At 71.7% G+C, this 108,501-nt stretch carries 119 protein-coding genes, 1 pseudogene and 1 riboswitch (2 of these 121 running past the window's edge); of the genes and pseudogenes, 66 read left to right on the forward strand and 54 right to left on the reverse strand.

Annotation, left to right across the window (positions count from 1 at the left end):
- Positions 1–396: the 5' portion of an NADPH-dependent FMN reductase gene (locus ACTFAP_RS18070; protein ID WP_400010214.1), read on the reverse strand. It extends 186 nt beyond the left edge of the window; 396 of the gene's 582 nt are visible here — the first part of the coding sequence; the start codon lies at positions 394–396; its stop codon lies off the left edge, out of view.
- A 149-nt stretch (positions 397–545) separates the two neighbouring features.
- Positions 546–1,913, reverse strand: a complete 1,368-nt coding sequence (locus tag ACTFAP_RS18075) for an FAD-linked oxidase C-terminal domain-containing protein (protein WP_495681515.1) — start codon at positions 1,911–1,913, stop codon at positions 546–548.
- A gap of 98 nt (positions 1,914–2,011) precedes the next feature.
- Here ACTFAP_RS18075 and ACTFAP_RS18080 point away from each other — a divergent pair, with 98 nt between their 5' ends.
- A complete protein-coding gene (locus ACTFAP_RS18080) occupies positions 2,012–2,767 on the forward strand; it encodes an SAM-dependent methyltransferase (protein WP_400010210.1) in 756 nt (251 codons plus the stop codon).
- A 124-nt stretch (positions 2,768–2,891) separates the two neighbouring features.
- Here ACTFAP_RS18080 and ACTFAP_RS18085 read toward each other — a convergent pair whose 3' ends face one another.
- Positions 2,892–4,397 carry a helix-turn-helix domain-containing protein gene (locus tag ACTFAP_RS18085; RefSeq protein WP_500466850.1) on the reverse strand — a complete coding sequence of 502 codons (1,506 nt, stop codon included), beginning with the start codon at positions 4,395–4,397 and terminating at the stop codon, positions 2,892–2,894.
- A gap of 151 nt (positions 4,398–4,548) precedes the next feature.
- Here ACTFAP_RS18085 and ACTFAP_RS18090 point away from each other — a divergent pair, with 151 nt between their 5' ends.
- Positions 4,549–4,905, forward strand: a complete 357-nt coding sequence (locus ACTFAP_RS18090) for a YciI family protein (RefSeq protein WP_400010208.1) — start codon at positions 4,549–4,551, stop codon at positions 4,903–4,905.
- A 17-nt stretch (positions 4,906–4,922) separates the two neighbouring features.
- Complete coding sequence (locus ACTFAP_RS18095) at positions 4,923–6,152, forward strand: RNA polymerase sigma factor (protein WP_400010206.1); 1,230 nt, start codon at positions 4,923–4,925, stop codon at positions 6,150–6,152.
- A gap of 41 nt (positions 6,153–6,193) precedes the next feature.
- Here the strand turns inward: ACTFAP_RS18095 and ACTFAP_RS18100 are convergent, their stop codons facing one another.
- The gene (locus ACTFAP_RS18100; RefSeq protein ID WP_500466851.1) at positions 6,194–6,445 is read right to left on the reverse strand and encodes a GNAT family N-acetyltransferase; all 252 of its coding nucleotides are present in this window, start codon (positions 6,443–6,445) and stop codon (positions 6,194–6,196) included.
- Positions 6,446–7,160: 715 nt separating this feature from the next.
- Between ACTFAP_RS18100 and ACTFAP_RS18105 the strand changes: the two genes are divergently transcribed.
- Positions 7,161–7,808 carry a dihydrofolate reductase family protein gene (locus tag ACTFAP_RS18105; RefSeq protein ID WP_500466852.1) on the forward strand — a complete coding sequence of 216 codons (648 nt, stop codon included), beginning with the start codon at positions 7,161–7,163 and terminating at the stop codon, positions 7,806–7,808.
- Between the two features lie 67 nt (positions 7,809–7,875).
- Here the strand turns inward: ACTFAP_RS18105 and ACTFAP_RS18110 are convergent, their stop codons facing one another.
- Positions 7,876–9,597, reverse strand: a complete 1,722-nt coding sequence (locus ACTFAP_RS18110) for a protein-arginine deiminase family protein (RefSeq protein WP_500466853.1) — start codon at positions 9,595–9,597, stop codon at positions 7,876–7,878.
- Between the two features lie 120 nt (positions 9,598–9,717).
- Here ACTFAP_RS18110 and ACTFAP_RS18115 point away from each other — a divergent pair, with 120 nt between their 5' ends.
- The 3 genes and pseudogenes from ACTFAP_RS18115 to ACTFAP_RS18125 all read left to right on the forward strand — a co-directional run bounded on the left by ACTFAP_RS18115 (position 9,718) and on the right by ACTFAP_RS18125 (position 12,483).
- Positions 9,718–10,815: a sensor histidine kinase gene (locus tag ACTFAP_RS18115; RefSeq protein ID WP_500466854.1), complete on the forward strand. Its 1,098-nt coding sequence runs from the start codon at positions 9,718–9,720 to the stop codon at positions 10,813–10,815.
- On the forward strand, positions 10,812–11,453 hold the full coding sequence (locus ACTFAP_RS18120) for a response regulator (RefSeq protein WP_500466855.1): 642 nt from the start codon (positions 10,812–10,814) through the stop codon (positions 11,451–11,453). The genes ACTFAP_RS18115 and ACTFAP_RS18120 overlap by 4 nt, the downstream gene beginning before the upstream one ends.
- A gap of 185 nt (positions 11,454–11,638) precedes the next feature.
- Positions 11,639–12,483, forward strand: a pseudogene (locus tag ACTFAP_RS18125) (IS5 family transposase).
- Positions 12,484–12,498: 15 nt separating this feature from the next.
- On the opposite strand, the gene ACTFAP_RS18130 reads toward ACTFAP_RS18125, so the two are convergent.
- Genes ACTFAP_RS18130 through ACTFAP_RS18140 form a run of 3 tightly spaced genes read right to left on the reverse strand, consistent with a single transcriptional unit; the run spans position 12,499 to position 14,491 of the window.
- Entirely contained in the window at positions 12,499–12,837 is a 339-nt protein-coding gene (locus ACTFAP_RS18130; protein ID WP_500466856.1) for a hypothetical protein, read from the reverse strand.
- Positions 12,838–12,846: 9 nt separating this feature from the next.
- Positions 12,847–13,677: a M55 family metallopeptidase gene (locus ACTFAP_RS18135; protein WP_500466857.1), complete on the reverse strand. Its 831-nt coding sequence runs from the start codon at positions 13,675–13,677 to the stop codon at positions 12,847–12,849.
- 10 nt (positions 13,678–13,687) lie between these two features.
- The gene (locus ACTFAP_RS18140) at positions 13,688–14,491 is read right to left on the reverse strand and encodes an SDR family NAD(P)-dependent oxidoreductase (RefSeq protein ID WP_500466858.1); all 804 of its coding nucleotides are present in this window, start codon (positions 14,489–14,491) and stop codon (positions 13,688–13,690) included.
- A 72-nt stretch (positions 14,492–14,563) separates the two neighbouring features.
- Here ACTFAP_RS18140 and ACTFAP_RS18145 point away from each other — a divergent pair, with 72 nt between their 5' ends.
- Entirely contained in the window at positions 14,564–15,151 is a 588-nt protein-coding gene (locus ACTFAP_RS18145; RefSeq protein WP_500466859.1) for a TetR/AcrR family transcriptional regulator, read from the forward strand.
- Positions 15,152–15,217: 66 nt separating this feature from the next.
- Here the strand turns inward: ACTFAP_RS18145 and ACTFAP_RS18150 are convergent, their stop codons facing one another.
- The 7 genes from ACTFAP_RS18150 to ACTFAP_RS18180 form a co-directional block, all read right to left on the reverse strand.
- Complete coding sequence (locus ACTFAP_RS18150) at positions 15,218–16,432, reverse strand: methyltransferase domain-containing protein (RefSeq protein WP_500466860.1); 1,215 nt, start codon at positions 16,430–16,432, stop codon at positions 15,218–15,220.
- A 239-nt stretch (positions 16,433–16,671) separates the two neighbouring features.
- Positions 16,672–17,520, reverse strand: a complete 849-nt coding sequence (locus ACTFAP_RS18155; RefSeq protein WP_500466861.1) for a helix-turn-helix domain-containing protein — start codon at positions 17,518–17,520, stop codon at positions 16,672–16,674.
- A 12-nt stretch (positions 17,521–17,532) separates the two neighbouring features.
- The gene (locus tag ACTFAP_RS18160) at positions 17,533–18,060 is read right to left on the reverse strand and encodes a DUF6879 family protein (protein ID WP_500466862.1); all 528 of its coding nucleotides are present in this window, start codon (positions 18,058–18,060) and stop codon (positions 17,533–17,535) included.
- Positions 18,061–18,208: 148 nt separating this feature from the next.
- Positions 18,209–18,733 carry a DUF6879 family protein gene (locus tag ACTFAP_RS18165; protein ID WP_500466863.1) on the reverse strand — a complete coding sequence of 175 codons (525 nt, stop codon included), beginning with the start codon at positions 18,731–18,733 and terminating at the stop codon, positions 18,209–18,211.
- Between the two features lie 46 nt (positions 18,734–18,779).
- The gene (locus tag ACTFAP_RS18170) at positions 18,780–19,304 is read right to left on the reverse strand and encodes a DUF6879 family protein (protein WP_500466864.1); all 525 of its coding nucleotides are present in this window, start codon (positions 19,302–19,304) and stop codon (positions 18,780–18,782) included.
- Positions 19,305–19,433: 129 nt separating this feature from the next.
- Complete coding sequence (locus ACTFAP_RS18175) at positions 19,434–19,640, reverse strand: DUF397 domain-containing protein (RefSeq protein WP_500466865.1); 207 nt, start codon at positions 19,638–19,640, stop codon at positions 19,434–19,436.
- Position 19,641: 1 nt separating this feature from the next.
- Positions 19,642–20,580, reverse strand: coding sequence for a helix-turn-helix domain-containing protein (locus ACTFAP_RS18180; RefSeq protein WP_500469487.1), 939 nt, complete (start codon positions 20,578–20,580; stop codon positions 19,642–19,644).
- A gap of 148 nt (positions 20,581–20,728) precedes the next feature.
- Here ACTFAP_RS18180 and ACTFAP_RS18185 point away from each other — a divergent pair, with 148 nt between their 5' ends.
- Together ACTFAP_RS18185 and ACTFAP_RS18190 are read left to right on the forward strand one after the other, a co-directional pair.
- Positions 20,729–21,145 (forward strand): ATP-binding protein, encoded by a 417-nt coding sequence (locus ACTFAP_RS18185; RefSeq protein ID WP_500466866.1) that lies wholly within the window; start codon positions 20,729–20,731, stop codon positions 21,143–21,145.
- A complete protein-coding gene (locus ACTFAP_RS18190) occupies positions 21,142–21,492 on the forward strand; it encodes a hypothetical protein (RefSeq protein ID WP_500466867.1) in 351 nt (116 codons plus the stop codon). Before ACTFAP_RS18185 ends, ACTFAP_RS18190 begins: the two co-directional genes overlap by 4 nt.
- 106 nt (positions 21,493–21,598) lie before the next feature.
- Here ACTFAP_RS18190 and ACTFAP_RS18195 read toward each other — a convergent pair whose 3' ends face one another.
- Genes ACTFAP_RS18195 through sdhC form a run of 4 tightly spaced genes read right to left on the reverse strand, consistent with a single transcriptional unit; the run spans position 21,599 to position 25,003 of the window.
- Positions 21,599–22,378 carry a succinate dehydrogenase iron-sulfur subunit gene (locus tag ACTFAP_RS18195; protein WP_390117727.1) on the reverse strand — a complete coding sequence of 260 codons (780 nt, stop codon included), beginning with the start codon at positions 22,376–22,378 and terminating at the stop codon, positions 21,599–21,601.
- Positions 22,378–24,132 carry a succinate dehydrogenase flavoprotein subunit gene (sdhA, locus tag ACTFAP_RS18200; protein WP_500466868.1) on the reverse strand — a complete coding sequence of 585 codons (1,755 nt, stop codon included), beginning with the start codon at positions 24,130–24,132 and terminating at the stop codon, positions 22,378–22,380. The genes ACTFAP_RS18195 and sdhA overlap by 1 nt, the downstream gene beginning before the upstream one ends.
- Positions 24,133–24,154: 22 nt before the next feature.
- On the reverse strand, positions 24,155–24,616 hold the full coding sequence (locus ACTFAP_RS18205; RefSeq protein ID WP_390117723.1) for a succinate dehydrogenase hydrophobic membrane anchor subunit: 462 nt from the start codon (positions 24,614–24,616) through the stop codon (positions 24,155–24,157).
- Positions 24,617–24,622: 6 nt separating this feature from the next.
- Complete coding sequence (sdhC, locus tag ACTFAP_RS18210; protein WP_078635258.1) at positions 24,623–25,003, reverse strand: succinate dehydrogenase, cytochrome b556 subunit; 381 nt, start codon at positions 25,001–25,003, stop codon at positions 24,623–24,625.
- 213 nt (positions 25,004–25,216) lie between these two features.
- Between sdhC and ACTFAP_RS18215 the strand changes: the two genes are divergently transcribed.
- From ACTFAP_RS18215 to ACTFAP_RS18245, 7 genes are all read left to right on the forward strand, one after another.
- Positions 25,217–26,818, forward strand: a complete 1,602-nt coding sequence (locus ACTFAP_RS18215) for a family 20 glycosylhydrolase (protein ID WP_495681540.1) — start codon at positions 25,217–25,219, stop codon at positions 26,816–26,818.
- A gap of 401 nt (positions 26,819–27,219) precedes the next feature.
- Positions 27,220–27,900, forward strand: a complete 681-nt coding sequence (locus ACTFAP_RS18220; RefSeq protein WP_500469488.1) for an RNA polymerase sigma factor — start codon at positions 27,220–27,222, stop codon at positions 27,898–27,900.
- A gap of 186 nt (positions 27,901–28,086) precedes the next feature.
- On the forward strand, positions 28,087–29,670 hold the full coding sequence (locus ACTFAP_RS18225) for an acyl-CoA mutase large subunit family protein (RefSeq protein WP_500466869.1): 1,584 nt from the start codon (positions 28,087–28,089) through the stop codon (positions 29,668–29,670).
- 241 nt (positions 29,671–29,911) lie between these two features.
- A complete protein-coding gene (locus ACTFAP_RS18230) occupies positions 29,912–31,585 on the forward strand; it encodes an ATP-binding protein (protein ID WP_500469490.1) in 1,674 nt (557 codons plus the stop codon).
- A gap of 6 nt (positions 31,586–31,591) precedes the next feature.
- On the forward strand, positions 31,592–32,002 hold the full coding sequence (locus ACTFAP_RS18235) for a roadblock/LC7 domain-containing protein (RefSeq protein ID WP_390117715.1): 411 nt from the start codon (positions 31,592–31,594) through the stop codon (positions 32,000–32,002).
- 6 nt (positions 32,003–32,008) lie between these two features.
- Positions 32,009–32,371, forward strand: coding sequence for a DUF742 domain-containing protein (locus ACTFAP_RS18240; protein ID WP_030728787.1), 363 nt, complete (start codon positions 32,009–32,011; stop codon positions 32,369–32,371).
- Entirely contained in the window at positions 32,349–32,981 is a 633-nt protein-coding gene (locus tag ACTFAP_RS18245; protein WP_500466870.1) for a GTP-binding protein, read from the forward strand. Before ACTFAP_RS18240 ends, ACTFAP_RS18245 begins: the two co-directional genes overlap by 23 nt.
- Before the next feature lie 66 nt (positions 32,982–33,047).
- On the opposite strand, the gene ACTFAP_RS18250 is transcribed toward ACTFAP_RS18245, so the two are convergent.
- On the reverse strand, positions 33,048–33,176 hold the full coding sequence (locus ACTFAP_RS18250) for a hypothetical protein (protein ID WP_500466871.1): 129 nt from the start codon (positions 33,174–33,176) through the stop codon (positions 33,048–33,050).
- 506 nt (positions 33,177–33,682) lie between these two features.
- Between ACTFAP_RS18250 and ACTFAP_RS18255 the strand changes: the two genes are divergently transcribed.
- From ACTFAP_RS18255 to ACTFAP_RS18270, 4 genes are all read left to right on the forward strand, one after another.
- A complete protein-coding gene (locus ACTFAP_RS18255) occupies positions 33,683–34,954 on the forward strand; it encodes a DUF6716 putative glycosyltransferase (protein ID WP_500466872.1) in 1,272 nt (423 codons plus the stop codon).
- A 61-nt stretch (positions 34,955–35,015) separates the two neighbouring features.
- On the forward strand, positions 35,016–36,194 hold the full coding sequence (locus tag ACTFAP_RS18260) for a cytidylyltransferase domain-containing protein (RefSeq protein ID WP_500466873.1): 1,179 nt from the start codon (positions 35,016–35,018) through the stop codon (positions 36,192–36,194).
- Positions 36,191–37,126: an N-acetylneuraminate synthase family protein gene (locus tag ACTFAP_RS18265; protein ID WP_500466874.1), complete on the forward strand. Its 936-nt coding sequence runs from the start codon at positions 36,191–36,193 to the stop codon at positions 37,124–37,126. The genes ACTFAP_RS18260 and ACTFAP_RS18265 overlap by 4 nt, the downstream gene beginning before the upstream one ends.
- Positions 37,127–37,165: 39 nt before the next feature.
- Positions 37,166–38,203 (forward strand): hypothetical protein, encoded by a 1,038-nt coding sequence (locus ACTFAP_RS18270; RefSeq protein WP_495681546.1) that lies wholly within the window; start codon positions 37,166–37,168, stop codon positions 38,201–38,203.
- Positions 38,204–38,277: 74 nt separating this feature from the next.
- Here ACTFAP_RS18270 and ACTFAP_RS18275 read toward each other — a convergent pair whose 3' ends face one another.
- Complete coding sequence (locus tag ACTFAP_RS18275) at positions 38,278–38,652, reverse strand: MerR family transcriptional regulator (protein ID WP_500466875.1); 375 nt, start codon at positions 38,650–38,652, stop codon at positions 38,278–38,280.
- Between the two features lie 61 nt (positions 38,653–38,713).
- Between ACTFAP_RS18275 and ACTFAP_RS18280 the strand changes: the two genes are divergently transcribed.
- Positions 38,714–39,847 carry an alkene reductase gene (locus ACTFAP_RS18280; RefSeq protein WP_500466876.1) on the forward strand — a complete coding sequence of 378 codons (1,134 nt, stop codon included), beginning with the start codon at positions 38,714–38,716 and terminating at the stop codon, positions 39,845–39,847.
- Between the two features lie 149 nt (positions 39,848–39,996).
- Here ACTFAP_RS18280 and ACTFAP_RS18285 read toward each other — a convergent pair whose 3' ends face one another.
- The 3 genes from ACTFAP_RS18285 to ACTFAP_RS18295 are packed head-to-tail and all read right to left on the reverse strand — an operon-like array spanning position 39,997 to position 41,898.
- The gene (locus ACTFAP_RS18285; protein ID WP_500466878.1) at positions 39,997–40,404 is read right to left on the reverse strand and encodes an arsenate reductase ArsC; all 408 of its coding nucleotides are present in this window, start codon (positions 40,402–40,404) and stop codon (positions 39,997–39,999) included.
- A complete protein-coding gene (gene arsB, locus ACTFAP_RS18290) occupies positions 40,397–41,500 on the reverse strand; it encodes an ACR3 family arsenite efflux transporter (RefSeq protein ID WP_500466879.1) in 1,104 nt (367 codons plus the stop codon). The genes ACTFAP_RS18285 and arsB overlap by 8 nt, the downstream gene beginning before the upstream one ends.
- A complete protein-coding gene (locus ACTFAP_RS18295) occupies positions 41,497–41,898 on the reverse strand; it encodes an ArsR/SmtB family transcription factor (protein ID WP_500466880.1) in 402 nt (133 codons plus the stop codon). Before ACTFAP_RS18295 ends, arsB begins: the two co-directional genes overlap by 4 nt.
- A 77-nt stretch (positions 41,899–41,975) precedes the next feature.
- On the opposite strand from ACTFAP_RS18295, the gene ACTFAP_RS18300 reads away from it, so the two are divergent.
- From ACTFAP_RS18300 to ACTFAP_RS18345, 10 genes are all read left to right on the forward strand, one after another.
- Positions 41,976–42,416 (forward strand): ArsI/CadI family heavy metal resistance metalloenzyme, encoded by a 441-nt coding sequence (locus ACTFAP_RS18300; RefSeq protein WP_495681552.1) that lies wholly within the window; start codon positions 41,976–41,978, stop codon positions 42,414–42,416.
- Positions 42,417–42,708: 292 nt separating this feature from the next.
- A complete protein-coding gene (locus ACTFAP_RS18305) occupies positions 42,709–43,947 on the forward strand; it encodes an amidohydrolase (protein ID WP_495681553.1) in 1,239 nt (412 codons plus the stop codon).
- A gap of 212 nt (positions 43,948–44,159) precedes the next feature.
- Positions 44,160–45,209, forward strand: coding sequence for a BMP family lipoprotein (locus tag ACTFAP_RS18310; RefSeq protein WP_390117704.1), 1,050 nt, complete (start codon positions 44,160–44,162; stop codon positions 45,207–45,209).
- Between the two features lie 104 nt (positions 45,210–45,313).
- Positions 45,314–46,900 carry an ABC transporter ATP-binding protein gene (locus ACTFAP_RS18315; protein ID WP_500469492.1) on the forward strand — a complete coding sequence of 529 codons (1,587 nt, stop codon included), beginning with the start codon at positions 45,314–45,316 and terminating at the stop codon, positions 46,898–46,900.
- Positions 46,897–48,042 (forward strand): ABC transporter permease, encoded by a 1,146-nt coding sequence (locus ACTFAP_RS18320; protein WP_390117700.1) that lies wholly within the window; start codon positions 46,897–46,899, stop codon positions 48,040–48,042. The genes ACTFAP_RS18315 and ACTFAP_RS18320 overlap by 4 nt, the downstream gene beginning before the upstream one ends.
- Positions 48,039–49,349: an ABC transporter permease gene (locus ACTFAP_RS18325; protein ID WP_262833270.1), complete on the forward strand. Its 1,311-nt coding sequence runs from the start codon at positions 48,039–48,041 to the stop codon at positions 49,347–49,349. Before ACTFAP_RS18320 ends, ACTFAP_RS18325 begins: the two co-directional genes overlap by 4 nt.
- Positions 49,350–49,739, forward strand: a complete 390-nt coding sequence (locus ACTFAP_RS18330) for a cytidine deaminase (protein WP_390117697.1) — start codon at positions 49,350–49,352, stop codon at positions 49,737–49,739. It abuts the gene before it with no gap.
- 4 nt (positions 49,740–49,743) lie between these two features.
- On the forward strand, positions 49,744–51,027 hold the full coding sequence (locus ACTFAP_RS18335) for a thymidine phosphorylase (protein WP_500466881.1): 1,284 nt from the start codon (positions 49,744–49,746) through the stop codon (positions 51,025–51,027).
- Between the two features lie 271 nt (positions 51,028–51,298).
- Positions 51,299–52,624: a magnesium transporter gene (gene mgtE / locus ACTFAP_RS18340; protein ID WP_495681556.1), complete on the forward strand. Its 1,326-nt coding sequence runs from the start codon at positions 51,299–51,301 to the stop codon at positions 52,622–52,624.
- A 70-nt stretch (positions 52,625–52,694) separates the two neighbouring features.
- Positions 52,695–53,558, forward strand: a complete 864-nt coding sequence (locus tag ACTFAP_RS18345; protein ID WP_495681557.1) for an LppU/SCO3897 family protein — start codon at positions 52,695–52,697, stop codon at positions 53,556–53,558.
- Positions 53,559–53,600: 42 nt separating this feature from the next.
- Here ACTFAP_RS18345 and ACTFAP_RS18350 read toward each other — a convergent pair whose 3' ends face one another.
- Complete coding sequence (locus ACTFAP_RS18350; protein ID WP_500466882.1) at positions 53,601–54,338, reverse strand: FadR/GntR family transcriptional regulator; 738 nt, start codon at positions 54,336–54,338, stop codon at positions 53,601–53,603.
- A gap of 164 nt (positions 54,339–54,502) precedes the next feature.
- On the opposite strand from ACTFAP_RS18350, the gene ACTFAP_RS18355 reads away from it, so the two are divergent.
- Together ACTFAP_RS18355 and ACTFAP_RS18360 are read left to right on the forward strand one after the other, a co-directional pair.
- On the forward strand, positions 54,503–55,012 hold the full coding sequence (locus ACTFAP_RS18355; RefSeq protein WP_495681559.1) for a gluconokinase, GntK/IdnK-type: 510 nt from the start codon (positions 54,503–54,505) through the stop codon (positions 55,010–55,012).
- Positions 55,013–55,069: 57 nt separating this feature from the next.
- A complete protein-coding gene (locus tag ACTFAP_RS18360) occupies positions 55,070–56,449 on the forward strand; it encodes a GntT/GntP/DsdX family permease (RefSeq protein WP_495681560.1) in 1,380 nt (459 codons plus the stop codon).
- A 62-nt stretch (positions 56,450–56,511) separates the two neighbouring features.
- On the opposite strand, the gene ACTFAP_RS18365 is transcribed toward ACTFAP_RS18360, so the two are convergent.
- A complete protein-coding gene (locus ACTFAP_RS18365; protein ID WP_390117682.1) occupies positions 56,512–56,928 on the reverse strand; it encodes a GNAT family N-acetyltransferase in 417 nt (138 codons plus the stop codon).
- 51 nt (positions 56,929–56,979) lie between these two features.
- On the opposite strand from ACTFAP_RS18365, the gene ACTFAP_RS18370 reads away from it, so the two are divergent.
- The 3 genes from ACTFAP_RS18370 to ACTFAP_RS18380 are packed head-to-tail and all read left to right on the forward strand — an operon-like array spanning position 56,980 to position 58,624.
- Positions 56,980–57,489 (forward strand): tetratricopeptide repeat protein, encoded by a 510-nt coding sequence (locus ACTFAP_RS18370; protein ID WP_500466883.1) that lies wholly within the window; start codon positions 56,980–56,982, stop codon positions 57,487–57,489.
- Positions 57,490–57,545: 56 nt separating this feature from the next.
- A complete protein-coding gene (locus ACTFAP_RS18375) occupies positions 57,546–57,881 on the forward strand; it encodes a metalloregulator ArsR/SmtB family transcription factor (RefSeq protein WP_495681563.1) in 336 nt (111 codons plus the stop codon).
- Positions 57,881–58,624 carry a cation efflux transmembrane domain-containing protein gene (locus ACTFAP_RS18380; protein ID WP_495681564.1) on the forward strand — a complete coding sequence of 248 codons (744 nt, stop codon included), beginning with the start codon at positions 57,881–57,883 and terminating at the stop codon, positions 58,622–58,624. The genes ACTFAP_RS18375 and ACTFAP_RS18380 overlap by 1 nt, the downstream gene beginning before the upstream one ends.
- On the opposite strand, the gene ACTFAP_RS18385 is transcribed toward ACTFAP_RS18380, so the two are convergent.
- Entirely contained in the window at positions 58,605–59,999 is a 1,395-nt protein-coding gene (locus ACTFAP_RS18385) for an MFS transporter (RefSeq protein ID WP_500466884.1), read from the reverse strand. The genes ACTFAP_RS18380 and ACTFAP_RS18385 overlap by 20 nt on opposite strands.
- Before the next feature lie 158 nt (positions 60,000–60,157).
- Here ACTFAP_RS18385 and ACTFAP_RS18390 point away from each other — a divergent pair, with 158 nt between their 5' ends.
- Positions 60,158–60,634 carry a winged helix-turn-helix transcriptional regulator gene (locus ACTFAP_RS18390; protein WP_500466885.1) on the forward strand — a complete coding sequence of 159 codons (477 nt, stop codon included), beginning with the start codon at positions 60,158–60,160 and terminating at the stop codon, positions 60,632–60,634.
- On the opposite strand, the gene ACTFAP_RS18395 is transcribed toward ACTFAP_RS18390, so the two are convergent.
- Positions 60,588–60,833 (reverse strand): DUF7848 domain-containing protein, encoded by a 246-nt coding sequence (locus ACTFAP_RS18395; protein ID WP_500466886.1) that lies wholly within the window; start codon positions 60,831–60,833, stop codon positions 60,588–60,590. The two genes, ACTFAP_RS18390 and ACTFAP_RS18395, sit on opposite strands and share 47 nt — an antisense overlap.
- A 638-nt stretch (positions 60,834–61,471) precedes the next feature.
- Here ACTFAP_RS18395 and ACTFAP_RS18400 point away from each other — a divergent pair.
- The 3 genes from ACTFAP_RS18400 to ACTFAP_RS18410 all read left to right on the forward strand — a co-directional run bounded on the left by ACTFAP_RS18400 (position 61,472) and on the right by ACTFAP_RS18410 (position 62,613).
- A complete protein-coding gene (locus ACTFAP_RS18400; RefSeq protein WP_495681568.1) occupies positions 61,472–61,828 on the forward strand; it encodes a hypothetical protein in 357 nt (118 codons plus the stop codon).
- Complete coding sequence (locus ACTFAP_RS18405; RefSeq protein WP_495681569.1) at positions 61,825–62,076, forward strand: hypothetical protein; 252 nt, start codon at positions 61,825–61,827, stop codon at positions 62,074–62,076. The genes ACTFAP_RS18400 and ACTFAP_RS18405 overlap by 4 nt, the downstream gene beginning before the upstream one ends.
- Positions 62,077–62,212: 136 nt before the next feature.
- Positions 62,213–62,286: riboswitch (guanidine-III (ykkC-III) riboswitch) on the forward strand.
- Between the two features lie 12 nt (positions 62,287–62,298).
- Entirely contained in the window at positions 62,299–62,613 is a 315-nt protein-coding gene (locus tag ACTFAP_RS18410; protein WP_046724626.1) for a DMT family transporter, read from the forward strand.
- Positions 62,614–62,782: 169 nt separating this feature from the next.
- Here ACTFAP_RS18410 and ACTFAP_RS18415 read toward each other — a convergent pair whose 3' ends face one another.
- Positions 62,783–63,622: an SDR family oxidoreductase gene (locus ACTFAP_RS18415; protein WP_500469493.1), complete on the reverse strand. Its 840-nt coding sequence runs from the start codon at positions 63,620–63,622 to the stop codon at positions 62,783–62,785.
- Between the two features lie 97 nt (positions 63,623–63,719).
- Here ACTFAP_RS18415 and ACTFAP_RS18420 point away from each other — a divergent pair, with 97 nt between their 5' ends.
- Positions 63,720–64,124, forward strand: coding sequence for a winged helix-turn-helix transcriptional regulator (locus tag ACTFAP_RS18420; protein ID WP_500466887.1), 405 nt, complete (start codon positions 63,720–63,722; stop codon positions 64,122–64,124).
- 67 nt (positions 64,125–64,191) lie between these two features.
- Here the strand turns inward: ACTFAP_RS18420 and ACTFAP_RS18425 are convergent, their stop codons facing one another.
- On the reverse strand, positions 64,192–64,809 hold the full coding sequence (locus tag ACTFAP_RS18425) for an AAA family ATPase (protein ID WP_495681571.1): 618 nt from the start codon (positions 64,807–64,809) through the stop codon (positions 64,192–64,194).
- Positions 64,810–65,079: 270 nt separating this feature from the next.
- Here ACTFAP_RS18425 and ACTFAP_RS18430 point away from each other — a divergent pair, with 270 nt between their 5' ends.
- Genes ACTFAP_RS18430 through ACTFAP_RS18445 form a run of 4 tightly spaced genes read left to right on the forward strand, consistent with a single transcriptional unit; the run spans position 65,080 to position 68,825 of the window.
- Positions 65,080–66,009: an ABC transporter ATP-binding protein gene (locus tag ACTFAP_RS18430; protein WP_390117669.1), complete on the forward strand. Its 930-nt coding sequence runs from the start codon at positions 65,080–65,082 to the stop codon at positions 66,007–66,009.
- Between the two features lie 35 nt (positions 66,010–66,044).
- A complete protein-coding gene (locus ACTFAP_RS18435; RefSeq protein ID WP_500466888.1) occupies positions 66,045–66,821 on the forward strand; it encodes an ABC transporter permease in 777 nt (258 codons plus the stop codon).
- Between the two features lie 25 nt (positions 66,822–66,846).
- The gene (locus ACTFAP_RS18440) at positions 66,847–68,148 is read left to right on the forward strand and encodes a sensor histidine kinase (protein ID WP_500466889.1); all 1,302 of its coding nucleotides are present in this window, start codon (positions 66,847–66,849) and stop codon (positions 68,146–68,148) included.
- A gap of 41 nt (positions 68,149–68,189) precedes the next feature.
- Positions 68,190–68,825 carry a response regulator gene (locus tag ACTFAP_RS18445; protein WP_500466890.1) on the forward strand — a complete coding sequence of 212 codons (636 nt, stop codon included), beginning with the start codon at positions 68,190–68,192 and terminating at the stop codon, positions 68,823–68,825.
- Positions 68,826–68,962: 137 nt separating this feature from the next.
- Here the strand turns inward: ACTFAP_RS18445 and thrS are convergent, their stop codons facing one another.
- The 4 genes from thrS to ACTFAP_RS18465 all read right to left on the reverse strand — a co-directional run bounded on the left by thrS (position 68,963) and on the right by ACTFAP_RS18465 (position 73,650).
- Complete coding sequence (gene thrS / locus ACTFAP_RS18450) at positions 68,963–70,177, reverse strand: threonine--tRNA ligase (RefSeq protein ID WP_500466891.1); 1,215 nt, start codon at positions 70,175–70,177, stop codon at positions 68,963–68,965.
- A gap of 147 nt (positions 70,178–70,324) precedes the next feature.
- Positions 70,325–70,813, reverse strand: a complete 489-nt coding sequence (locus tag ACTFAP_RS18455; protein WP_500466892.1) for a hypothetical protein — start codon at positions 70,811–70,813, stop codon at positions 70,325–70,327.
- A complete protein-coding gene (locus tag ACTFAP_RS18460) occupies positions 70,813–72,237 on the reverse strand; it encodes a hypothetical protein (RefSeq protein ID WP_500466893.1) in 1,425 nt (474 codons plus the stop codon). The genes ACTFAP_RS18455 and ACTFAP_RS18460 overlap by 1 nt, the downstream gene beginning before the upstream one ends.
- 78 nt (positions 72,238–72,315) lie before the next feature.
- A complete protein-coding gene (locus tag ACTFAP_RS18465) occupies positions 72,316–73,650 on the reverse strand; it encodes an MFS transporter (protein ID WP_500466894.1) in 1,335 nt (444 codons plus the stop codon).
- A 93-nt stretch (positions 73,651–73,743) separates the two neighbouring features.
- Between ACTFAP_RS18465 and ACTFAP_RS18470 the strand changes: the two genes are divergently transcribed.
- The 3 genes from ACTFAP_RS18470 (at position 73,744) to ACTFAP_RS18480 (ending at position 76,670) form a co-directional block, all read left to right on the forward strand.
- On the forward strand, positions 73,744–74,760 hold the full coding sequence (locus tag ACTFAP_RS18470; RefSeq protein WP_495681576.1) for a LysR substrate-binding domain-containing protein: 1,017 nt from the start codon (positions 73,744–73,746) through the stop codon (positions 74,758–74,760).
- Between the two features lie 85 nt (positions 74,761–74,845).
- Positions 74,846–75,994, forward strand: coding sequence for an adenosine deaminase (locus ACTFAP_RS18475; RefSeq protein WP_400010143.1), 1,149 nt, complete (start codon positions 74,846–74,848; stop codon positions 75,992–75,994).
- 340 nt (positions 75,995–76,334) lie between these two features.
- The gene (locus ACTFAP_RS18480) at positions 76,335–76,670 is read left to right on the forward strand and encodes a hypothetical protein (protein WP_390117653.1); all 336 of its coding nucleotides are present in this window, start codon (positions 76,335–76,337) and stop codon (positions 76,668–76,670) included.
- 149 nt (positions 76,671–76,819) lie between these two features.
- Here ACTFAP_RS18480 and ACTFAP_RS18485 read toward each other — a convergent pair whose 3' ends face one another.
- The 4 genes from ACTFAP_RS18485 to ACTFAP_RS18500 form a co-directional block, all read right to left on the reverse strand.
- Positions 76,820–77,467, reverse strand: coding sequence for a VanZ family protein (locus ACTFAP_RS18485; protein WP_400010142.1), 648 nt, complete (start codon positions 77,465–77,467; stop codon positions 76,820–76,822).
- Between the two features lie 89 nt (positions 77,468–77,556).
- Positions 77,557–78,213 carry a hypothetical protein gene (locus ACTFAP_RS18490; protein ID WP_500466895.1) on the reverse strand — a complete coding sequence of 219 codons (657 nt, stop codon included), beginning with the start codon at positions 78,211–78,213 and terminating at the stop codon, positions 77,557–77,559.
- The gene (locus ACTFAP_RS18495; RefSeq protein ID WP_500469494.1) at positions 78,210–79,895 is read right to left on the reverse strand and encodes an ATP-binding protein; all 1,686 of its coding nucleotides are present in this window, start codon (positions 79,893–79,895) and stop codon (positions 78,210–78,212) included. The genes ACTFAP_RS18490 and ACTFAP_RS18495 overlap by 4 nt, the downstream gene beginning before the upstream one ends.
- On the reverse strand, positions 79,793–80,470 hold the full coding sequence (locus ACTFAP_RS18500) for a response regulator (RefSeq protein ID WP_385603886.1): 678 nt from the start codon (positions 80,468–80,470) through the stop codon (positions 79,793–79,795). Before ACTFAP_RS18500 ends, ACTFAP_RS18495 begins: the two co-directional genes overlap by 103 nt.
- Before the next feature lie 172 nt (positions 80,471–80,642).
- Here ACTFAP_RS18500 and ACTFAP_RS18505 point away from each other — a divergent pair, with 172 nt between their 5' ends.
- Positions 80,643–81,413, forward strand: coding sequence for a SigE family RNA polymerase sigma factor (locus ACTFAP_RS18505; protein ID WP_390117648.1), 771 nt, complete (start codon positions 80,643–80,645; stop codon positions 81,411–81,413).
- A 369-nt stretch (positions 81,414–81,782) separates the two neighbouring features.
- Here ACTFAP_RS18505 and ACTFAP_RS18510 read toward each other — a convergent pair whose 3' ends face one another.
- Genes ACTFAP_RS18510 through deoC form a run of 5 tightly spaced genes read right to left on the reverse strand, consistent with a single transcriptional unit; the run spans position 81,783 to position 86,103 of the window.
- Positions 81,783–82,046, reverse strand: a complete 264-nt coding sequence (locus tag ACTFAP_RS18510; RefSeq protein ID WP_495681578.1) for a type II toxin-antitoxin system prevent-host-death family antitoxin — start codon at positions 82,044–82,046, stop codon at positions 81,783–81,785.
- A 44-nt stretch (positions 82,047–82,090) separates the two neighbouring features.
- Positions 82,091–82,756: a uridine kinase family protein gene (locus tag ACTFAP_RS18515; RefSeq protein ID WP_495681579.1), complete on the reverse strand. Its 666-nt coding sequence runs from the start codon at positions 82,754–82,756 to the stop codon at positions 82,091–82,093.
- A 29-nt stretch (positions 82,757–82,785) separates the two neighbouring features.
- Complete coding sequence (locus ACTFAP_RS18520; RefSeq protein WP_495681580.1) at positions 82,786–83,697, reverse strand: aldehyde dehydrogenase family protein; 912 nt, start codon at positions 83,695–83,697, stop codon at positions 82,786–82,788.
- Complete coding sequence (locus tag ACTFAP_RS18525; RefSeq protein WP_400010133.1) at positions 83,690–85,126, reverse strand: aldehyde dehydrogenase family protein; 1,437 nt, start codon at positions 85,124–85,126, stop codon at positions 83,690–83,692. Before ACTFAP_RS18525 ends, ACTFAP_RS18520 begins: the two co-directional genes overlap by 8 nt.
- 26 nt (positions 85,127–85,152) lie before the next feature.
- Positions 85,153–86,103, reverse strand: a complete 951-nt coding sequence (gene deoC / locus ACTFAP_RS18530; RefSeq protein WP_400010491.1) for a deoxyribose-phosphate aldolase — start codon at positions 86,101–86,103, stop codon at positions 85,153–85,155.
- A gap of 127 nt (positions 86,104–86,230) precedes the next feature.
- On the opposite strand from deoC, the gene ACTFAP_RS18535 reads away from it, so the two are divergent.
- The 3 genes from ACTFAP_RS18535 (at position 86,231) to ACTFAP_RS18545 (ending at position 88,557) form a co-directional block, all read left to right on the forward strand.
- The gene (locus ACTFAP_RS18535) at positions 86,231–86,740 is read left to right on the forward strand and encodes a SigE family RNA polymerase sigma factor (protein WP_495681581.1); all 510 of its coding nucleotides are present in this window, start codon (positions 86,231–86,233) and stop codon (positions 86,738–86,740) included.
- Positions 86,741–86,911: 171 nt separating this feature from the next.
- A complete protein-coding gene (locus ACTFAP_RS18540) occupies positions 86,912–87,865 on the forward strand; it encodes a hypothetical protein (protein ID WP_495681582.1) in 954 nt (317 codons plus the stop codon).
- 53 nt (positions 87,866–87,918) lie between these two features.
- Positions 87,919–88,557, forward strand: a complete 639-nt coding sequence (locus ACTFAP_RS18545) for a PH domain-containing protein (protein WP_495681583.1) — start codon at positions 87,919–87,921, stop codon at positions 88,555–88,557.
- Positions 88,558–89,218: 661 nt separating this feature from the next.
- Here the strand turns inward: ACTFAP_RS18545 and ACTFAP_RS18550 are convergent.
- Entirely contained in the window at positions 89,219–89,836 is a 618-nt protein-coding gene (locus ACTFAP_RS18550; RefSeq protein WP_500466896.1) for a TetR/AcrR family transcriptional regulator, read from the reverse strand.
- A gap of 112 nt (positions 89,837–89,948) precedes the next feature.
- Between ACTFAP_RS18550 and ACTFAP_RS18555 the strand changes: the two genes are divergently transcribed.
- Complete coding sequence (locus tag ACTFAP_RS18555; protein ID WP_495681587.1) at positions 89,949–90,581, forward strand: NAD(P)H-dependent oxidoreductase; 633 nt, start codon at positions 89,949–89,951, stop codon at positions 90,579–90,581.
- Positions 90,582–90,648: 67 nt separating this feature from the next.
- Here the strand turns inward: ACTFAP_RS18555 and ACTFAP_RS18560 are convergent, their stop codons facing one another.
- Positions 90,649–91,014, reverse strand: a complete 366-nt coding sequence (locus ACTFAP_RS18560; RefSeq protein WP_500466897.1) for a DoxX family protein — start codon at positions 91,012–91,014, stop codon at positions 90,649–90,651.
- A 108-nt stretch (positions 91,015–91,122) separates the two neighbouring features.
- Here ACTFAP_RS18560 and ACTFAP_RS18565 point away from each other — a divergent pair, with 108 nt between their 5' ends.
- Entirely contained in the window at positions 91,123–91,518 is a 396-nt protein-coding gene (locus ACTFAP_RS18565) for a winged helix-turn-helix transcriptional regulator (RefSeq protein WP_500466899.1), read from the forward strand.
- 40 nt (positions 91,519–91,558) lie between these two features.
- Complete coding sequence (locus ACTFAP_RS18570; protein WP_500466900.1) at positions 91,559–92,443, forward strand: SDR family oxidoreductase; 885 nt, start codon at positions 91,559–91,561, stop codon at positions 92,441–92,443.
- Here ACTFAP_RS18570 and ACTFAP_RS18575 read toward each other — a convergent pair.
- From ACTFAP_RS18575 to ACTFAP_RS18585, 3 genes are read right to left on the reverse strand one after another with little or no spacing between them, the layout of a single operon-like run.
- Complete coding sequence (locus ACTFAP_RS18575; RefSeq protein WP_495681591.1) at positions 92,435–92,791, reverse strand: hypothetical protein; 357 nt, start codon at positions 92,789–92,791, stop codon at positions 92,435–92,437. The genes ACTFAP_RS18570 and ACTFAP_RS18575 overlap by 9 nt on opposite strands.
- Positions 92,788–93,042, reverse strand: coding sequence for a hypothetical protein (locus tag ACTFAP_RS18580; protein ID WP_495681592.1), 255 nt, complete (start codon positions 93,040–93,042; stop codon positions 92,788–92,790). Before ACTFAP_RS18580 ends, ACTFAP_RS18575 begins: the two co-directional genes overlap by 4 nt.
- On the reverse strand, positions 93,039–93,215 hold the full coding sequence (locus tag ACTFAP_RS18585; RefSeq protein ID WP_500466901.1) for a hypothetical protein: 177 nt from the start codon (positions 93,213–93,215) through the stop codon (positions 93,039–93,041). The genes ACTFAP_RS18580 and ACTFAP_RS18585 overlap by 4 nt, the downstream gene beginning before the upstream one ends.
- A 135-nt stretch (positions 93,216–93,350) precedes the next feature.
- Between ACTFAP_RS18585 and ACTFAP_RS18590 the strand changes: the two genes are divergently transcribed.
- From ACTFAP_RS18590 to hemC, 5 genes are all read left to right on the forward strand, one after another.
- Positions 93,351–94,184, forward strand: coding sequence for a helix-turn-helix domain-containing protein (locus ACTFAP_RS18590; RefSeq protein WP_500466902.1), 834 nt, complete (start codon positions 93,351–93,353; stop codon positions 94,182–94,184).
- Positions 94,177–94,392 (forward strand): DUF397 domain-containing protein, encoded by a 216-nt coding sequence (locus ACTFAP_RS18595; protein ID WP_500466903.1) that lies wholly within the window; start codon positions 94,177–94,179, stop codon positions 94,390–94,392. The genes ACTFAP_RS18590 and ACTFAP_RS18595 overlap by 8 nt, the downstream gene beginning before the upstream one ends.
- Before the next feature lie 321 nt (positions 94,393–94,713).
- Complete coding sequence (locus ACTFAP_RS18600; RefSeq protein ID WP_500466904.1) at positions 94,714–95,733, forward strand: porphobilinogen synthase; 1,020 nt, start codon at positions 94,714–94,716, stop codon at positions 95,731–95,733.
- Between the two features lie 147 nt (positions 95,734–95,880).
- On the forward strand, positions 95,881–96,261 hold the full coding sequence (locus tag ACTFAP_RS18605) for an O-methyltransferase (RefSeq protein WP_500466905.1): 381 nt from the start codon (positions 95,881–95,883) through the stop codon (positions 96,259–96,261).
- A gap of 17 nt (positions 96,262–96,278) precedes the next feature.
- On the forward strand, positions 96,279–97,214 hold the full coding sequence (hemC, locus tag ACTFAP_RS18610) for a hydroxymethylbilane synthase (RefSeq protein WP_495681599.1): 936 nt from the start codon (positions 96,279–96,281) through the stop codon (positions 97,212–97,214).
- A gap of 169 nt (positions 97,215–97,383) precedes the next feature.
- Here hemC and ACTFAP_RS18615 read toward each other — a convergent pair whose 3' ends face one another.
- The 3 genes from ACTFAP_RS18615 to ACTFAP_RS18625 form a co-directional block, all read right to left on the reverse strand.
- Positions 97,384–99,051 carry a phospho-sugar mutase gene (locus tag ACTFAP_RS18615; RefSeq protein ID WP_500466906.1) on the reverse strand — a complete coding sequence of 556 codons (1,668 nt, stop codon included), beginning with the start codon at positions 99,049–99,051 and terminating at the stop codon, positions 97,384–97,386.
- A gap of 29 nt (positions 99,052–99,080) precedes the next feature.
- The gene (locus ACTFAP_RS18620) at positions 99,081–99,887 is read right to left on the reverse strand and encodes a purine-nucleoside phosphorylase (RefSeq protein ID WP_500466907.1); all 807 of its coding nucleotides are present in this window, start codon (positions 99,885–99,887) and stop codon (positions 99,081–99,083) included.
- Positions 99,888–99,987: 100 nt separating this feature from the next.
- Positions 99,988–100,440: a gamma-glutamylcyclotransferase family protein gene (locus ACTFAP_RS18625; protein WP_390117620.1), complete on the reverse strand. Its 453-nt coding sequence runs from the start codon at positions 100,438–100,440 to the stop codon at positions 99,988–99,990.
- Between the two features lie 131 nt (positions 100,441–100,571).
- On the opposite strand from ACTFAP_RS18625, the gene ACTFAP_RS18630 reads away from it, so the two are divergent.
- Positions 100,572–102,002 carry an NAD(P)H-quinone dehydrogenase gene (locus ACTFAP_RS18630; protein WP_500469496.1) on the forward strand — a complete coding sequence of 477 codons (1,431 nt, stop codon included), beginning with the start codon at positions 100,572–100,574 and terminating at the stop codon, positions 102,000–102,002.
- A 169-nt stretch (positions 102,003–102,171) separates the two neighbouring features.
- Complete coding sequence (locus ACTFAP_RS18635) at positions 102,172–103,092, forward strand: DeoR/GlpR family DNA-binding transcription regulator (RefSeq protein WP_500466908.1); 921 nt, start codon at positions 102,172–102,174, stop codon at positions 103,090–103,092.
- Between the two features lie 135 nt (positions 103,093–103,227).
- On the opposite strand, the gene ACTFAP_RS18640 is transcribed toward ACTFAP_RS18635, so the two are convergent.
- The gene (locus ACTFAP_RS18640) at positions 103,228–104,160 is read right to left on the reverse strand and encodes a zinc-binding dehydrogenase (protein ID WP_500466909.1); all 933 of its coding nucleotides are present in this window, start codon (positions 104,158–104,160) and stop codon (positions 103,228–103,230) included.
- 99 nt (positions 104,161–104,259) lie between these two features.
- Between ACTFAP_RS18640 and ACTFAP_RS18645 the strand changes: the two genes are divergently transcribed.
- Positions 104,260–104,904 (forward strand): TetR family transcriptional regulator, encoded by a 645-nt coding sequence (locus ACTFAP_RS18645; RefSeq protein ID WP_495681602.1) that lies wholly within the window; start codon positions 104,260–104,262, stop codon positions 104,902–104,904.
- A gap of 73 nt (positions 104,905–104,977) precedes the next feature.
- On the opposite strand, the gene ACTFAP_RS18650 is transcribed toward ACTFAP_RS18645, so the two are convergent.
- Positions 104,978–106,756 carry an ATP-binding protein gene (locus tag ACTFAP_RS18650; RefSeq protein WP_495681603.1) on the reverse strand — a complete coding sequence of 593 codons (1,779 nt, stop codon included), beginning with the start codon at positions 106,754–106,756 and terminating at the stop codon, positions 104,978–104,980.
- A 341-nt stretch (positions 106,757–107,097) separates the two neighbouring features.
- On the opposite strand from ACTFAP_RS18650, the gene ACTFAP_RS18655 reads away from it, so the two are divergent.
- The gene (locus ACTFAP_RS18655) at positions 107,098–107,577 is read left to right on the forward strand and encodes a hypothetical protein (RefSeq protein ID WP_495681604.1); all 480 of its coding nucleotides are present in this window, start codon (positions 107,098–107,100) and stop codon (positions 107,575–107,577) included.
- Here ACTFAP_RS18655 and ACTFAP_RS18660 read toward each other — a convergent pair.
- Entirely contained in the window at positions 107,506–108,144 is a 639-nt protein-coding gene (locus ACTFAP_RS18660) for a Maf family nucleotide pyrophosphatase (protein WP_495681605.1), read from the reverse strand. The two genes, ACTFAP_RS18655 and ACTFAP_RS18660, sit on opposite strands and share 72 nt — an antisense overlap.
- Positions 108,145–108,383: 239 nt before the next feature.
- Between ACTFAP_RS18660 and ACTFAP_RS18665 the strand changes: the two genes are divergently transcribed.
- A protein-coding gene (locus ACTFAP_RS18665) for a VTC domain-containing protein (protein ID WP_495681606.1) crosses the window boundary here: on the forward strand, positions 108,384–108,501 show its 5' end (the start). Its footprint extends 746 nt past the window's final position; 118 of the gene's 864 nt are visible here — the first part of the coding sequence; the start codon lies at positions 108,384–108,386; its stop codon lies off the right edge, out of view.

The raw sequence follows: 108,501 nt of genomic DNA on the forward strand, positions 1-108,501 counted from the left end.
TTCGGCGAAGACCTGCCGCAGCTGCTCGACGGCGCGCAGGCCGCCGGAGACGCCGCCATAAGAGACGAAGCCGACCGGCTTGGCGTGCCACTCCTTGTTGTGCAGGTCGATGGCGTTCTTGAGGCCGGCCGGGAAGCTGTGGTTGTACTCGGGGGTGACGACGGTGAAGACGTCCGCCGCGGCCAGGCGGGCGGCGAGGGCGTCGGTGCCGGGGGTGTCGCCGGCCATGTCCAGCGGCAGGGGGTGTTCGGCGAGGTCGATGACGTCGACGGTCATGTCGGTGCGGCTCGCGGCGTGTTCGGCGAACCAGCGGGCGATGGTCGGTCCCATGCGGCCCTCGCGCACGCTGCCGACGATGACGGCGAGGCGGAGCGGGGGGTGGGGGATCGGTGACATGGCGATGTCCTGTCCTGTTCCGGTGGGTCCGGCCGGAGCGGCCGGGCATCGCCCATGCTGATACTTCAAGGAAACTTGAGGTCAAGCCCCGGCCGCGCGACCCGCCCGCCCCTCGCGCGACCCGCCCGCCGCCTCGCCCGCGCGGGCCGTCAGAACACCTTGCCCGGGTTGAGAATCCCCAGCGGGTCGAACACCGCCTTGATCCCGCGCTGCAACTCCAGGACGTCGGGCCCCAGTTCGCGGGCCAGCCAGTCCCGCTTGAGCACCCCGACCCCGTGCTCGCCGGTGATGGTGCCGCCCAGTTCCAGGCCCAGCGCCATGATCTCGTCGAACGACTGCCGCGCCCGCCGCGTCTCGTCCTCGTCCGAGGCGTCGAAGCACACGGTGGGGTGCGTGTTGCCGTCCCCGGCGTGCGCGATGACGCCGATGGTCAGCCGGTGCCGGCCGGCGATCTCCGCGACCCCGTCCAGCAGTTCGGCCAGCCGGGCCCGGGGCACGCACACATCGTCGATCATCGTGGTGCCCTTGACCGCCTCCAGCGCCGAGAGCCCGGCGCGCCGCGCCGCCAGCAGCATCTCGGATTCGGCGGCGTCCTCGGCCGGTACGACCTCGGTGGCGCCCGCCGCCCGGCACAGCTCGCCGACCGCCGCCAGCTCGGCGCCCGGCTCCGGGGTGTCGAACCCGGCCAGCAGCAGCGCCTCGGTGGACTCCGGCAGCCCCATCCGCATCATCCGGTTCACGGCCTGGACGGAGGTGCGGTCCATGAGTTCCAGCAGCGAGGGGGCGTGACCGGCCGCCATGATCCGGCACACCGCGTCCCCGGCGGCGGCCGTCGAGGCGAACTCCGCCGCCAGTACCAGCTGCTGGGGCGGCGCCGGCTTCAGCGCCAGCACCGCCCGCACCACTACGCCCAGGGTGCCCTCGGACCCCACGAACAGCCGCGTCAGGTCGTACCCGGCGACCCCCTTGGCGGTGCTGCGGCCCGTCGACAGCAACCGGCCGTCGGCCAGCACCACATCGAGCCCGAGCACATACTCGGCCGTCACCCCGTACTTCACACAGCACAGCCCACCGGCTCCGGTGCCGATGTTCCCGCCGATGGTGCACTGCTCCCAGCTGGACGGATCCGGCGGGTACGCCAGCCCGTGCCCCGCCACCGCCTTGGACAGCTCGGCGTTGACGACCCCCGGCTCGACCACCGCGATCCGGTTCACCGGGTCGATGTCGAGGACGCGGTTCATGCGCACCAGCGACAGCAGAACGCACCCGTCCACGGCGTTGGCCGCCCCCGACAGCCCGGATCTGGCCCCCTGCGGCACGACGGGAACCCGCAGCTCGCTCGCCACCCGCAGGACATGCCGTACCTGCTCCACCTCGCGCGGCAGCACCACCGCCGCCGGGGTGCCGGCCGGGCAGAAGCTGGCCATGTCGTGGGCGTACGAAGCGAGGACATCGGCGTCGGTCAGCACGGCCTCGGCCGGCAGACCCTCCCGCAGCCGGGACACAAGATCGCTCATATTCCGCATCCTGGCACCGTCCCGGGAAGGGCGGAAGCCCACGCGCGCCACCGGGAAATTCGCTGGCCGGGCCCCCTGACCGGTGAGATCTTGGCCGGATGCAGCCTTACAACAGACACCTCATCACCCATGCCCGCCACCCGATCGCGGCCCCGCTCCATCCGCACTCCGTCCTGGAACTGCTGGAGCGGGCCCTGGGGGAGGACGACGCGGCGGGGTTGCGGGTGCTGGACGTGGGCTGCGGAGAAGCGGCGTGGCTGCTGGAGGCGCTGGATCATTTTCCCGGGCTGCACGCGGTGGGCGTCGACATCAACGCCGCCGCACTGGCCCGCGCGGCGGAGGAGGCCGAGGCGCGCGGCGTCGCGGACCGGCTGGAACTGCACGAGCTGAGCGCGGCCGACTACCACGCCCCCGAACCGTTCGACGTCGTCCTGTGCGTGGGCTCCACCCACGCCTTCGGCGGGCTGCTGCCCACCCTGGACGCCCTCCGCGCACACCTCGCGCCGGGCGGCCGGGTCCTGATCGGTGACGGCTTCTGGGAAAGCGAACCCTCCCCGGCCGTGCTGGAGGCGCTGGGGGAGGAGCCGGACGCCTACGCCGACCTGGCCACCACGGTCGACCGTGTCGTCGCCGCCGGCTGGGCCCCGGTCTACGGGCACACCAGCACCCTGGACGAGTGGGACGACTACGAGTGGTCCTGGACCGGATCGCTGACCGCCTGGGCGCTCGATCACCCCGACCACCCCAGGGCGCGGGAGGCCGCCGAGACGGCGGCGGCGCACCGTGACGCGTGGCTGCACGGCTACCGGGGCACCTTCGGCTTCGTCAGTCTGGTGCTGCGCGGCACGCGCTGAGCCGGCGCGGCCGGGTCACTACGAGGGATCCGCGACCGTGCGCTCCACCCGATCGCGGATCCCTCGCCCCCCGATGGTGACTATGCGAGTAGACCGCCAGGACGGCACCGGGCACAAGGGCGGGTCACTGTGCACGGTGCCCAGAATCGTCCTCGTCGCTGGACACGCTGATCCGCAGCGCGTGCACCAGATCGTGGATGCCGGACCCGGAGGCGCTCAGGTCGCGGTGCAGCAGCCGTTCGGCGGTCCGCAGGTGGGCGGTGACGGTGGTGCGGCTGAGGCCCAGCTCCCGGGCGGCCCGCCGGGCGTCGGCGTTGGCGTCGATCCAGCCGCGCAGGGTGTCGCGCACGCGATGGTGTTCCTCCCCGGCCAGCGGGGTCCAGAACGCCCGCGCCCAGCGCCGCGCCGCGTCCGTCTCCAGCAGGTCGGTGAGCCGTGGGGCACCGCCCGCGCCGGGCTCCGGGTCGGGCTCCGGCTCGCCGGCCCAGGGCGATTCCGCCCGCCGCGCCGCCAGAGCCACGGCCAGGTGCAGCGCGGCCCGGTCCCGTACGGCGTGCAGATCCATGCCCAGCGCGTGCTCCACCTCCCGCACGTGCGCGCCGACGGTAGTCCTGCTGAGGTTCAGGAACCGGGCCACCCCGGCGCGGGGCATGCCCAGCGCGAGACCGGTGATGTCCACGGCGAGCCGTGGCACCCCGTCCAGGGGGCGCAGCAGCCCGGCGGCCCAGCGGCCGGCGGGGGCGGGCGGCAGCAGCCGCGCCAGGGGTTCGCGTCCCTCGTAGCCGGCGATCCGGTCCGGGGTGGTGCGGGCGACGGCCAGCGCGTGCCGGGCCTGTTCGTACGCCTCGGCGGTCGCGGCCAGCGGCTGCACGGCGCTGATGCCCAGCGTGTACGTACGGTTCGCGCCGACCAGATCGCGCAGCGCGCCGGCCAGCGGCTCGCCCGCCGGATCGTCCTCCGGGATCAGACAGATCAGATGCTCGTCGTACACCGGGCAGCGCACCATCAGGGCCCGGCCGTGGAAGCCGGACGGATCCTGGTACGTCTGCGCCAGCCGGTCCCGGTCCCCCGGCGCACAGCGCAGCAGATGGACGCGCGCCCGCTCCGTCTCCAGCACCCCGGCCGGATCGCCCGCCGACATCCGCCGCGCCAGCACCGGGTCCCCCGCCATCAGCGCCTGGAACAGTGCGAGCCGCAGCTGCCGGGCCTTGCGCTGGTAGCCCCGCCGCGCCGCGTCCGTCTCCCGGGCCCGGAACAGCAGGTCGAGCACCCCGCACACCTGCGAGGCGACGGCCGACTCCGCACGGTCCGGGGCCCGTTCAGCGGCCACCACGAGCACCCGGTGCGGCGGCCGGGGACCGATCCGCTCCAGCCGCAGCCACCACGACCCGGCCCCGCCCTCGGTGGTGGTGGCGGCCGACGCCAGCCGGCCGCCGACCACCCGGGCGGCCAGCTCCTGGAGGCCGGCCCGCGCCACGGACGGAAACCCCGCGGTGGCCTCCTCGACCTCCACCGGGCCATCGCCGCGCCCGCTCACCACCGCCACCTGGGCGTCCAGACGCGCCCCCAGCCACTCCAGCACGCCGCCCACACCCGCCGGGCCCCCGGCGGCCCGAAGCAACCCCTCCACGGCAACCATCCCCTCGCACCAGCGCGGCCCACGACACGGAAAAGCCGCCACAGAAAAAAATACGGGCGCGGTGTCGATCCGGCCCGTCCCCGTTCGACGTAAGGGTGAGGGCAGGGAAAGACCCCGCCCACCGATCGATCCAGGAGCCACTATGCCCCGCTTCATCACGCTGATCCGCAACGACGAACAGAACATCCCCGCCGACGGCTTCCCCGCCGACTTCGGGGCACGCATGGGGGCGCTCCTGGAGGAGATCACCAAGGCCGGGGTCATGCTCGACACCGCCGGGCTCACCCCCACCTCCGAGGGCACCCGCGTGACCCTGTCCGGCGGCAAACTCACCTACACCGACGGGCCGTTCACCGAGACCAAGGAAGTCATCGGCGGCTACTCGATCATCCAGGCCAAGGACAAGGAGGAGGCGCTGTACTGGACCAAGCGCTTCCTGGAGATCCACCCCGACGTGTGGAACATCACCGCCGAGGTGCGGCAGATCACCGAGAACTGATGGTCTGATGGGTGGCCGTGACGGAACCACGCGTGACGGCCACCATCGAGGCCGCCTACCGGATCGAATCCCCGCGGGTCATCGCCGCCGCGGCCCGCATCGTGCGCGATGTGGGCATCGCCGAGGAGATCGCGCAGGACGCGCTGGTCGCCGCCCTCGAACAGTGGCCGGAGTCGGGCGTCCCGGACAAGCCGGGCGCCTGGCTCACGGCCACCGCCCGGCGCCGGGCCATCGACCTGGTACGCCGCAAGGAGACGTACGCGCGCAAGCTCGCCGAGGTGGGCCGGTCGCTGGAGGACACCACCCCGCCCCCGGACCCGCCCGATCCGGAGAACATCGACGACGATCTGCTGCGGCTGATCTTCACTGCCTGCCACCCCGTGCTGCCCACGGCCTCGCGCACCGCCCTCACCCTGCGGCTGCTCGGCGGCCTGACCACCGCCGAGATCGCCCGCGCCCTGCTGGCCGCCGAGCCTGCCGTCGCCCAGCGCATCGTGCGCGCCAAACGCGCCCTCGCGACGGCCGGGGTCGGCTTCGAGGTGCCGTACGGCGAGGACCGCGCCGCCCGGCTCTCCTCCGTCCTGGAGGTCATCTACCTGATCTTCAACGAGGGGTACACGGCCACCGCCGGGGACGACGTGGTCCGCCCCGCCCTGTGCGAGGACGCGCTGCGGCTGGCGCGGGTGCTGGCCGCCCTGATGCCCGGGGAACCCGAAGTGCACGGCCTGGCATCGCTGCTGGAGTTCCAGGCCTCCCGCATCCCCGCCCGGACCGGACCGGACGGGGCGCCGGTGCTGCTCGCCGACCAGAACCGCACCCGCTGGAACCGGCCCCTCATGCGGCGCGGCGCCGACGCCCTGGCACGCGCGGGCGGCGGCGGCCCGTACGCGCTGCAGGCCGCGATCGCCGCCTGCCACGCCCGGGCCGCCCGCTACGAGGACACCGACTGGGCGATGATCGCCACGCTGTACGGGCGGCTGCTGACCCTCACCGGCTCCCCGGTGGTGGCGCTCAACCGGGCGGTGGCCGTCTCCATGGCCGAGGGCCCGGCGGCCGGTCTGGCCCTGGTGGACGCGCTGCGCGAGGAACCGGCCCTGAAGGACTACCACTTGCTGCCGAGCGTGCGCGGCGACCTGCTCGCGCGGCTGGGCCGGGACGCGGAGGCCCGCGAGGAGTTCCGCCGCGCCGCGTCCCTGACCCACAACGAACGGGAACGGGCGCTGCTGCGGGAACGGTCCGCCCGCTAGACCTGCGGCGACGCCTGCTGTCGGATCCGCCGGCCGCCCCGCTACCTGCTCGGTCGCCGCAGGCGGACGCTGAGCTGGGCGCCGAGTTCGGCGAAGCCCAGGGCCGCAGCCACCCGCCGGGACGCCGGGATCCGGGCCCGCCACTGCGGCAGCAGCCCGGCCGCCAGCGCGTGCGCGGCAGCCGCCGAACCCGTCGCCCTGGCCAGGCCCCGCCCCCGGTGGCCGGGCCGGGTCAGCACACCGATGTGCGCGGCGCCCCCGGCCCACCGCCGGTAGCCCGCCGCGGCCACCACCGTCTCGCCGTCTGAGGACGACGAACGCGGGCGAGGTGATCCGCCCCAGGTCCGCCTCGTCCGCGTCCTGCGCACCCGACTCCCGCTCCAGCTCCTCCACCGCGGCGTGCCGGGCCGGGAGATGGACGACGGCAGGCCCGCCGTCGCCCACCGGCCGGAAACGCGCGGCGTCCAGATACGCCAGCGCGGCCGGGCCGAGCAGCTCGGCCACCGGCAGGACACGGCGTACGGCCGCCGGGTCGACGGCCGCCCCGGCGGACAGCGGAGCGAGGGCGGCCCGTACCGGCGCGGCCCACGTCTCCTCCGGAACGGTCGCGATCACCGCCCCGCCGACCGCCACCACCCCGGCCCAGCCGGGCGGGCACAGGCCCGACGCGGGCGAGAGCACCACCTGCGGCCCCTGGGCGGCGGGGCGGAACGCCACCGGCACACCGGCCAGCGACTCCCAGACGGCACGGGCGGCGGTGAGCAGCGGCGGATCGATCGGCATGCCCCGATCCTGGCACGCGTGGCTGCGCCCCCTCCGAGCGGCGGCGTTCGTCCGTCGCACCGGCCGCCCGGTCGGTCACCGGAGATGACGCCGCATGCCCGGGGCCGTCCGCCGTCCGCCGTCCGTGCGGGCGAATGGCCCATTTCGAACGGGGACGGGCGCTGCGATGAGTCCGCACCGTCCCGGAAGTCCCACCATCAGGGTCCGACACCACAGGAGGAACACATGGCTCAGCTGCTGAGAGTCCAGAACTTCGGCGTCTCACGTGACGGGATCGCCGCCGGCGAGGACCAGAGCTTCGAGCGTCCGTTCGGCGGCGCCGTGGACCCGGGGGAGCTGTTCGCCTGGGCCACCGCCACGGCGAGCTGGCCCAACCGCACCGATCCCGGAGGGAGCAGGGGCCTGGATGACTACTTCACGCGGGACTTCTCGCACAACATCGGTGCCGAGATCATGGGCCGCAACAAGTTCGGGCCCCAGCGCGGCCCCTGGACCGACCACGAGTGGCGCGGCTGGTGGGGAGAGGAACCCCCGTTCCACACCCCGGTGTTCGTGCTGACCCACCACACGCGTCCTTCGTTCACGCTCTCCGACACCACCTTCCACTTTGTCGACGCCGACCCGGCCACCGTCCTGGAGCAGGCACGGCAGGCGGCGCAGGGCAAGGACGTCCGGCTCGGCGGCGGGGTCACCACCGTCCGGGAGTTCCTGGACGCCGACCTCGTCGACACGCTGCATGTGGCGGTCTCACCCATGGAGGCCGGGTCCGGACTGCGCCTGTGGGAGTCGCCCGATGAGCTGCTCGACCGCTTTCACCTGGAGGTCGTGCCCAGCCCGAGCGGCGTGACGCACCACCTCTTCTGGCGGAAGTGACCGGACCCCGGCGCCGGCCGAGGGGCGGCGGGGGCGGCGCAGGACCACCCCGCCGCCCCTGCACGCCTCACCCCTCCTCGCTCCACCACGGCCCGGCGCCCGTCGTGTCCCGCAACGCGTTGGTGACGCAGTGGATTTCACCGCCGACCGTGCCCACCGCGTGCGCGTAGTCCCACTCCTCGACCCACGCCACGTCCCCGGCCCCGGCCGCCGCGAAGGCCGCCTCGGTCTCGGCCTTGACCGCCGCGTCGTGTGGTTCGGGGGCCAGGAAGGTACCGGCCCCGGTCTGCACGCCGTTCGCCACGGCGGGCAGGGCGTTGGCGACGACGTCCTGGCGCGGATAGCCGGGGATCACCAGCCGCTCGAAGAGGGCGGGCACCCGCACGATGTCCTCGTCCGTCAGGCCGAGTTCGTCCTCGAACAGGTCGAGCGCCGCCTCGATGCCCCGCGCCGCGATCCGGGTCCCCGCCAGGACCTCCGGGTCGTCCGAGCCCGTCAGTTCCAGGCCGCGTTCCGGGTCGGCGACCAGCGCCGCCCAGCCGCGCGCGGTGTCCGCCGGGACGAAGGACAGGAACTCGTCGATGTGGCCCACGCCCAGCCAGCTGGTGTCCACGGCCAGCGGACGCTGCTCGCGCTGCGCTTCCAGCAGCCGCAGGAAGTCCGCGTCCGGCGCCGCGTCCCCGCCGTCCGATCCGTACAGCACCCGGCCCGCCGGCGTCCCCGCGTCCGGCGGTGTGACCAGGAAGTTGCCGGTGGAGCTGAATGAGCCCCACAGCTGGCTGCGTTCGTCGTCCCCGACCCGCCCGGCGTCGTACTCCTGGATCACCGCCGTACCGGGGCCGCCCAGCACCGTGTACGCCGAGCGCCCCGCGTCGCGCAGCGGGAAGTCGGCGGTGCTCCCCTCCGGCATCACATCGGCCGAGCGCAGCAGCACGTTCATCCGCCGCACCTCCCCGTCCGGGCCCGGTACGGCGAAGTAGCCGGTGATGAACTGGTCCCGCATCCACCGGTCGCCGCCCGTCGGATACTCCAGCAGGTGCCCGTTCAGCCCGGCCGCCTCCAGCGCGGCGCTCAACTCCTCCCGGAAGACCTCCTCGCCGTCCTCGACCGGCTCGGCGGGCGATTCCGGGTCGTAGCCGTGCCGTTCGGCGTCCTCGGGCGTGGTCCCGTTGTCGCTCATCACCATCCGGTCGATCGGCAGCAGATCGTGGGTGAGGATCAGCGGCGCGGCCCGCAGCGCGGCGTGCGCCCGCTCCGTGCGCCCGCCGTCCACGACGGTGAGCGCGACCTCGATCCCGCCGTCCCACACCGCCGGGTCGCGCACCAGATCGGTGGCCTCCAGGGCGAGTTCGACGCCATCGCGCAACTGCGCCGCGCTCAGCCGCTGCTCGGCGGGCAGCACGGTGTACGAGGTTCCCTCCCGTACGAACAGCCGGGTGTACGGGGCCGACGCGGGATCGACCCGGACCGTGCCGTACGCCCCCTCGCCGAGCCCCGACAGCGCCCCGATCCGCAACGGGGCCAGATCCAGGGCGTCCAGCGCCCCGTTCACCTCCTCGTCGGCGGCGTCGTGGCAGGCCGCCAGCGCGTCGTCGGTGAGCCGGGCCCCGTCCTCGCCGAGGGGCGGGCAACGGTCGGCGCTGTCATCGAGGTTGGGCATGACGTACGGGACGGCCGCCGTCAGCGTCACCGTGGAACCGGGACCGCCCGCCGACTGGCAGCCGGTGAGCGGGATCAGGAGGGCGGCGGCCGTGCTCGCGGCGACGGCCAGCCTCGCGGTGCGTCTCATGATCCCCACCCTGGGCGAGCGACACCGCCCGGCGGATCGGCCACCGGACAGAGACCGCCGCGCCCGCGCCTCTGCCGTTCGGCAGAGGCGGCGCCTCGCGCACGCCCGTACGCTGGCCCGATGCGCGGGTGGACGGTTGTCGAAGGCGTACGAGGGCTGGTCGCGGCCGGGTTGACGGTCGTGGCCCTCCTCGCGCTGCCCTCGGCCGGACCGCTGATCGTGCTCCCGGCGGCCCTGGCGGCCGGCACCGCCCTCCTGGCCCGGCCTCTCCACGTGGCGGCCCCGGCGGTGGTGGCGGTGGTGTCGCTGGCCGCGACCGCCGCCTACCGTGGCCCGGCGGGCAACGCGGTCGGCCCCTGGTGGCTCCTGGAGACGGCGGCCCTGCTCGCGCTGACCGTGCCGGCGGCCCGCCGCGGCCTCCGGCACGCCGTACCGCCGGCGCTGGCCCTGACCGCGCTGCCGCTGCGCGTCGGCCTCCACCTCGACCCTCCCTCGCCCGCGGCTGAACTGGTCGTCATCTGCCTGCTGGCCGCCGCCGCCTCCGGTGCCGCCGTCGCCGCCGGCCACCACTTGCGGGCCCAGAACGCCCGCCGCGCGCAGGCGGTCCGCGAGGCCCGCCGGGCGCAGCGCATCGCGCTCGCCCGCGATCTGCACGACTTCGTGGCCCATGAGGTGAGCGGCATGCTGGTGCAGGCCCAGGCCGGCCAACTCGTCGCCGCGGGCGACCCGGACGCGGCGATGGCCGTGCTGCGCCGCATCGAGGCGGCGGGGCTGCGCGCGATGGACACCCTGGAGGACACGGTCCGCATGCTCGACGCCGACGCCGGCGAGAACTCCGGCCCGACCGCGCCCGGCGCGGTGCTCGCCGAACTGACCGCCGCCGTCCAGCGGTACGGCTCCGCCACCCTGGACCTGGACCCGGCCGTCCGTGACGTGCCGCCCTCCGCCCACCGGCTGGTGACGGAGGCGCTGACGAACGTACGGCGCCACGCGCCCGGTTGCGGCGATGTCCGGGTGACGGTGGCACACGGGGGCGAGGGCCTGACGGTGCGGGTCCTCAACCCCGCCCCGCCCGCCGCCACCGTCCCGCCCGCCACCGGAGCCGGTACCGGACTGGCCGCCCTGCGCCGCCGCCTGGCCACCGAGGACGCCACCCTCACCGCCGGCCCCACCCCGTCCGGCGGCTGGCACACCACGGCCGTGTGGGGTGGCGCGTGACGATCCGCGTGCTGATCGCCGATGACCAGGACCTCGTACGGCACGGGTTCCGGATGGTCGTCGGGGCACAGCCCGACATGTGCGTGGCGGCGGAGGCGGCGGACGGGCTCGCCGCCGTGGCGGCGGCCCGCGAACTGCGCCCCGACGTGGTGCTGGCCGACATCCGGATGCCCGGCGTGGACGGACTGGAGGTGGTGCGGCGGCTCGCTCCCGAAGGCCACCGGGTGATCGTGGTGACCACGTTCGACGACGACGCCTACCTGGGCCCGGCGCTGCGCGAGGGCGCCGCCGGCTATCTGCTGAAGCGTTCGGGGCCGGCCCTGCTGGTGGAGTCGATCCGTGCGGCGATGGCCGGGGACACGCTCATCAGCCCCTCCCTGACGGCGCGCCTGCTGCGCGGACTCCCGGCGCCCCGCCCCGCCACCGGCCCCGACCCCTCGGTGCTGACCGCCCGCGAGACCGAGGTCGTACGCCTTGTCGCCCGGGGACTGAGCAACGGGGAGATCGCCACGGCGCTGAGCATCGGCCTCGGCACGGTCAAGACCCACGCGGCGGCGGCCCAGCGCAAAGTGGGCGCCCGCAACCGCGTCGGCGTCGCCGCTTGGGCCTGGGGCGCCGGGGTGGTGGAGGGCACCTGAACAGGGCTGTCGCGGCAGGGGACGCCGCTCCTGGGATCGCGGCCATGTCAGCTCGCAGGATGCTGCGGGCCACCTTGCCCGACACCTAGCAGGACCGAGGGGGCAGGCCGTGTGGACGTTCGCGCCCCGCCGGGCGGCCAGCGGCTAGGCCGTTTCCTGCGGATCATCGGATCGTTGGTTGATGTGTGTCGTTGACTGATGCCCAGTGGGCGAGGATCGAGCCGTTGCTGCCGGACCGGACACCTCGGCGGGGAGGGCGGTGGCGGGATCACCGCCCGGTGATCGACGCGATCGCCTTCAAATACCGCACCGGGACGCCGTGGATGGATCTGCCCGAGCGCTTCGGGTCGTGGAAGGGCGTCCACAACCGGCTGCGGTGCTGGGCCGCCGACGGCACCTGGGAGAAGGTCTTCACCGCCCTGCTCGCCCAGGCCGACGCCGAGGGCGACATGGACTGGGTCATCGCGGTCGACTCCACGATCGTCCGTGCTCACCAGCACGCCGCCGGGGCCCGCAAAAAGGGGCCCCGGCCGGCGAGCCGGACGACCATGCCCTCGGACGGTCCCGCGGCGGACTGACCACCAAGATCCATCTCGCCGCCGACAGCCGCTGTCGGCCCCTGGCCTTCGTCCTCACCCCGGGCCAGGCAGGGGACGCACCCGCGTTCGCCCAGGTCATGAACCAGTTACGGGTGCCCCGGCCGACCGGCCGGCCCCGGACAACACCGGAGATGGTCCTGGCCGACAAGGCTTACTCCTCACGCGCTATCCGGGCCCACCTCCGTCGGCGCGGAATCCGGGCAGTCATTCCCGTTCCCGCTGACCAGGCAACCAACCGCAAACGACGCGGCAGCCGGGGCGGCCGCCCGCCCGCGTTCGACCGAGAGGCATACAAGCAGCGCAACACCGTCGAACGCTGCATCAACAAACTCAAGCAATGGCGCGGCCTGGCCACCCGATACGACAAGACCGCCACCATCTACCAGGCCGCACTCCACATCGCCGCCATCCACACCTGGTCAGCACGATGATCCAAAAGAAACGGCCTAGTCCTTGGGGTCGAGCAGTTCGAGGGCGCCTTCGAGTGCGCCGTCGGCCGCGCCGGCCTTGAGCGCGAAACGTACGGGGGCGAGCGGCCGGCCCGCCGGGTCACTGTGGTGGGCGCGGGCCGCTTTCTCCGCTGCCCTGAGCGACTTCACGGCGTACGTCAGCAGACGCCGCAGCTCCTTCGGATCCGCGACGGCGACATCGCCCAGCTCGGCGGAGCAGGCGAGGACCTTCTCGGCCAGCGCCTCCAGTTCATGGGGGCGGGGGATGGTGTCGGGCCCGATGGACTTCAGCCGGGCGTGCACCTGGCGCAGTCCGGCTATGGTGTCAACGGTCATTCCGTCACCTTACGCGGGAGTGATGTTGCCGAGCTGGGCGATCAGCAGCGCCAGCCGGTAGGCCTCGGCGAAGTCGGCGGCGGAGTACGCGATGGTCCGCCCGCCCCCGACGCGGGTGACGCCCGGCACCAGCATGGCCAGATCGACCGTATGGGCCCGGCTCAGGTCGATCTCGACATCGACCGGACCCTGCACCCGGAACGGCGTCACCTCACCCCGCCGCGCCACGGCCTTCGCGGCGGCGGCCCGCAGCCGGTCCCGTGCCTCCTGCGGGTGCAGTGCGACGGCGGCGCCCTGGGCGAGCGCCCGCTTCACCTCGACGGTGACCGTCTCGGGCACCAGCTCACGCACCTCGGTACAGGCCACGTCGTCACCGCTGAGCAGCACCACCGGCACCCCGAGGTGCCCGGCCATGGCGGCGTTCAGCCCGATCTCCCCGAGGGAGAGCCCCGCCACCCGCACATCCAGGATGATGCCGTTCATGGTGTGCGCGATCACGGCGGGACCGGACCCGGCCCGCCCGTGGTACCCGACGAACAGCACCGCGTCGGTCTGCGCGTCCAGCCCGCCGAGCATCCCGAACGGCCGGGGCTTCCCCCGCACCAGCAGGGCCCGCCGGTCGAGCTCCTCCGGCAGCAGGTTCCGGAACGACCCGTGCGCGTCGGCCACCCACACCTCGGCCCCGGGCTCGCCCTCCAGCACCCCGTCGATCACGGCGTTGACCTCGGCCGTCATCGTCGTACGGGCCCGCGTGTAGTCGTAGCCGTCCGTGTGCGTCTCGGAGGCGTGCACGACCCCCGAGATGCCTTCCATGTCCACAGAGATCAGTACCTTGGTCACCCGCCCGACCTTACGCCGCGGCCCCGGAGGACCGGGCCGAGATGGCCCCGCTGAGCAGGACCGCACGCCGTCGGGTGGTGAAACGGGGGAGCCTCACCACGAGCGCGTTCAGACGGCCCGACTGCACGCTCGGTCGCCGGCCGCGGTCGAGTGCGCGCATCGCGGTCGCGACCACCTGTTCGGGGGTCTCGTACGAACCCTGGTGGGCCCCGCTGCCCAGGCCGTCGAAGAACTCGGTGCGGGTGAGGCCCGGGGCGAGCGACAGCACCCGCAGGCCGGTACCGCGCGACTCGTGCCACAGCGCCTCGGTGAAGCTGAGGACGAACGCCTTGCAGGCGGCGTAGACCGCCATCGCGGGAACGGGGGTGTACGCCGCCATGCTCGCGACATTCACGAGAACGCCCCGGCCGGAGTCGCGGAGCGGTTCGATGAACGCGCGGGTGAGATCGACGAGGTTGGCGACATTGACGTTCATCTCGTCGGTGAGGCGGTCCGGGTCCTCCTCGTGGAAGGGGCCGTCGGTGCCGAAACCGGCGTTGTTCACCAGACCGTCGACCGTGATGCCCTGCCGGGCCAGCTCGGCGGCCAGCCGCCGGCCCGCGCCCGGCTCACTCAGGTCGAGGGGTATCGCGGTGGCACGCACGCCGTGCCGCGTCCGCAGCTCGGAGGCGAGTGCCTCCAGGCGGTCCTGCCGCCGGGCGACGAGGACGACGTCGGAGCCGCGGCGGGCGAGTTCGCGGGCGAAGGCGGCACCGATGCCGGAGCTGGCACCCGTGACGATCGTGGTCTGCCCGGAGAAGCTGATCGGAGTCATGGCTGCACCGTACGCAATACCTTGCACTCAGTGCAAGACAATGCATTCGATGCAGAGACCTAGACTGCGTGCATGGCCGACACCCCCACGCTCCGCGAGCGCGCGCGCCGCGCGGCGCGCATGGAAATCACCGCCAGCGCGGTACGGCTCTTCGCGGAGAACGGCTTCGAGGCGACGACGATCGACCAGATCACCGCCGCGGTCGGCATCTCCCGCCGTTCGTTCTTCCACTACTTCGGCAGCAAGGAAGACGTCGTCCTGGGCGACACCGAGGCGCTCGGGGAGTCGGTACGCGCCGCGCTGGAAGCCCGTCCGGCCGACGAGTCGGCATGGACCGCCATCAAGGAAGCGTTCCTGGTGCTCCAGCAGAAGGCGGGCACCCTGGAGGAACAGCTGATCCTCGCCCGCATCCACCACGAGGCGCCCTCCCTGCGCGCCCGGCACCTGGAGAAACACCTGCGCTGGCAGGAACTGCTCGCCCCCGACGTACAGCGCCGCCTCGGCCTGCCCGCCACGCCGACCCCGGACCCCCGCGCCCTGGCCTTCGTCGCCGCCGCGCTGGCCTGCCTCGACGCCGCCCTCGACGCGTGGTACCGCTCCGGCGGAGCCGACGACCCCGAGCGCCTCTTCGACGAGGCGGTCGCCACCCTCCGCGCCTAGAACACGGAGCGCGCCCGCGCCGGGCATGGGGAAACCGGCCCCCCGGAGTCGGCCCCGCCCGCCGGATCAATCCCGAACCCCGGCCCCGAATGTCGGCAGCGGACGCGTGGGATCGCCGATCCAGGGCCGGCTTGTTCCGTCACGGCTGATGGTGAGCCCGAAGGAGTTCAACTGCGGGGCTCCTTGCCCCCGCCACCACTCCAGCGCCGCTGCCACCTCGTCCCACAGTCGGCGCGGCCCGGACTGGTAGACGGTGGCCTTGTCCTTCCCGTCCTGGAAAAGGACCGACGCCCACGACCGTGACCCCTCGGCCATGTCGAAGAACCACAGCGTCGACTCGCCATCCTCCCCGGCGTTCAGCACATGGGCGCAGTCGGGCACGCACAGCCCCAGCACGAACCGCGCCCCGCGGAACCGCTGCCCTTCGCCCAGATCGGAGAGGGTCACGCTGGTGGCGGACTCGTCCGCGTCTCCCGGATACTCCCGGACATGCCGGCCGAACCGCCCCCAGTCCAGGCGCTGCGCCCGCAGCTTCATGAACTCCAGCGGGCGCAGGAACGGCCCGCTCGCGGTCCCGTCCTCGGCGACGGTCAGCCGTACCAACGCGTCCTCGTCGCAGTAGTGCGTCCCCCACGGGGCCACGATCAGGCCGCCCGGCCGGGTCTGTCGCACCCACGCCGGCGGGAACTCCCGTACCCCGGCCGTGACGATCACCCGGTCGTACGGCGCCCGCGCAGCCCAGCCGTCCCGGCCGTCCGCGCACACCACCTCGGGATACAGGCCGAGACTGCCCAACTTCGCCCGCGCCCGCGACGCCACCCGCTTGTCCACCTCGACGGAGACCACGTTCCGATCGCCCAGCCGCGCGGACAGCAGCCCGGCGTTCCAGCCCGTTCCCGTCCCGATCTCCAGCACCCGGGCACCGGGAACCACATCGAGGTCGCCGAGCATGCGCGTCACGACGGACGGCATGCTCGCCGAACTGGTCGGCACCCGGCCCGGCCCGGGCCCCGGGTGCTGCCCGTCGTCCCACTGCGTGGTGACGGGAACATTGGCGTAGGCCGCACGTTCCCACGCCACCGGATCCGTCCGCCGGTCCACCGTCCTGCTCCGGCCGGTCTCCATCTCGTACGGCCACATCAGATCCGGCAGAAACACCTCACGCGGCACGGCCTCGAACGCCCCGGCCCACTCCCGCTTCATCGCACCGGTGCGCAGCAGGAACCGCGTCAGTCCTTCAAGGGGACTGACGCGCTCCCTTCGATCAGGATGTCCGGTCACTTCCGGTGATCTCCATCGCCCTCGGGCGAACCACCATCGGGTGACGGGGGACCGGATGGAGGGGTCCACGGCTGACCGGGCAGCCCGTCCCCGTTGTTGTCGTCACCGGGCTTGTCGTGCTTTCCCATGGTGTTGCCTCCCACGTGTCGCCGCGATCCCTGCGGATCGCGTACCCATGCCTTGACGGTAGGGAGGTACGTGACCCAGTTCCCAGGCGATTGCGGGCGATTGCGCGGTCATCACCCGAAGGAGGAAATCGCCGATCTGATCAGTGCACGAGCCTTGGCTCCGTACACGGCGGTGTCGGCCAGCATCAGAAACGTATCGGCGTACGCCTTGATTTCCCCGGGCTGGGTCAAGGTCAGATAGCCGGACACCAACTCGACGTTGACCCGCGCGGTATCGAAGATCCAGAAGCCCTCCACCGGCATCCTTCGCCGACCCAGGGCCGAGGGAATGACCCCGAGACTGACGTTCGGCAGGGTGCAGATCAGCAGCAGGTGCTCCAACTGATCCCGCTGTGTGTCCGCACTGCCGAGCCCGCTGCGCAACACGGATTCCTCCACGAGGGCCGCGAACCTCCGATGTCCCTCGTAGAGGACGTACTGCCGTTCCATCCGCACCGCGACCGCTTCCGCGACATCGTCGATCGGCACCCGCCGGCGCTGGACCCCGCGCAGCACATCCTCGGTGTACCGGTACGTCTGGAACAGCCCGGGAATGAGGCCGGGGGAGTATGACCGGAACCACCGAGTGCGCTCGAAGAGCGGGAGGACCGTCTCTTGTGCCCGGCGCAGCCCGGTCCGTTCCATCCGGTGCCAGTGAATCCACATGCCCTCCACAGCACGGAGGGCGGCGATGAGGTCCTCCGTCTGCTCGTCGGCACCGCATGCCCGGCACCAGGAGCGGATGTCATCGGCAGAGGGAGAGGTCTTCGCCGTCGCGATCCTGGACACCTTGGAGGGGTGCCAACCACACGCAGCGGCTAGTGACTTGCCGTCCAGTCCGGCGTCCTGGCAGATCTCCCGCAAACGGCCGGCAAGGACTTTCCGGGCCGCCTGGGCGTTTGAAGATTCGGAGGCGGTCATGGCGGGGCCCGATCAGCTCGGTTCGTACTCGTGATGCGGCACGGCGCGCTCCCACACCGCTTCGAATGCGGTGGTACACAGCCGGGCGACGGCGGGGTCCTCGGACAGGTCCGTGTGGACCCACCGGCCGGAACCGTCGAAGACATTGAACTGCACCAGCCGATCGTCGAACAGCCAGAAATCATTCCCGGGCAGGGCGAGATCCGACGCCTGTCGCCGGGGAAGCCAGCGGATCTGCTCCCCTGCGGCGATATTGGTGAACGTTCCGGAGTGCTCGTAACGGATGTAGTCGCTCACCGGCTCCGAGATGATCCGGGCGCGGCGCAGAACCACACCCTTACGGGCCACTTCCTGGACCAGGCCGAGCCACGGCCGCCACCACGAGTCGCGTTCCGCCGGATTGAGCCGGTGGCCCTTTCTCCAGGCCGCGAAGCCTTCGATCTCACTCTCCACACCGTAGGCATCGCGCATCTCCAGATGCACCGCCGATTTCCGCGTTGACCGCAGCAGGTCCGCGAAGCTCGTCAAACTCTGCGACATCAGGCTCCTTGCGCAGGACGGTTGTGTCGGTTGTGAAGTGCGCCCCGCCCTTTACCCTCCGTACCGCTGGGTGTCGCGCCACGGGGGCTCGGAGCAGGGCTCGGCGAGGCGTGGGGCAGCTCCGTGGTTGCTTCCGCCTCGCAGGTGTTCAGAGGTGGGACTGGTGGTGCGGCGTGGCACGTCGCCACACGGCGTCGAACGCGGTCGCGCACAACCGTGCTATATGGGGACGCTGATCCAGCTCGGGGCCGGCGGAACCGCCGTCCCCGGTGAAGTGGTTCCAGATGATGACGCGCTCGTCGAAGAGCCAGAAGTCGTTCCCAGGCAGGGGGATATCCGAGGCCATGCGGCGCGGGAGCCAGCGGATCTCTTCGCCTGCGGCGATGTTCTGGTAGGAGCAGCCATGCTCATAGCGGATGTAGTCGCTCACGGGTTCCGAGACGATGCGGGCCCGACGGATCGAGACGCCTCGGGCAGTGGCGTCACGAACCCACGTGTGGAAGTCGTTCCACCATGCAGCGGGGTCGGGGCTCGGCCGCCAACCCGATCGCCATTTCGTGAACTCTGCCGCCTCCTCGTCAACGCCATAGCCGTCGCGCATTTCGAGGTGGACGGCCGAATACCTCGTCCGGGCCAGCAGTTCAACGAACTCCGCGCCGGTCCGGGACACCATGTACCTCCTTTGAGCGCGCACACCAATACCGGACGCTCGGGCGGGGTCACACGCCGAGGGTCTTCACGTATTCCGCGAAGGGCACGGCGTGCTCCAGAGCGATCCGCTTCCACTCCTGGTAGGGCTCCGGGCTGCCTTCGTACGTCTCGCGGTTGATCTGGGTGCCGTCGGGGCGGAAGTTGAGGTGGGCGATGCGGGTGCCGTCGAACATCCACCAGTCCTGGCCGGAGAGCGGTAGGCCGTAGCTTTCGGCGGTCACGTCCAGCACGCGGATGTCCTCGCCGGCCGCGATGTTGCCGGGGATGCCCCAGGCGAACTGGTATCGCTGGTAGCCGGTGAGCGGCCGGCGCACGATGCGGACTCGGCCGATGCGTCTGCCAGAGGCAACGAACCCCTGTACGCGCTGGTGCCAGCGGGCGTTGTGGTCGGCGGGTTTGGTCTCGCCCCGCTGGAACCGGGCGATGTTCACCTGCTCAGCGGGCATGGTGTAGGTGGGCTGCGCCTCGAAACGCCACGCTTCCTGCTCGAAGGAGTCGAAGAAGCGCTGCCACTTTTCGCCATCCAGGATCACTGGCGGGCTCCCTTGAATGTGCAACTTGTGGATCTGGGGCAGGTCCCTGCTTAAACAGGGCGGTGCAAGCACTCCGGGAGAGTCCATTGCCACCCGGCGTCGCTGAGAGGGTCGGACTCTTCTTCTCCGCTACTCACGGCCGCTCTTGAGATCGGCTAGGAAAGCGGCCCAGGCTGGGGTGGGGATCAGTGCCGCGGGTACCGTCCGGTCCTTGGTGTCCCGGACCGCGACTCCCTGCCTGTCGGTTACCACCGCGACCTCGACACAGTTGCTATTGCCTGCGGTGTAACTGCTCGTGCGCCAGTTGGCGGCGTGGAGATCGTCCCGCATTTTCATCTCAGTCCAGTTCCTTCTCGATACGTCGCACCAGGTCGCGGCTATCCTCCTGCGACAGTGCGGCGGTGGACAAGCTGCGGAACTGTCGGTTGAGCAACCGAAGAACCATCGGGCTGTCCTTCAGCGTGGTGGCGCTCTCCGCAGACTCGGTGAAGGCCACATCCGCGTCAGAGTCGGCGTCGGTCCCGAACAAGCTGAAGCCGCCGGTTACGGCAGCCTTCGCACCAGCCGTGAACGGGATGATCCGAATGCTGACGTGCGGCAGTTCGGCTGTCTGTGCCAGCTTTTGGAGCTGGGCCCGCATCACCTTGGCGCCACCGACCTGGAGGCGGAGCGCGGCCTCGGTCATCACCCCCTCGAAAATGAGGGGTTCGTCCTCGGTCAGCCGCTGTTGGCGGCGCATTCGCACGTCGACGAGGCTGTCCACCTGGTTGGGACCGAGTGATGCGTATCCACCCTCGGTGACCGCGTGGGCATAGTCCTGGGTCTGGAGCAGTCCAGGGATGAGTAGCGATTGATACTCGGCACCACGTGCCGCTTCTGCTTCGTACGCGATGTACTCGCTGTAGTTCACGGTGAGAACGTCGCTGTACGCGTGCCACCACGGTGGCACCCGCTGTTTGCCCCGGATCATGTACTCGGTGAGCCTGGCACGCTCGTCCTCATCGACCTCGTACAACTCCATCAGGGCCTCGAAGTCGCGCCGTGTCACTGATCGTTTGCCCAGTTCGAAGCGGCTGACCTTGGTGGCGTGACACCTGAGATGGGCCGCGACATCCTCGGTCGTCAGACCGAAGCCGTCTCGTAGCAGGCGAAGCTCCCCGCCGAGTTTGCGTCGTGCGGTCAGCGGACTTCCGCTGGCAACGACCGCCATTTCCACCTCCGTTGAGTCAAGGCGCAGTTGAGCGTAGCGCGCGGTCCTGCCCATTTGATCGGCCATCACTCCATCAAGTGAATGCGATGCCAAGTTTTGGCAGGCTGCCATTCTATGGCTTGACGTCCGGCTGGGACTCTGAACATCATGAACCCGCTGACGCAGCGCACTTGCGATGTCACACGAGGTCAGCCGACTCGGGCAGGGAGGCCCCATGACGAGTTCCGTGCGAGCCGCGTACGGCCAGAGCGTGTATGGACAGTCCGTGATGGCCCGCCCCATAGAGATCAAGCACTGGCGGTCCGTGGTCGGAGATGTGCTGACGATGTGGGGCGGGTCTCGGGACGCCGTGGATCTGGTGCGGTTGGGGGTCAGTGAGTTGCTCGGCAATGTGGCGAAGCATGTCGAGAACCCGCGCTGCTATCTGCGGATGACGCGGATCGGGGTGGAGGTCACGGTGCAGGTCTTCGACCGGTCGGTGCGGTTGCCGGTGCTGGGGCACCGGGCGCCCGCCTGGGACGCCGAAAGTGGGCGCGGGTTGTGGATGCTGCGGGAGATGGCGTGCGCGTTCGGGTGTGAGCGGACCGTTCGGTGCGCCGGGAAGATCGTCTGGTTCCGGTGCGCGCTGTGAACGTCTCGACGCAGGTGTGGGTGCAGACCGACGTGATCTCCGGGTGGGCGGAGGAGGGGGAGTGCCTGATGTGCGGTCGGGGTGAGGTACTGGTGATGTGGCTGGGACCGGTCGTCGGGTTCGGGCGGAGCCGGCCGTTCCATGCCTGCGAACCGTGTGCGGTGCGGCTGGCGCGGTGGGTGCGGGGGGCTGAGCCCGAGCCCTGTGAGCCGACCGCCGCCACGCACGGGGCGTCGGGGTTCGCGCGGGGGTACGAGACCGCCGTCAACGCGGTCGCGGCCGTGACCATCGCCGGGGTGCTGTCCCTCAGCGGTGTGGCGGCCGGGTTGTGGCTGGGGGCGCGGTGACGCGGCCGGTGGTCCGGAGCATGGAACGGGCCGGGCCCGGCGTCCACAGGGTGTGGATGCCGGGCCCGGCCCGTCACGGTCGAACGGCTCTGCCGTCCCGCTCAGCTCAGAAGCGGCGGGTGATCAGGGCCTTCTTCACTTCCTGGATGGCCTTGGTGACCTCGATACCGCGCGGGCAGGCGTCCGTGCAGTTGAAGGTGGTGCGGCAACGCCACACACCGTCGCGGTCGTTGAGGATCTCCAGGCGCTGCTCGCCGCCCTCGTCCCGGGAGTCGAAGATGAAGCGGTGCGCGTTGACGATCGCCGCCGGGCCGAAGTACTGGCCGTCGTTCCAGAACACCGGGCACGAGGAGGTGCACGCGGCGCACAGGATGCACTTGGTGGTGTCGTCGAACCGCTCGCGGTCCTCGGCGGACTGGAGCCGCTCGCGGGTGGGCTCGTTCCCCTTGGTGATGAGGAACGGCATCACGTCGCGGTACGCCTGGAAGAACGGGTCCATGTCGACCACGAGGTCCTTCAGGACCGTCAGACCCTTTATCGCCTCGACCAGGACCGGCTTGGTGGCCACGCCGTCCTTGATCTCGGTGATGTCCTTGATCAGGGTCTTGCAGGCCAGCCGGTTGCGGCCGTTGATGCGCATCGCGTCCGAGCCGCAGATGCCGTGGGCGCACGAGCGGCGGAACGTCAGGGTGCCGTCGTTCTCCCACTTGATCTGGTGGAGGGCGTCCAGGACGCGCTCCTTCGGATCGATGCGGATCTCGAAGTCCTGCCAGCTCGCCTCGGCCGAGACCTCCGGGTTGAACCGGCGGATCCGGAAGGTGACGGTGACGAGGTGACTCGCGTCCTGCCCGGGGGAGGACACCTTGTCCAGTGTCGGGGTGGCCATCAGTACTTACGCTCCATCGGCTGGTAGCGGGTGACGACGACCGGCTTGTAGTCCAGCCGGATCGACTCGTTGCCCTCGGCGTCGACCTCGCGGTAAGCCATGGTGTGCCGCATGAAGTTGACGTCGTCGCGGTCGGGATAGTCCTCCCGGTAGTGGCCGCCGCGGGACTCCTTGCGGGCCAGCGCGGAGACGGCCAGGACCTCGGCCAGTTCCAGGAGGTTGCCCAGCTCCAGGGCTTCGAGCAGGTCGGTGTTGAACCGCCGGCCCTTGTCCTGGACCGAGACGTGCTTGTAGCGCTCGCGCAGGGCCGCGATCTCCTCCACGGCCTCCTTGAGCGTTTCCTCGGTGCGGAAGACCATGGCGTTCTTGTCCATGGTCTCCTGGAGTTCGCGGCGGATGTCGTGCACCCGCTCGGTGCCGGTGGACTCCCGCATCCGCTCCACCTCGGTGGACACGAACTGCTCGGGGTTCTCCGGCAGGTCGACGAAGTCGGCGGTGGCCGCGTACTCCGCCGCGGCGATGCCGGCCCGGCGGCCGAAGACGTTGATGTCCAGCAGCGAGTTGGTGCCCAGACGGTTCGCGCCGTGGACCGACACGCAGGCGACCTCGCCCGCCGCGTACAGACCGGGCACGACGTCCGTGTTGTTCGCCAGGACCTCGCCCTCGATGTTGGTGGGGATGCCACCCATCGCGTAGTGCGCGGTCGGCTGGATCGGGATCGGGTCGGTGTACGGCTCGATGCCCAGGTAGGTGCGTGCGAACTCGGTGATGTCCGGCAGCTTCGCGTCCAGCTGCTCCGGCGGCAGGTGGGTGAGGTCCAGGTAGACGTGGTCGCCCTCGGGGCCGCAGCCGCGGCCTTCCCGGATCTCGGTGTAGATCGAGCGGGAGACGACGTCACGCGACGCCAGGTCCTTCATGACGGGCGCGTACTTCTCCATGAAGCGCTCACCGTCCTTGTTCCGCAGGATGCCGCCCTCGCCGCGCGCGCCCTCGGTGAGCAGGATGCCCATCTTCCAGATGCCGGTCGGGTGGAACTGGAAGAACTCCATGTCCTCCAGCGGCAGTCCGCGCCGCCACGCCGCCGCCTGGCCGTCGCCGGTCAGGGTGTGGGCGTTGGAGGACACCTTGTAGAACTTGCCGTTGCCGCCGGAGGCGAAGACGACGGCCTTCGCCTGGAAGACGTGCAGCTCGCCGGTGGCCAGCTCGTAGGCGACGACGCCGGCGGTCTTCTTGACCCCGTCGACCTCGGTGAGCAGCAGGTCCAGGACGTAGAACTCGTTGTAGAACTCCACGCCCTCCTTGACGCAGTTCTGGTACAGCGTCTGGAGGATCATGTGCCCGGTGCGGTCGGCCGCGTAGCAGGAGCGGCGCACCGGCGCCTCACCGTGGTTACGGCTGTGCCCGCCGAAGCGCCGCTGGTCGATGCGGCCCTCGGGGGTGCGGTTGAACGGCAGGCCCATCTTCTCCAGGTCGAGGACGGAGTCGATGGCCTCCTTCGCCAGGATCTCGGCGGCGTCCTGGTCGACCAGGTAGTCGCCGCCCTTGATGGTGTCGAAGGTGTGCCACTCCCAGTTGTCCTCCTCGACGTTGGCGAGGGCGGCGGCCATGCCGCCCTGCGCCGCGCCGGTGTGGGAGCGGGTGGGGTAGAGCTTGGTCAGTACGGCGGTACGGCTGCGCTTGGTGGCCTCGATGGCCGCGCGCATCCCGGCGCCGCCCGCACCGACGATGACGGTGTCGTACTTGTGGATCTGCATGTGTTCGTCAGCCCCGGTGCGGTCAGGTGATGTTCGGGTCGAAGGTGAAGATCACCAGCGTGCCCAGCAGGACGGTGAAGACGGTCGCCGTGTAGAGCAGCATCTTCAGCCAGAAACGGGTGTTGTCCCGCTGCGCGTAGTCGTTGATGATCGTCCGCAGCCCGTTGGCGCCGTGGAGCATGGCGAGCCACAGCATGATCAGGTCCCACGCCTGCCAGAACGGGGAGGCCCAGCGGCCGGCCACGAAGGCGAAGCTGACCTTGGAGACGCCGCCGTCCAGCACCAGCTGGATCAGCAGGTGGCCCAGCACCAGGACGACGAGCAGGATGCCGGACAGGCGCATGAACAGCCAGCCGTACAGCTCGAAGTTGGTGCGGGTGGCCTTGGGCGTCTTGCCGGTGCGGGCCCGGGGCGGCTCGATGACCGGGGCGGGGTGGTCGGCGTCGTACCCCTCGTCCACGGTGATGGAATCAGTGGAAGACATCGTGCATCAGCTCCCGAACAGCTCACGGAAGGCGTGCGAGAGGACGGGGTACGCGGCCCCCGCCATCAGCACGACCCAGACGCCCACCACGGAATACAGCATGTGCTTCTGGTAGCGGGCGCCCTTGTTCCAGAAGTCGACGGCGATGACGCGCAGGCCGTTGAGCGCATGGAAGAGGACGGCGGCGACCAGTCCGTATTCCATGAACGCGACGAGCGGCGTCTTGTACACGGCGATGGTGTCGTCGTAGGCGTCGGGGGAGACGCGCACGAGTGCGGTGTCGAGGACATGAACGAACAGGAAGAAGAACACCAGGACACCGGTGACTCGATGAGCCACCCATGACCACATGCCTTCCCGGCCGCGGTACAGCGTTCCTGCCGGCACGGAAGAACCCTCCGAAGCGATTCGGGGCCTGCGGCGGCACTCCTGTCTGTCGAAGGGTCTCCGTCGGGCCCGGCCGGGTACGGTCCACCGGCCGCCCGCCATGCTATCGACGGGGGGACCCCATGTCGGACGCGGGGTCTAGGGTGTGATCAATCGCGCATTGATCTCATCCTTTCGCGTGACGCATCTGCTGATCCGGTTACCGTCGTGTGTATGAAAAGCACGGTATGGCGGATATGGGCGATTGTCGCCGTCGTGGGGCTGATAGCCACCGCGACGGCACTTGTCGTCACTCAGCGGTCCGATGGCGGCGACACCGCCTCGGACCATCCGGACCCCACCCAGACCTCCCCCGCGGCCAATCTTCCCGACCCCGTACTGGCCGACGGCCCCACGGGCGACCTGCAGACCGTCCCCCAGGTCACCACCTGGGAGCCGGCCGACGGCCCCGGCTGGGCCCCCTCCGACACCACCCGGGTGGTCACCGAGTCCGGCTCGGACGCCACCGGCGCCGCCGACCGGCTGGCCGACGAGCTCTCCGTGGACCGCGCCGACGACGGCGCCCGCGCCTCGGACGTCCTGCTCACGATTGACCCGAACGCAGGAACGGGCCCCGAGGGATATTCCCTCACCACCCGTGACCACCAGGTCACGATCACCGCCGAGACCGGGGCCGGCGCCTTCTACGGCACCCGCACCCTCGTGCAGTCCGTGCGCGCGGACGGCGGCCTCCCCGAGGGCTCCGTCCAGGACGCCCCCGACCGCGAGCAGCGCGGCCTGATGCTGGACACGGCCCGGAAGTTCTACTCGGCCGAGTGGATCGAGGAACGGCTGCACGAGCTGGCCGACCTCAAGCTCAACGAGTTCCACCTGCACTTCAGCGACGACCAGGGCTTCCGCATCGAGAGCGAGAGCCACCCCGAGATCGTCTCGCAGGAGCACCTCACCAAGGACGAGGTCACCTCGATCGTCGAGCTGGCCGAGTCCCTGCACATCACCGTCATCCCCGAGATCGACTCGCCGGGACACCTGGGCGCGGTGCTGGACGCCAACCCCGACCTCCAGCTCAAGCGGGCGGACGGCTCGGTCTCCGAGGGCGCCATCGACATCTCCAACCCCGACTCCGCCGCCCTCATCGACGATCTGCTGCGCGAGTACGCCCCGCTCTTCCCCGGGGAGTACTTCCACGTCGGCGGCGACGAGTACCCGGCGCTGTACTCCTCCGACCCCGAAGCCACCTACCCGAACCTGGCCCGGGCCGCCGAGGAGCAGTACGGGGCGGGGGCGACCGTACGGGACCTGGCCACCGGCTGGATCAACGACCGCGCCGCGACCGCCCGCGATCTTGGCAAGACCCCGCAGGTGTGGAACGACGGCATGCACGCCGGCGGCAAGGTGCAGCCCAGTGAGGACCGGCAGGTCACGTACTGGACCGGCCGCGAGATCGGCGCCCGCGAGCCGCAGGAGTACCTCGACCAGGGTTTCCCGCTGATCAACCTCAACTCGGCCTATCTCTACTACGTGCTCGGCGAGCCCAACGAGTTCACCTACCCCACGGGTGAGGCCATCTACAACGAGTGGACGCCCGACGTGGTGCGCGGATCGACCGCGCTGCCCGAGGGCGAGGGCGGCCCGGAGCACGTGCTCGGCGCCCGCTTCGCGATCTGGTGCGACCTCGCCGACGCCCAGACCCCCGAGCAGGTCGCCGAGGGCATCCGGCTCCCGCTGGCCGCCATGGCGCAGAAGACCTGGCACGCCGGGGAACCCAGCGGCACCTGGACGGAGTTCACCCAGCGGGTGGATAACGTCGGATGAGTGTGGGCTAGTCTCGGGCCCGCAAGAAAATGATCATGGTCGGCGTGCCGGGCGGACCGCCCGGGGCACCGATGGCAGCCAGGGCCGCCACCCCCCACAGGAGAGGCCCCGGCTGCCGCGGCGGACCCACGCCTGGCGGGGCTCGGGTCCGCACCTCGTACAGCGTGCAACGGCCGGTTTCTGTTACCGAGCGGATACGTACAGATGCGCCATGGACTGAGCAGCACGGGACGCGTAGCGTTCGGTATCCACAGCGCACAGTTACCAGCTCTGGAAACAGAACGGCGAAGAGTGCGGCGTGGAGGCCGCTAAGGGGGGCCGGAGTGCAGGCGCAGGTTCACTCGCAGGAGCAGGTTCACGAGCAGGTGGGGGAACCACGGCGGCGACCCGACCGCGCGGCGGTGGCGGACCGCCGGCTCACCGCCGCGGTGCAGGCCGCGCAGGAAGGTGACGAGAGCGCCTTCCGCCAGGTGTTCCACGCGGTCCATCCACGGTTACTGGGCTACGTGCGCACCATGGTCACCGGGCCCGACGCCGAGGACGTGACCGCCGAGGCGTGGCTGCACATATCCCGGGACCTGTCGCGCTTCAGCGGCGACGCCGACCGGTTCCGCGGCTGGACCCACCGGATCGCGCGCAACCGCGCCCTGGACCACCTGCGGGCCCGCGGGCGGCGCCCCCAGGAGTGCGGGGTGGAGGACGCCGGACTGATCGAGCTGCCGGCCGGGGTGGACACCGCCGAGGCCGCCATGGAGGCCGTCGCCACCTCCCGGGTCTTCGACCTGGTCGCCACCCTCCCCAGGGAGCAGGCGGGCGCCGTCGTGCTACGCGCCATGCTGGGCCTGGACGCCAAGCGGGCCGCCGTCGTGCTGGGCTGCCGCCCCGGCGCGGTGCGCACCGCCACCCACCGGGGGCTGCGCCGGCTCGCCCAACTGGTCGCCGAGCGGCCCGAGCACGAGCCGGCGGGCGCCGCGCTGCCCGCCTCCCCGGCTGCTCAGAAGGCCAGGGGAGCGTCCTCGGCGGCCTCCGGGACACCCGCCGTTCCGGCCCCGGTAACGAAATCCGAGCGCGCGGCGCAGTAAGAGGCAGGCCGACTGGTCATCGGCCCCGGGCCGACCCGAGGTCCCCCCCGTACCTCTGGGTAGGCCCCTCGCGCGGGCGGGGTAGCTTTCCCCCTAGCCCCGTCCGCGCACTCTCTCCTCCTCCACGCCGCTCCGCCCCCTCCGGCTCCTTCCCCGGGCGGCGCACCGCTCGTTAAAGTCCCTGGCATGACGCGTGAGTCTGAGTCGGGCAAGCCGATCGAACCGGTATACGGCCCCGAAGCTCTCAAGGGCTGGGATCCAGCCGAAAAACTCGGCACCCCGGGCAGCTATCCGTACACCCGCGGTGTCTATCCCTCCATGTACACCGGCCGGCCGTGGACCATGCGCCAGTACGCCGGTTTCGGCACCGCCACCGAGTCCAACGCCCGCTACCGGCAGCTGATCGCCAACGGCACCATGGGCCTGTCCGTCGCCTTCGACCTGCCCACCCAGATGGGGCACGACTCGGACGCCCCGATCGCGCACGGCGAGGTCGGCAAGGTGGGAGTCGCCATCGACTCCATCGACGACATGCGGGTCCTGTTCGACAGCATCCCGCTGGGCGAGGTCTCCACCTCGATGACCATCAACGCCCCCGCCGCGCTGCTCCTGCTGCTCTACCAGCTGGTGGCGGAGGAGCAGGGAGTGCCGCCCGAGCGGCTCACCGGCACCATCCAGAACGACGTGCTCAAGGAGTACATCGCCCGCGGCACCTACATCTTCCCGCCCAAGCCCTCGCTGCGGCTGGTGTCGGACATCTTCCGCTACTGCAAGGCGGAACTGCCCAAGTGGAACACCATCTCCATCTCCGGCTACCACATGGCCGAGGCCGGGGCGACGCCCGCGCAGGAGATCGCCTTCACGCTGGCGGACGGCATCGAGTACGTCCGCACCGCCGTCGCCGCCGGGATGGCCGTGGACGACTTCGCGCCCCGGCTGTCGTTCTTCTTCGTGGCGCGCACCACCATACTGGAGGAAATCGCCAAGTTCCGGGCCGCGCGCCGGATCTGGGCCCGCGTGATGCGCGAGGAGTTCGGCGCGCAGAACCCCAAGTCGCTCATGCTCCGCTTCCACACCCAGACCGCGGGCGTCCAGCTCACCGCGCAGCAGCCGGAGGTGAACCTGGTGCGGGTCGCCGTCCAGGCGCTGGGCGCGGTGCTCGGCGGCACCCAGTCGCTGCACACCAACTCCTACGACGAGGCCATCGCGCTGCCCACCGACAAGTCGGCCCGCCTGGCGCTGCGCACCCAGCAGGTGCTCGCGTACGAGACCGATGTGACCGCCACCGTCGACCCGTTCGCCGGCTCCTACGTCATGGAGTCGATGACCGACGACGTGGAGAACGCCGCCGTGGAGCTGCTGGAGCGGATCGAGGAGCGCGGCGGCGCCGTCGCCGCCATCGAACAGGGTTTCCAGAAGACGGAGATCGAGCGCAGCGCCTACCGGGTCGCCCTGGAGACGGACGCGGGGGAGCGGGTCGTCGTCGGCGTCAACCGCTTCCAGCTCGCCGAGGAGGAACCGTACGAACCGCTGCGCGTGGACCCGGCCATCGAGGCGCAGCAGGCCGCCCGGCTCGCCGCGCTGCGCGCCGAACGCGACCAGCCGGCGGTGGACGGCGCGCTGGCGGCGCTGCGCGCGGCGGCCCAGGACCCGGAGGCGAACGTCCTCTACCCGATGAAGGAGGCGCTGCGCGCCCGCGCCACGGTGGGCGAGGTCTGCAACACCCTGCGGGAGGTGTGGGGGGCGTACATCCCCTCGGAGACCTTCTGAGGGCGCCGCGGTGTGGCGGAAGCTGTGCGGGAGGTACGGAAGTTGCGCGGACGTGGCCCGGCCGCGCCGTGCGGGAGCACGGCGTGCCGGTCGATAGGATCCGATGCCTGACACCCGCTCACGAAAGGTGACTTCGCGGCTCCGCGCGGTGACCGCGCGGCGGTCGCGGCACGCTCCCGCACGACCGTGAAGGCTCTCCATGGCACGTCCTCCGTCCACTTCGGCACTGTGGCCCGTGGCCATGGTCGTCGCGCCGTGTGCGCCGGCCGCGCCGCCGGTCCTCGCACTGCTGGCCGACCCGTCCCCGTGGGCGATGGCGGCGGCGGGCGGCGCCGGCGCCGCGGCGCTGCTCGGGCTGCTGCTCGCCCTGTGGCGCGCACACCGCGCCACCGCCGCCGAACTGGCCCACCAGCGGGCGGAGACCGCCCGGCGGCTGGCCGAACTGGCCCGGCGCGACAAGCAGTGGCGCTCCTTCACCGACCAGCAGGCCGCGCTGCTGCGGCAGGAGTGCGAGCACCTGCTGACGGAACGGCTGCCCGCGGTCTTCCGCGGCCGGGAGGTGCCGCCCGTCAAGTACCGCGCCCAGCTGCCCGAGACCGTGGTGCGGGACTTCGAACGGGTGGTCGCGGAGATCGCCGAACGGCTCGCGGACCGCTCGGAGTCGCAGCGCCTGGCCATGGTGGCGCTGGCCGGCCGCGTACAGACCTCGGCGCACCGCATCCAGGCCGCCGTCACCACCTTGTCCGAACGGCACGGCCACGACCCGGACATCCTGGAGACGGCGATGTGGGTGGACCACGCCGCCACCCAGCAGGCGCGGCACGCCCAGAGCCTCCAGGTGCTCGGCGGTGAGTGGCCGGGCCAGCGCTGGGAGGAACCGATGGCCCTGGTGGACGTGGTGCGCGCCGCCTCGGGCCGGATCGTCGCCTACCGGCGGGTGGAGGTGGCGGGCGAGCAGGACGTGGGCGCCGCCGCCCGCGTCGTCGAGCCGCTGATCCATCTGATCGCCGAACTCCTCGCCAACGCCACCGAGCACTCCCCGCCCAGGACGGTTGTCCCGGTGATGGTGCGCACCGTGCAGCGCGGCGCCGTCATCGAGATCGACGACGGCGGTCTGGGCATGGACGAGTACCGCATGGACCGGGCCCGGCAGATCGTCTCGGGGCGGCGGCCGGTGGCGCTGGCCGACGTGGGGGAGGTGCCGCGCACCGGCTTCGCGGTGGTGGGGCGGTTCGCCGCCCGGCACGGCTTCCAGGTGGACCTGTCGCCCTCGCCGTACGGCGGGGTGCGGGTGGTGATCCTCATCGGCCGGTCCGATCTCGCCACGGTGGAGCCGCTGGGCGCGGGCGGCGGCCGGGGCCGGCGGGAGCTCGGCCCGGTGCCGGGCCGGCTCCCCGCCCCCGGCCACGCGCCGCGTCCGGGGCCTGGCGGCGGTCCGCGGACCGGCCGGGGGCCCGGCGCCGCGCCGCGGACCGGCCGGGAGGTCGTCCAGGGCTCCGGCTCGGCACCCGGTCTCGGCCCCGGCACGGGCCCCGGCTCCGCACCCGGTCTCGGCTCTGGCTCCGCCCCCGAGCCACGTCCCGGCCCCGGCCCCGGCTCCGCACCCCGCCCCGGTGCGCAGCCCGTACCGCAGCCCCGGCCGGAACGTTCCGGCCCCGCCCCCCGGCACGCCAGGGCCCCGGAGCCCGCCCCGCGGCACGGCCACGACCCGGCGCCCCCGCCCGTACGCCCCTCAGGACTGCCCCAACGCGCCTCCCGCCGCGGCGAGTCGCTGCCCCGGCAGCCGTGGAGCGCACCGCCCGAACCGCAACAGACCCCCGAGGAGGCGGGGGACTGGATGGAGAGCTTCCTCGCCGGCGGCGCCGCCGGAACCCCGGCCGGCCCCGCCGACCCCACCACCCACCCGAAAGGCTGAACGCGCATGCAGTACGTCGAAAGCCCCGAGCGGCAGAGCTGGATGATCTCCGAGGTGGCCACCGTGCCCGGCGTCAGACATGTCATCGTGTTCAGCTCGGACGGGCTGCTGCTCGCCTGCTCGGAGGGCATCGACCGGGACAGCGCCGACCGGCTGTCCGCGAACTGCTCCGGGCTGCAGTCCCTGGGCCGCAGCCTGGGCCGGGACTTCGGCGAGGAGGACGGCGCCGTCCACCAGCAGATGGTCGACTTCAGGGGCGGCTACCTGTTCATGCGCAGTGCGGCCGGCACCCATCTCGCCGCCGTCACCGGGCCGGTGGTGGACCCGGGTCTGGTGGCCCAGCGGATGCAGGCCCAGATTCTGCGGATCGGCGCCGTGCGTCCCGGCGGCGGCCCGCCCCCGCGACGGGACGCCTGATCGCCGATGAGCGAGAACGGCGGATACCGTGAGAGGGCGCTGCGGCCCTATGTGATCACCGGGGGGAAGTCGCGTCCGAGCCGTACCACCATGGGGGTGGAGACACTTCTGGTGCGGGCGGACACCGCCGGACCGCTGCCGGTGACGGCCACCCGGGAGATCAGAGCCCTGGTGCGGATGTGCGAGCGGCTGCTCTCCCTCGCGGAGGCGGCCGCCCGTCTCCAACTGCCGCTCAGCCTGGTGAAGGTGCTCGCATCGGAACTGGTGGACGGCGGTTATCTGATCGCCCGCTCGGGAATCCCGCAGGCGGTACGCCCCGACAGGGAATTGCTACAGGAGGTTCTGGATGGTCTTCGCAGACTCCGCTGAGTCCGCGCCCGCCGCTGACCGCTATCTGCCGGACTCGGTGCGCCGGGCGGTGAAGGTCCTGGTGGTGGGCGCCTTCGGGGTCGGGAAGACGACGCTGGTGGGCTCGGTCAGCGAGATCGAGCCGCTGCGCACCGAGGAGGCGCTGACCGAGGCCGGGGTCGGTATCGACGACCTCACCGGCATCGACGGCAAGCGGATGACCACCGTCGCCATGGACTTCGGCCGGCTCACGCTCAACTCGCGGCTGGTGATGTACGTGTTCGGCACCCCGGGACAGCAGCGGTTCTGGGAGCTGTGGGAGGGGCTGGCCGAGGGCGCGCTCGGCGCGCTGGCCGTGGTGGACACCCGGCGGCTGGCCGACAGCTTCGAGGTGCTGGCCCAACTGGAGCTGCGCGGACTGCCGTTCGCCGTGGCCGTCAACCAGTTCCCGGACAGCGCGGTGTACGCCACCGAGGAACTGCGCGGCGCCCTGGACCTGACCGAGGACACCCCGGTCGTCACCTTCGACGCCCGGGACCGGGCCTCCTCGATGGACGCGCTGGTCACCCTCGTCGAGTACATATCGGGCCCCGCCCACCCCCGGGGCGCTCCCGCCACCGCCCCCGGGTGACCTGTTCACCGCCGGCGCCGCACCGCTTCACCTCGGCGGTGACCGGGAGCCGGGGCCGGCCATAGGTCAGCCGGGGACATAGACGCTCGCTCCCCGGTCGAAGACATCGTCGGCGCGGGGATGGACGGTGCCCAGGACCCGGTCCCGGCAGTCCTCCGTGGCGAAGACGAGGACCGTGATGTCCGTGCCGTTCACCACCGGCAGCGGCCGGACCGTGCCCGGGTAGCAGCCCTCACCGGGATCGGTGTACCGGGTGCCGCCGACCGTCAGGGTGCCCTGCGCGCCACCGCCGGGGCCGCTAGCGCCAGCATCAGTGCCCCCGCCACCACCACCGCCGCCGTCATGGCCGACATGCGACGTACCATCGCGACCTCCACAAGGAGCAAGGAACCGGGTGGGTCGACCGCCCCCACCTGTTCCTCCCCTCCCGCTGGGCGCGGCGATCGCGAGGTCACCCGGATGTGCGGCTCCCCGGCGCGTACGGCGTCGCGGGCCCGGCCGTGCGGGCCGCCGCCCCGCGCCGCACGCCCCTCGCCCCGCTCCGCCCCCGTCACCTTCCGGCGCCGTGGCTGAACGGCTCCCCACCGCAAGGTGAACGGGGGCTGTCCCGTAACCCAGTTGGCCGCACGGTGCCGATCCGTTCACCCTCTGTTGGTCATCAGTTGGCCCCTTCCTGGGGCGCGCTGCCTAGGTTCCCTGATGTGCCAAGTCCTTCCCCCCACGACCCGCCCCGCGTCGCCGTCCTCGCGGACTCCGACACCCGGTGGAAATGGGGTGCTCACACCGCCCGCCGGCTGGTCCCCGGCGCGATCCCGCAGGGCTTCCTGCTGCGCGGCCGGGCCACCCCCACCGCCCGGCAGCTGGCCGAGAGCGGCGCGGACGCGGGCGAGGCCCGTGAGATCACGGCCGCCGACTTCCTGACCGAACTGGGCCGCGGCACCCACCAGGTGCTGATCCTGGCCTGCGTGGGCGGCACCGTCCAGGCGCTGCTGCACGCCCTCGCCGACGTGTGGAAGGGCGACCGGCAGCGGCCCGTGGTCGTCACCGGCTACGTGGGCGTCGTCTACGAGAAGCTCACCGACGGCCTGCTGCTGCGGCACGGCGCCGACGTGGTGCTGGCCAACAGCCCCTACGACGTACGCCGCTTCCGCGCGGTGTACGAGGGAGTACGGGCCGACGCCTCCGCCGTCACCGAGTGCGCGCTGCCCTTCCTCGGCGGCGAGCCGTACGACGCGCGCCCGCGGGGAACGGACCGCCCCTACCGGCTGGTGTTCGCCGTGCAGCCCTCGGTCCCCGGCAGCCGCGCCGACCGCGCGTACCTGCTGGAGCGGGCCATGGCGCACGCCCGCCGGCACCCCGGACGCGAGGTGGTCGTCAAGCTGCGCAGCAGGCCGGGCGAACAGACCACGCACGTGGAGGAACTGCCCTACCAGCGGCTGGCGGAGCGCGCCCGCGACCGGCGGCCCGACAACTTCTCCCTCGCCTACGGCAACATGGGCGAGGTCCTGGACACCACCGACCTGCTGGTGACGGTCTCCTCCACCGCCGCGCTGGAGTCCCTGCACCGGGGCATCCCCACCGCGATCCTCACCGACCTGGGCATCCGCGAGCCGCTGGGCAACCACTACTTCACCGGCTCGGGCTGCCTGGCCTCCTGGGACGAACTCGACGCCGGGTACCGGCCCGAGCCCGACCAGGAGTGGCTGGCCGACCAGGGGCTGGCCGCCGACCCGGAGCACGCGTACGGCCCGGCCCGCGAGCGGCTGGGCGCCCTGCTGAGCGCGCCGCGCCCGCCGCTGACCCCGTACTACACGCGGCGTACCGCCCCCGGCTATCTGCCCGGCATCCTCGCCCGCCACGACACGGCGGCGCCCGCCTCCACCCACCGCCTGCTGCGGCAGGCCGCCCGTGCCACGTACCGCACGGCGGCCCAGCGCATCGCGCCGATCATCCGCCGCTGGGGGCAGCTGTGACCGCCTCCGCACCCGGCGCCCCCGGCCCCGCACCCACGACAACGACCATGAAAGCGACGCCATGCCCAACGTCCTGGCCGTCATACCCGCGCGCGGAGGCTCCAAGGGGGTGCCCGGGAAGAACCTCGCGCCCATCGCCGACGCCCCGCTCGTGGTCCGCGCCGTACGGGCCGCCCGGGCCGCGCGGCTGATCGGACAGGTCGTGGTCTCCACCGACGACCCCGGCATCGCCGCCCTGGCCCGCTCGGCGGGTGCCCGCGTCGTCGAACGCCCCGCGCGGATCTCCGGCGACACCGCCACCAGCGAGGCCGCCGTCCTGCACGCCATGGACACCGTCGAACAGCGCGACGGCACCCCCCTGGACGTGGTCCTGCTCGTGCAGTGCACCAGCCCCTTCATCACCCCCGGCGAACTGGACGGCGTCACCCGCGCCGTACTGGAAGGCGGCGCCGACTCCGCCTTCACCGCCGCCCCCTTCCACGGCTTCGTGTGGCGCGAGAGCGACCAGGGCGGACACGGCGTCAACCACGACAAGGCGTACCGGCCGCGCCGCCAGGACCGCCCGCAGGACTGGCTGGAGACCGGCGCCGCGTACGCCATGCGCGCCCCCGGCTTCCGCACCGAACGCCACCGCTTCTTCGGCCGCACCTCCCTGGTGCCCGCCGACCCCGCCCGCGTCCTGGAGATCGACGATCCGCACGATCTCGACCGGGCCCGCGCGCTCGCCCCGCTGCTGGACGGCACCGGCGGACGCCTGCCAGGACGCGAGGACATCGACGCGGTCGTCATCGACTTCGACGGCACCCAGACCGATGACCGGGTGCTGATCGACTCCGAGGGACGGGAACTGGTCGCCGTGCACCGCGGCGACGGCCTCGGCATCGCCGCGCTGCGCCGCGCGGGGCTGCCGCTGCTGATCCTGTCCACGGAACAGAACCCGGTCGTCGCCGCCCGGGCGCGCAAGCTGCGCATCCCGGTTCTGCACGGCATCGACCGCAAGGACCTCGCACTCAAACAGTGGTGCGAGGAGCACGGGATCAACCCCGAACGCGTGCTCTACGCCGGCAACGACGTCAATGACCTGCCCTGCTTCGGCCTCGTCGGCTGGCCGGTGGCCGTCGCCGGCGCCCATGACGTCGTCACCGCCGCCGCCCGCGCCGTCACCACCGCCCCCGGCGGATACGGCGCGATCCGCGAGATCGCCTCGTGGATCCTCGGAAAGGAACTCAGCACCTCATGACCACCAGCAACCGCCTCCGTCAGCTCGGCGACCGCGTCGTGGGCCCCGGCCGCCCCGTGTACGTCACCGGTGAGATCGGCATCAACCACAACGGTGACCTGGACAACGCCTTCGCCCTGATCGACGCCGCCGTCGAGGCCGGCTGCGACGCCGTGAAGTTCCAGAAGCGCACCCCGGAGATCTGCACCCCGCGCGACCAGTGGGACATCGAGCGCGACACCCCCTGGGGCCGGATGACGTACATCGACTACCGGCACCGGGTCGAGTTCGACGCGGACGACTACGCCGCCATCGACGCGTACTGCAAGAAGCACGGCATCCACTGGTTCGCCTCCCCGTGGGACACCGAGGCCGTCGACTTCCTGGAGAAGTTCGACGTGCCCGCCCACAAGGTGGCCTCCGCCTCGCTGACCGACGACGACCTGCTGCGGGCCCTGCGCGCCACCGGCAAGACCGTCATCCTGTCCACCGGCATGTCCACTCCGCAGCAGATCCGGCACGCGGTCGAGGTCCTGGGATCGCAGAACATCCTGCTCTGCCACGCCACCAGCACCTACCCGGCCAAGGCCGACGAGCTGAACCTGCGCGTCATCAACACCCTCCAGGCCGAGTACCCCAACGTCCCGATCGGCTACTCCGGCCACGAGACCGGCCTGCAGACCACCCTCGCCGCGGTCGCCCTCGGCGCCGTCTTCGTCGAGCGCCACATCACCCTGGACCGCGCCATGTGGGGCTCGGACCAGGCCGCCTCCGTCGAGCCGCAGGGCCTGACCCGCATGGTGCGCGACATCCGCACCATCGAGGAGTCCCTGGGCGACGGCGTCAAGAAGGTGTACGACAGCGAGCTGGCCCCCATGAAGAAGCTGCGCCGCGTCAAGGGCGTCGTCGCCGAGGGCGCCGAGACCGGCGAGCGCGAGCCCGCCAACGCCTGACCCGCAGCACCACCGCAACCCACGGAAGGGCGGAGAAAGATGACGACCGACGAGACGCTGGCATTCGCCGAGAGCCCGGTCCAGCTGCTGAACATACTGGAGTGGGCCCACGTCCACCCCGGCGCCCGCACGGTCGTCATCCTGCCCCCGCACGACCCCATCTCCCGGGGCCAGCTGCGCCGGATGGCCCAGCTGGCCCGGGACGAGGGGCACCGCGTGCTGTGGCAGGAGGCGCGCGGCGGGGCGGTCAAGCCCTCCCGCGCCCTGGCCGCCCTCGCCGGGCCGCTGCGCCGGGCGAAGCTGCTGCTGATCGGGGACCCGTTCTCCCGGTACCTCCAGCTGCTGCTGTCCATGGCCCGGCGCTGCGACGTGGTCGTGGTGGACGACGGCACCGCCACCATGGAGTTCACCGCGCAGCTGGCGCGCGGCGAGCGGCTGGTGCGCTGGCACCGCACCGCACCCTCCGGGGCGCGCGCCGCGCTGTTCGCGCCGGTGGCCAAGCGCGCGGTGCGGCGGCTCACCCCGGCCACCGGGGTGGGGGTGGAGGTCTTCACCGCGATGCCGGTGGATCCCCCCGAGGGCGTCGCCGTCACCGCCAACACCCTGGCCTGGACCCGGGACCGCTTCGGCCCGCCCCGGGTCGCCGAGGGCGCCGACCTGGTCGGCACCTCGCTGGTGGAGACCGGCGTGCTGCACGAGGACCGCTATCTGAGCGCGGTCGCCGAACTGGCCGACCGGCACGGCGTGGCCCGCTACTACGCGCACCGCAAGGAGAGCGCCGAGAAGCTGCGCCGGGTGGAGCGCGAGGCCGGCCTGGAGATCGTCCGGCCCGACCTGCCGCTGGAACTGGTCGCGCGGCGCGGTCCCGTCGGCTCCACGATCCTCTCCTTCCCCTCCACCGTCGTGCACACCCTGCCGCTGGTGCTGTCGGACACCAGCACCGAGATCGTGGTGTGCGACGTGTCGCCCGGCTGGTTCACGGACCGGGTCACCGAGCGGGCCAGCGGCTTCCTGTCCGCCGTCACCAACACGGCGCGCGGCGCCCACGGACTGAGCTTTCTCCCCGCCCCTCAATGAGGGGCGCCCGGAGGAGGACGAGCGCCCCGCGGCGCCGGAGCCGCGCTGAGCCCGGCCGGGTACGGGAGCGGCGGCTACGGCTGCCCGTCCGCCGGACGTGCGGCGTTCGCGATCACCTCGTCCAGCAGGGCGCGGGAGCGCCGCAGGTCCTCGATCATGCCGTCGATGCGGGACCGTTCCCAGGTCAGCTCGGTCATCAGGTACGGGTCCGCCGGCTGGGCCGGCCGCCCGTCGCTGTCGCGCATGCAGGGCAGCAGCTTGGCGATCTTCTCGCTGCACAGCCCGGCCGCGTACAGCGTCTGGATCCGGGCGACCCGGTCCGCCGCGCCCTCGGCGTACTCCCGGTGTCCGCCGGGGGTCCGCCCGGCCGAGAGCAGGCCCTCCTGCTCGTAGTAGCGCAGCGAGCGTTCGCTCACTCCCGTGCGGCGGGCCAGTTCACCGATACGCATGACGCAGGTCACACCTTCCGGGCTTGAATCTGACATCGATGAGAAGTTCTACGGTACCGGCATGACCACCGACACCGGTACCGCCACCGACGCCCGAACCGCCGCCGTGTCCGACCTGCTCGCCCCCGCCCGGCTCGGCGCGCACCCGCTGGCCAACCGCCTCGTCATGGCCCCCATGACCCGCAACCGCGCCGAGCCCGACGGCACCCCCACCGCCCTGATGGCCGAGTACTACGCCCAGCGCGCCTCCGCCGGGCTGATCATCGCCGAGGCGTCCGCCCCCAGCCGCGTCGGCCACACGTACCCGAACATCACCGCCCTGTACACCGACCGGCACACTGCCGGCTGGCGCCGCGTCACCGACGCCGTCCGGGCGGCCGGCGGCGGTCCGCTCTTCCTCCAGATCCAGCACGCCGGCCGGGTCGGCCACCCCGCCACCAGCGGCCACACCCCGATCGCCCCCTCGCCGCTCCCGCTGCCCGAGACCCTCCACACCCCGACCGGACGCCGCGCCGCCGTCACCCCGCGCGAGATGACCGCCGCCGACATCCGGCAGACGGTCCGCGACTTCGCCGCCACCGCCCGCCGCGCCGTCGACGCCGGCTTCGACGGGGTCGAGGTGCACAGCGCCAACGGCTACCTGCTGCACCAGTTCCTCGCCACCGGCACCAACCGGCGCACCGACGCCTACGGCGGCACCGTCGCGGCCCGGATCCGCTTCACCACCGAGGTGGTGGCCGCCGTCGCCGACGCCATCGGCGCCGAACGCACCGGACTGCGCGTCTCCCCCCTGCACGCCGTCAACGGCATCGCGGAGTCCGAGGCCGAGGCCGAGGCGCTCTACCCCGCCCTGCTGGAGGCCACCGCCGGCGCCGGCCCGGCCTACCTGCACCTCGCCTTCGCCGACCCCGCGCACCCGCTCTTCGCCCGGCTGCGCGCGCTGTGGCCCGGCGCCCTCATCGCCAACCCGGTGCTGCCCGCCGACCGGATCCCGGCGGACGGCGGCCTGGCCGCCGCCACAGCGCTGCGTGCCGCCGGCGCCGACCTCGTCGCGCTCGGCCGCCCCTTCCTCGCCAACCCCGACCTCGTCGAGCGGCTGCGCACCGGGGCCCCGGTCAATCCCGTACGCGATCGCTACGCCATGTACACCGGCGGCGCCCTCGGCTACACCGACTACCCCGTGCTTCCCGCGTAGGTGGAGGCGGCGGTGTCGGCCGCGGGTGACCAGCGAGGTGTGGTGGTGAACCGACCGCGCGCTCGGTGCCCGGGGGTGCTGGCCCTCCCTGCGTTTCGGCGTCTGCCCCGGCGCCGCTGCTACATCATCGGGGCTCTGCCACAACTGCCTCAGTGAGGATGCAAGGTGGTGAGAAGGCCGCGAATGCGCTGCTCGATCTCATCCCGGATGGGCCGGATCGCGTCGATGCCTTGCCCTGCCGGGTCATCGAGTTTCCAGTCGAGGTATGTCTTGCCGGGGAAGACGGGACAGGTGTCGCCGCATCCCATGGTGATCACCACGTCGGACGCCTGTACCGCGTCGGTGGTGAGCATTTTCGGTGTCTCGGTCGACACGTCGATGCCGACCTCGGCCATCGCCTGGACGACGGCCGGGTTCACCACGTCGGCCGGTGCGGACCCGGCGGAGCGGACCTCTACCCGGTCGCCCGCGAGGTGGGTGAGGTAGGCGGCGGCCATCTGGGAACGCCCCGCGTTGTGGACGCACACGAACAGCACGGACGGCTTGGTCTCAGACACGGGCGGGGCCTTTCGGCGTGGCTTCCGGAGCGGGTTGAGGGAAGAAGCGGCGGGCGGCGAGGGCGACGTGGACCAGGCCGATGAGGACGGGGACCTCGATGAGGGGGCCGACGACTCCGGCGAGGGCCTGTCCGGAGGTGGCGCCGAAGGTGGCGATGGCCACCGCGATGGCGAGCTCGAAGTTGTTGCCGGCGGCGGTGAACGCCAGCGCCGTGGCCTTCGGGTAGTCGAGTCCGACCGCGCGGCCGACAGCCATGGATCCGGTCCACATCAGCGCGAAGTAGACCAGCAGCGGCAGCGCGATGCGCACGACATCGAGGGGCTGGGAGGTGATGGCGTCGCCCTGGAGGGCGAAGAGCACGATGACGGTGAACAGCAGCCCGTACAGGGCGAACGGGCCGATGCGGGGGATGAGCTTCGTCTCGTACCAGGTGCGGCCTCTGGCTCTCTCGCCGATGCGGCGGGTGACATACCCGGCCAGCAGCGGAACCCCCAGGAAGATCAGTACGGAGCGGGCGATCTCCCACACGGACACGTCCAGCGTGGTCTGCTGGAGGCCGAGCCAGCCGGGCAGCACGGACAGGTAGAACCAGCCGAGCGCGGCGAAGGCGATCACCTGGAAGAGCGAGTTGAGGGCGACGAGGACGGCGGCGGCTTCGCGGTGGCCGCGGGCGAGATCGTTCCAGATGATGACCATGGCGATGCAGCGGGCGAGCCCGACGATGATCAGGCCGGTGCGGTACTCGGGGAGGTCCGGCAGGAAGACCCAGGCGAGGGCGAACATCAGGGCCGGGCCCACGACCCAGTTCAGGACGAGTGAGGGGATGAGCAGGCGCCGGTCGCGGGTGACGGTGTCAAGACGGTCGTAGCGGACCTTCGCGAGGACGGGATACATCATCAGCAGCAGTCCGAGCGCGATCGGCAGCGATACGCCCGTGATGGTGACTTCGGCGAGCGCGTCGCCCAGGCCGGGGACAAGCCGGCCCAGGCCCAGGCCGACGGCCATCGCGGCCAGAATCCACACGGCGAGAAACCGGTCCAGGAACGACAGCCGCCCGGCCACCGGCCCCACCGGCGCCGAAGTGTCCGTGCTCACGCCGCGGGCCCCGCGGGGGCGGGTCCGGGCAGCGGCTGCCCGGCGGGGCGGGTGAGGATCCGCGCCAGCTGATCGGTCATCCGGGGCAGCAGCCGGTAGTACACCCACGTCCCGCGCCGTTCGGAGGCGATCAGGCCGGCCTGCTTCAGCAGTTTCAGGTGGTGGGAGATCGTCGGCTGGGACAGGTCGAAGGCGGGGGTGAGGTCGCAGACGCAGACCTCCCCGCCCGCGCGGGAGGCGATCAGCGAGAGGAGCCGCAGCCGCACCGGGTCCCCCAGGGCCTTGAACACCTTCGCCAGCGTCTCGGCCTGGTCTTCGTCCAGCGGGGCGGTCAGCAGACCCGGGCAGCACCCGTCGGCGCCGTCCTGACCCAGCACCACAAGCTCTTGTTTCGACATGCTTCTATGTTGACGTTTTTCGATCCACGATGCAAGGTTGCATCGACAGACATCGATGCAACCTGTGGGGAGACAGCATGTCCCGTGTCCAGATCGCGCTCAACGTCGCCGACCTCGAAGCGTCGGTGCTCTTCTACTCCAAGCTGTTCGGGGTGGCACCGGCCAAGCGCCGCCCCGGCTACGCCAACTTCGCGATCACCACCCCGCCGCTCAAGCTCGTCCTCATCGAAGGCGAGCCCGGACAGGCAACCCGCCTGGACCACCTCGGCGTCGAGGTCACCACCACCGGGGAGGTCACCGCAGCCACCACCCGGCTCAAGGACGCCGGCCTCGCAACGTTCGAGGAGAACGACACCTCCTGCTGCTACGCCCTCCAGGACAAGGTGTGGGTCCACGGCCCCGGAAAGGAGCCCTGGGAGGTCTACGTCGTCAAGGCCGACGCCGACCAGCCCGGCAAGAGCCCCGTCCCGGACGGCGACGCCTGCTGTGCCGGGCGGGACGTGACCGCGGAAGCCTGAGGGCTCTCACGCCGCGCTCGCGGCGGCTGAATCGCCGGGCCCGGCTCACCGCTGCCCAGGTGCGCCGGCCCCGGCGGCGCCTCCGGCAACCCGCAAGAGCCCCCGCAGGGCGAGGCTTCACATCCGCGGCTCCCGAAGGCAAAGGACACCGGGCTCCCGTCGGCGCCCACCGCGAACCGGAAGAAATAAAAAACAGTCATACCCAGTCAGTTGCGACCGTACGCGTTCCCGGCGTGTGAACTTTGCGTGATCGGCGCCGGTTGAGCGGCGAAACAGAGATAGTGTCGGAGGCGTGAGTCAACAGCTGTCACCGGAGTCCGCCGGTGTGCTGAGCGATGCCCTGCGGCGCGAACTGATCGCCGTCCGCCGGGATCTCCACATGCACCCCGAGCTGGGCCACCAGGAGGTCCGTACCACCGCCGTCATCAAGGAGCGCCTGGAGCGCGCGGGTCTCGCACCACGCGTACTCGACGGCGGTACCGGCCTGGTATGTGACATCCACCCCACCGGTGACGCACGGGCGGGCAGATCCGGCCGCCCGGTGCTGGCGCTGCGCGCCGACCTCGACGCGCTGCCGATCCCCGACACCAAGACCGTGCCGTACCGCTCCACCATCCCCGGGCGGGCGCACGCCTGCGGCCACGACGTGCACACCACCGTGGTGCTCGGCACCGGCCTGGTCCTCGCCGGGCTGGCCGCCCGGGGCGAGCTGTCGCAGCCGGTCCGGCTGATCTTCCAGCCGGCCGAGGAGGTGCTGCCGGGCGGCGCCACCGACGCCATCGACTCCGGCGTGCTGGACGGCGTCGGCCGCATCCTCGCCCTGCACTGCGACCCCAAGGTCGACGCCGGGAAGATCGGGCTCAAGTCCGGGCCCATCACCTCCGCCTGCGACCGGCTGGAGATCCGGCTGTCCGGCGACGGCGGCCACACCGCCCGCCCGCACCTCACCACCGACCTGGTCACCGCCGCCGCGCGGGTCATCACCGACGTCCCCGCGCTGCTCTCCCGCCGGGTCGACACCCGCGCCGGGCTCGCCGTCACCTGGGGCAAACTGGCCACCGGCCACGCCTCCAACGTCATCCCGCAGCGCGCCGAGATCTCCGGCACCATGCGCTGCCTGGAGCTGTCCGCCTGGCGGGACGCCAAGGACCTGGTCGAGGAGGCGGTCGGCGAGGTCGCGCGGCTGCACCAGGCCAAGTACGAGATCGACTACATCCGCGGTGTGCCGCCGGTGGTCAACGAGCCGCAGGTCACCTCGCTGCTGGCGGCGGCCATGACCAGCCGGTACGGGGCCGACGCGGTCGAGCCCACCGAGCAGTCCCTGGGCGGCGAGGACTTCTCCTGGTACCTGGAGCAGGTCCCCGGCGCCATGGCCCGCCTCGGGGTCAGGCCGCCCGGCGACGGCGACCGGCCCGGAGCCGCGCCGCGCGACATCCACCAGGGCGACTTCGACGTGGACGAGTCCGCGATCGGGGTCGGTGTGGAACTGCTCACCTCGGCCGCCCTGCTGGACGCCGCCCAGCGCCCCTGAACGCCTCCGCGCGCCCGTGAACACCACCGGTACCCGGGGTTCTGCCGCAGCCCCGGGTGCCGGTGCTGACACACCGAGCAATGTTGCGTACTGGTTGCGTTCACGACGATCTGATAACGGGTCCTTGGCCCGTCTTTACCGCATGTCTACGCGCGTTACGATCCTGGCAACAGCGCCGTAAGAGGCGCTTTCAGACCGAAGGGATCGTCCTCTTGCGCCGCGTATCCAAGCTCGCAGCATCGGTCGCCGTCACGGCGACCCTCGCCCTGACCGCCACGGCGTGCGGTGAGAGCTCCACCTCCTCCTCCGGATCCGGCAAGAGCGACGCGGGCGTGGGCCTGGCCTTCGACGTCGGCGGCCGGGACGACCACTCCTTCAACGAGTCCGCCGCGCGCGGCCTGGACCGCGCCGCCGAGGAGCTCGGCGTCGAGTTCAAGGAGATGACCGCCAAGAACGACGAGACCGACGCCGACCGCGAGCAGCGGCTGACGTCCCTCGCCGAGAACGGCTTCAACCCGATCATCGGCGTCGGCTACCTCTACGGAAACTCCATAGAGAAGGTCGCCGCGAACTACCCCGACATCACCTTCGGTGTGGTGGACTCCGTCGCCGAGGGCGACAACGTCTACAGCATGGTCTTCTCCGAGCACGAGGGCTCCTACCTCGCCGGTGTCGCCGCCGCGCTGAAGACCGAGTCCGGCACCGTCGGCTTCATCGGCGGTGTGAACAACCCGCTGATCAACAAGTTCGAGGCCGGCTTCGTCCAGGGCGTGCTCGACACCAACGACGCCGAGGGCACCGACGTCACCGTCGATGTCCAGTACCTCTACGAGGACAACGACGCCGGCTTCAACGACGTCGCCAAGGCCCGTGAGACCGCCGACGGCATGCTCGGCCGCGGCGCCGACATCATCTACACCGCCGCCGGCCAGTCCGGCCAGGGCTCCATCGAGATGGTCGCCGGTGTCGAGGGCGCCTGGGCGATCGGTGTCGACTCCGACGCCTACGTCCAGCCCGGCCTCGCCGAGTACAAGGACTCCATCCTCACCTCCGTGGTCAAGGGCGTGGACGTGGCCGTCTTCGACCTGATCAAGTCGGTCCAGGACGGCGAGCCGCTGAGCGGCCCGCACTCCTACAACCTCGCCGAGGAGGGTGTCCAGCTGGCCACCTCGGGTGGTTTCATCGATGACATCTCCGAGCAGATCGAGGCGGCCAAGGCCCGCATCGTCTCCGGCGAGGTCACCGTCCAGGAGACCCCGTAACACAGTGACGGCCGCCCCCCGGGGCGGCCGTACGGGGCCGGTGGGGGACTCTCTCCCCGCCGGCCCTCCGCTCGCTTCACCGTCCCGCGCGAGGAGAGTGCGCCATCCCAGCCTCCAGCAGCTCCCCCGAGCCCAGCGGCACCACCCCGGCCGTTGAGCTGCGCGGGATCACCAAACGCTTCCCCGGCGTCGTGGCCAACCACGACATCGACATCACCGTGCGCAAGGGCACCGTGCACGCCCTCGTGGGCGAGAACGGCGCCGGCAAGTCCACGCTGATGAAGATCCTCTACGGCATGCAGAAGCCGGACGAGGGCACCATCACCATCGACGGCGACCAGGTCTCCTTCGCCACCCCGGCCGACGCCATCGCCCGCGGCATCGGCATGGTGCACCAGCACTTCATGCTCGCGGACAACCTCACCGTCCTGGAGAACGTGGTCCTGGGCGCCGAGAAGCTCCACGGCATCGGAGGCGCCGCCCGCGCCCGCATCAAGGAACTGTCCGACGCGTACGGCCTGGGCGTACGTCCCGACCTGCTGGTCGAGGACATCGGCGTCGCCGACCGGCAGCGGGTGGAGATCCTCAAGGTCCTCTACCGGGGCGCAAAGACCCTCATCCTGGACGAGCCCACCGCCGTCCTGGTGCCGCAGGAGGTGGACGCCCTCTTCGGCAACCTCCGCGAGCTGACCGCCGAGGGCCTCACCGTCATCTTCATCTCCCACAAGCTGGGCGAGGTGCTCTCGGTCGCCGACGACATCACCGTCATCCGGCGCGGTACGACGGTCGCCGCCGTCGAACCCTCCGCGACCACCCCCAAGCAGCTGGCCGAGCTGATGGTCGGCTCCGAGCTGCCCACCCCCGAGACCCGCGAGTCCACCGTCACCGACCGGCCGGTGCTCACCGTCGCCGGGCTGCGGCAGTCGGGCACCGACTCGGACGGGGTACGCCGCGACGTGCTCTCCGAGGTGGACTTCACCATCCACGCCGGTGAGGTGCTGGGCATCGCCGGCGTCGAGGGCAACGGCCAGGCCGAACTGGTCGAGGCCATCATGGGCGTACGCGGCCTGGACGCCGGCACCATCTCGCTGGACGGCGAGGACATCACCCGCCGCTCCACCCGCCGCCGCCGCGAGGACGGCATCGGCTACATCCCCGAGGACCGGCACCGGCACGGCCTGCTGCTGAACGCCCCGCTGTGGGAGAACCGGATGCTGGGCCATGTCACCCAGCGCCCCAACAGCAAGGGCCCGTGGCTGACCGCCGGGGACGCCCGCGCCGACACCGAGCGGATCGTGCGCGAGTACGACGTGCGCACCCCCGGCATCGAGGTCACCGCCGCGTCGCTCTCCGGCGGCAACCAGCAGAAGCTGATCTTCGGCCGCGAGATGAGCCACCACCCCAAGGTGCTGATCGCCGCCCACCCCACCCGGGGCGTGGACGTCGGCGCCCAGTCCCAGATCTGGGACCAGATCAGGGCCGCGCGCCGTGAAGGGCTCGCCGTGCTGCTGATCTCCGCCGACCTGGACGAGCTGATCGGCCTGTCCGACAGCCTCCGCGTCATGTACCGGGGCCGGCTGGTCGCCGACGCCGACCCCGCCACCATCACCCCCGAGGAGTTGGGCACCGCCATGACCGGCGCCGCCACCGGCCACCTGACGGGCGACGCGCAGACGGAGACCCCGTCATGAGCGCCGTGACCGCCGTGACCACCCGGATCAAGAACATCGACCGGGAGAAGATCGTCCTGGGGCTCGCCGCCCCGCTGCTGGCGATCGTCACCGCCGTGATCATCACCTCGCTGGTGATGACCGCCACCGGGCAGAACCCCTTCCAGGCGTTCTCCGTGATGCTGGACTTCGGCTCCAAGAGCGACAGCCAGGTCTGGATCGTCAACAAGGCGATCCCGTACTACCTGTCGGCCGTCGCGGTGGCCATCGGCTTCCGGATGAACCTGTTCAACATCGGGGTCGACGGCCAGTACCGGGTCGCCGCCTTCTTCGCCGCCGCCGTCGGCGGCGCGCTGGCGCTGCCCGGCATCATCCAGATCCCCATCATCCTGATCACCGCCATGCTGGTCGGTGCGCTGTGGGCGGGCATCGCCGGCTACCTGAAGGCCACCCGGGGCGTCAGCGAAGTGATCACCACGATCATGCTGAACTTCATCGGCGGCTCGCTCATCGGCTACTTCCTCAAGGAAGGCCGGCTGGCGGAGCGCGAGGGCAACCTCGTGCACACCACCGACATCCCCGACTCCAGCTTCTTCTTCGAGATCCCCACCAACGTCCAGCCGATCTACGGCACCATCGTGATCGCGGTGATCGTCGGCATCGGCTACTGGTTCGTGCTCAGCCGCACCCGCTTCGGCTACGACCTGCGGGCCGTCGGCGCCTCCGAGCCGGCCGCCGAGGCGTCCGGCGTCTCCGTCAAGCGCACCGTGATCACCGCGATGCTGCTCTCCGGCGCGGTGGCCGGCCTGGTGGGCATGCCCACCCTGCTGAACATCTCCGGCAACTACGGCAACGACTTCCCCACCGGGATCGGCTTCACCGGCATCGCCATCGCCCTGCTCGGCCGCAACAGCGCGGTCGGCATGGCCTTCGCGGCGCTGCTGTGGGGCTTCCTTGAGCGTACCGGTGGCCAGCTGGAGTTCGAGGGCTACGCCCAGGAGATCGTCGGCGTGATGCAGGGCGTCATCGTGCTGTCCGTCGTGGTCGCCTACGAACTCGTCCGCCGCTGGGGCATCAAACGCCAACAGCGCATCGTCGGCGAACAGCTCGCCGCCCAGGCCCGTAAGAACAGCGCGGAGAAGGACGCGGAGGTGACGGCGTGACCACCACCGTGGAGACCCCCGCCGGAAAACCCGGGAGCGACAAGGGCAAGGGCACGGGAGCCACGAGCAGTGGCACGCCGCGCCGCAGGCTCACCTACCCCATGGTGCTGCTGCTGATCGCGGGCGGCCTCGTGCTGCTGTCCGTGGTCCGCGTGGTGACCGGCGCCGACTCGCTGACCGCCACCAGCCAGTGGGCGAGCGCGCTCAGCTTCGCCGTGCCGATCGGCCTCGCCGGCCTCGGCGGCCTGTGGGCCGAGCGCTCCGGCGTCGTCAACATCGGCCTCGAGGGCATGATGATGCTCGGCCTGTTCGCGGCCGGCTGGATCGGCTGGCAGTACGGGCCCTGGGCCGCGGTGCTCGCGGGCATCATCGGCGGCATGCTGGGCGGCCTGGTGCACGCGGTGGCCACCGTCACCTTCGGCGTGGACCACATCGTCTCCGGTGTCGCCATCAACATCCTGGCCCTGGGCGTGGTGCAGTTCCTCGCCAAGCTGTGGTTCGGCGCCGACGGCAGCCCGGCCAAGGACGCCGGCGGCAACGACAAGCAGTCGCCGCAGATGGACATCCTCCAGCCGTTCTCGGTGCCGGGCGTGGCCGACTGGCTGGGTGACATCGCGGGCAAGCGCTGGTTCCTGATCTCCGATCTGGCGGGCATCCTGCGCGCCGGCGTCAACAACGTCTCCTGGCTCACCCTGCTCGCGGTGCTGCTGTTCGTGGGCACATACGTGGTGCTGTGGAAGACGTCCTTCGGGCTGCGGCTGCGCTCCTGCGGTGAGAACCCGCAGGCCACCGAGTCGCTGGGGGTGAACGTCTACGCGTACAAGTACGTCGCCCTGCTGGTCTCCGGCGGCCTCGCCGGGCTCGGCGGCGCGTACCTGGCGGTGCTGATCCGCATGTACCAGGACGGCCAGACCGGCGGGCGCGGCTACCTGGGCCTGGCGACCATGATCTTCGGCAACTGGCGTCCCGGCGGTGTCGCCACCGGCGCCGGCCTGTTCGGCTTCATGGACGCCCTCCAGACCCGCGACGGCGGCGCCACCGTGCACGCCACGCTGCTGCTGTTCGCCCTGGCCCTGGCGGGTGTCGCGATCTGGCAGCTGTGGCGCGGCAAGCGCCTCACCGCGCTGATCGTGGCCGTCGTCGGAGCGGCGCTGTGGATCTGGTACGCCACCACTGACACGATGCCGCTCGAGCTGGTGAGTGCCAGCCCGTACCTGACGACGCTGCTGGTACTGACGCTGTTCGCCCAGCGGCTGCGGACACCCAAGGCGGTGGGCAAGCCCTACCGGAGAGGCGAGGGCGGCTAGATGGCGGAGACCACCGAGGTGGACTGGGAGGCGCTGCGCGGCGCGGCCCGCGAGGTGATGGGCCGGGCGTACGCCCCGTACTCCCGTTACCGGGTGGGCGCCGCGGCGCTGGTGGACGACGGCCGTACGGTGGTCGGCTGCAATGTGGAGAACGCCTCCTACGGGGTGGGGCTGTGCGCCGAGTGCGGCTTGGTCTCCGCCCTGCACGCCACCGGCGGCGGCCGGCTCACCCACTTCACGTGCGTCAACGGCAAGGGGGAGATCATCACCCCGTGTGGCCGCTGCCGCCAGCTGCTGATGGAAAACGGCGGCCCGGAGCTGCTGGTGGACACCCCCGCCGGCGGCATCCGTCCGCTGTCCGATCTGCTCCCCGAATCCTGGAACTTCTGATCTCATGAGCCACGACGCCATCACCGTCATCCGCGCCAAGCGGGACGGCGGCACGCTGACCCCCGCCCAGATCGACTGGATCATCGACGCCTACACCCGGGGCGAGGTGGCCGACGAGCAGATGTCGGCGCTGGCGATGGCGATCCTGCTCAACGGCATGGACCGGGCCGAGATCGCCCGCTGGACGGCGGCGATGATCGCCTCCGGGGAGCGGATGGACTTCTCCTCCCTGCCGCTGCCCACCACCGACAAGCACTCGACGGGCGGCGTCGGCGACAAGATCACGCTGCCGCTGGCCCCGCTGGTGGCGGCGTGCGGCGCCGCCGTGCCGCAGCTGTCCGGGCGCGGGCTCGGGCACACCGGCGGCACCCTGGACAAGCTGGAGTCCGTTCCCGGCTGGCGGGCGCGGCTCTCCAACGAGGAGATGCTGTCGGTGCTGCGCGAGGCGGGCGCGGTGATCTGCGCGGCCGGCGACGGGCTCGCCCCGGCGGACCGCAAGCTGTACGCGCTGCGCGATGTGACCGGCACGGTGGAGGCGATCCCGCTGATCGCCTCCTCGATCATGTCGAAGAAGATCGCCGAGGGCACCGGCGCGCTGGTGCTGGACGTGAAGGTGGGCTCCGGCGCGTTCATGAAGACGCGGGCCGACGCCCGTGAGCTGGCCGAGACGATGGTGTCGCTGGGCACCGACCACGGGGTGCGGACGGTGGCGCTGCTCACCGACATGTCCACGCCGCTGGGGTTGACGGCCGGGAACGCGCTGGAGGTGCGCGAGTCGGTGGAGGTGCTGGCGGGCGGCGGCCCGGCCGATGTGGTCGAGCTGACGCTGGCGCTGGCCCGGGAGATGCTGGACGCGGCCGGGCTGACCGACGCCGACCCGGCGCGGGCGCTGGCGGACGGCAGCGCGATGGACCACTGGCGCCGCATGATCAAGGCCCAGGGCGGGGACCCGGACGCCCCGCTGCCGGTGGCCCGCGAGACGCACGTGCTGACCGCCCCGGCCTCCGGGACGCTCACCCGGCTGGACGCGTACGCGGTCGGGGTGGCGGCCTGGCGGCTGGGCGCGGGCCGGGCCCGCAAGGAGGACCCGGTGCAGGCGGGCGCGGGCATCGAACTGCACGCCAGGCCGGGGCAGCCGGTGCGCGCGGGGGAGCCGCTGCTGACCCTGCACACCGACACCCCCGAACGGTTCGGCGCGGCCCTGGAGGCGCTGTCCGGGGACGCGATCGAGGTCAGCGACGAGGCGCGGGTGGCGGTACCCCCGACGATTCTGGACCGGATCGCGTAGGGCCCTATCCGTCAGACACCCCCTAACACCTTCACCGGGATGTGGTCAACCCTTTGTCATCATCGTCATCGATGGTGTGTACCCTGAGGGATGGTCTTGACGGAACGGCACGGCGGGAGGTGTGGCTGCGATGCGCAGTGAACCCCCCAGTCACCATCCGCCGCGCCGCGCCCGTCCGCCCAGGTAGCCACGTACCTCCTGGGACGACTGGCGTGTGCGCGCCCCGAGCCTGCCAGCCGTTCGCGCACCATTTCCAGGGGGACATCCCGTCATGACCCATCTGCCTGCCCTGCTTGAGGAGCACAACCTCGCGGGCGCCCTCGAATGGCTGGAGACCCAGCCGCCGTACGCCATCGCCGACGAACTCGCGCGGATGGACGCCGTCAACTCCGTCATCAGCTTCCGGCTGCTCGACAAGGACCGGGCGCTGGAGGTCTTCGAGGAGCTGGACCCGGTCGACCAGCAGCAGATTCTCCAGGGGCTGCGGGACCAGGCGTTCCGCGATCTGGTGGAGAACATGGACCCGGACGACCGGGCCCGGATGCTCAAGGAGGCGCCGGCCAAGGTCGCCCAGCGGGTGCTGGCCGGACTCAGCGCCCACGAACGGCAGATGACGGCGGCGCTGCTGGGGTACCCGGAGGGCTCGGTCGGCCGCTACATGACGCCGGAGACGGTCGCGCTCCAGCAGGATCTGACGGTTGCTCAGGCGCTGGAGACGGTACGCCGGCGCGGTGCGCGGGCGGAGACCATCTACACGCTGCCGGTGGTGGACGCGGGGCGCCGGCTGACCGGCATCGTCGAACTGCGCGAACTGGTGCTGAGCGAGCCGGAGACGATGGTCGCCGCGCTGGTGGAGACAGAGCCGCCGATGGCGAAGGCCACCGACCGCGCCGAGGACGCGGCCCGGCTGATGCGCGAGACGAACGTGCTCGACCTGCCGGTGGTGGACAGTGAGGACCGGCTGGTGGGCCTGCTCACCAGCGATGACGCGTTCGAGGTCATCGAGGCGGCGGACACCGAGGACGTGGCGCGGCAGGCCGGTGCCGAACCGCTGGAGCGGCACTACATGTCGGCGAGCGTCTTCCAGCTCTCCCGCACCCGGGTGCTGTGGCTGATGCTGCTGCTGGTGGCGGCCATTCTGACGGTGATGGTGACCCGGGCGTTCGAGGGCGAGCTGGAGTCGGTGACCCAGCTGGCGCTGTTCATCCCGCTGCTGATCGGGGCGGGCGGCAACGCGGGTGCCCAGGCGGCGACGGCGGCGGTGCGTGCCCTGGCGGTCGGCGAGGTACGGGTGGGCGATCTGCTGAAGGTGATCTGGCGCGAGTGCCGTACCGGGTTGCTGCTGGGGTCGATGCTGGCGGTGGTCGGTCTGCTGGTGGGCTCGCTGTTCGTGGGCTGGAGAGTAGGGGCGGTGATCGGCCTGACCCTGGTTGTGATCTGTGGCTGGGCCTCGACGGTGGGCGGCACGATGCCGCTGCTGGCCAAGCGCCTGAAGATCGACCCGGCGGTGGTCTCGGCCCCGATGGTGACGACGCTGGTGGACGCGACGGGTCTGGTCATCTACTTCTCGATCGCCAAGGTCATCCTCGGTATCTGAATGATGGTCGGACAAAGGAACCGGAACGGGGCCGGCTGCGTCCTGACATGGGCAGGATAGGAGCCAGCCCATGAACAACGGCCACGGGGGCTACAACGGCGGCTACGGCGGGGGCTACGGTCCTCCGCACGCCCCGTATCCCCAGCCTCAGCCCCACCCCCACCAGCAGGACAACACCCTGAAGGGAACGCTCGCCACGGCGGCGGCCTTCGTGGTGCTGGCGGCGATCGTCATCCCCCTCGGGATGAACAGCGGTGACGACGGGGGCGGCCTGGCCGGCCCCGCCCCGGAGATGCCGGAGATCGAACTGCCGGACGGTCTGGACACCGGTACGGACCCGGCGGACAGCGACGACGCGGACGGCGCCGGCGGGAGCGGCGGTGGAGGCGCCCCCGCGGACCCGGTCTCGGAGGCGTTCGCCGCCGTGCGCTCCGGGGACTGTCTGGCCAACTACCAGACCGACAACGGCGGCACCTGGAACGCGGAGACCCCCGAGCCGGTGGACTGCGCGGCCGACGACGCGTACCTGAAGGTCGTCGAGGTCATGGACGACTACGGCTTCTGCGACGGCTTCGAGCTGAACACCACCACTTGGACCCACTCGTTCACGGACGAGGAGACCTGGGCGACGACCTACACCAGCCTGTGCGTGGAGCGGCAGTACCGGGTCGGCGAGTGCCTGATGTCGGAGCAGGAGGGCGACGGCGACGACGCGACCATGCGCACCGGGCTGATGACGGCGATCAACTGTTCGGCCTCCCAGGTCCCGGTCCCGTACAACCAGATCATGCAGGTCACCGGCGTGCCCGCCGCCAACGGCGATTATGGCGGCGATGTCTGCCGCCAGGGCGGCAGCGACTACAACACGTACTGGTACCAGAACCTCGACGGCGGCGAGGGCAATGTGCTGTGCATGACGGTGTACGGCAGCTGAGCCCCGCACTTCGGCCCGGCTGACACGACGCGATGGTCCCGTTCAGCGCCCGCTCTGCTGGGCGCCGAGCGGGACCATCGCGTCGCGGACCTCGGACAGCAGCAGCCGCATGGCCTCCTCCGCGTCCTGATGCCGCGCCTCGGCGACGGCCAGGGCGACCGCCTCGTGCAGGTCCAGCGCCTCGGGGACCGGCCGGTCGGGCATCAGCCCGAGCTGGGTGCGCCCGCGCAGCACGGCGGCGACCACGTCGGTGAGCGCGGCGAACATCTCGTTGCCGCTGGCGCTGAGCACCAGTGAGTGCAGTTCCACATCGAGGTGGTTGAACGGTTCGAGCCGTCCCGCCTCGCCCAGCGGGCGCATGGCGGTGGCCAGTTCCACCAGCCGGGCGCGCTCGGCCGGCCCCGCGTGCTTGGCCGCCGCGGCGGCGGCCAGCGGTTCGACGGCGATCCGCAGTTCGGTGAGCGAGCGCAGCTGGGAGTCGCGCCCCGGACCCTCCAGCCGCCACCAGATGACCCGCGGGTCGTACACCTGCCAGGAGCCCGCGGGCTGCACGGTGATGCCCACCCGGCGGCGGGAGACGACCAGACCCTTGGACTCCAGCAGCCGCATGGTCTCGCGGGCGACGGTGCGGGAGACCCCGAAGCGTTCCTGGATGGCGTCCAGGGTCAGCACGCACCCGTCGGGGAGCACGCCGGAGGTGATCTCCAGGCCGAGGGTGTCCAGCACCTCGTGGTGTTTGGACTCGCCCTGACCATTGCCGTTGACCCTGTCGCTCCCCACCCCGGAAGCCTATCCCGGCGCCCCGCGCGGCCGGTGACCCACCGCAGGCGCGGGAGTACGCACCGAGGTGCCGTTGTGAGGTACGTCGCGGAGGGTTTTCTCGCCGTCAACATTGGTGTTACCTTTCCCGTCAATTGGTAACACCTTTCAGTGAGGAGAGGCCGATGTCGCCGACCGCGCTCGTGGTCATGGGAGTCTCCGGCGCCGGTAAGACCACCGTCGCCGCACTGCTCGCCGACCGCCTCGGCTGGCCGATGGCAGAGGCCGACCTGCTGCACCCGCAGGCCAACATCGACAAGATGGCGGCCGGCACCCCCCTCACGGACGCCGACCGGCTGCCGTGGCTGGGCATCATCCGCGACTGGATGACCGTGCGGGCCGACCAGGGCGAATCCGCGGTCGTCGCCTGCTCGGCTCTCAAGCGCGGCTATCGCGACCTGCTGCGCGAGGCGAACGGCCGGGTCCGCTTCGTCCACGTCGCCGGCTCCCGCGAGCTGATCTCCGGACGGCTGCACCTGCGCACCGGCCACTTCATGCCGCCCTCGCTGCTGGACTCCCAGTTCGCCGACCTGGAGCCGCTCCAGGACGACGAGGACGGCGTCACCGTCGACCTGAACCGCACCCCGGAACAGATCACCGACGACGCCCTGGCCGCGCTGGGCCTGCGCCCGTAACCCCCCTCATCCCACACCTCCCCCTCCCCACCGTCCCGAAGGCAACGGAGCTTCCGCATGGACACCTGGACTCAAACGATGGGCGCCGGCCCCCTGCTCGGCATAGCCGCCGGCGCCATCGGCGTGCTGCTCTTCCTGATCATGAAGCTGCGGGTGCACGCCCTGCTGGCCCTGATCGTGGTCAGCCTGGCGACCGCGTTCGCCACCGGCATCCCCTCCGCTCATGTGGTCGACACCCTCGTCCAGGGGTTCGGCTCCACTCTCGGCGGCGTCGCCCTGCTCGTCGGGCTCGGCGCCATCCTCGGCCGGCTGATCGAGGTCAGCGGCGGCGCCCAGGCACTCGCCGACGCGCTCATCCGCCGCTTCGGCGAGGACCGCGCCCCGCTGGCGCTCAGCCTCGCCTCCCTCATGTTCGGCTTCCCGATCTTCTTCGACGCCGGCCTCGTCGTCATGCTGCCGATCGTCTTCACGGTCGCCCGCCGACTCGGTGGCGGCATCCTGCGGTACGCCCTGCCGGTCGCCGGCGCGTTCTCCGCGATGCACATCTTCGTGCCCCCGCACCCCGGCCCCGTCTCCGCCTCCGAACTCATGGGCGCCGACATCGGCCTGGTGATCCTGCTCGGCCTGGTCGTCGCCATCCCCACCTGGTACGTCGGCAGCTACCTCTTCGGCCTGTGGATCGGCAAGCGCTTCGTGCTCCCCGTGCCGGACATCCTGACCGGCGGCGAGCAGGCCGAGCACGACAAGAACCCGCCGTCCCCGGGCACCGTCATCGGCCTGCTGCTCCTCCCGCTGGTCATGATCTTCGCCAACACCGGTCTGGACATGGCCCGCGCCGCGGGCTGGGTGGACGGCGACGCCGGCTGGTACCAGTTCGCCCGCGCCATCGGCGCCACCCCGATCGCCCTGCTCGTCACCGTGTTCGTGGCCAGCTACGTGCTCGGCACCCGCCGCGGGCGCGGCGGCGAGGTCATCGAGAAGCTGACGGACTCCGCGCTGGGCCCGATCGCCTCGATCATCCTGATCACCGGCGCCGGTGGCATGTTCGGCGGGGTGCTGCGCGCCAGCGGCATCGGTGACGCGCTCTCCGACTCCCTCTCCGACCTGGGCCTGCCCGTCATCGTGGTCGGCTTCCTGGTCGCCGCAGCGCTGCGCATCGCGCAGGGCTCGGCCACGGTCGCGCTCATCACGGCGGCCAGCCTCATCCAGGGGGTCGTCCTGGCGGGCGACTTCAACTCCGTCGAGGTGGCGGCCATCGTGCTGTCCCTGGCGGCCGGCTCCGTCGTCGCCAGCCACGTCAACGACTCCGGCTTCTGGCTGGTGGGCCGGTTCATGGGCATGGACGTCAAGACGACGCTGCGCACCTGGACCGTGCTCCAGACCATCTTCGGTGTGATGGGCTTCTCGATGGCGGTGGCCATCTACGCCATCGCCTGAGTCAGTGGTCACCGGGCGGCGAGATCGGCGACGATCCCGCCGCCCCGGCGCGTTCCGCGCCGCTACTGCAGGCCCAGGCTCATCCAGCGCTCGGGCGCGGCCAGCGGCGCGAAGCCGACCCGCTCGTAGACGCCGTGGGCGTCCTGCGTGCACAGCATGACGCGGCGCAGACCGTACGGGGCCAGGTGATCCCGTACGGCCCGCGCCAGCGCCGTCCCCAGGCCCCGCCCGCGTGCCGCGGGAGCCACGTACACATCGCACAGCCAGGCGAAGGTCGCGCGGTCCGTCACCACCCGCGCGTACCCGACCTGCGCGCCCGAAGCGCGCTCGTACACCCCGAAGTTCAGCGACCCGGCGATGGCCGCGTCCTGCTTCTCGCGGGTGCGCCCCAGCGCCCAGTAGGCGTCGGTGGACAGCCAGCGGTGCACCAGGGCTGGGTCCAGGCGATCGGGGTCGGTGGAGAACTCGTAGTCGTCCATGGCGGGGATTATTGGGTACCCGTCTCCTGTCCGACCAGCGAATATGACCGCATGACGACCGAGGACGAACCCCTTCCCCCCGGCTGGGAACGCCGCAGCGCCGCACTGTGGGCCGCCATCGACACGTACGGGGACGAGGCGGAGTTCCGCGCCGCCGTCGGCGAGCTGGCCGCCGAACTGCCGCCGGGCAGCGCGGTCGCCGACTTCGAGCGCGGCTGCGCGTACGACTCCACCGGCCACCCGGACCGCGCAGTGGAACACTACCGGCGGGCCCTGGCCACCGGCCGCCTGCCCGGCGAACGGCGCCGCCGCGCGGTGATCCAGCTCGCCAGCTCGCTGCGCAACCTCGGCCACCCGCAGGAGGCCGTTGACCTGCTGACCGCCGAACTGGCGGCCGGCTCCGACCACCTGGACGACGCGGTACGCGCCACCCTGGCGCTCGCGCTGACCAGTGTGGGGCGCGAACGGGAGGCGGTCTCGGTCGCGCTGACCGCCCTGGCTCCGCATCTGCCCCGCTACCAGCGGTCGATGGCGGCCTACGCGCGGTTGCTGGTGGAGTGAGCCGCCCGAATCAGTTCAGGCTTTCTTGAATTCAGGAATGACTGTACTGTCATTCCATGCTGACCACCGCCCCCGACATCGAGGTGCTGGCCCGGTTCGGCCGCGCCCTCGCCGACCCGATCCGCTGCCGGCTGCTCCTCGCCCTGCGCGAGGCACCGGCCTACCCCTCCGACCTCGCCGACACCCTCGGCATCTCCCGCACCCGGCTCTCCAACCACCTGGCCTGCCTGCGCGACTGCGGCCTGGTGGTCACCGTCCCGGACGGCCGCCGCACCCGCTACGAACTCGCCGACCACCGGCTCGCCCACGCGCTGGACGATCTGCGGGCCGCCGTCGTCGCCGTCGAGACGGACCGCACCTGCCCGGACGCCCAGCGGGACGGCTGCTGCTGATGACCACCGGCATATCCGGCCCCCCGCCCCCGGCCCCGCCCGTCGCACCGGGCCGCCGCGACCTCCTCACCCGCCGGGTGCGGTGGCTGGTGGCGGCGACCATCGCCTACAACGTGATCGAGGCCGCAGTGGCCATCACCGCCGGTACCGTGGCCTCCTCCGCCGCCCTGGTCGGCTTCGGCCTGGACTCACTCGTCGAGGTCTCCTCGGCCGCCGCCGTCGCCTGGCAGTTCTCCGCCGCCGACAGCACGGTGCGCCAGGCCAGGGAGGCGCGGGCGCTGCGGATCATCGCGGTGTCCTTCTTCGCGCTCGCCGCCTACGTGAGCGTCGACGCCGTCCGCGCCCTGGCCGGCGGCCACGAGGCGGACCACTCGATGACCGGGATCGTGCTGGCCGCCCTGTCGCTGGCGATCATGCCGTTCCTGTCCGCCGCCCAGCGGCGGGCCGGGCGCGAACTCGGATCGGCCTCGGCGGTCGCCGACTCCCAGCAGACCCTGCTGTGCACCTACCTGTCCGCCGTCCTCCTGGCGGGCCTCCTCGCCAACGCCACCCTCGGCTGGTCCTGGGCGGACCCCGTCGTCGCCCTCGTCATCGCCGCCATCGCCGTCAAGGAGGGGCGCAACGCGTGGCGCGGTGACGCCTGCTGTGCGACACCGCCGCCGCCGCGCCCGGGGCGGGCGGCGGAGCCGGCGGCGCCCGACGCGTGCTGCGCGGGGGAGCGGCTCAGCTCACCGGCGCGCTGACCGGAGCGGGCGCGGGCTCCGGTGACCGGCCCGCGCCCCTGCCCCGGTCCCGGGTGAGCCCGAAGGCCGAGATCGCGGCGGCGAGCAGGGCGGCGGCCAGCGGCACCAGCAGCGCGGCGTGATAGCCGTCCAGCGGGTCCTCGCCGCCGACGGAGGCGCTGACGGCGGTCACGGCGGACAGTCCGAGCGCTGCCCCGAACTGGAACGAGGTGTACAACAGCCCGCCCGCAAGACCCTGTTCCCGCGCCGCGATCCCCTCGGTGCCGACGATGGTGAGCGGCCCGTACACCAGGGCGAACGAGAGCCCGAGCAGCAGGAAGGCCGGGAACATCGCCGCGTACGTCCAGGCGCCGCCGACCCGCGCGAACAGCGCGTACGCGAGTGCGGCCGTCAGCATCCCGGCGAAGATCACCCGGGCGTTGCCGAACCGGCGGATGAGGCGCGGGGTCAGAGTCGGGGACAGGATCGCGTCCAGGCCGATCACCAGCAGCGCGAAGCTGGTCTGCAGCTCGGACCAGCCCCGGTACTCGCGCAGGTAGAGCACGGTGACGAACTGGAACCCGAAGAACGCCCCGAACAGCAGTACCGCGATCAGATTGGCCCGCACCAGCGGCACGTTGCGGAAGATCCCCAGCCGGACCAGCGGCACGGCCGTGCGCCGCTCCACGAGGACGAAGACGGCCAGCAGCGCCAGGGCCGCGCCGAGCGTGCCGGCGGTCTGCGCACCGCCTGTGTGCGCGGCCCGCTCAACGCCCAGCACCAGCAGCACGATCGCGGCGGTGACGGTGATCGCGCCCAGTACGTCCAGGCGTTCGGTACGGGGTCCGCCCGCCGTGTCCGCGGTGGTCGGCAGGAACCGCAGGGCCGCCACCAGGATCACCGCCGACAGCAGTACCGGGGCGAAGAACACCCAGCGCCACCCGGCGGTGGTCAGGAACCCGCCGACCACGAGCCCGGTGGAGAACCCTCCGGCGGCCGTGCCCGAGTAGATGAGCAGGGCCCGGTCGCGGCGCGGCCCGGCGGCGAAGGTGGTGGTGATGAGCGACAGCCCGGCGGGCGTCATGAACGCCGCCGCCACCCCCGTGACGAAGCGGGCCGCGATCAGCGTCCAGCCGTCGTCCGCCAGCCCGCCCAGCCCGGAGAACAGCAGGAAGACCGTGAGCCAGAACAGGAACATCCGGCGCCGCCCGAACAGGTCGGCCGCCCTGCCGCCGAGCAGCATGAATCCGCCGTACCCCAGCACGTAGGCGCTCATCACCCACTGGAGCGTGCCGGTGGACAGACCGAGATCGGCGCGGATGGAGGGCAGCGCCACATTGAGCATGGCGATGTCGATGCCTTCGAGGAATATCGCTCCGCAGAGTACGAAGAGCACGCCCCACTCACGGCCGCCGAGACGGCCGGCGGCGGATGCGGGAGAGGGTGAGGGGGACAACGGGACTCCTGGGCGGATGCGGGGCGTGCGGGTGGTTACCGATCAGCACGCCAGTTCCTTCTTGATACCGACCCGATCCTGCGGCACTCTGGATCGCTGTGGAAGAAGGCACTTTCGAATCACCCGGTACCTGCCGGGTAACCATCCCTGACCAGGCACTTCAGTGGGACCGCCGCGAGGACTGCGAGGTACGGCAGATCCTCGACCGCGTCGCCGACAAGTGGTCCCTGATGGTGGTCGCGCTCCTGGAACACCGCACCATGCGCTTCATGGAGCTGCGCCGCGACATCGACGGCATCAGCCAGCGCATGCTCACCGTCACCCTGCGCCAGCTGGAGCGCGACGGACTGGTCAAGCGGACGGTGTACCCGGTGGTCCCGCCCCGCGTCGAGTACGAGCTGACGCCGCTCGGCTGCACCCTGCACGAGGCCATCCAGTCCCTCGTGATCTGGACCGAGACCCACCAGGACGCCATCGCGGCGGCCCGCACCGCGTACGACCGGACCGCCGCTGCCGCTGCCGCTGAGGTCAGCGCGCCGACGGCCCCATCCACACCCGCCACGGACGGACGCTGATCTCCTGATAGGAATGGTGGGAGGGATTCCGCCCGACGTGCTGGAACACCCAGCGGCTGAGCGCCTCGAATTCCACCGACACCGGTGATTTCTTACGGCACACCGCACAGCGCATCGCGAACTTCGTCGGCTCGGAGTCCGGTTCCACATCGGGCTCCAGCGTCCAGTTCCGGTACCGCAGCAATCGCCGCACACTCACCGCATGCCTCCGCTCTTGAACGTCCGGTGCAGCACGCTGCGCACATTCGCCTCCCTGAGTTTGTGCAAGAGTTCTTTCCGGCGCCGTTGCTGTTCACTCTCCGCCACGGAACACCTCGATCAGCCGCCACGCGGCGTACGGACGGCAGATCACCGGCCGGATAGCGGGGACCGGGCCGGCGGCCCCGGGGTCGGTGTTCGGCTCAGCGATGGGCATCACAGCGGGCAGATGTACCCCTGCCCGCGTCAGCTCATTCCCTGGACGTGGAGTGGAGTTGACGAATCCCGGACGTCGCCTTCCCGGGAAGTCATCACTCTCCAGGGGTATTTCGCCGCGCCTTTCCGCGAAACACCCGTGCGGGGAAGCCGGCCCCGCTACCGTCGAGAGCGAAAGGGCGTTTCGCCGTCAACGAGAGAAGCACCGCCATGCCCACAGCAATTTCCCCCACCCCATGAAGAAACCCACCCAGTCCCGCCCCAGGAACCGCCACCGGCGGGGGCACATGGACCGCCGGCCCATTCGAGACAGCGCCTGAGCGCCGCCCGCTCCGTGGGCGTGTCCCGAGGGCTCCGGCCGAGCACCAAGCTTCTCCGGTACCGCTACGCTTCGATCGGCACGTCGTTACGCAAGGAGATGCCATGAGCGCACAGTCGGAATCCCACTCCGACGGCGAACTGATCTCGCGCCCCCCTCGGACGCCGGATGCCCTGCGACTGGCACTGGCTCGCATCGCGCCGCACCGGCTGGCGGAGATGGAACGGCAGAAGAACGAGGCGTTCAGCCTGGCGGCGGAGCACGGAGCCATCGGTCCCATCCGGAGTTGGCTGACGATCTGGGCAGGCGAGGTAGAGATCGAGCGCCGGCCCGAGCTGGCTGCTCGTCGCCAGGCGGCTGAGCGCATTGTCCAGACCCGGGACCGGGAGGATCCGGAATGGCGGGCCGCGATGACCGAGCTGCGCTCGGTCATCAGCGAGGCGCGCGAGTCCGCCGCGTGAGCTGGGCCTGGGAGTATGACCCCACGGAGGACTACGTCGTGGAGGGCGCCCCACTCGCGCTGGTGATGGAGGTGGAGAAGAAGGCGGCGGAACTGGTCGACGCGGCCGCCGCCTTTTATCTGGACGGCACCAGCTATCAAGGCGGAACGGTCAAGGGGGGCGACGCCATCGTCCTCGGTGGAATGTTCGTGTACCAGGTGGTTCCGCGGCACGAACGCGTGTACATCCTCCAGATCACCGCGGTGTGAGTCGGCGTCGGCCGCGGGGTGGCCTGTCCGCCGACGTGTTGTGCGGGGCGCGGGGCCACGGCGGGCCGGGTGGGGCGGGGTTGATCATGCCGCTGGGGTGACGCTTGCCCGGTGGCAGCGGGTGTGAGACGTTGACACAGAGCCCCCGGTCAGTCAGGTGGGCTTCCGGACGAGGGGTGCCGTACCCGGTGTGCGACAAGACGGCCCGCAGGAGGGCTCGTCATGGCATGGCTGATTCTGGTGATCTCGGGTGCGCTGGAAGCGGTGTGGGCCACCGCGCTGGGCAGGTCGGAAGGCTTCACCAAGCCCGGTCCGTCCGTGGTCTTCGCCGTCGGACTCGTCGGCAGCATGGCCGGCCTCGCGTACGCGATGCGCGATCTTCCCATCGGAACGGCGTACGCGGTGTGGGTGGGCATCGGCGCCACCCTCACCGTCGCGTACGCCATGGTCACCGGCGGTGAGTCGGTGAGCGTGGCGAAGATCGTGTTCCTGACGATGATCGTCGGCGGAGTGGTCGGGCTCAAGGCCGCCCACTGAGTGCTGCCGGCCCCTGGGGCCCGGACGATCGTCCGGGCCCCAGGGGAGCCGGGTGGGAACGTTCCCCCGGCCCGTGGGCTCAACGGGGTGCACCGCGCGGCCCCTCACCACGGCTGCGTCGCCGTCGCGCCGGGCCCTCCGGCCGTCAGCGGTGCGTCACCGGACAGGCTCAGCGGAACGCCGCGACGTTCCGGGCGGCCCAGTCCGCGAAGGGGCGCGGGGCGCGGCCCAGGACCTGCTGGACGTCCGGGCTGACGCGCACCTCGGCCGGGCTCGGCGAGCCGAGGATGTCCAGTGTGTCGTCGGCCAGTTCGGCCGGCATGCTCCGGGTCATGGCGGCCTTGGCCTCGTCGCGGGTGAGTTCGTGGAACCTGATGGGCGAGCCCAGCGCGGCGGCGATGGCCTCCGCCTGCCCGCGCGGGGTGATCACCTCCGGGCCGGTCAGTTCGTACGCGTTGCCGGTGTGCCGGTCGTCCAGCAGGCAGGCCGCCGCGACCGCGGCGATGTCCGCCGGGTCGATGACCGGCACCCCGATGTCGCCGAACGGCGCGGCGACGACCCGCTGGGCGCGGACGGACTCGGCCCACCACAGCGCGTTGGACGCGAAGCCGCCCGGTCGCAGGACGGCCCACTCCAGGCCGGACTCCCGCAGGGCGTCCTCCAGTGTGCGCATCGCGACCCGCGTGGTGCCGAAGGGCCTGGTCACGACCCCGAGCGTGGAGAGCAGGACGACGCGGCGGACGCCGGCGGCCGCGGCTTCGCCGATGATGCCGGCCGGGTCGGCTCCCGTCGCGTGCAGGTCGCCGGACAGCAGCAGGAACAGTGAAGTGGCGTCCTGCAGCGCGGGCTTGAGGCCGGCCGGTTCGGCGAGGTCGGCCACCACGTGCCGGACGACGTCCGGCACCGCCGCCGTGTGCCGTGACACCGCCGTCACCCGCTCGCCCGCGTCGGCCAGCGCCCGTGTCAACGGCCGCCCGATGTTGCCGGTGGCTCCGGTCACCACGATCATGATCATCTCCCCGATGTTCTCGATGTCCTGGGTGGCTCCCACGCTAGGAGAATGAGCTAACTCTGGGTAAGGACATACCTCGAGGTAAGCTCATGGCATGGTGGGAAGCGTGCAGCGCAGGCAGTCCGAGCCGGGCAGGCGGTATGACGTGTTTCACACCGACTGCCTCGCCAGGGACGTGGTCGACCACGTGACCAGCAGGTGGGGCATCTGGGTGCTGATCTCCCTGCGGAGCAACGACCTGCGCTTCTACGAGCTGCGCGAGAGCATCCAGGGCATCAGCGAGAAGATGCTCGCCCAGACCCTGCGCGCGCTGGTCCAGGACGGCCTGGTCTGGCGGGAGGTGGAGCCGACGACACCGCCCCAGGTCACCTACGGGCTGACCGAGTTCGGCCGGGACATCGGCGAGCCGCTGACGGAGCTCTTCGACCGGATCACACAGCGCCTGGCAGCGGGCGACAGCGCGGTGGCGGCCGGCGGGGAAACGCCCGCGCCCCGCTGACGGGGCGCTCCCGGCACACCGCCCCTTTGATCGGCCCCGCGCCGAAGTCTCCTCCGGAGCCCGCGCGTCAGTCCCTCGTGCTCCCGCCACCCGGACCCGTGGCTCCCTCCCGGACGGGGGCGCGGTCATCCTTACCATCCAGCACACGGGCGGCATCGAGTCCGTCGAGGATCGCGGTCACCGTCTCCTCGGGGGTCAGGTCCGAACTGTCCAGCCACAGACCGATCGGCGGAGTCTCCGCGCGCAGCCCCCGGTCCAGGGCCTCGACCGTCCAGGGACCCGGGCCGTACCCGCTCTTGGCCCGGCCCGCCTCCCGCCGGTGCACCGACTCCGGGGACGGGGCCAGCACCACGACGTACACGGGACGCGTGCGCAACCGGGCGAGGTACCGGGGCAGATCCTCGCCGAACACGATGTCCTGAACGATCGCGGTCCAGCCCTCGCCCGCGTACTCGTCGGCCACCAGCGCCGACAGCCGGTGCCGCAGCTCCAGTTGGGCCCGCGCCTCGGCCGCTTCCCCCGGCCGCATGTCCTCGCGCCCCGACACGATCATCCGCCGGAACACATCACCCCGGACATGCGCGGCCCGGGGCAGCCGTTCGGCCAGCAGCTGCGCGACCGTGGACTTCCCCGACGCCATGACCCCGGTGATCAGAACCACCGCCGAACCCAGACTGACCTGCACCCCTGGCCCTCCGATGCACTGCTCCTGATAAAGGTGAGCAGCCAGAGCCTAAGGGGGGAGGGGTGGGAGCGGCGGTGGTTTTCCGGGCGGCGGGGGGAGGGGTCGTGGGGCGGCGGGTGAATGATCCCCGAGACGGCTGCTCGCTCCCATGCCGGTAGCGCCGACCGGGCGCCATCCCGCCACGTCGTACCGCGATCAACCGATCGGCTGATTCCGCTTCGAGCGCGATGGACGATGTGGCGGACGCGGTCCGCGCACGAAGCTGCTCGCATGACCACAACGAGCGTGCTCGGAGCGGGCCGAGGGCCCATTGTCGACGTGCGGGACATCCGTAAGGCATACGCCGGCCGAACCGTCGTCGACGGCGTCTCCTTCGCCGTCGAAGAGGGCGAGATCTTCGGGATCCTCGGCCTCAACGGAGCCGGCAAGACGACCTCCGTCGAGTGCGTCGGGGGTCTGCGCGTCCCCGACTCCGGCTCCGTCCGCGTCGCGGGACTCGACCCGATCGCCGACCATGCCGAGCTGACCGAAGTCCTGGGTGCTCAGCTCCAGGAGAGTGCTCTCCAGGCCAAGCTCACCGTCCGCGAGGCTCTTGAGCTGTACTCCTCCTTCTACCCCCGCCGGCTCGACTGGCGGCCCCTCGCCGAACGTCTTGGCCTGACCGCCAAGCTCAACACCCGCTTCGGCCGACTGTCCGGCGGGCAGAAGCAGCGGCTGTTCATCGCACTCGCCCTCATCGGCTCGCCCCGCGTCGTCATCCTCGACGAGCTGACCACCGGGCTGGACCCGCGTGCCCGCCGTGAGACCTGGTCGCTGATCGAGGACGTCAGGAACAGCGGCGTCACCGTCCTCCTCGTCACCCACTTCATGGAGGAGGCACAGCGGCTGTGCGACCGCATCGCTCTGATCGACAAGGGGCGGGTCAGCGCGCTGGACACCCCTGACGGGATGATCGGCCGCTCGGCGGGGAACACCGTCATCTCCTTCACACCATCGGAACCGATCGACCGCGAGGCCCTGGCCACCCTCCCCGGGCAGGCCGGCATCGAGATCAAGGGCGGCCGGATCACGCTCACCGGAACGGAGCAGACCGTCAACGCGGTGATCACGTTCCTCTCCCGCGGAGGCATCACGGCGCACCGGCTCCGGGTCACCGAAGCGACGCTGGACGACGCCTTCCTCGATCTGACAGACGCCTGACAAGCAGTCCCCCACCCCTCAAGAGAAACAGTGACATGACAGCGACGACCATGGTTCCGGCCGTCTCGGCCGACCCCTCTCCCCGCGCCGCCGTACTGCGGACCGAGCTGAGGCTCTACACCCGTGACCTCTCCCACCTCGTCTCGATCGTTTTTCCGCCCCTGCTCCTGGTGATCCTCGGCCTCGTGCCGATGTTCCGGGAGGTCCACAAGGACCTCGACGGCCTGCGGATCATCGACCTCTACGTGCCGGTGGTCGTCCTGATCTCACTGATCACGGCCGCTCTTCAGGTCTTTCCGCCGATCCTGACCAACTACCGCGAGATCGGCATTCTGCGGCGCATGTCGATGACCCCCGTACGACCGTCCACCCTGCTGTCCACGCAGATGTGGCTGAACGGCGTCATGGCCCTGCTGTCGGCTGCCCTCTGTCTCGCCGTCGGCCGGCTCGTCCACGACGTGGCGCTCCCGCGCCAGGCCGCCGGGTACGTCCTGACGCTGCTGCTTGCCGCCGTCTCCAGCCTCGCCCTGGGCGCCCTGGTGGCGGCCCTGGCCAGGACGGCGAAGCACGCGACCGGCATCGGCACCACCCTGTTCTTCCCCGCGCTGTTCTGCACCGGTCTGTGGATTCCCGTCCGTTCCATGCCGGAGGCCCTCGCCGGCATCGTCGAGTTCACGCCCTTCGGTGCCGCGGCGATGGCCTTGGACCAGGCTTCCACCGGTGCCTGGCCCGACTGGTCCCACCTGATCGTTCTCACCCTGTGGACCGTGGCCACCTCGGCCGGGGCCATCCGCTGGTTCCGGTGGGAGTAGAGGGACGGCCATGCACACTGAGACCATGACGACGGCGGAGTCCGATCTCGACCGGCGCTGGGCGACCGTCCTCCGGCGGCATCCGTACTGGCTGCTCGCGACCGCCACCCTCCTGTCGATGGCGAGACCGGAGCTGACGCCGGCCACGGGCGAACGCATCGCGGTCGGAGCGCTGATCGTCGCGGCTCTCGTCCTGCAGCTGTGGTGGGGGAGGGCCCGTCGTTCCTCGCCGGGCCCCGACGCCACCTCCGCCGCCACGTATTTCGTGCTGCGCTGGGCGATCAGCGTCGCGCTCACCTGGCTGGCTCCGTTCTTCGCGTTCTACGCGGCAGCGGGCTACATCGACAACAACGAGCTGCTTTCCGGGCGGCGTCGGCGCCAGGCCGGGGCTTTCGCCTCGTCCCTGACGGTGGCTGCGGCCCAATCCGGAGGGATGCCCTTCCAGTCCTCGTCACAGTGGGCGGTGTTCGCCGGGCTGCTCCTCGCCAACAACGCACTGCTGTACGTCATCACCTACTTCGTCGAGCACGAGGAGATCCGGTCCGCCGCCAGGGCCGCCACCATCGCCGAACTCGAACGCACCAACACCGCCCTTCAGCAGGCGCTCGACGAGAACGTCACCCTCCAGGCCCAGTTGCTCGTCCAGGCGCGGGAAGCGGGCGTCGACGAGGAACGCAGACGACTGGCCGCAGAGATACACGACACCCTCGCCCAGGGACTCGCCGGCATCATCGCCCAGCTCCGTGTCGTCTCCAGCACGCCCGACCCGGCGACAGCGCGCGAACACGTCGACCGCGCCGCCGACCTGGCCCGCCACAGCCTGGGCGAGGCCCGCCGTTCCGTGCGGAACCTGGCCCCCGTGGGCCTGGTGCACGACACTCTTCCCCAGGCGCTGCGGAAGACGGTGGCCCGATGGACGGAACAGAGCGGCATACCCGCTGCCTTCACCCTCACCGGTCAGGTCTTGGACATGCCTGGCGAACACTCCGCCACGCTTCTGCGGATGACGCAGGAGGCGCTGACGAACGTGGCCAAACACGCGGCGGCCGACCGCGTCGGCGTCACCCTCAGCTATATGGACGGCGAAGTCACGCTGGACGTCCGCGACAACGGCCGGGGCTTCGCCTCGCGGCAGCCGCCGCAGCGCACCGGCGCCGGCGGCTTCGGACTCGAAGGCATGCGTTCCCGTGCCGAGCGTGTCGCCGGCTCCCTCATTGTCGAGTCCGAACCCGGCTACGGAACGGCGATCTCGATCCGACTGCCCCTGGCCCCCACGGAACAGCGGCCGGTTCCTTCTCGCCGCCACGGAGACCGCGACCTCACGTAACCTGCTCCCGGCACGAGTGCCACGTCAGGAAGAGACAGGCGATGACTGACATCACGCTGCTACTGGTGGACGATCATCCCGTCGTGCGGAACGGGCTGCGCGCCATGTTCACCGATGCCCCCGGTTTCACGGTCCTCGGGGAGTCCTCGAACGGCGTCGATGCCGTGGACATGGCGCTTCGCCTCGATCCCGATGTCGTGTTGATGGACCTGCGGATGCCCAGCGGCAACGGTGTCGAGGCCATCGCCGAGCTGACCCGCCGCGGCGCGCGCTCCCGGGTCCTGGTGCTCACCACGTACGACACGGACACCGACACGCTCCCGGCGATCGAGGCGGGCGCCACCGGATACCTGCTGAAGGACGCTTCCCGGGACGAGTTGCTCGCCGGTGTACGGGCCGCCGCCGACGGCAGGCCCACGGTGTCGCCGACGGTCGCGTCCCGGCTGTTCGGCGTGGTCCGCGGGCCGGCAGTGCCTCCCGAGATTTCGGGGCGTGAGCGCGAGGTTCTCCTGCTCGTCGCCCGTGGCACGTCCAACCGCGCGATCGCGGCCGAACTGTTCATCAGCGAGGCCACGGTGAAGACCCATCTCACGCACATCTACAGCAAGCTGGGCGTGAAGGACCGGGCTGAGGCGGTCGCCGCGGGATACGACCGGGGCATCCTGGGCCGCTCCTGAGGCACCACGCCCAGCGGGTCAACGACCCGGAGGCGCTCAATGCCCGTCACCGCAGCGAGAGCGTGCCGAAGCTCCGTACGAACGGCGGCGCCACCCGCCGCCCAGAACAGCACCCAGCAACGGCCCGCCCCCTCCTCCTACCTCTCCACCACCACCTCCGCCGCGATGCGGCGCAGGGCCTGCTCCGCCGGCTCCGGTGGGAGGTGGTGTGCCCCACGGGGGCGCAGGGAGAGCCGGTCGTCCGCCGCTTCCCGGGCGCCGATGACCGCCTGGTACGGGATCAGCCGGCCCGCGCGGATCCGGGCGGACAGGGTGCCGTGCGACGGGGGAACCAACTCCACCCGCAGGCCGAGGTCCAGGGCCCGGGTCCGCACATCCTCCGCCCGCGCCAACTGGTCGTCGCCCACCGGCAGGACCGCCAGCTGCACCGGCGCCAGCCAGGCCGGGAACGCGCCACCGTGCTGTTCGATCAGATGGGCCACCACGCGCTCCACGCTGCCGATGATGCTGCGGTGGACCATCACCGGGCGGTGCCAGGCCCCGTCAGCACCGGTGTAGCGCAGGTCGAACCGCTCCGGCTGGTGGAAGTCGATCTGCACGGTCGACAGGGTGGACTCGCGCCCCGCCGGGTCGGCGATCTGTACGTCGATCTTCGGCCCGTAGAACGCCGCCTCGCCCTCCGCCGCCTCGTACGGCAGGCCGGAATCGTCCAGCACCTCCCGCAGCAGCGCCACCGAGCGCCGCCACATCTCCGGCGCCGCCACGTACTTGCCGCCCCCGCCCGGCAGCGACAGCCGGTACCGGGCCGGCCGGATGCCCAGTACCTCGTACGCCCGGCGGATCATCTCCAGCGCGGCCCGCGCCTCCTGGGTGACCTGCTCGGCGGTGCAGAAGATGTGCGCGTCATTGAGGGTGATGGCCCGCACCCGGGTCAGTCCGCCCAGCACGCCCGAGAGTTCGGACCGGAACATCCCACCCAGTTCGGCCATCCGCAGCGGCAGCTCGCGGTAACTGTGCGGGCGGGAGCGGTAGATGAGCGCGTGGTGCGGGCACAGGCTGGGCCGCAGCAGCATCTGCTCGCCGCCGCCCAGGTCCATCGGCGGGAACATGTCCGCGCGGTAGTGGTCCCAGTGGCCGGAGATCTCGTACAGCTCGCGCTTGCCCAGCACCGGCGAGTACACATGCCGGTAGCCGGCCCGGCGTTCGGCCTCGTGGATGTAGCGCTCCAGCGCGTGGCGTACGGCGGCGCCGTCCGGCAGCCAGTACGGCAGGCCCGCGCCCATGAGCGGGTCGGAGTCGAACAGGCCCAGGGCGCGGCCCAGGGTGCGGTGATCGTGTGCGGCGGTGGTCATGGTGGTGGTCTCCCTCCGGGAGGGGCGGGTGACCACACGGCGAAGCCCCGGGGCACTCGCCCCGGGGCTTCGGACTCAGACATGGGTCAGCGCGCCGGGACACTCTCCGGCGTCGTCGTGCAGGCGGCGCGCTTCATGCCGCGGACCCTAACAGACGGGGGCGGCCCGGTGCAGGGTGAATTCCCGGCTGGGCGGGTGCACGACGACGGCCAGTCTGCTGCCCACCACCAGGCCGGGGAAGTGGTTGTCGGGCTCCGTCGTGCTCGCCTCGAACGGCTCGAAGCCCGGGCCCGTGACGCGCAGCCGCAGTGCGTGCTGGGTGCTCAGGCCGTCCGGGGTGATCTCCTCGGGCCCGATGGCGATCACCTCGGCGGCGCCGTCCACCCCCTGCGTGGCCAGCCGACGGGTGGAGCGCCGCCGCTCCCGGTTGTGGAGCAGCGTGCCCAGACCCACGTAGGCGACGAGCGCCCCGAACAGCGCCACGGCCCCGAAGACGACGGCGTCCACCGTCGTCTCGGGGTCGGAGAGGGCGCCGTGGGCGAAGGACACCGCCAGCCACCCGCCGCCCCCCAGCAGACCCGCGCCGAAGAGGTTCGCGAGGGCGGCGAGCACCGGTCCCATCGGCTCGACGCGCATCAGTACAGGCTCGTTTCAATGTAATAGCAGTCCGAGTACGCCGTGCCCGAGGACAGTTCCCAGGAGCCGTAGAACGGGGTGACCGAGGAGTCGTCGGGAGTGCGGACGACGAACTCGTACGTCCCGGCGGGGAGCCGGATCGTGGTCGTCGGCCGGTCGATGCCCGCCTGGCAGGCGGTGTCGCTCCAGCCGGACAGCAGGTCGCTCTGCGTGGTGCAGCCACCGCACGCGTCGACCGTCTTCGTGCCGGTCTCCGCGCCCGTGTACAGGATTTCCAGCGCCTCGGGGGAGTCGTTGACGATCTCCACGGTGGCGGTGCCGCCCGGGGCGCTGCCCGCCGGGGTGGGGTCGGGGAGGTCGCCGGTGGCGCCGCCGCCGATGTCGGCGATCTCGATGGCGATGAGGGTGTCGCCGGCCCGCTCCGTACGCCCGTCGTCCGGGTACAGGCTCCGGAACTCCTCCAGAGCGGTCCGGGCGCTCGTGTGGTCATCGTCCCGATAGCTGGTGATGCCGCACTCGTACAGCGCGTCGGGGAAGGCGGCCTCCGCCCGTTCCGCCAGGCCCTCGGCCAGCGGGTCGCCCTGGTGCTCGGTGCGCAGCGTGATGAAGGGGCGCAGTTCGCCGACCGCCGCGCAGTGGTCCTCGTCGGCGAGTGCGCGGGTGTGCCGTGCGTACAGGGCGTCGAGCCGCTCGGGTACGGCGGCGGCCGGTTCGGAGTCCGGGAACCCGGCGGGGATGGCGGCGTAGGCGGCGAACGCCGCCTCGATGGTGCCGCCGTCGGCGAGCGAGTCGGCCTGGCCCAGGTGGAGTTCGGCGAGCCGGTCCGGCGCCCCCGGCCAGGGCGGGGAGCCGTCGTAGCGCGCGACGTAGTCCCCGTAGCCGTTGATGGCCCCGGTGAAGTCCGCCTCGGCGGCGGCGGCTTCGGCGGTCAGCAGGATGCGGCAGCCGGCCCGGCCGTCCGCCGCGCGCTCCAGGGCGGGGGAGAACGTCAGCTCGTTGCGGCCCGCGGTCGCCGCGTCGTAGTGCTCGACGGCCCGGGCGCAGTCACCCGCCGCGTGTGCCGCGTCGCCGCGCTCCGTCTCCTGCCCGGGGCCGCCGCGGTACTGGACCACGCCGGCGGTCACCAGGGCCAGCAGCGCCACCGCCGCCGTCAGCGGGAGCCAGGGCGGGCGGGCCGCGGGCGGCGCCGCCGCACCGTGTTTCCAGCCGCCGCGCACCATCGTGGCCAGCCACAGCGCGAACACCGTGAGCCAGAACCACGGGGTGCCGGAGGCATGGATCCAGATCGCCGACAGGACCAGGACGGCGGTGCCGGCCCAGGCCGCCACCGCCCGGCCCCACAGCCGCAGATAGAGATAACCGGCGCCAAGCCCGCTGGCGTTGAGCAGTGCGGCGACGGCGCCGCGCGATGTACCACTGGCCATCGAAGTCCCCCCGGGGGAAGGAGTGTGGCCTCTATCACGTCCCCCGGGGGCGGGCGGTTCCGCCCTTATGCCGTTGTGTCAGGCGAGAGCGGCCTCGCGCCGGCGCACCACCCGGGCGCGTCCGGTGGCGTACAGCGTGATGCCCGCGGTGGTCAGCAGCGCGACGAGACCGAAGGCCACCACACCCTCCCAGCCGGCCCGGTGGAAGATGACCGCGCCGAGCGTGCCGCCCACGCTGTTGCCCAGGTAGTACGCCACCTGGTACAGCGCCGAGGCCTGCGCCCGCCCGTGGGTCACCGCCCGGCTCACCGAGCCGGAGGCGACGGCGTGGCCGAAGAAGAAGCCGCCGGTGATCAGCACCAGGGAGAGCAGCACGGTCGCCAGGTTGTCGACCAGGCTCAGCAGCAGCCCGCCGGTCACGGTGGTGATGGCGAGGTAGAGGGCGCCGCGCCGGCCGAGGCGTTCGACCATGGGGCCCGTCACCGAGGAGGAGCAGGTGCCCACCAGGTAGATGACGAACACCGAGCCGATGAGCCCGGCGGACAGGCCGAACGGCTCCGCCACCAGCCGGAAGCCGATCACCGTGTAGACGGCGCTGAACGCCGACATCAGCAGCAGCCCGATCGCGAACAGCCGGACCAGCAGCGGCTCGGACAGGTGGGTGCGCACCGTCGCGAGCAGGGCGCGCGGGCGCAGCGCGGTGGGGGTGAAGTTGCGGGCCCGGGGCAGCAGCAGCCGGTAGAGCACGGCGGCGGCCAGCGCGAGGACGGCGACGGCGGCGAGCGCGGCGCGCCAGCCCCAGCCCTCGGCGACCCAGCCGGTGAGGATGCGGCCGAGCATGCCGCCCACGCTGTTGCCCGCGATGAACAGGCCGACCGCGCCGACCGTGGAGCGGGCGTCCAGCTCCTCCGAGAGGTAGGCGACGGCGGAGGCCGGGATGCCGGCGATGGCCGCGCCCTGGAGGGTGCGCAGGGCGATCAGCGTGGTGAGGTCGGGGGCGAAGGGGATGACCAGGGCCAGGGCCACGGCGACGGTCACCGAGACCGTCATCAGCTGCTGGCGGCCGAAGCGTTCGCTGAGCGCGCTCAGCGGCAGGACGGCGACGGCCAGGGCGATGGTGGTGGCCGAGATGGTCCAACTGGCCTGTCCCGGGGCCACCGAGAAGGCGGTGGCGAGGTCGGGCAGCAGTGCCTGGGTGGAGAACAGCAGCGCGAAGGTGGCCACCCCGAGGGCGAAGAGGGCCAGGTTGACGCGGAGGCGCGAGACCGGGACGGGGACCGGGGTGCGGGTCGCCGGGACGGTCGCGGTCGCGGTCGTGGCCGGTGCCGGGGTGGGCTTCGGGTGAGGGCTCGGGGCCTGGACTAGAGCGGGGTCGGCGGTGGCCGACACCTTCGTGGCTGCTGCGGTGGGCATGTCGTCAAAATTAGGACGGCGCCTTTCATGCGTCCAATGCACAAAGCTGCGATGATTGATGCGCTGGTGCATCAACGCAGGTGGTGGGGGTCCATGTCATATCCGGGCAACGGAAAAGACATCCGTGTAACAAGCGCGGTCGGGGGTACGGCGGCGGGCGCCGACGTACCGCCCGAGGCGTGGGCCGCGCTGCTCAGCCCCCGCCTGGCCCAGTTCGCCGCCGTCGCCCGGCACGAGCACATCACCCAGGCCGCGCGCGAACTCGGCGTACCGCAGTCCACGCTCAGCCGCGCCATGGCCCGGCTGGAGGCCGACCTGGGGGTGGCGTTGCTCGCCCGGCACGGCCGCAACGTCAGCCTCACCCCGGCCGGCCGGGCCTTCGCCCGCTCCGTGGAGCGCTCGCTCGGCGAGATCGGCCGCGCTGCGGAGGCGGTGCGCGCGGACGCCGATCCGGCGGCCGGCAAGGTGGCGTTCGGGTTCCTGCACACCATGGGTCCGGAAACCGTACCCGCCCTCATCCGGGAGTTCCGCGAGGACCACCCCCGGGTGCGGTTCGCGCTCGTCCAGAGCTACGGCGAGGACATGATCGAGCGGATGCGGCTGGGCGAGCTGGACCTGTGCCTGACCTCCCCGATCCCCGAGGCCCCCGACCTGGTGACCCGGCGCCTGGACGAACAGCGGCTGTTCCTGGTCGTACCGGCCGGGCACCGGCTCGCGAACCGCAAGCGGGTGCGGCTGGCCGAGGCGGCTGACGAGCCGTTCGTCACCCTCGAACCCGGGTACGGACTGCGGAAGCTGACGGATGTGCTGTGCGCGCGGGCCGGGTTCATACCGAAGATCGCCTTCGAGGGCGAGGAGCCGGAGACACTGCGCGGCCTGGTCGCCGCCGGGCTCGGGGTGGCGCTGCTGCCGCCGCCCATGGTGCCCCGGCCCACCGCCCGGGATCTGGTGGTGACGGCGCCCCGGGCGGTGCGCGAGATCGGTGTCGCCTGGCTGGCGGGGCACCCCGACACCCGGCCGGTCGCCGACTTCAAGCGGTTCCTGCTGGGGCGGCGCGGCCGGTTCGCGGGCACCGGCCGCATGGAGCCGGACGCGGGGCGGGACGGATAGGCGCGGGGTGGCCCGCCCGCCCCGCGCTGCCGGGACGGCGGGTTTCCTCCCCCTCGTCTACGCGCGTAGGCGCTACAGTGCCGGGATGACTCAGAGCTCTGCGCCCCGCCACGCCCCGGTGCCGAACCGGGAACAGATCCTGCGCGCCCCCAAGGTCCTGCTCCACGACCACCTCGACGGCGGGCTGCGCCCGGCCACCATCGTCGAACTCGCCGCCGAGCAGGGCTACGACCGGCTTCCGGACACCGACCCCGGCAAGCTGGCGGTCTGGTTCCGCGAGGCCGCCGACTCCGGCTCGCTGCCGCGCTACCTGGAGACGTTCGCCCACACCTGCGCCGTGATGCAGCGCCGGGACGCACTCGTCCGGGTGGCGGCCGAGTGCGTGGAAGACCTGGCGGCCGACGGAGTGGTATATGCGGAGATCCGGTACGCCCCCGAGCAGCATCTGGAGGACGGGCTCACCCTGGAGGAGGTCGTCGAGGCCGTCAACGAGGGGTTCCGGGAGGGTGAACGGCGCGCCGCCGCGGCCGGCCACCGGATCCGTACCGCCGCGCTGCTCACCGCCATGCGGCACGCCGCCCGCGCGTTCGAGATCGCCGAACTCGCCAACCGCTACCGCGATCGCGGCGTGGCCGGCTTCGACATCGCGGGCGCCGAGGCCGGGTTCCCGCCCACCCGCCACCTGGACGCGTTCGAGTACCTCAAGCGCGAGAACAACCACTTCACCATCCACGCGGGCGAGGCGTTCGGGCTGCCCTCGATCTGGCAGGCGCTCCAGTGGTGCGGCGCCGACCGGCTGGGCCACGGGGTGCGGATCATCGACGACATCGAGGTCGGTGACGACGGCGCGGTGCGGCTCGGGCGGCTGGCGGCGTACGTCCGTGACAAGCGGATCCCGCTGGAGATGTGCCCGACCTCCAACCTCCAGACGGGGGCGGCGCCCTCGTACGGCGAGCACCCCATCGGGCTGCTGCGGCGGCTGCGTTTCCGGGTGACGGTCAATACCGACAACCGGCTGATGAGCGATACGAGCATGAGCCGTGAATTCGAGCACCTCGTACGGACGTTCCAGTATTCGCTCGACGATCTTCAGTGGTTCACGGTGAATGCGATGAAGTCGGCGTTCATTCCTTTTGATGAACGTCTGGCGATGATCAACGAGGTGATCAAGCCGGGATATGCCGCACTACGCTCCGAGTGGCTGTTCCCATCGGCGTCGGAGAACCCTGCCTGACCTGGCCGGATGGTGACGTGCTGCGGCGTGTGGGCCTGCGGCGAAAGGCAGTTGATCCGACCGGTGGGCGGGACGCGCGAGACATTTCGATCCTTTGCGGCGCGGGCTTCCAGTGGCTACGTTCGCCCTCGGGCCCTAGGCCGCGTCTGACCCATCCCGCCTGGCCCGCGACGCCTGGCACGGCACCTCGCTGCGTTGTCGAATCGCCCGAATAACCCGCTATGAGGGCGACTCTCTGCCTTGCGATGCACCGCACCAGCCGCCGCGGGCCTGACCGGCGCTCTGTGTCGGACACGGCCCAGCCGCTGACATCCCACCCCACACAAGGACGTAGTGACTCATGAAGCACACCACCGTGAAGACCCTGGGTGCCGCCGCCGTCGGTGCCGCGCTCGCCGCCACCGGTGCGGGTTCCGCCCACGCGCTGGGCGAGGAGCTGGTGGCCGGGACCACCGGTCAGGTCGTGAAGGCCGTGCCGCTGGGCGAGGTGGCCGGTGGTCTCACCGGTAACGGCGAGAACGCCGCCGCCGGCCTCCAGGAGGTCACCAAGCCGCTGAACGGCACCACCGACGCCAACAGCCTGCTCGGCGGCCAGGGCGATGTGCTCAACCAGGCCACCAGCGGTCTGCTCGGCGGGCTGCCCGCGGGTGCGCTCAAGGGCGGGCTGCTCGGCTGACACCCGGCGCCCCCGCTCCCCGCTCCCCGAGCCGGGACACCGGGACGCGCACGAAAGAAGGGCCGTACCCCCAGCCGTGGGGTGCGGCCCTTCTCGTTCGTGGTGCCGCGCCGCTGCCGTGCTGCCGCGCCGCCGTGCTGCCCTCCACGCTACCGCGCGCCGGGGGCGAGTCCGACCCGGTGGGCGGTACCGCGCCGCGCCTCGGGCCGCCGGAACGGCGCGGCCGAACCGATCGGCGCCGGCACGGCGTCGGGTTCGGGACGCGGGGACGGCGAGGGCGGAGTGGTGTCGCGCAGCAGCAGGTCCCGCAGCTTCCCATAGCACAGCAGATGCGTGAGGGTGACCCCGCCGGCGTTCAGCAGCAGCGAGTCCACATCGGCGACCCGGGTGGGTTCCAGCGACTGCATGAGTTCGATCCCGAGCGAGATCATCGCCGCCGCGAACACCGTGCGGAAGAGCGAGACGAAGCGGGTGCCGCCCAGCCGCCGGCCCAGCAGCGGCAGCAGCACCCCCAGCGGGGCGAAGACCCCCAGGCCCGTGCCGATGGTGCGCAGCGCCTGCCCGGGCCCCGCCGCGAGGTCGGCGCGGATGGTGGCCAGCGGCTCCAGATTGGGCGGCGACACCCACATCACGGACCGCGGGCGCAGCATCAGCCAGCCCACGACGGCGAGATACACGGTGAGCAGGACGAAGGCCACCACCCGAACCCTCGGGTCGACCTTCTGGTCGCGGATCTCGCCGCGATGACCGCTTTCGCGCTTGGCACGCCCCGCCGGGCCGCCGTGATGACGGTGCACGGATTCCAGGACGCCCCTGCCCCCCGGTACGGTTCCCCGCGCTCGATGTGACCTGCGCGGCCCACCGCGAGTGGCCCACCACGGGCGGCCTACAGCGAGCGGCCCACCGAGGGCGCCGACTCGGGGCTGTGCCGCATCGCCGCGCTGCACGGGTACGTCTGCGGGCGCGGGTCGGGGGAGTCGGCGGGGCCGCCCAGCACCACGGCGTGGCCGTTGCCCAGGCCCTCCACCCCGGCGAAGGTGCAGATGATCTGCGCGAGGGCGAACGCCGGCAGTTCGCTGGGGCGCTGGCTCAGCCGCAGGACCGTCTCCGGGTCGTCGCCGACCGGGCCGGAGACGGCGAGATCCAGGGGCACGGCGCTGGTGAACCCGGCCGCCTGCTCGTCCCCGCCCGGGTCGTTCTGCAGCTCGGTCAGCAGGACGGTGGCCATCCGCAGCCGGTCGGAGCCGACCGCCGCGGTGTCCACGGTGCGCGAGACGGCCTCCACCCGGGTGCCGCAGACCAGGAACACCTCGGCCCCGCCGGTGAGTACCGTCCCGTCGGTGCCGGAGGTGTCCATGGTGGTGTCGCAGCTCGCGCGCGAGGGGGCGGGCCCGGCGTCCACCGGCACATTGGTGGAGCGGATGCCGCACCCGGTGGCGCCGGCCAGCGCGAGGAGCGCGGCGGCCGTACCGAGCGCGGTGGTCCGTCCCGCCCGCCGGGTGCGCCGCGTCCGCCGCCGTGTGCGTTCCGTACCTGCCCTCACCTGCTGCGTTCCTCTCCCGGACGGCCGCCCTCGGCGCCGCCGCTGTCCCCGTCGTCCCCGTCGTCCCCGCTGTCGGTGTCCGTGTCCTCGTCGTTCTCGGGGGGCTGGCGCGGCAACCGCAGGGTGAACACCGCGCCGCCGCCCGGGGCGTTCGCCGCCGAGATCTCGCCGCCGTGCAGATGGGCGTTCTCCAGCGCGATCGACAGCCCGAGACCGCTGCCCTCGGACCGCGGTCGCGACGCGCTCGCCTTGTAGAAGCGGTCGAAGACGTGCGGCAGCACCTCTTCCGGGATGCCGGGCCCCTGGTCGGCGACCTCCACCACGACATCGTCGCGGCCCAGCGCCTCGTCACTCTCCTCGCGCACCGAGACGCGTACCGACCGGCCGCCGCCGTGCTTGAGGGCGTTGCCGATCAGATTGGCGAGGATGACGTCCAGGCGGCGCGGGTCGAGCCGGGCGGTGATCGTGCGGTCGGCGTCCAGCTCGACCGCGTCCAGCCAGGCGCGGGCGTCGATGCAGTGGGTGAGCTGATCGGCGATGTTGACGTCGTCCAGGACCATCTTGGCGGTGCCCGCGTCGAAGCGGGTGACCTCCATCAGGTTCTCGACCAGGCTGTTGAGGCGGCGGGTCTCGCTCACCACCAGCTGGACGGCCGGGGCGATCATCGGGTCGAGGCTGTCGACCTCTTCCTCCAGCACATCGGTGACGGCGGTGATCGCGGTCATCGGGGTGCGCAGTTCGTGCGACATGTCGGCGACGAAGCGGCGGCTGGCGGCCTCCCGGGCGCGCAGATCCTCCACCCGGCGCTCCAGGGACTCCGCGGCGGCGTTGAACGTACGGGACAGCTCGGCCAGTTCGTCCGCGCCGCGCTCCTCGAGACGGGTGTGCAGCTTGCCCTCGCCCAGCCGCTGCGCCGCGTTGCTCAGCCGGGCCACGGGCCGCAGCACCGTGGTGGCGGCGGCCTGGGCGAGCAGCGCCGAGCCGATGACGGCCAGCGCGGTGGCGATGCCCAGCGACCAGGCGAGCGAGTTGAGATCGTCGCGCTCCGGTATGAGGGAGGCGAGCAGATAGCCGGTCGGGCCGCCGTCGATGACCTGCGCGCCGCCGATGAGATACGGGTCGCCGTCGATCTCCACCCGCTGCCAGTACAGGTGGTACGGGGCGTCGGTGTCATCGCGCCGCTCGTGCACCGCGTCGACGAGCGAGGCCGGCACCATGTCGAGCCGGAAGCTCTTGGGGGCGGTCTCGATGACGCAGTCGCCGTCCTCGCCGCCCCGGTCGACCAGCACCACCTGATAGGTCTGGTTGCCGCTGGTCATGATCGTGCCCATGTCGCGCAGCATTTCGCAGGCGGGATCCTCGGGGAGCCCGCCCGCGCCGTCGCCCAGCGCCTGGGAGAAGTCCTTGAGGGCCGAGTTCTGCGCGCGGGTGAGGACGGCGTCACGGTTGAGCCAGTACGCGATGCCGGACACCGACACGGCGGCCACCAGCGCCACCAGCGCGAACACCGTGACCAGCCGCAGCCGCAGCGAGGTGAGCCGCAGTGCGCTCCGTATGAGCCTGCCCCTGGCGCGCCGTGTCACGAAGGAGCGTCCAGCCGGTAGCCCACGCCGCGCACCGTGCGGATCAGCTTCGGGGAGGACGGCACGTCCTCGACCTTGGCGCGCAGCCGCTGGACACAGGCGTCCACCAGGCGGGAGTCACCGAGGTAGTCGTGCTCCCACACCAGGCGCAGCAGTTGCTGCCGGGACAGTGCCTGGCCGGGGCGGCGGCTGAGTTCGAGCAGGAGCCGCAGTTCGGTGGGGGTGAGCTGGAGGTCCTCGCCGTTCTTGGTGACGGTCATGGCGGCGCGGTCGATGACGATGGCGCCGAAGGTGGCCGCGTCGTGGGACTCGCGCTCGCCCCGCCGCATGACGGCGCGGATCCGCGCGTCCAGGACGCGGCCCTGGACGGGCTTGACCACGTAGTCGTCGGCGCCCGATTCGAGGCCGACGACGACATCGATGTCGTCGCTGCGCGCGGTGAGCAGGATGATGGGCAGCTGGTCGGTGCGGCGAATGCGACGGCACACCTCAAAACCGTCGATTCCGGGCAGGTTGACGTCCAGAACGATGAGATCCGGCCGCTGTTCCCGCAGCAGCGTGAGGCCGTCCTCGCCCGTCGCGGCGGTCACCACCCGGTGCCCCTGGCGGGACAGGCTCATCTCCAGGGCGGTACGTACCGCCTCGTCGTCCTCGATCAGCAACAGGAAAGCCACGCGGCTCATTGTGGCCTATGGACCCCGGAGAGTTCGACCGTGCGTTCCCGGAAGAGGGCGCGGGCGCCTGTGACACCGCTGTGACAGTTGGGGGACGGCCCCATGAAACTGGCCGGGCAATGTATTCCCCGACACACCGAGTACGGCACGGCGACACGATGGGGGCAGCGGGATGAGCGCACTGCACAGCATCAGCAACACGGCAGTCATCGGTACGACGCGCGCTCGCACCTCCGTGGTTCCCGTGCGGTGCGACGTGACGGGGAACACGTCGTCCGGCGCCGCGAACAGGCTGGGGGGTCATCGCGGCACCGGTCATCCGCGCCCGGCGCACCTCAGTGCGGTGGACGCGGTGGGGGGGAAGACGGGGGAGACCGGGGGGAACGGGGGAACCGTGCGGGGAGCGCGGCGCGAGGGGGTCACGGAGGCGGAGTTCACCGCCTACGTGCGAGAGCGCCGCGCCTCCCTGTACGCCACCGCCTACCACCTCACCGGTGACCGGCACGAGGCGGAGGACCTGCTCCAGAGCGCGCTGCTGTCCACGTACCGCGCCTGGGAACGCATCACCGACAAGGCGGCGGTCGGCGGCTACCTGCGCCGCACCATGACCAACCTGCACATCAGCGCGTGGCGCCGCCGCAAGCTGAACGAGTACCCGACCGAGGAACTGCCCGAGTCCCCCGGCGAGTACGACACGATGCGCGGCACCGAACTGCGCACCGTGCTGTGGCAGGCGCTGGCGCGGCTGCCCGAACAGCAGCGCACCATGCTGGTGCTGCGCTACTACGAGGGTCAGACCGACCCGGAGATCGCGGAGACGCTGAACATCAGCGTCGGCACCGTCAAGAGCAGCATCTGGCGCACCCTGCGCCGGCTGCGCGAGGACCGCTCGCTGAACATGGGGCGGGACGTGGAGGAGTCCTTCGGCGAGCTGGTGGCCTGAGGCAGCGGGGGACACGGGGGAACGCGGGGAAACCCGAGGGAAGGGGGGAACGGGGGAACACGGGGGAAAGAGCGGGGTCCGGTGCCTGGGGGGCGCCGGACCCCGCTGAAGTCGGTGAGCGCTCAGGGCACCCAACCGAGCGTCATGACGCCGATGCTGATGGTCGACTCTTCGATCTCGTGGATGACGCGATAGCGACCGATATGGATACGGCACAGATTGTCGGAGCCGTACGGGGTGCTGCCGTCGGGCCGGGGCTCGGCCGCGGGGAGGTTGACGGAGGCGAAGACCTGCTCCAGGCCCTCGGGGTCTTCCTTGAGGAAACGCGCTGCTGCGTTGAGCGCCCCTCGCTCCCGTCGTTGCGGTAGGTCACTCGCCGCTTTGTCCGTCCAACCCGAGTCGTCGGCGAACTTCCTCGTGAGGGATGAGTTTCAGCGTGCCTGCGGCTTTCCGGCGCTGGTAGTCGGACACGGCCAGCGCGTCTTCCAGGTCTGCCAGGTCCTGGGGATTGATGAGTATGGCGGCGGCATGACCGTGGTCGGTGATGGTGATGCGCTCGTGAGAATGCGCGACCCGGTGGATGAGCGTGCCGAACTTCGCGCGGGCTTCCGTCATCGCATAGGTGTCACTCATGCCCAGGAGGTACACAATCCCACGCTGGGTAATACCTCGATCACCTAATCAGCGACGGCGGTTGCTGACAGCCGCGCGATGCGCGCCCGCGCCTCGTCCCGGCCGCAGGGGTGGGCGCCCTGCTCCACGTGCCGGGCCACGATCCGGCCCTCCGCCCGCATGAGCTTCCACCCGCGCCGCAGCAGGAACACCAGCGACTTGCGCGACTCCCGCACATCGCGCACCAGCCGGCGCCGGAAGGTGGTCAGCGGCCGGTTGCGCAGACACAGGGTGTCCGCCGCCAGGCCCTCGCGCCGGCACCGCTCGCTGATCTCCGCCGCGAAGATCCCCTCCGCGATGAACAGCGGCGCGCCGCCCAGGTCGAGCGGCGCGCTGCCGGTGAGCGCGGAGGTGGAGATGTCGTACACCGGGACCGTGGCGCTGCCCGCCGCGCACAGCCGGCGCACCGCCTCCAGCGCCGCCTCCGCGTTCCACGAGGCCGGGTCGTCCCAGTCCGTGCCGGAGCCGTCGGGCAGCGGCGGCAGGGTGGGGTCCGTGCCCTCCTTGTAGAAGTCGTCGAGCCGCAGCACCGGAAGCCCGGAGCGCACGGCGAGCCGGGACTTCCCGGATCCGGAGGGGCCGGTCAGCAGGATGACCCGGGCCCGGGGTCCGGGCTCCGGATCCGCCTGCGACGTGGGGGGTATCGGCGGCGTCTGCGGCGTAACGGTCACGGGACCCCATTGTCCCGTATGCGCGCCGTTCAGACGCCGATGGGGTGCCAGACGGTCTTCGTTTCCAGGAACGTCAGCAACCGCCCGGTGCCCGGGTCGGCCGCCCAGTCCTCGTCGGCGGGCCGCAGCACGCGCTTGAGGTTGTCGGCCGCCGCCGTCTCCAGCTGGGTGGCCAGCGCGGTGTCACCGGCCGCGCCGGTCAGATCGATCGCGTTGACGTCCTGGTGCGCCGCCAGCGGCACGCCCAGCTCCGCCGTGTCGCCGGAGAGGATGTTGACGACCCCGCCCGGTACGTCGGAGGTGGCCAGCACCTCGGCGAACGACAGCGCGGGCAGCGGCGCCGCCGCACTGGTCACCACCACGGCCGTGTTGCCGCCCGCGATCACCGGCGCCAGCACGGACACCAGGCCCAGCAGCGAGGACTTCTGCGGCGCCAGGACGGCCACCACTCCGGTGGGCTCGGGCACCGAGAGGTTGAAGAACGGCCCGGCCACCGGGTTGGCGCCCCCGGCGATCTGGGCGATCTTGTCGGTCCAGCCCGCGTACCAGACCCAGCGGTCGGCCGCGGCGTCCACCGCCGCCAGCGCCGCCTCCACCGACAGCCCCTCGGCGTCGGCGACCTCGGCGGCGAACTGCTCGCGCCGCCCGGTCAGCATCTCGGCGACCCGGTACAGCACCTGGCCCCGGTTGTAGGCGGTCGCGCCGGACCAGCCGGCGAACGCCTTGCGGGCGGCGACCACCGCGTCGCGGGCGTCCTTGCGGGAGGACTGGGGGGCGTTGGCCAGCCAGCCGCCGCGGGAGTCGGTCACCTCGTACACCCGTCCGCTCTCGGAGCGGGGGAACTTGCCCCCGACGAACAGCTTGTAGGTCTTGAGCACGCTCAGCCGCGCGGGAGCCGGCGCCGCCTTCGCGGTCTTCTTCTTGTCGGACCTGTCAGACATTGAGGTACGCCTCCAGCCCGTGCCGGCCGCCCTCGCGCCCGAAGCCGGACTCCTTGTAGCCGCCGAACGGCGACGCGGGATCGAACTTGTTGAACGTGTTGGCCCAGACGACGCCCGCCCGCAGCTTGTCGGCCACCGACAGGATCCGCGAGCCCTTCTCCGTCCAGATGCCGGCGGACAGCCCGTACGGGGTGTTGTTCGCCTTGGCCACCGCCTCCTCGGGGGTGCGGAAGGTCAGCACCGACAGCACCGGGCCGAAGATCTCCTCGCGGGCGATGCGGTGCGACTGCTGGACCTCGGTGAACAGCGTCGGCGCGAACCAGTAGCCCTGGGAGGGCAGTTCGCACGAGGCGGGCTGCCAGCGCCCGGCGCCCTCCGCCTCACCTGCCGCCGCCAGCTCCTGGATGCGGGCCAGCTGCTCGGCGGAGTTGATGGCGCCGATGTCGGTGTTCTTGTCCAGCGGGTCGCCCACCCGCAGCGTCTCCATGCGCCGCTTGAGGGCGTCCAGCAGCTCCTCCTGGATCGACTCCTGGACCAGCAGCCGCGATCCGGCGCAGCACACATGGCCCTGGTTGAAGAAGATGCCGTTGACGATGCCCTCGACGGCCTGGTCGATAGGCGCGTCGTCGAAGACGATGTTCGCGGCCTTGCCGCCGAGTTCGAGGGTGAGCCGCTTGTGGGTGCCCGCGACCGTACGGGCGATGGCCCGCCCGACCTCCGTCGATCCGGTGAAGGCGACCTTGTCGATGCCGGGGTGGGCGACCAGTTCGGCGCCGGTGGAGCCGTCCCCGGTGAGGATGTTGACGACACCGCGCGGCAGTCCCGCCTGGCGGCAGATGTCGGCGAAGAACAGCGCCGACAGCGGGGTCGTCTCGGCCGGCTTGAGGACGACCGTGTTGCCGGTGGCCAGCGCGGGCGCGACCTTCCAGGCCAGCATCAGCAGCGGGAAGTTCCACGGGATGACCTGGCCCGCCACTCCCACCGGGCGCGGGTCGGGCCCGAAGCCCGCGTACCGCAGCTTGTCCGCCCAGCCCGCGTAGTAGAAGAAGTGGGCGGCGGCCTGCGGCAGATCGGTGTCGCGGGACTCCCGGATCGGCTTGCCGTTGTCGAGCGACTCCAGGACGGCCAGCTCGCGCGAGCGCTCCTGGATCAGCCGCGCTATGCGGAAGAGGTACTTGGCGCGTTCGGCGCCGGGCAGCGCCGACCAGGGGCCGAACGCGGTGCGGGCGGCCCGTACCGCCGCGTCCACGTCCGCCGCCCCGGCGTGGGCGACCTCGGAGAGCTGCTCCTCGGTGGCGGGGGAGTGGGTGGGGAAGACCTTGTCCTCGGCGGCGGGCCGGAACTCGCCGTCGATGAACAGGCCGTAGGAGGGTGCGATGTCGACGACGGCGCGCGACTCGGGCGCGGGTGCGTACGCGAAGATGCTCATCTGTTGGGGTGTCCTTGCGTCCTCGGTCAGTCGACGGTGACGTAATCGGGGCCGCTGTAGCGGCCGGTGGCCAGCTTCTGACGCTGCATGAGCAGGTCGTTCAGCAGGCTGGAGGCGCCGAGCCGGAACCAGTCGGGGGACAGCCAGTCAGGACCGGCGGTCTCGTTCACCAGCACGAGGTACTTGATGGCGTCCTTGGTGGTGCGGATTCCGCCGGCCGGTTTGACCCCGATCTGGCGGCCGGTGGCGGCACGGAAGTCGCGCACGGCCTCCAGCATGAGGAGGGTGTTGGGGAGGGTCGCGTTGACGGATACCTTCCCCGTCGAGGTCTTGATGAAGTCCGCGCCGGCCAGCATCGCCAGCCAGGAGGCGCGGCGGATGTTGTCGTAGGTCGACAACTCGCCGTTCTCCAGGATCACCTTCAGATGGGCGGGCCCCGCGGCCTCGCGTACGGCGGCGATCTCCTCGAAGACCTTCAGGTAGCGACCGGAGAGAAACGCGCCCCGGTCGATGACCATGTCCACCTCGTCCGCGCCGGCGGCCACGGCGTCGCGCGTGTCGGCGAGCTTGACGGGGAGGGCGGCGCGGCCGGCCGGGAAGGCGGTGGCGACGGAGGCGACCTTGAGGGGCGTACCGGCGAGCGCTTCCTTGGCGATGTTCACCATGTCGGGGTAGACGCAGATGGCGGCAACCTGGGGTACGCCCGGGTCGCTCGGCTCGGGCCGCGCGCCCTTGGCGCACAGCGAGCGCACCTTGCCCGGGGTGTCCGCGCCCTCCAGGGTGGTCAGGTCGATCATGGAGATGGCCAGATCGATGGCCTCCGCCTTCGCGGTGGTCTTGATCGAGCGGGTGCCGAGGGTGGCGGCACGGGCTTCCAGGCCGACCGTGTCGACTCCTGGCAGGCCGTGCAGGTGGCGGCGCAGGGCCGCGTCGGAGGCGGTGACATCCGCGAGGGCGGCGGGGGCGGTGGGTGGCATGCTCACCAGACGAGCATATCTACGCGCGTAGTGGGAGGCCACCCCCGCATCTGCGGATTCCTTCCGCACGGCGGGCAACCGAATCGCCGCACATGGTGGTCGAGGGGGTGGAAGGGGTGGTCCGGAGATGAGGCCCGAGGACGAGGAAGAGTTCCAGGGGTTCGTGCGCAGCCGCTGGCCCAGGCTGGTGCGCACGGCCTATCTGCTGACGGGGGACGCCCACCTGGCAGAGGACGTGGCGCAGAACGCGCTGACCAAGGTGTACCGCTCCTGGCACCGGGTGCGCTCCAGCGACAACCCGGACGCCTATGTCCGGCGGGTGCTGGTGAGCGCCCACCAGGACCGGTTCCGCAAACGGCGGGTGCGGGAGCACCTGACGGATCTGCCGCCGGATGTGCTGGCCGCGCCGGACGACCTTGCGAGGGCCGATGAACGGGCGATGCTCTCGGAGGTGCTGTTGAAGCTGCCGAAGCGCCAGCGTGCGGTGGTGGTGCTGCGGTACTGGGAGGACCTGTCGGAGGCCGAGGTCGCCGCCGCGCTCGGCTGTTCGGTCGGCACGGTCAAGAGCCAGTCGGCGAAGGCGCTGGCGAAGCTGCGGCTGCTGGTCCGGCCGGGGCTGCTCGCGTCGCTGCGCTGAGGGCGTGCGCCGCGTCGGGGGGCGCGGCGCCCGTGGGTGCCCTGCGGAACGGGCCGGGGCGCAGGCCCGGGGATCACGGCCACGCGTGAAGACAAGGCATGAGCAAGACATGAGTCCAGGAGTGAGGCCAGGCGTGAGCACACGCCTGAGGGAGAGGGAGAGTGAGCCGGAATGAACGACCGGGAAGACGACACCCCACTGGAACGCCGGCTGCGGGAGCTGCTGAACGAGCGGGCGGAACGGGTGGCCCCCTCCGAGGCCCCCCTGGAGGCGATCGCCCGCAACGGCAGGGCCGCCCGGCAGCGGAGCAGAGTGGCGCTGGGCGCCGGTCTCGCGGTGCTGGTGGCCGTGCCCGGGTTCGCGCTCGCGGCCCAGGGGAGCGGGTCGGGCGGCTCCGGAGCGGATACGGCCGTGCAGCCCGCGGGGCCCCCGGCTCCCTCGGAGCCCGAGACGCCGCAGGAATCGGGAGGGTCTCCCCCTGACCAGGACCAGGACCAGGAGGAGGGCCCGCTGCCCCCGTCCGATCCGCAGCGGCAGCTGCTGGACGGCATCACCCTGGAGCAGGCGGCCGCCATCCTGGAGCGCTGCGTCGAGGAGGCGTACGCCGACCAGCCCGACCCCGGCAGGGTGCAGACCTCCATTGAGAACCCGAGCATCGAGGACCTGCGCATCGTGCTCGCCTGGGAGAGCCAGGGCAACGAGAACCAGGGCCCCGGCCCGTGGCGGCGGGTGCTGGCGGTGACGGACGACCCGACCTCGGCCGATCACCACCAGATGACCTGCACGGCCGACCCGGACGGCAACTTCTCCGGGGTGCAGGGCAGCGCGGGCGCTCCGCCGGAGCGGGATGTGCCGGTTGTCCCGGATTCCAACGCCTCCCGCCACTACGCGGGCGACGAGTGGACGACGCCGTTCCGCTGGGCGCACTACGGCGAGATCTCCCCGGAGGTCGCGCGGCTCACCGTGACGTACGCGGGCGCCACGGAGGAAGCCGCTCTGGAGTCCGGGTACTTCGCGGTCGCCGGCATCGCCGAGCAGTCACCGGACGGCGAACCGGTGATCAAGGCGTACGACGAGGGGGGCGAGCTGATCCACGACTCGCGGACCGACAGCGTTGTCCCGTAGCGCGAACCCCCTCGGAGGCCGGAAAGCGGCGGGTGTCCGGCAGAATCGGGGGCATGACGAGTGAGCCCCCCCAGTACGCCGACCGCGTCTACCGTTCCGGTTCGGCGCTCGCCGCCGGTGTGCTGCTGATCGGCCTGGCCGTCTGGCTGGGAGGCGACGCCATCCTGCGCGGGGACGGACGGACGCCGGTGGTCGCGGCGGCGGCGCTGCTGTTGTTCGTGCCGCTGGTCTCCGCGTTCACCTTCCGCCCGGCGGTCTTCGCCGGCGCCGAGCGGCTGCGGGTGCGCAACCCCTTCCGTACCGTGGTGGCCCCCTGGGCCGCGGTGGAGAGCGTGAAGGCCGCCTACTCGTGCGAGCTGCGGGCCGGCGGTGCCACCTATCAGCTGTGGGCGATCCCGGTGTCGCTGCGTGCCCGTGGCAAGGCGACCCGTCACAACGAGCGCCTCGCCGCCGGCGAGGAGCCGCGCGGCGGCATGTTCGGACTGGGCGGCCGTGACCGGATCGGCCAGGACGCCGACCAGCCCCGTACCGCTCCCTCCGACGTGGCGGTGGCGGAGCTGCGCGACCTGGCCGAGCGCCACGCGGGCGACCCGGCCGCCCAGGGCGAGGTCACGGTGCGCTGGTCCTACGAGACGCTCGCCCCGGCGGCGGTGGGCGCGGTGGGCCTGCTGATCCTGTGGATCACTGGCTGACCGTCCCTCCCGGACGGAGCGGAAGGACGCCGAGGGGCATGGCGCCGGGCGCCGCGTCCTCCCGCACGCCGACACGGGAGCGTCCGCCCGGAGCCTTCCGTACGACCTGAGATCATCCGCCTCATCGACGGTCATGCAGATGGCCGTTCCCGGCAGGGCGTTCAGGGCGGCGTGGGACCCGACGATGACCATTGCCCTGGTCTTGGTGGTCAGTTGGACGCGCCAGACCTGGCCGTGGGCGAGAGGGGTCACGCGATGTCCTCGCCGAAGATGCCGGCCAGTTCGTCGGTGTCGTCCGCCGCTCGCGCACGCCAGGCGCGCACGGCGGAGGCCGTGTCCCGCAATTGCTAGGAACGCAGGGCGTGTTCGACGTAGGCCGACAGGTTCCCACCGGATGCGGCGCGAGCATGGGCGACAAGATCGGCCGGGAGGCTGACCGTCGTGCGCGTACGAGTCGTCATAGGGAAGAGCATGCATCCGTGCGCGGACCGAGTGACCTCTGTCGGGGCGTCGGCGGGCCCACGCGAGGGTAGTGCTCCTGAGGTGGGCCGTCCCCGTGCCGTGGGCTGGCGAGAGCGGAACGGCCGGGGCGGCGAGCGGCATGACGAGACGACGCGTGCGGCGTACGTGTTCCGCCCCGGTCCGCCCTGTCGGGTGTCGCTCAGCGCATGACGCGTTCGATCAGGGCCTGCCAGCCGTCGCCGAGGAAGCGTTCGAGCTCGTGGGCGTCCGGCGGATTCTCCGCGTCCCACAGCCGGGAGGCCGGAAGCAGCAGCGGGCCCTCCAGGGCGGCGGTGAGCTGGAGGGACAGGGCGGTCAGGCCGGGGCCCTCCATCCGGGCCTGGCCGAGCAGCGTGCGGATGTGGAGCTGGGAGACCCCCGGTTCGCCGGGTGGCATGGACTGATGGCGTTCCATGCTGGCCCGGGCGAGGGCGTGGTGATCCAGGATGAACGCGATCCGGGCCCGGCCGTACGCGATGAGGCGCTCGGCCGGGTCCGCGCCTGGGCCCAGGGGCGGGGGGCCGGAGAGCACCTGTTCCTGGAAGTGCCGCTCGTCGGCGTCCAGCAGCGCCCGGAAGATGCCCGCCCGGGTGCCGAAGCGGCGGAAGACGGTGCCCTTGCCCAGGCCGGCGCGCTCGGCGAGGCCGTCCATCGTCACCTTGTCGGCGCCGAGCTCCGCGAGCATCTCGCGGGCGGTGCGCAGCAGGTGCTCACGATTGCGCACGGCGTCGGCGCGTTCGGCGCGCGGTTTCCCGAAGGGGACGAGAGAGGGGTCCACGGAACCAATCTACCGCCCGGGGAAGATAACCGGGGTGAAGTCCGTTTATAGTGATCCCAGGCCGCGGTCGATCGCCACCGCGGGCCGCCCGACCCTGCGAGGAAGCCACCCCATGAACCTGTTCCGTCTGGACGCCAGCATCTTCCCCAGCACCTCCGGCAGCGCCGAGATCGCCGACATCGCCGAGGCGCAGTGGACCGCCGCCCATCCCACCGCCGCCGTCACCCGCCGCCACCTGGGCACCGACGCGCTGCCCGCCGACGCCTGGGTCACCGCCATCACCGCGGGCTTCACCCCCGAGGCGGACCGCAGCGCCGAGCAGCGCGACGCCGTCGCGCTGGGTGCCACGCTCGCCGCCGAACTGGAGAACGCCGACGCCGCCATCCTGGCCGTACCGCTGTACAACTACGGCGTCTCGCAGCACTTCAAGACCTGGGTGGACCTCGTGATCGCGGGCGCGGGGCCCACCACCCCGCTGCTGAAGGGCACCCCCACCGTGCTGGTCACCACCCTCGGCGGTGGCTACGGCCCCGGCGCCCCGCGCGAGGGCTGGGACCACTCCACCCCGTACCTGCGGCGCGTCCTCGCCGACATCTGGCAGGCCGACCTCACCGTCATCAAGCGTGAACTCACCCTCGCCGCCACCACCCCGGGCATGGAGAGCCTCAAGGACCTGGCCGAGGAGCAGCACACCCAGGCCCTGGCTGCCGCCCGCGAGGCCGGGCAGGCGCTCGCCGGGAGCTGACCGCGCCAGGGGTGGGACGGACCGGCGCGGCCCGCCGTCCCACCCCCCTGAGCTGCCGCCCACCGGGTCACAGCCAGACGGTCCCCAGCCAGCCCGCCGCGCCCGCCGCCACCAGCAGCCCGATGTTGAGCCCGATCAGCCGGGCCTCGCCGCGCGACAGATGCACCACGATGCCCCCCACCTGGACCAGGAACAGCCCGATCGCGGAGGCGAGGGCCAGCCACGGCGCCACCCCGGTCAGCGGCGGAAGGATCAGGCCCACCGCCCCGAGCACCTCCAGCGCCCCGATGGTCCGGACGGCCGGCATCGGCACCCGGTCCACCCACCCCATCATCGGCCGGAGCTGTTCCTGGCTCTGGGTGACCTTCTTGCCCCCGGCGTAGAGGTAGAACACGGTGAGCAGCGCGGCGACGATCCAGTAGGCGACGGTCACGAGAACCCCTTGCGGCAATAGTTACCGGACGTAAGTTGCCTCATCGTGAGTCACTATGGATCGGCTTACAAAAGGCACACGGATGTGCGCTACGCACAGGGGGCTGTCATGTCGCAGTACGAACACACCTGCATGATCCGGGGCGACGGCGGGCGGACGATCCGCGCCGTGCTCGACCGGATCTGCGACAAATGGACGCTGCTGATCGTCGCGACCCTGGACGAGGGCTGCCTGCGCTTCACCGACCTGCACCGGCAGATCCCCGGCATCTCCCAGCGCATGCTCACCCTGACCCTGCGGAACCTGGAGCGCGACGGACTGGTCTCCCGTACGGCCTACGCGGAGGTTCCGCCGCGCGTGGAGTACGAGCTGACGCCCACCGGCCGCAGCCTCATCCCGCCCGCGCTCGGCCTGGCCGGCTGGGCCATGGAGCACATCGAGGAGATCGAGGCCAGCCGGGAGGCGTACGGCGAGCGTCCGGGTGCGGGGGCCGCCGGCGCGTGACACGATCCGCGGAAACGGCGGGTGACCGGGAGGTTCTGTCATGCGGGTGTTCGTCACGGGGGCGTCCGGCTGGATCGGCTCCGCCGTCCTCCCCGAGCTCATCGGCGCCGGACACCACGTCCTCGGCCTCGCCCGCTCGGACGCCTCGGCCGCCACCGTCGCCGCGACGGGCGCCGACGTCCTGCGCGGTGACCTGAACGACCCGGTCGTCCTGCGCGCCGGGGCCGCCGGCTGCGACGGGGTCATCCATCTGGCGTTCGTCCACGACTTCACGGACTTCGAGGGCGCGATCAGGGCCGACGCGCTCGCCGTCCAGGCACTCGGCGGGGCGCTGGAGAACACCGGCAAGCCGTTCGTCGTCACGGCGGGAACCCCGGCCGTGGCCGGTCGGGTGGCCACCGAACGCGACACCGCGGAACCCGGTTCCATGGCGGCGGGCCGCGAACAGAACTCCGCCCTCGCCCTCGCCACGGCGGACCGCGGCGTCCGCTGCGCCGTGCTGCGGCTGCCCCGTTCCGTGCACGGCGCGGGCGATCGGCACGGCTTCGTCGCCCAGCTGGCGAACATCGCCCGCGAGCGGGGCGTGGCGGGCTACGTCGGCGACGGCTCCAGCCGCTGGCCCGCCGTGCACGTACGGGACGCGGCCCACCTCTACCGGCTGGCGCTGGAGAACGCCCCGGCCGGGAGCGTGCTGCACGCGGTGGGCGACGAGGGGGTGCCCACCCGCGACATCGCCGCCGCCATCGGCGGCGCGCTGAACCTGCCGACCGCGTCCGCCCCGCGCGAGGACTTCGGCTTCCTGGGCCCGCTGCTCGCCCTCGACCAACCGGCCTCCGCCACCGCGACCCGCGAACTCCTCGGCTGGGAGCCGGTCGGCCCCGGCCTCATCGAGGACATCGACCAGGGCCACTACGTGTCACCTTGATGTCCACCACAGCGCGGCGGCCGCCGCTACGGCAGCGGTCGTCACCGTGCAGGTGACGGCGAACCGCCCCGCCCGGAACGTGGCCCGGCCGACCGCACGGGCGGTGCGCCCGATCGGCGGCGGAGGAACGGGATCGGGGTAGGTGCGCACCCACTGGGCGAGATGCCCCGTGCAGGTCTCACAGGCAAGGAACGGCGCGTGCCGACCGCCGCTGATCACCGGCCCGAGCCACTTCACCGGCGCGTCCCGCCGCCGGCACATCAGACAACGGCCGCGCTCGGTCCACCCGGTGAGGAAGTGCGTGCTCGCCCACACTTGGAGCGAGGGCACGGGAGTCGTCGAACTCATCGGTCCTCCCTCCGGCGACGGTACGCACGCGGCGGGGGCGGGCTGAGCCGCGTCACGGTCAGCGCGGAACGGCAGTGCAGCGTGAGGATCTCGCCTGTCGCGAACCGGAGCTGTTTGGCGCCGTTCGGCAGCCCGTTCAGATCGGCGACGGTCAGCGTCCGCCCGCCCAGGGTGACCGTGTCGCCCACCCGCACACTGTCGGCCGTGACCTCGACGGCGCGGTTCCACCCGCTCTCCTCGACGCCCCTCACGACGTCTCCCGACGAGGACGTTCGTTCGGCCGCTCGTAACCGACATCCTTGAGATGCTGCCGGACCTCGTGGAGCAGAACGTCCAGCGGATCGGTCAACTCACCTGAATTTTCGGGCACTTCACCCTCTTCCGGGTCGGGTGGAGGAAGGGGCGTGGCCGTTGCGTTGGCCATGGGGATCACCTGCCGTAACTCATTGCTGTCGGCTGTGTGCGTCTGGTTGCATCATTGCCAAGCGAACGGCATTTGTGCACGTTGCTCCTGTCACTAATCGTGATGAGCGACATTGGTTGACGCCAGGGAGGGCGGATGGTGGAAGCAGCCAGCGAAGAGGACGAGCTGACGCCGGAGGGGCGTCTGGGGCGCCGCGTTCGGCAGATGCGAGAGCAGCGAGGCTTGTCGCTCCGTGGGCTGTCGAAGGAGGTGAGCGGCTACTCGTACAGTTACATTCACCGAGTTGAACAAGGGAAGCAAAAGCCGTCGACGGCGTTGGTGAGGGCGCTGGACGATTTTTTCGGCACTTGTGGTGCCCTGGCGGAGATCTATGGCCTGTCACAAGAGATGCAGGTAGCTCATTACAGCCGTGAGATCGTCAGGCGAGAGCAGGAAGCCATCCGGATTCAGGTATTCACCAGCAGCCACATCCCTGGGCTGTTGCAGACGGAGGGCTATGCGCGGGAACTCTTCCGCTCCGGGCGTCCCGGTGCGCCCGAGAGTGAAGTGGAGGCGATGGTCGCCAGTCGAGTGGACCGACAGTACATCTTCGCCCGGCTGGAGCCGCCGTACTACTGGGCGGTGATGGATGAGGCCGCTTTGCGTCGGGCCCCGCACGACAGAGCCATCATGCGGGGTCAGCTGGGGCACATCCTGCGATTTGCGGAGCAAGCACACGTGACGGTGCAAGTGTTGCCCTTCGAGGAGGGATTGCATCCTGTGCTGGGAGGGAGCATCACCCTGCATATGCTGCGCGACGGGTCAACGGTGGGCCTGGTGGAGAGTTTCCGAAGCGGCGACCCCGTAGAATCTCCCAAGCGGATCGTCGAACTCTCCCAGCGATTTGACCTGGCGCGTTCCATGGCCCTTCCCGAGAACAAGTCTCTCGATCTCATCCGCGCATACTTGAAAGAGTACGAAGATGGCTAACATTCCTGACGCATCGGCGCTGCCTGGCTGGCGGAAGTCGAGCTACAGCGAGAACGGAGACGGGGGCTGCATCGAAGTGGCCGATGGCCACCCCGGTGTGAAGCCTGTCCGCGACTCGAAGAACCCCGCCGGTCCGGCGATCGTTTTCACCCTGGGCGACTGGTCCCGCTTCGTCTCCGCCGTCAAGGACGGCCAACTCCCCCTCTGAACAGCGCACTCGGCCCCGTACCGGACACCGGTACGGGGCCACCGTGTTTCAGGGGGAAACATCCTGTGACACGGGATCAACCCGGTGCGCGGTGCGCGGTCACCCGCGCCCCATCCTGGCGGGCGAGGCACGGACGCGGCGGGAATTCGCGGAGTCTCTCCCGGGCCTCTGGGTCAGGTGAGGGGCGGTCAGTGCGCGTCGTCGCCGGGATAGCGCATCGCGCGGCAAGGGCGCGCGGGAGCGTTCGTTTCGCTTCCTGCGCGCCACATGTGCCACGTGCGCCCTGTCTTACCGACACACTGTTGGTATCTACTCTCCCTCATGACAGCGACTGACCGGCTCGCGCCCATACCTGCTCCTGACGGTGTGAACCCGTTGCGGGCCCGAGCAGCGGTGCGTGACCTGTACGCCCGGCCGACGATCACTCCGGGCGACTTGAGCGCGCCCCTCCTCGTCCTGCCGAACGACGGTCCGGCGGCATCAGAACTGCCCGGCGCGGTTGCCGTCGGCGACATCGCGCGGACCGTGCGCCGCTGGTGGGGCCTGGGCATTCACGGCGTCAAGCTGTTCGCAGCCGGTCATGACCGGGACGGCCAAGCTTCCGGTGCACTGCTGCCGGGCAACCGGATGCTGGCCGGGATCGAGGCCGTCAAGGCTGCGGAGCCCGGCATGGCGGTGACGACCGAGGTGTGCGGCTGCTCGTGGACCGACCACGGCCAGTGTGTGCTGCGCCGCAGTGACGACGGCCGTATCGACCTGGGCGCCACCTTTGAGCTCATGGGGACCATGGCGGTGCGGCACGCGGACGCGGGCGCCGACGTTGTATCGCCGACGGCGATGCTCGACGGCTCGGTCCGCGCGGTCCGCGTCGCCTTGAACGATGGCCACCGTGATGTGGGAGTGAACCCGAATGTGGCCCTCCACACTGTGCTCTACGGCCCTTTCAAACAGCTGATGGGCACCAACCCCGTTGCCGGGCACCGCCGTGGTCTCCAACTGGAGTCGGGTCGGGCCGACCGCGATGCCCTGGTCCAGGCCCGCCAGTGGGTGACGGAGGGCGCGGACTCGCTCACACTCCAGCCGGTGATGACCGCGATGGACGTGCTGGTGCGGCTCCGAGCCGACCAGCAGGTGCCGCTCGTCGCCTACTCGACGAGCGGGGGAGTGGGCCGCGCTCCGGCAGCTGGGCCCGGCCGGCGTGGTGGAGTACCACGCGGCGCTGAAGCGGGCGGGTGCGGATGTGATCTTGTCCTTCGCGGCCGAGGAGGTCGCCCGGCGCTTGGAGGAAGGCCGTGGATGACAGGCCCTGGCAGCGCCCCGCTGTCCTGGACGCGATTCTGACCGACGCGTCGGGGATGGGCTTCCGGATGTCGTGTGAGGCGCGGACCGGTTCGCTGTTGGCAACCCTCGCCGCCTCCAAACCGGGCGGTCGGTTGCTGGAACTTGGCACCGGCGTGGGAGCCGGAGGCGGCGTGGCTGCTGCACGGCATGACCGCGACCGCCGAGCTGGTGAGCGTTGAGACGGACCCGCGGATTCAGGAGGTCGCGGCCCGGCACCTCGATGCAGACTCGCGGGTCACGTTCGAACAGGGCGGCGCGGACGAGTGGTTGGACCGGTACGACGGACCTCCGCTCGCGCTTGCATACGTGGACTGCCGGCCCGGCAAGTTCCACCGCCTGGGGGACCTGCTTGACCTGCTGGAACCGGGCGGCCTGTACGTGGTGGATGACCTGCTCCCGCAAGGCACCTGGCCGGACGGCCATCAGGCGAGGGTGGATGCCTGGCTGGCACGTGTGCCATCTGAGTCGAAGATTCGTTCCACGCCGATGTGCTGGGCGTCCGGACTGCTGATCGGTTCAAGAATCTGACGCCATATCATTTCTGGATGGCACCCGCTGAGCTGATCCGTATCGTCTCCCGGTCCTCGCCCATGGCGCTCGCCCAGGTGGAGCGAGTGCGCGCCGAACTGGCCGCCCTTCACTCGGACATCCGCACGGATGTTGTGCCTGTCACGACCTCCGGTGACCGGTGGATGGGCGACCTCGCCGCGCTGGGGGGCAAGGGGGCGTTCACCAAGGAGGTTGACGCGGCGCTGCTGGCCGGGGAGGCGGATCTGGCGGTGCATTGCCTCAAGGACATCCCGGCCGACCGGCCGCTGCCGACCGGTACGGTGTTCGCCGCCTACCTCGCCCGCGATGACATTCGCGACGCCCTGATCCACCCGGGCGGCCGGACGCTGGACCAGCTCCCGGCCGGTACCCGTATCGGAACCTCTTCCGTACGGCGGATCGCCCAACTCGCTGCGACCCACCCGCACCTGGAGACCGTGCCGATCCGTGGCAACGCCAACAGCCGCCTCGCCAAACTCGCCGCCGGTGAAGCGGACGCACTGCTGCTCGCCCTCTCCGGCCTGGAGCGCATCGGCGAAACGCCGAGGATCACCGAGGTGCTGAGCCCTGACACGATGTGCCCGCCGATCGGGGCCGGCATCCTCGCCCTGCAGTGCCGCGAGGACGACACCAGCACCATCGACGCGGTGGCCGGTCTCGGCCACCGGGACACGTGGCGCGAGGCCACAGCCGAGCGGATGTTCCTTCACGTCCTCCAGGGCCACTGCAATTCCCCGATCGCCGGCCACGCCCATGCCGAACCGGACGGTCGCCTGTCGCTGCGCGGCCGGGTCTTCTCGCCCGACGGCAAGCGCATTCTGGACGCCCACGAGTGGGCGGGCTCGCTCAGCCCGGAAGACCTCGGTACGGCCACAGCGCTGGCCCTCAAGCGGCAGGGCGCAGCCGAACTGATCGAAGCAATCCCGCACTGACCCAACCGGCGGGCTTCCCAGACCTTCAGGCTTGCAACTGCTGCATGAGGTGCAGCGCACGCGCGCCAGGGCCCGGCGAGCCGAGCGCGTTACGGACCTCAAGGAGAGGCTCCTGGCGTTGTAGGTGGCGCCAGGCCCCGAAGGGGCGTTCCTCGCTCGGCGCGGTGCCTCACAGCCCCGCGTGTTCCGCCACGGACTTCTTCAGCCGGGTCAGGACGGTGTGCGCCGTCTCCCGGACCCCCGGGAGGGTGGCCAGGTCGGGCGCGGGCAGCACCGTCTCCAGATAGACCTTCAGCTTCGGCTCCGTGCCGCTGGGCCGCACGATCACCCGGGCCGAGCGCACCGGGCCGCTGCCCGTGCCCGCCAGCGTGTACCGCAGGCCGTCGGTCGGCGGCAGGGTGGCGGTGCCGCGGGTCAGGTCCTCGGCCGCGGTGACCGGCAGGCCGGCCAGCTCCGTGGGCGGGTTCTCCCGCAGGCTCCGCATCGCCGCGGCGATCTCGGCCAGGTCGGTCACCCGTACCGACAGCTGTTCGGTGGCGTGCAGTCCGTGGGTCACGGCCAGGTCGTCCAGGACGTCCAGGACCGTACGGCCGTGCTCCTTCTCCACCGCCGCCAGTTCGGCGATCAGCAGGGCCGCCGTGATGCCGTCCTTGTCGCGGACGCCCTCGGGGTCCACGCAGTAGCCCAGGGCCTCCTCGTAGCCGTAGCCCAGGTCCTTCACCCGGCCCAGCCACTTGAAGCCGGTCAGGGTCTCCTCGTAGGGCAGCCCGGCCGCCGCCGCGATCTTCCCCGTCAGTGAGGAGGACACGATGGAGGCGGCGAAGGTGCCGCGCCGGCCGCCGCGCACCAGGTGGGTGGCGAGCAGCGCGCCGACCTCGTCGCCGCGCAGCATGCGCCAGCCGCCCTCGGCGAACGCGTCCGGCACCCCGACGGCGCAGCGGTCCGCGTCCGGGTCGTTGGCGATGACCAGGTCGGGGTGGACCGCGCGGGCCGTCTCGAAGGCCAGGTCCATCGCGCCCGGTTCCTCGGGGTTGGGGAAGGCCACGGTCGGGAAGTCGGGGTCGGGTTCCGCCTGGGCGGGGACCTGGGTGGGGGCGGGGAACCCGGCCCGTTCGAAGGCCGCCGTCAGCACGGACCGGCCGACCCCGTGCATCGGGGTGTACACGACGCGGGTGGTGCGCGGGGTGTCCGCCGTCAGCGGGGACATCGCGCGCGTCAGGTAGTCGGTGACCAGCGACTCCGGCAGGAACTCCCAGCCGTCCGAGGCCAGCGGTACGTCCGCCAGCGCGCCCACGGCCGCGATCTCGGCGGCGATGTCGGTGTCCGCCGGGGGCACGATCTGGCTGCCGTCGCCCAGGTAAACCTTGTAGCCGTTGTCCTGCGGCGGGTTGTGGCTGGCGGTGACCGCGATGCCCGCCACCGCGTGCTGGTGGGTGATCGCGTAGGCGAGGACGGGGGTGGGCAGGGCGCGCGGGAGCAGCGCGGCGCGCAGTCCGGCGCCGACCATGACGGCGGCGGTGGCGCGGGCGAAGTCCAGGCTCTTGTGCCGGGCGTCGTACCCGATGACGACCAGGCCCTCGCCCTGGCCGCGCGAACGGAGGTAGGCGGCGAGGCCGGCCGCCGCGCGGATCACCACGGCGCGGTTCATCCGCATCGGGCCGGCGCCCATCTCGCCGCGCAGGCCCGCCGTGCCGAACTGGAGGGTGCCGCCGAAGCGCTCGGCCAGCGCCGCGTCGTCGCCGGCCGCCAGCAGGGCGGCCAGTTCTGCGCGGGTGTCCGGGTCGGGGTCCTCGGCCAGCCATGCCTCGGCCGCCGCCCTCAGCTCCTGCGTCGTCATCGCTTCTCGCTCTCCTCAGATCCCGGATCTCAGATGCGGCCGAGTACCCGCGACAGCAGTGTGCCCATCCGGGTGGCCGAGTCACGGCCGGCCTGCAGGACCTCGGCGTGGTTCAGCGGTTCGCCGGTGATTCCGGCCGCCAGATTGGTGACGAGGGAGATGCCCAGCACCTCGGCCCCGGCCTCGCGGGCCGCGATGGCCTCCAGGACGGTGGACATGCCGACCAGGTCGCCGCCGATCGCCCGCACCATGCCGATCTCCGCCGGCGTCTCGTAGTGCGGCCCGGGGAACTGGACGTACACGCCCTCCTCCAGGCTCGGGTCGACCTCCTTGCACAGCGCCCGCAGCCGGGGCGAGTACAGGTCGGTGAGGTCGACGAAGTTCGCGCCGAGGATGGGGGAGGTGGCGGTGAGGTTGATGTGGTCACTGATGAGGACGGGCTGGCCGGGGCGCATGCCCTCGCGCAGGCCGCCGCAGCCGTTGGTGAGCACGACCACCTTGCAGCCGGCGGCCACGGCCGTCCGCACGCCGTGCACCACGGCGCCGACGCCCTTGCCCTCGTACAGGTGGGTGCGGCCCAGGAAGACCAGGGTGCGCTTGTCGCCGATCCGGTACGAGCGGATGGTGCCGGCGTGGCCTGCCACGGCCGGGGGCGGGAAGCCGGGGAGCTCCGTGACCGGGAACTCGGCGACCCTCTCGCCGAGCGCGTCCGCCGCCGGGAGCCAGCCCGAGCCCATCACCAGGGCCACGTCGTGGCTGTCCACACCGGTCAACTCGCGCAGCCGGGCCGCCGCGTCGTCTGCCGACGCGCTGCCCTCAATCTCTGAAACAGTCACGGGCCGAGCCTAGCCGAGTTTGGCCTACGCGCGTAGACGAACAGCTGATCAGACTTACGCAGCCGGCCCCGCCACTCCGTGCGCGGGCCCGGGCGCGGGCTCAGCAGGGGCGTTTGCGCAGTTCCATCACGTAGTCGTGGGGGGCCCCGGCGGACTCGGCGGCGTCCGCCACCTCGCCGAGGTAGCGCGCCGAGGGCAGCCCGCCCTCGTACCCGTTCAGGACGTAGGACCACGCCTGCACGTCGCCGTCCAGGGTGTGCACCCTGACCCGCATCCGCCGGTAGATGCTCAGGCCCACCCCCTCCCAGCGGTCCATGGCGTCCTCGTCCATCGGCGCGATGTCATACAGCGCCACGAAGACCCCGGGCCCGGGACCGTCGTCGGGGACTTCCTCCACGAGGGTGGCCAGCGCCCCCTCCCAGCCCATGTGCTCACCCCCGAAGGTGAGCCGCCAGCCCGTGATCCAGCCGGTGCCGCGCAGGGGGGAGTGCTTGGCACGGCGGGCCATCAGCCGGGCGTCGAGGTTTCCGGCGTATGCGGCGTAGAGCGACATGGAACTGAGCGTACGGGAGTGGCGCGGGTCATCGCCTGAGCCGTTCACCACGTCCCGCCCCCCGGACACCTTTCGCATGACAGGTCACAGTCAGGGGGTCGAACGTTCCTCCGGCCCGGTCATAAGAGACACTGGAGGACGTGACTCGGATCGTGATCATCGGTGGCGGACCTGGCGGCTACGAGGCGGCGCTGGTGGCCGCGCAGCTCGGCGCGGAGGTGACCGTGGTCGACCGGGACGGTCTGGGCGGGGCCTCGGTGCTCACCGACTGCGTGCCGTCCAAGACGCTGATCGCCACCGCCGAGGTCATGACCAGCTTCGACACCTCCCACGACGAGCTGGGGATCCTTCTGGACGGCGCGGAGGGCCGCGCGCTGGAGGTCGATCTCGGCAAGGTCAACCGGCGGGTGAAGCGGCTCGCGCTCGCCCAGTCGCAGGACATCACCGGCTCCGTCACCCGGGCCGGGGTCACCGTGCTGCCGGGCCGGGGCCGCCTCGAACCGCACCAGGCGCCCGACGGCTCGCGCCGGGTGTCCGTCACCCACCCGGACGGCACCGAGGTGGAGCTGGTCGCCGACGCCGTGCTGATCGCCACCGGCGGCCACCCGCGCGAGATCCCCGACGCCCGCCCGGACGGGGAGCGCATCCTCAATTGGACCCAGGTGTACGACCTCGGTGAGCTGCCCGAGGAGCTGATCGTGGTGGGCTCGGGCGTCACCGGCGCCGAGTTCGCCGGGGCGTACCAGGCGCTCGGCTCCCGCGTCACCCTGGTCTCCTCCCGGGACCGGGTGCTGCCGGGCGAGGACCCGGACGCCGCCGCCGTGCTGGAGGACGTCTTCCGGCGGCGCGGCATGAACGTGATGGCGCGCTCGCGGGCCGCCGCCGCCAAGCGGGTCGGGGACCGGGTGGAGGTGACCCTCGCCGATGGCCGGGTCATCTCGGGCACGCACTGTCTGATGGCGGTCGGCGCCATCCCGAACACCGCCGGCATGGGTCTTGAGGAGGCCGGGGTCCGGCTCAAGGACTCGGGCCACATCTGGACGGACCGGGTCTCCCGTACGTCGGCGCCCGGCGTCTACGCGGCGGGGGACGTGACCGGGGTGCTGGCGCTGGCCTCGGTGGCGGCGATGCAGGGGCGGATCGCGATGTACCACTTCCTGGGTGACGCCGTGGCCCCGCTGAACCTCAAGACGGTCTCGGCGAACATCTTCACCGACCCGGAGATCGCCACCGTCGGTTACACCCAGTCGGACGTGGATGAGGGCCGGATCGACGCGCGGGTGGTGAAGCTGCCGCTGCTGCGCAACGCGCGGGCGAAGATGCAGGGGGTGCGGGACGGTTTCGTGAAGCTGTTCGCGCGTCCCGGGACGGGGATCATCGTCGGCGGAGTGGTGGTGTCTCCGCGGGCGAGCGAGTTGATTCATCCGATTTCGATCGCCGTTGACAACAGTCTGACCGTAGAACAGATCGCAAAAGCGTTCACCGTGTACCCGTCTCTGTCGGGTTCGCTCGCCGAAACAGCACGGCAGTTGCAGACCAGCAAGGTCGCCGAGGAGCAGTAGACACAGGTCAGCGCGCGTTGCGGGCGGCAGGCGCCCCTGGCACATAGCACGCCGGGGGCGCACGTACAGACAACTTCGGTAATTCCCCGCAACCTGCTGAAAGCAGACGGTCATTGGGGTTACTGTCGGTTCCGTGTTCGCTGCAGAACGTCGTCAGATGATTCTCGAAATGGTGCGAGCCAACGGGGCCGTGTCGCTCCGCGAGCTCGCCCGCGTCGTCCAGACCTCCGAAGTGACCGTGCGGCGCGATGTCCGCGCCTTGGAGGCCGAAGGACTGCTGGACCGCAGACACGGTGGTGCGGTCCTCCCCGGCGGATTCGCCAGGGAGTCCGGATTCCCTCAACGCTCGCTCGCCGTCACGGCGGAGAAAGCCGCGATCGCCGAACTCGCCGCCTCCATGGTGACGGAGGGTGAGGCCATCGTGGTCGGTGCGGGCACCACCACGCAGGAACTCGCCCGCCGCCTCGCCCGGGTGCCCGGCCTGACCGTGGTCACCAACTCCCTGCTGGTGGCCCAGGCGCTGGCCCACGCCAACCGGGTCGAGGTGGTCATGACCGGCGGCACGCTGCGCGGCTCCAGCTACGCCCTGGTGGGCAGCGGGGCCGAACAGTCGCTCCAGGGGCTGCGCGTCTCCCGCGCGTTCCTGTCCGGGGCCGGGCTCACCGCCGAACGCGGCCTGTCCACCTCCAACATGCTCTCCGCGAGCGTCGACCGGGCGCTGGCCAGGGCGGCTTCGGAGGTCGTGGTGCTCGCCGACCACTCCAAGATCGGTGCCGACACCATGCTCCAGACGGTGCCCACCGAGATGATCACCCATCTGGTCACCGACCAGCCGCCGCCGGACTCCTCGCGGGCCGGCGCGGAGCTGGAGGCGCTGGCCGACCAGGGGGTGCGGATCTCGGTGGCGGGCGGCGGCCCGGGGCACCGGGCCCAGCCCGGCGAGCGGGAGCGCGAGCGGGAACGGACGCTGCCCGGGCCGCGTACGGTCCAGCAGCAGGGGGGCAAGTCCCCGCTGTCGGGGCCACCGCCCATCACCCCGCCGTCCGCCCAGCAGCGGCTCTCCGACCTGGCCGCCCAGCGCCGTCGCTGAGCCGTTGACGCGCTGAGCTGCTGACGAGCTGAACCGTCGGCGCGCACGGCGGTACCGACGGGACGGACGTGGCGCGGTGCGGCACGGCACGGCACCTGGGGCAGGGCCGGGGAAGGGGCCCGGGGCCGCGTGCGGCTACGCGGGGCCCAGCTCCAGGACGGCCTTGCCGTGCAGTCGGCGCCCCAGCAGGGCGGCGACGGCCTCCCCGGCCGCCTCCCAGGGGCCGCGCCACGAGATGGACGGGTCCAGACGGCCCGCCGCCACGCGGTCCGCGAGCCATGCGAAGGAGGGAGCGAGCGGTGTGCCGTCGAAGAGGAAGAAGGTGACGATCGAGCGCTCGTGCCGCCCGCCGTCGCCGAGGAAGGAGCCGAGCGGGAAGTGTTCGGGCTCGCCCGTGACATGCCCCAGCGCGACCAGGACGCCCCGGGCGGCGAGCCGGTCGAACGCCGTCACCAGCTGCGGGCCGCCGACGCAGTCGAGGACCCCGTGCACGGGCCCGTCGAGAGCGGCGGGGCCGGCGATCACCTCGTCGGCGCCCAGCGCGCGCAGCGCGTCCCCGTGAGCGGCCGGGTCCCCGGTGGAGGCGATCACGTGGGCGCCGCCGAGCCGGGCGAGCTGGACGGCGTACCGGCCCACGCCGCCGGTCGCCCCGGTGATCAGGACTCTTCTGCCGAGCAGCGGGCCGAGCCGGTGCAGCGCGTGCAGCGCGCTGCCGCCCGCGATCGGAACGGTGCTCAGCGCGCCCGCGTCGGCGCCGGCCGGGGCCACGCCGAGCATCGCGGTGTCGACCGCGCGCAGTTCGGCCCAGCCCCCCGCCCAGCCGGCGGTGACCACCGGCGTTCCGGCGGCCGGGCCCGAGCCGTCGGCGGCGGGGCGGGCCACCACGCCGGCCGCCTCCCAGCCCGGCACGGTGCCGTCCGGGGCGTCGGTGACGTGGCTGACCTCGCCGTGGTTGAGGGAGACGGCGGTGATCCGGACCAGCGCCTGATGGGGCTCGGGTACGGGGTCGGCGCTCTCGCCGAGCCGCAGGCCGGAGGGGGAGGACCGATCGACAACGAGGGCGCGCACGGGCGTCGCCTTTCCGTGGAGGGCGGGACATCCGCAGCGTAATGCCACTGAGTGGCATGTGTCATCCAGGGGCAAACGCTGCTCGGCTACACTCCCCCCATGGGCACCAGCACGCTGCGCGAACGCAAGAAGCAGCACACCCGCCAGGCGCTCATCGACACGGCGCTCGAACGTTTCACCGCACACGGCTTCGGCGCCGTCACCCTCGATGAACTGTGCGACACGGTCCAGGTCTCCAAGCGCACCTTCTTCCGGTACTTCGCCGGCAAGGAGGACGTCGCGATGGCCCCGCTCGAAGACCTGTGGAGGGCCTTCACCGCCGAACTGCGCACCCGCGAACTGCCCCCCGGCACCCCGCTGCTGGCCCTGGCCGAGGATGTCCTCCTGGCCGCCCTGGACCAGGTGGCGGACGAACGATGGGTCCACCGGGCCCGGCTGAGCCTGCTGCTCGCCGACCGCCATCCGTCCATCGCCGCGCACAACCGGCAGTTCTGCGACCGCACCACCGGCGCCCTGCTGGAGATCCTGCGCCCCGCGCTCGGCCCCGAGCCGGACCCCGCGGACCCCCGGCCCCGGCTGGCCCTCGACATGCTGCTGGCCGCGTTCCAGTGGGCGCTGACCGGCTGGGCGGCGGCCCGGCCCCCCGAGACCGCCGCCGCGCTGGCCGAACGGTTCCGCGCCGCCGTCGCCGCCCTTCCCGGCAGCCTGACCCTCACCACCGCGCCGTCGCCGCCCGCCCCCTGAAACGACGGAATCCCCCGGCCGGAAGGGCCGGGGGATTCCGTACGGAGACGGCGCGTCACCGCGCCGCCGCCGGTCAGTCCTTGATCAGGCAGATCGCCGCGCCGGACGACAGCGCGCCGCCGACCTCGGCCTTCAGGTCCGTGACGGTGCCGGCCCGGTGCGCGTTGATGGGCTGCTCCATCTTCATCGCCTCCAGCACCAGGATCAGCTCGCCCTCCGCGACCTGCTGACCCTCCTCCACCGCCACCTTCACCACAGTGCCTTGCATCGGCGACGCCAGCGTGTCGCCCGAGGCACCGCTCGCCGCCTTGCGGCCGGCCTTGCGCCGGGCCGGCTTCGCGCCGCCCGCCACCGCCGCCCGCGCCAGCGGCATCGCCAGCGTGGCGGGCAGCGACACCTCAAGACGCTTGCCGCCGACCTCGACGACGACCGTCTCGCGGGTGTCCGCCTCCTCCTCCGCCGTGGCGGCGGCACCGAAGGGCTCGATCGTGTTCTTGAACTCGGTCTCGATCCACCGGGTGTGCACCGTGAACGGCTCGCCCGCGTGCTCGGCCGACACCTCGGGGGCGAACGCCGGATCGACCACCACCGCCCGGTGGAACGGGATCGCGGTCGCCATCCCCTCCACCTGGAACTCGGCCAGCGCCCGCGCCGCGCGCTGCAGTGCCTGCTGCCGCGTCGCACCGGTGACGATCAGCTTCGCCAGCAGCGAGTCCCACGCCGGACCGATGACGGAACCCGACTCGACCCCCGCGTCAAGACGGACACCGGGGCCGGTGGGCGCCACGAAGGTGGTGACCGTGCCCGGCGCCGGCAGGAAGTTGCGGCCCGGGTCCTCGCCGTTGATGCGGAACTCGAAGGAGTGCCCGCGCAGCTGCGGGTCCTCGTAGCCCAGCGCCTCGCCGTCCGCGATCCGGAACTGCTCGCGCACCAGGTCGATCCCGGTGACCTCCTCGGTCACCGGATGCTCCACCTGGAGCCGGGTGTTGACCTCCAGGAAGGAGATCGTGCCGTCCTGGCCCACCAGGAACTCACAGGTGCCGGCGCCCACATAGCCGGCCTCCTTCAGGATGGCCTTCGAGGCGCGGTACAGCTCGGCGTTCTGCGCCTCGCTCAGGAACGGGGCCGGAGCCTCCTCCACCAGCTTCTGGTGGCGCCGCTGGAGCGAGCAGTCACGGGTGGAGACCACGACCACATTGCCGTGGGTGTCCGCCAGGCACTGCGTCTCCACGTGCCGCGGACGGTCCAGGTAGCGCTCCACGAAGCACTCGCCGCGCCCGAAGGCGGCCAGCGCCTCACGCACCGCCGACTCGTACAGCTCCGGGACCTCCTCCAGCGTGCGGGCCACCTTCAGGCCGCGCCCGCCGCCGCCGAAGGCCGCCTTGATCGCGATCGGCAGCCCGTGCTCCTTCGCGAAGGCCACCACCTCGTCCGCGCCGCCGACCGGGTCGGGGGTGCCGGCCACCAGCGGGGCGCCGGCGCGCTGCGCGATGTGCCGGGCGGCGACCTTGTCGCCCAGGTCGCGGATGGCCGCCGGCGGCGGACCGATCCAGGTCAGCCCGGCGTCCAGCACCGCCTGCGCGAACTCGGCGTTCTCGGAGAGGAAGCCGTAGCCGGGGTGGATGGCGTCGGCGCCGGAGTCGGCGGCCGCCTTCAGTACCTTGTCGATGTCCAGATAGCTGGTGGCCGGGGTGTCACCACCCAGCGCGAACGCCTCGTCGGTGGCGCGTACATGGACGGCCTCCCGGTCCGGTTCGGCGTAGACGGCGACGCTGGCGATGCCGGCGTCCCGGCACGCCCGGGCGACGCGGACGGCGATTTCGCCGCGATTGGCGATGAGCACCTTACGCACGATGGCTCCCTCCTTGGAACAAGCCGAGTTTAGGTACTGACGACACCCCGCGCCGAGTCGCCCGGATGAGTGAGCTTTTCCGCACGGTGGGTGAGGGAGCGTGCTGTGAGGTGCCTGCTGCCCTGCGGTTCCACGGTACGCGGCCCACCGGGGACGGCCTTGAGCGGTGCTCGCGGGAGGCCGTGATGCGGTCCGGTGGGGCACCCAGAGGCGTCGCTGTTGTGGAAACCCCATAAGCGCGGCCCGGATTCTTTTTCGGTACGGCCTTCGCCCGCGCCCGCCGGGCACCGGCGTTCCGCGGGGGGTTGCCGCCCCCGATACCCAGCAGTAGCGTGCGCTGCGTGAACCGGAGCAGACGAAGCGTGGCGGCCGTCACGGCGGCCGCGGTCAGCACCGGCGCGGCGGCGCTCGGGGCGCTGCACTGGATTCTCGGCATTGTCGTGGACCGACAGCACATGTCCCTGGCAGGCGTGTCGCCCACCACCATGACGGTCTCGACCTGGACGGCGGGCGCCCTGCTCGCCGTCTTCCTGCTGCTGTGCGCGGCGGCGCTGGCCCGTACGGCCGTCACCGACCGGCCGCCGGGCCGGTGCCGGCGGGCGGCGCTGATCGGCTGCGCCGTGCTGCACGCCGTGCTCGGCGCGCTGTCGGCCGCGCTGCTGGGGTGGTGGGTGTTCACCGCCGTCATGACCGTGTTCGGCCTGGTGGTGCTCACGCTCACGATGTACCCGCCCGTGACGCCCGCCGTGTCATCGCTGCTCCCACAACTCGGTGACGGAGACGCCGAGACGGCCGAGCAGCGTCCGCAGCAGGGGCATTGACAGGCCGATCACATTGCCCGGGTCGCCGTCGATGCCGTCGATGAACGGCGCCGAGCGGCCCTGGAGCGTGAACGCGCCCGCCACGTGCAGCGGTTCACCGGTGGCGACATAGGCGGCGATCTCCGCGTCGTCGGGGTCCCCGAACCGTACGGTGGTGGCCGCCACCCCCGACTCGGCCCGCCCGGTGGCGGTGTCGATCACCCGGTGCCCGGTGAGCAGCACCCCGGACCGGCCGCGCATCGACTTCCAGCGGCTGACGGCCTCTTCGGCGGAGGCCGGCTTGCCCAGGGCCGCCCCGTCCAGTTCGAGGACGGAGTCACAGCCGATCACCAGTGCCCCGGCCACCTCGGGCAGGGCCGCCACGGCGCCCGCCTTGGCCTCTGCCAGCACCTGGGCCAGCGCGCGCGGGCTCGCGGCGCTCAGCGCCTCCTCGTCCACGCCGCTGACGATCACCTCGGGGGTGAATCCGGCCTGCCGCAGCAGGGCGAGCCGGGCCGGTGACTGCGAGGCGAGCACCAGCCGGCGGCGGCCGGTGGCGTGGGAGGCGAGGCGGGGCGCGTGGTCCATGCCGGTCAGCGTATCCAGCGCGGACGGCGGCCAAGCCTGCCCTACCCGGAAGGGCACCCCGGGCTCCCCGGCGCGGACGCCCGGCGGTTTCGCCGTGAAGTGCGCCGGGATTCCCGGGGAGTTTCCCGCGCGTTCCCGTTCATCTGAACGCTTCAGCTCGTTCATAGACGGTTCTTATGCGGTTCTCATCTTCGCCTTGTTGGTTGGCGTTTCGAAGCCGATCGAACGAAGGGAACGGGATGGCCGCCGATGACGACGACGCAGCCGGACTCACCCGGGGCGTGGCCAGCAGGCTGCACGCGTTCAACCGCTACGAGATCAAATATCTGGTGGCGAACGAGGACGTACCCGCGATCC

It is taken from the genome of Streptomyces sp. PH9007, assembly GCF_059813725.1.

What these genes read in the sequence shown, in the direction of transcription:
- ACTFAP_RS18075 (WP_495681515.1), bottom strand. Translation starts at nt 1,913, where the DNA reads ATGAGCGATCTTGTGTCCCGGCTGCGGGAGGGTCTGCCGGCCGAGGCC.
- ACTFAP_RS18080 (WP_400010210.1), top strand. Translation starts at nt 2,012, where the DNA reads ATGCAGCCTTACAACAGACACCTCATCACCCATGCCCGCCACCCGATC.
- ACTFAP_RS18090 (WP_400010208.1), top strand. Translation starts at nt 4,549, where the DNA reads ATGCCCCGCTTCATCACGCTGATCCGCAACGACGAACAGAACATCCCC.
- ACTFAP_RS18105 (WP_500466852.1), top strand. Translation starts at nt 7,161, where the DNA reads ATGGCTCAGCTGCTGAGAGTCCAGAACTTCGGCGTCTCACGTGACGGG.
- ACTFAP_RS18110 (WP_500466853.1), bottom strand. Translation starts at nt 9,597, where the DNA reads ATGAGACGCACCGCGAGGCTGGCCGTCGCCGCGAGCACGGCCGCCGCC.
- ACTFAP_RS18115 (WP_500466854.1), top strand. Translation starts at nt 9,718, where the DNA reads ATGCGCGGGTGGACGGTTGTCGAAGGCGTACGAGGGCTGGTCGCGGCC.
- ACTFAP_RS18130 (WP_500466856.1), bottom strand. Translation starts at nt 12,837, where the DNA reads ATGACCGTTGACACCATAGCCGGACTGCGCCAGGTGCACGCCCGGCTG.
- ACTFAP_RS18140 (WP_500466858.1), bottom strand. Translation starts at nt 14,491, where the DNA reads ATGACTCCGATCAGCTTCTCCGGGCAGACCACGATCGTCACGGGTGCC.
- ACTFAP_RS18145 (WP_500466859.1), top strand. Translation starts at nt 14,564, where the DNA reads ATGGCCGACACCCCCACGCTCCGCGAGCGCGCGCGCCGCGCGGCGCGC.
- ACTFAP_RS18155 (WP_500466861.1), bottom strand. Translation starts at nt 17,520, where the DNA reads ATGACCGCCTCCGAATCTTCAAACGCCCAGGCGGCCCGGAAAGTCCTT.
- ACTFAP_RS18160 (WP_500466862.1), bottom strand. Translation starts at nt 18,060, where the DNA reads ATGTCGCAGAGTTTGACGAGCTTCGCGGACCTGCTGCGGTCAACGCGG.
- ACTFAP_RS18165 (WP_500466863.1), bottom strand. Translation starts at nt 18,733, where the DNA reads ATGGTGTCCCGGACCGGCGCGGAGTTCGTTGAACTGCTGGCCCGGACG.
- ACTFAP_RS18175 (WP_500466865.1), bottom strand. Translation starts at nt 19,640, where the DNA reads ATGAAAATGCGGGACGATCTCCACGCCGCCAACTGGCGCACGAGCAGT.
- ACTFAP_RS18180 (WP_500469487.1), bottom strand. Translation starts at nt 20,580, where the DNA reads ATGGCCGATCAAATGGGCAGGACCGCGCGCTACGCTCAACTGCGCCTT.
- ACTFAP_RS18185 (WP_500466866.1), top strand. Translation starts at nt 20,729, where the DNA reads ATGACGAGTTCCGTGCGAGCCGCGTACGGCCAGAGCGTGTATGGACAG.
- ACTFAP_RS18195 (WP_390117727.1), bottom strand. Translation starts at nt 22,378, where the DNA reads ATGGCCACCCCGACACTGGACAAGGTGTCCTCCCCCGGGCAGGACGCG.
- sdhA (WP_500466868.1), bottom strand. Translation starts at nt 24,132, where the DNA reads ATGCAGATCCACAAGTACGACACCGTCATCGTCGGTGCGGGCGGCGCC.
- ACTFAP_RS18205 (WP_390117723.1), bottom strand. Translation starts at nt 24,616, where the DNA reads ATGTCTTCCACTGATTCCATCACCGTGGACGAGGGGTACGACGCCGAC.
- ACTFAP_RS18215 (WP_495681540.1), top strand. Translation starts at nt 25,217, where the DNA reads ATGAAAAGCACGGTATGGCGGATATGGGCGATTGTCGCCGTCGTGGGG.
- ACTFAP_RS18225 (WP_500466869.1), top strand. Translation starts at nt 28,087, where the DNA reads ATGACGCGTGAGTCTGAGTCGGGCAAGCCGATCGAACCGGTATACGGC.
- ACTFAP_RS18230 (WP_500469490.1), top strand. Translation starts at nt 29,912, where the DNA reads ATGGTCGTCGCGCCGTGTGCGCCGGCCGCGCCGCCGGTCCTCGCACTG.
- ACTFAP_RS18235 (WP_390117715.1), top strand. Translation starts at nt 31,592, where the DNA reads ATGCAGTACGTCGAAAGCCCCGAGCGGCAGAGCTGGATGATCTCCGAG.
- ACTFAP_RS18240 (WP_030728787.1), top strand. Translation starts at nt 32,009, where the DNA reads ATGAGCGAGAACGGCGGATACCGTGAGAGGGCGCTGCGGCCCTATGTG.
- ACTFAP_RS18245 (WP_500466870.1), top strand. Translation starts at nt 32,349, where the DNA reads ATGGTCTTCGCAGACTCCGCTGAGTCCGCGCCCGCCGCTGACCGCTAT.
- ACTFAP_RS18260 (WP_500466873.1), top strand. Translation starts at nt 35,016, where the DNA reads ATGCCCAACGTCCTGGCCGTCATACCCGCGCGCGGAGGCTCCAAGGGG.
- ACTFAP_RS18265 (WP_500466874.1), top strand. Translation starts at nt 36,191, where the DNA reads ATGACCACCAGCAACCGCCTCCGTCAGCTCGGCGACCGCGTCGTGGGC.
- ACTFAP_RS18270 (WP_495681546.1), top strand. Translation starts at nt 37,166, where the DNA reads ATGACGACCGACGAGACGCTGGCATTCGCCGAGAGCCCGGTCCAGCTG.
- ACTFAP_RS18275 (WP_500466875.1), bottom strand. Translation starts at nt 38,652, where the DNA reads ATGCGTATCGGTGAACTGGCCCGCCGCACGGGAGTGAGCGAACGCTCG.
- ACTFAP_RS18280 (WP_500466876.1), top strand. Translation starts at nt 38,714, where the DNA reads ATGACCACCGACACCGGTACCGCCACCGACGCCCGAACCGCCGCCGTG.
- ACTFAP_RS18295 (WP_500466880.1), bottom strand. Translation starts at nt 41,898, where the DNA reads ATGTCGAAACAAGAGCTTGTGGTGCTGGGTCAGGACGGCGCCGACGGG.
- ACTFAP_RS18300 (WP_495681552.1), top strand. Translation starts at nt 41,976, where the DNA reads ATGTCCCGTGTCCAGATCGCGCTCAACGTCGCCGACCTCGAAGCGTCG.
- ACTFAP_RS18320 (WP_390117700.1), top strand. Translation starts at nt 46,897, where the DNA reads ATGAGCGCCGTGACCGCCGTGACCACCCGGATCAAGAACATCGACCGG.
- ACTFAP_RS18330 (WP_390117697.1), top strand. Translation starts at nt 49,350, where the DNA reads ATGGCGGAGACCACCGAGGTGGACTGGGAGGCGCTGCGCGGCGCGGCC.
- ACTFAP_RS18335 (WP_500466881.1), top strand. Translation starts at nt 49,744, where the DNA reads ATGAGCCACGACGCCATCACCGTCATCCGCGCCAAGCGGGACGGCGGC.
- mgtE (WP_495681556.1), top strand. Translation starts at nt 51,299, where the DNA reads ATGACCCATCTGCCTGCCCTGCTTGAGGAGCACAACCTCGCGGGCGCC.
- ACTFAP_RS18345 (WP_495681557.1), top strand. Translation starts at nt 52,695, where the DNA reads ATGAACAACGGCCACGGGGGCTACAACGGCGGCTACGGCGGGGGCTAC.
- ACTFAP_RS18355 (WP_495681559.1), top strand. Translation starts at nt 54,503, where the DNA reads ATGTCGCCGACCGCGCTCGTGGTCATGGGAGTCTCCGGCGCCGGTAAG.
- ACTFAP_RS18360 (WP_495681560.1), top strand. Translation starts at nt 55,070, where the DNA reads ATGGACACCTGGACTCAAACGATGGGCGCCGGCCCCCTGCTCGGCATA.
- ACTFAP_RS18365 (WP_390117682.1), bottom strand. Translation starts at nt 56,928, where the DNA reads ATGGACGACTACGAGTTCTCCACCGACCCCGATCGCCTGGACCCAGCC.
- ACTFAP_RS18370 (WP_500466883.1), top strand. Translation starts at nt 56,980, where the DNA reads ATGACGACCGAGGACGAACCCCTTCCCCCCGGCTGGGAACGCCGCAGC.
- ACTFAP_RS18375 (WP_495681563.1), top strand. Translation starts at nt 57,546, where the DNA reads ATGCTGACCACCGCCCCCGACATCGAGGTGCTGGCCCGGTTCGGCCGC.
- ACTFAP_RS18380 (WP_495681564.1), top strand. Translation starts at nt 57,881, where the DNA reads ATGACCACCGGCATATCCGGCCCCCCGCCCCCGGCCCCGCCCGTCGCA.
- ACTFAP_RS18400 (WP_495681568.1), top strand. Translation starts at nt 61,472, where the DNA reads ATGAGCGCACAGTCGGAATCCCACTCCGACGGCGAACTGATCTCGCGC.
- ACTFAP_RS18410 (WP_046724626.1), top strand. Translation starts at nt 62,299, where the DNA reads ATGGCATGGCTGATTCTGGTGATCTCGGGTGCGCTGGAAGCGGTGTGG.
- ACTFAP_RS18415 (WP_500469493.1), bottom strand. Translation starts at nt 63,622, where the DNA reads ATGATCGTGGTGACCGGAGCCACCGGCAACATCGGGCGGCCGTTGACA.
- ACTFAP_RS18420 (WP_500466887.1), top strand. Translation starts at nt 63,720, where the DNA reads ATGGTGGGAAGCGTGCAGCGCAGGCAGTCCGAGCCGGGCAGGCGGTAT.
- ACTFAP_RS18430 (WP_390117669.1), top strand. Translation starts at nt 65,080, where the DNA reads ATGACCACAACGAGCGTGCTCGGAGCGGGCCGAGGGCCCATTGTCGAC.
- ACTFAP_RS18435 (WP_500466888.1), top strand. Translation starts at nt 66,045, where the DNA reads ATGACAGCGACGACCATGGTTCCGGCCGTCTCGGCCGACCCCTCTCCC.
- ACTFAP_RS18440 (WP_500466889.1), top strand. Translation starts at nt 66,847, where the DNA reads ATGACGACGGCGGAGTCCGATCTCGACCGGCGCTGGGCGACCGTCCTC.
- ACTFAP_RS18445 (WP_500466890.1), top strand. Translation starts at nt 68,190, where the DNA reads ATGACTGACATCACGCTGCTACTGGTGGACGATCATCCCGTCGTGCGG.
- thrS (WP_500466891.1), bottom strand. Translation starts at nt 70,177, where the DNA reads ATGACCACCGCCGCACACGATCACCGCACCCTGGGCCGCGCCCTGGGC.
- ACTFAP_RS18455 (WP_500466892.1), bottom strand. Translation starts at nt 70,813, where the DNA reads ATGCGCGTCGAGCCGATGGGACCGGTGCTCGCCGCCCTCGCGAACCTC.
- ACTFAP_RS18460 (WP_500466893.1), bottom strand. Translation starts at nt 72,237, where the DNA reads ATGGCCAGTGGTACATCGCGCGGCGCCGTCGCCGCACTGCTCAACGCC.
- ACTFAP_RS18465 (WP_500466894.1), bottom strand. Translation starts at nt 73,650, where the DNA reads ATGCCCACCGCAGCAGCCACGAAGGTGTCGGCCACCGCCGACCCCGCT.
- ACTFAP_RS18470 (WP_495681576.1), top strand. Translation starts at nt 73,744, where the DNA reads ATGTCATATCCGGGCAACGGAAAAGACATCCGTGTAACAAGCGCGGTC.
- ACTFAP_RS18475 (WP_400010143.1), top strand. Translation starts at nt 74,846, where the DNA reads ATGACTCAGAGCTCTGCGCCCCGCCACGCCCCGGTGCCGAACCGGGAA.
- ACTFAP_RS18480 (WP_390117653.1), top strand. Translation starts at nt 76,335, where the DNA reads ATGAAGCACACCACCGTGAAGACCCTGGGTGCCGCCGCCGTCGGTGCC.
- ACTFAP_RS18505 (WP_390117648.1), top strand. Translation starts at nt 80,643, where the DNA reads ATGAGCGCACTGCACAGCATCAGCAACACGGCAGTCATCGGTACGACG.
- ACTFAP_RS18510 (WP_495681578.1), bottom strand. Translation starts at nt 82,046, where the DNA reads ATGAGTGACACCTATGCGATGACGGAAGCCCGCGCGAAGTTCGGCACG.
- ACTFAP_RS18520 (WP_495681580.1), bottom strand. Translation starts at nt 83,697, where the DNA reads ATGTCTGACAGGTCCGACAAGAAGAAGACCGCGAAGGCGGCGCCGGCT.
- ACTFAP_RS18525 (WP_400010133.1), bottom strand. Translation starts at nt 85,126, where the DNA reads ATGAGCATCTTCGCGTACGCACCCGCGCCCGAGTCGCGCGCCGTCGTC.
- deoC (WP_400010491.1), bottom strand. Translation starts at nt 86,103, where the DNA reads ATGCCACCCACCGCCCCCGCCGCCCTCGCGGATGTCACCGCCTCCGAC.
- ACTFAP_RS18535 (WP_495681581.1), top strand. Translation starts at nt 86,231, where the DNA reads ATGAGGCCCGAGGACGAGGAAGAGTTCCAGGGGTTCGTGCGCAGCCGC.
- ACTFAP_RS18540 (WP_495681582.1), top strand. Translation starts at nt 86,912, where the DNA reads ATGAACGACCGGGAAGACGACACCCCACTGGAACGCCGGCTGCGGGAG.
- ACTFAP_RS18545 (WP_495681583.1), top strand. Translation starts at nt 87,919, where the DNA reads ATGACGAGTGAGCCCCCCCAGTACGCCGACCGCGTCTACCGTTCCGGT.
- ACTFAP_RS18555 (WP_495681587.1), top strand. Translation starts at nt 89,949, where the DNA reads ATGAACCTGTTCCGTCTGGACGCCAGCATCTTCCCCAGCACCTCCGGC.
- ACTFAP_RS18565 (WP_500466899.1), top strand. Translation starts at nt 91,123, where the DNA reads ATGTCGCAGTACGAACACACCTGCATGATCCGGGGCGACGGCGGGCGG.
- ACTFAP_RS18570 (WP_500466900.1), top strand. Translation starts at nt 91,559, where the DNA reads ATGCGGGTGTTCGTCACGGGGGCGTCCGGCTGGATCGGCTCCGCCGTC.
- ACTFAP_RS18575 (WP_495681591.1), bottom strand. Translation starts at nt 92,791, where the DNA reads ATGAGTTCGACGACTCCCGTGCCCTCGCTCCAAGTGTGGGCGAGCACG.
- ACTFAP_RS18585 (WP_500466901.1), bottom strand. Translation starts at nt 93,215, where the DNA reads ATGGCCAACGCAACGGCCACGCCCCTTCCTCCACCCGACCCGGAAGAG.
- ACTFAP_RS18590 (WP_500466902.1), top strand. Translation starts at nt 93,351, where the DNA reads ATGGTGGAAGCAGCCAGCGAAGAGGACGAGCTGACGCCGGAGGGGCGT.
- ACTFAP_RS18595 (WP_500466903.1), top strand. Translation starts at nt 94,177, where the DNA reads ATGGCTAACATTCCTGACGCATCGGCGCTGCCTGGCTGGCGGAAGTCG.
- ACTFAP_RS18600 (WP_500466904.1), top strand. Translation starts at nt 94,714, where the DNA reads ATGACAGCGACTGACCGGCTCGCGCCCATACCTGCTCCTGACGGTGTG.
- ACTFAP_RS18605 (WP_500466905.1), top strand. Translation starts at nt 95,881, where the DNA reads ATGACCGCGACCGCCGAGCTGGTGAGCGTTGAGACGGACCCGCGGATT.
- hemC (WP_495681599.1), top strand. Translation starts at nt 96,279, where the DNA reads ATGGCACCCGCTGAGCTGATCCGTATCGTCTCCCGGTCCTCGCCCATG.
- ACTFAP_RS18615 (WP_500466906.1), bottom strand. Translation starts at nt 99,051, where the DNA reads ATGACGACGCAGGAGCTGAGGGCGGCGGCCGAGGCATGGCTGGCCGAG.
- ACTFAP_RS18625 (WP_390117620.1), bottom strand. Translation starts at nt 100,440, where the DNA reads ATGTCGCTCTACGCCGCATACGCCGGAAACCTCGACGCCCGGCTGATG.
- ACTFAP_RS18635 (WP_500466908.1), top strand. Translation starts at nt 102,172, where the DNA reads ATGGTGCGAGCCAACGGGGCCGTGTCGCTCCGCGAGCTCGCCCGCGTC.
- ACTFAP_RS18645 (WP_495681602.1), top strand. Translation starts at nt 104,260, where the DNA reads ATGGGCACCAGCACGCTGCGCGAACGCAAGAAGCAGCACACCCGCCAG.
- ACTFAP_RS18660 (WP_495681605.1), bottom strand. Translation starts at nt 108,144, where the DNA reads ATGGACCACGCGCCCCGCCTCGCCTCCCACGCCACCGGCCGCCGCCGG.